Here is a 112,483-nt window from a genome sequence, read left to right on the forward strand (position 1 = left end):
GGTCAACCCCGGCCGCCCGATCCCGCCCGGATCGACCACCGTTCACGGCATCACCGATGCCATGGTGGCCGAGGCGCCGGGCATCGCCGAGGTCGGCCGCGCCTTCCATAAATTCGCCGAAGGGGCGGTGCTGATCGCCCATAACGCGCCCTTCGACATGGAATTCCTGCGCCGGCAAGAGGCGGCGATCGGTGCCCGTTTCGATCATCCGGTGCTGGATACCGTGCTGCTGTCGGCCGTGATCTATGGCCAGCATGAGGTGCACAGCCTCGATGCGCTGACCCACCGGCTTGGCATCACCATCCCCGAGGAGGCGCGCCATACCGCGCTGGGCGATACTGTCGCTACCGCCGATGCCTTCCTGAAGCTTTTGCCGATGCTGAAGGGCCGGGGGCTGGATACCTTCGGCGCCGTGGTGGCCGAGGTGCGTCGCCATGGCCGCCTGCTGAAGGATCTGAACTAGGGCTTAGGCCGCGAAAGGATCGTCGGGATAGCCCACGCCGGTCAGATACAGCCCCTGCGGCGGGCAGACCGGGCCGCAGGCGGCGCGGTCGCGGGCCTCCAGCGCCTGCTTGACGGCCTCGGGCGCCCAGGACCCGGCGCCCACACGCTCCAGCGTGCCGACGATGGAACGCACCTGATTGTGCAGGAAGCTGCGGGCGCGCAGGTGAAAGCGGATTTCCTGACCGCCGGGGTAGTCGCATTCTTCCAGCCTGATCTCGTCCAGCGTCTTGACGGGCGAGGCCGCCTGACACATCGACGACCGGAAGGTGGTGAAATCATGCAGGCCGGTCAGGAAGGTGGCCCCTTCGCGCATCGCATCGGCATCCAGCGGGTTCAGCACCTGCCAGACCCGGCCACGATCATGTGTCACCGGCGCGCGCCGCTGCACGAGCCGGAAGGTATAGCGCCGCTCCATCGCCGAAAACCGGGCATGAAAGTCATCGGCCACCCGCACCGCCCGCAGGATCGACACCGGCGCGGGCTTGAGGTGGAAATTCAGCGCCTCCGACAGGCGGAACGCATCCCAGTCGCGCGCCAGATCGCAGGTCGCCACCTGGCCCGTGGCATGGACGCCCGCATCGGTGCGCCCGGCGGCGGCGATGGTGTGCTGCCCCGGCTCCAGCTTTGCCAGCGCGGCCTCCACCGCACCCTGAACCGATGCCTGCCCCTGGGCCTGGCGTTGCCAGCCCGCGAAGGGCGTGCCGTCATATTCGATTTTCAGGGCATATCTGGGCATGTCGCCGGGTTAGCGCAGCGCCCCGCGGCTGTCCAGCCGGGCGCGGCGCGGCTGCAACAATCCGGCCCGAACGCGGGCGGACGGGCGGCTGATCACTCGCCCGTTTGCCGGGTATAGGTTACGCTTCCCGCAAAACGAGCAGAACACAATCACAGGTCAACGAGGCCCCCTTGGCTATTCCCGCCGCCATCTGGCAGGATCGCGCCCGCTTTGGGCGGATCTTCAAATGGCAATATCTGCTGACCCGCGAAGCTGACGCGGATCTGCCGATGGATTGTCAGCGCCTGGGTCGCTGGCAGTTGTTCCATGGCCCCGGCCTGCCGGTGGCACGGCTGACCGATGCGAAGGGACAGCTTGTCGGGCTGCTGGCCGGGATCGGGGTCGAACCCGACGGGCGGCTGGTCGAGGGGCGCCATGCCCTGGCAGCCCTGCGCACCGGGTTCTGGGATGGTATCGAAAGCTGGCTGGAAGACCTGACCGGGCGTTACATCGTTCTTCTGTCCGGTCCCGGCGGCATGCGGCTTTACACCGATCCGGTGGGTATGCTAGGCGCGGTGGTCGATCCGCATGCCGGGCGGGTGGGGGCTGGTCTGGGGCTGGTTTGCCATGACCGCGAGATCGTGCCGCATCCCGATTACGACCACGCGCTCTGCGAGACGGTCGACGGAAAATACTCGCTTCTCGACACCCGTGATGCGCATGTGCGGCGGATGAACCCGAATTGCTGGCTGTCGCTTGAGGATTTCAGCGAGACGCGGTTCTGGCCAAGGCCCGGTTCCATCGTGCTGCGGCAGGGCAGCCTTGTGCGCAGCTATGGTCTGATGGCGCATCGCACCCGGCTGGTGGTCGGCGCCCTCGCGCGGCACCGGCCAACTGCGCTGCCGCTCAGCGCCGGGATGGACAGCCGGTTGTTGCTGGGTATGGCGGGCACAGCGGCAAGCGATCTGTCGCTGGTCTACAGCCACGAATCCACCTATGCGAACCGCGTGGACAGCCACATTGCCGGACGCCTGGCAGAACGAGCGGGCCTTCGCCACACACGCCACCGCCCGGACGAGGTGACCGCAACAGCCGAAGATACGGCAGCCGACATTGCCGATTTTCATGTGGCAATGGGCTGGCCCGCGCCCCCGTCGGTCGAGATGGCAAACGGTGTTCTGCGACACCTGCCCGAAGACATGGTCGTTTTGCGCGGCCATCAGACCGATCTGTTACGCGCCGTGTTTTCGCACAAGGAAAAGGCGCAGGCCGATCTGCGCCGCCGCTGGTTGCTGAAGCGCCTGCTGCTTGTCCCGCATGACCGTTTCGGCCCCGAACTCTGCGCCGGGTTCGAGCCGCGTCTGGAGGCATGGTATCAGTCCCTGCCGCCAGAGGCGAAGGCCCGGCAGGTGGATTTCATGTTCCTTGAACTCTATTACACCTCGACCATCGCGGCGAGCTTTCCGGCCATCAGCCGCGTCTTCTATATGTCGCCCTTCAACGGGCGGCGACAGATCGGACATGCGCTGGCCATCGAAGAAAGCTATCGCCGTGCCGGTCTGGCGGTGCATGACCTGCTGCACCAGTGCCGCGCCGACCTGCTGGATGAACCTTTCGATGACGATGTGGCGGCGGCGGGTGGCTTGCAGGGTTATCGCAAGAACGATCACCTGAAGCTGTTGCTGCATGCGCGGCGCGCGGTGACGCGGGCCCGCCTGCGCAGCCTGTCCGGGGGCGGCCTGCCGCCCGATGCCGTGCAACTGGCCAAGGCTGCGATGCGCCCTTGAAACGCGCCTCTTCAACTGGCCCGATGCAGGACATATGTTCATCGGGTAGGCAAGGGGGCAGGTTTGGCAATCGGGGACATCGGCGATCTTGTGGCGCGCTCGGCGATCGAGCTGGCGGCGCTGCCCTTCACGCCCTTCGCGGACAGTGTCATCCGGTTGGGCGTCACCGGCCTGTCGCGGGCGGGCAAGACGGTGTTCATCACCGGGCTGGTGGCCAATCTGCTGGATCGCGGACGGATGCCGCAGCTTCGCGCCGCGGCCGAGGGCCGGATCGAGGCTGTATGGCTGCAACCCCAACCTGACGACACGATTCCACGCTTCGACATCGAGGGCCATCTGACGCAGATGACCGGAGATACCCCGGAATGGCCGGAAAGCACACGGGCTATTTCGGAACTGCGGCTGTCCTTCCGGGTGCGGCCGACCGGCCTGCTGTCCGGGATGCGCGGCACACAGAACGTGCATCTGGACATCGTGGATTATCCCGGCGAATGGCTGCTGGATCTGGGCCTGCTGGACAAGACCTATGCCCAATGGGCCGAGGATACGCTGTCGCGTATGGCGCGGCGGCCGCAGGGGGCAGAATTTCTGGCGACCGCGCGGGCCGAGGACGGGTCTTTGAAACATGATGAGGCGCGGGCACAGGCGCTTGCGGCCAAATTCACCGCCTATCTGCATGCGGCGCGCACGGCGGGCTGGTCGGATTGCACACCGGGGCGGTTCCTGCTGCCGGGCGAGCTTGCGGGCAGCCCCGTCCTGACCTTTGCGCCTCTGCCAGAACCCGCCAGCGCCGGGCGTGGTAGTCTGTGGCACGAAATGGCGCGGCGCTATGACGCCTATCGCGCCAAGGTGGTGAAGCCCTTCTTCCACGACCATTTCGCCCGGATCGACCGTCAGGTGGTGCTGGTGGATGTGCTGGGCGCGGTCCATACCGGGCCACAGGCGCTGGAGGATTTGCGCCGCACCATGGCCGACATCCTGACCGCCTTCCGTCCGGGACAGAACGGTCTTTTGTCGCGGCTGGTGCTGGGGCGGCGGGTCGAGAAGATCCTGTTCGCCGCGACCAAGGCCGATCACCTGCACCACAGTCAGCACCCGCAACTCACCGCCATCACCGAGGCGCTGGTGCGCGAGGCGCGTGACCGTGCGGCGTTTTCGGGGGCCGAGGTCAGCGCCATGTCGCTGGCAGGCTTTCGCGCCACGGTCGAGGATCGGCTGGAACGCGACGGGCAGATACTGGATGTGGTGCGTGGCAGGTTGATGGGATCGGGCAAGCAAGCCGCGATGTATCCGGGTGAATTGCCCACCGATCCCGCGCGCCTGCTGTCGCCCGCCCGGCAGGGGGCCGAACGCTGGCTGGACGCCGACTTCGCGCTGATGAGTTTCGCGCCCGCGCGCAGCAGTCTGAAACCCGGCGAGGGGCCGCCGCATATCCGGTTGGACCGCGCCGCCGAATTCCTGATCGGAGACCGGCTGTGAGTGATGACGTCCCCCCCCGCCGCCCGCTGCTGATCGAACTGGACGAAGCCGCGCCCGCCGATCCGGGCCTTGCCCCGCCGGTGCCCGAAGCCGGTATCGCCGCCGAACTGGCGCCTCTGCCAACCCGGCGGCAGAGCCTGACGCTGACCCGCGCGCTTATCTGGGCGCTGGGGGCGCTGTTCAGCTTTGCGCTTTCGGTTGCCACCTATGATTTCGTCGCCAGCCTTATGGCCAGCTCCCCCTGGCTGGGATGGGGCGCGCTTGTGCTGACGGGTGTTGCCACCGGGCTTGCGCTGATCTTCGCCGCGCGTGAATGGATTGCCTATCTGCGGCTCTCTCTTCTGGACAAGCTGCGCGGACGCGCGCTGGCGGCGCGCCAGAACGCCGACCTGCATGCCGCGCGCATCGCCTGTGCCGAGGTCGCCTCGCTGTATCGTCACCGCCCCGAGGCGGCGCCTGCGCTGCAACGGCTGCGTGACCGGCAGGGCGATGTGCTGGATGCCGATGCCCTGATCGACCTGACAGAACAGGAATTGCTTGCACCGCTGGACCTTGCCGCCCGGCGCGAGATCGAAGCGGCGGCGCGGCAGGTCGCCACCATCACCGCGCTGGTGCCGATGGCTCTGGCCGATGTGGCGACGGCGCTGTTTGCCAATCTGCGCATGATCCGCCGCATCGCGCAGCTTTACGGCGGGCGCTCGGGCGGATTCGCCAGTTTCGGCCTGTTGCGGCGGGTCTTCACCTATCTGGTGGCCACGGGCGCCGTGGCACTGACCGACGATCTGATCGGTTCGGTCGCGGGCGGTGGCGTGCTGTCCAAGATTTCGCGCCGCTTTGGCGAGGGGGTGGTGAACGGCGCGCTGACCGCGCGCATCGGTGTGGCGGCGATGGAGCTGTGCCGTCCCCTGCCGTTCCACGCGCTGCGCCGTCCGCAAGTGACCAATCTCATGGCGCGGGCGCTGGCCGGGGTGTTTGACCGCAGCCCAGTTGCGCAAGCCGCCGCCCGAAACATGGAATCCTGATTTCCGTTGCCGTCCTGCCGGGTTAAGCTGCGCCGAAGGATTTCAGGAGGTGCACCATGGACGCGATGATCGGCTTGATGGTCCTTGTGGCGCTTTCCCTGCCGGTCGGCGTGATCGTTCTTTTCATCCTGCAGGCGCGCTTGCGGCGCAGGCTGGCCAGCGCCGAGGCCCGGCTTGCCGCGCTGGAGGCTGCGGGTCTGGCATCGCCTGCAAGCATCGCAGCGGCGCTTGCGCAGGCAGAAGAGGTCACAGCCCCGGATTCGGAGCCGGATCTGCCGGAAGCCCCCTCCGCCGAAACCATCGCCGCCGTCTCGCCTTGGGAGCGGGCCATGGGCAGGGTTGCGGCAGAGCCGCTTCCGTCAGTTGAGGCGGCGCCGACTGCGGATGCCGGGCAGAACCGCCCGATCGTTCTGCGCGCCGACCGTTTCGCTGCCCTTGCGGGCTGGCTGCGTGAAAACTGGGTTTACGCCGTTTCCGCCCTGTCTCTGGCGCTGGCCGGGGTGTTTTTCGTGCAATACGGTGTGGAAAAGGGTCTTTTACCGCCTCCGGTGCGGGTGGCGCTGGCCGTGTTGTTCGGGGCCGCGCTGATCGGCGCGGGCGAATGGGTGCGCCGGCGCTGGGGGGATGATACCAGCGCGGCGACCGCTTATCTGCCCTCGGTCTTCAGCGGGGCGGGGATCGTGGCGATCTTTGCGGGCGTGACGGCGGGACGGCTGATGTATGGGCTCTACGGCCCCGGCCCGACCTTCGCGGGGCTGTTCGCCATTTCGGCGCTGGCGGTCTGGCTGGGTTGGCGCCATGGGCCATTCCTTGCCGCCATCGGGCTGGTCGGTGCTTCAGGAGCACCGTTTCTGGTAGAGGGCGGCAGCGCGCCGACAGCCCTTCTGTACGCGCATTACCTCTTGATTGCGGCGACGGGCCTTGCCATCGACGCATGGCGCCGCTGGGCATGGATTTCGGTTCTGGCGCTGGTGCTGGCACAGCTCGGTCTCTGGCTGATGGCCATGGGCGGGGCCGGTATGGCGGGTTGGGGCTGGAGCCTTGTGTCGCTGGTGGTGCTGAGCATCATCATCCCCGAACGCGCGCTGATCCCGAGGCATGAGGGCCCTTCGACCCTGCGCATTCTGGTGAAGCTGCTGAAGGTCTGGCCGACTTTCCCGGTCCGGCTGGCGCTGGGCAATCTGGTGGCCTCGACCCTGTTCCTCGTGCTTCTGGTCTCCGGCTGGGGGACAGAGGGCCTGCTGCCCTTCTTCCTGCTGGCGGGCCTCGCCGTGCTGCTGCTGATCTGGGCCGAGCGGGCGCCGGGGCTGGAGGATTTGCCGCTGCTGCCTGCTGCCGGATTTCTGGCGAAACTGGTGCTGGCGACGGGGCAGATCCATGCGTGGCAATCGCAGGCGATCGACCTGCGTGCGCCGGAAAGCCCCGCGCCCTGGACGGTCAGTCTGCTGGTTGTGGCGGCGGGGGCCATCACGCTGGCCGCAGCGCTGCGCAGCCTGCGTGGCGGCGGTCTGCTGCCTGCGCTGATTGCGACGCTGGCAGCCCCGGTCGCGGTTCTGCTGCTGGAGTTCTTCTGGGTGCCCTCTGTCGTGCTGGGGGCGGGTCTGTGGGCCGCACATGCCATGGCTTTGGCGGCGGGCATGACCCTGCTTGCGGCGGTGTTCGCGAAGGCTGACGGGCAGCCGGGGCGGCGCAGCGCCTGGGCCGTGCTGTCTGCGCTGTCGCTGATCGCACTGGCGCTGTTCCTCCTGACCACGGCTGCGGCGCTTACGCTGGCGCTGGCGGTGTTGCTGCTGGTGGCCGTGGCGCTGGATCGCCGGTTCACCCTGCCGGAAATGGGCTGGTTCGTGCAGGTCGGCGCCGCGGTTCTGTCATGGCGGCTGGTGGCGGACCCCGGTCTGGACTGGGGCATGCAGGCACCGCTGCCACAGGTGGCGCTGGCCTATCTGGGCGTTGCGGCAGCCTGCTTTGCCGGGCTGCGGTTGCTGCCTGCGGGGCGGGCCTTGCCCAAGGCAGTGCTGGAAAGCCTCGGGCTGGCGGCGCCGGTCCTGCTGGTCAATCTGGTGCTGACCCGCGCCATGATCCCGGATGACCCGAACACGGGCATCGACTGGACGATGAGCCATTGGGGTCTGATCCTGAACGCGACGCCCTGGGCGGTGCTGGCGGGGACGCAGCTTTGGCGGGCGGGCGCGTCAGCCGGGCTGACCCGCTGGTTGCGGCTGGGTCTGGCCAGCGTCGCGGCGCTGATCGCGCTGGGCGGTCTGGCGATGGCGCTGGGCCCCGCGAACCCGCTGTTTGCATGGTCGGAAGATCCGACCGGCCGCATTCTGGGCCTGCCGCTGTTGGACACGCTGGCGCTGGCCTATGGTCTGCCGGGGCTGGCACTGGTGTTTCTGGCGCCGCGCCTTGCGGCGCTGCCCGCGCGGGGGCGTCTGGTTCTGCGCGGCGCAGGGGTGGCGCTTTTGCTGATCTGGGCGGTGCTGGAGATCCGGCGGCTCTGGTGGGGCGACTGGATCGGCGCCCCCGATGTGATGCAGGGTGAGCTTTACAGCTATACGCTGGCCATGTTGGCGCTGGGCGCGGTGCTTTTGTGGCAGGCGTTGGCGCGGCGGTCGCTGCGCTTGCAGCGGCTGGCGATGGCAGTCATCGCGCTGACGGTGGCAAAGGTGTTCCTGTGGGATGCCTCGGGGCTTAGCGGGCTGACGCGGGTGCTCAGCTTCGCGGGGCTGGGGCTGTCGCTGGCGGGGCTGGCGTGGCTGAACCGATGGGCACGGGGCGCGATGGCGGAGGGGTCAGAACCGCGGGACTGAGCCTTCGGGCCGACGCGCCTCGACCACGCCCATCGACAGCGCGCGCCCGATGCGATGCGCCATGGCCGACCAGGCCGCAGCCGCCTCCGGGGGCAGGGTGCGGGCGAGCGTGGTGTCGAAGAGATCGAGCCAGACCGGGAAATGATCGGGCGTTACATCGCCCGCCTGTCGGTGGGCCAGCATGGGCGAGCCGTCATAGACCCCTTCGCGCAGGATGGCGTTGCGCCAGAACCGGCCGATCTTTTCCTCATGCGCGGGCCAGTCGGTGACGTGCCGCGCGAAGATCGGGCCAAGTTGCGGATGCCTGCGCACGGCGGCGTAGAAAGCCGCGACCTGCGCGTCGATCTGTTCGGGCGTGACGAAGAAGCGGGGTGGAAAGGCGGTCATGGCGGAACCTCGGAAACTTGTATCAGCGTTGCGGGTTTTGAGGGTGACGTGCAAGGCGGCGCTTTGCCACGGGGGGCCTTTCTCGGGGGCATCGAGCCCCCTCGAAAGGCATTGCCATGGCCTGCGGTGCCGGAGTGCGCTGATCTGGCCGGGAGAGGGCGGCGGGCGGGCAAGTGAGTATTTTTGCAAGAAGCAAAAGGCGAAGGGAATTCTTAACCTTTTCCGGCGCAGTCTGGGTTCGCGGAACAGGGAGGAGTCCCGATGGCCGTCAAGGAGCAAGGCCGCCCCGGCCCGGTGGATCCGGGTGCACGGACATCGCGCGTCCATCTGTGCCGGGGTGTGCCTTGGCCTTTGCTTCTTGTCCAAATACTCAGGCAACGGCAGGGCCGGTAATGTGGCCTGTTTCGCTGGACGCGCGCGCGGGGCTTGCGTATAAGGCCGACATGTTGACCCGATCCGTGCAGTTTGCACCTGTGCATCCGAGCGCCCGGCCCATGGCCTTGCCATGGAAGATGCCGCATCGAATTACTTGCCCGGCGCTCTGATCGAGCTGCCGGGTTATACCGCTTTCCCTTCGGCCCGCGCGCTGCGGGCTGCCCCCGATACCTGCCGTTCAAGGATCGTCCGCGATGTGCGCCGACACGCCTGATACTTCTGACCTGAAATATCCCGTTTTCCTGCCCGAAACCGATTTCCCGATGCGTGGCGGCCTGCCGCAGCGCGAGCCGGGTTGGCTGGCCCGCTGGGCCGAGATCGGCATCTATGATCGTCTGCGCGAAAAGACGGGCCGCACGCCCTTCACGCTGCATGATGGCCCGCCCTATGCCAACGGGCATCTGCACATCGGCCACGCGCTGAACAAGATCCTGAAGGACTTCATCGTGCGCAGCCAGCAGATGCTGGGCCATGACGCGCGCTATGTGCCGGGCTGGGATTGCCACGGTCTGCCGATCGAATGGAAGATCGAGGAGCAGTATCGCGCCAAGGGGCTGAACAAGGACGATGTGGACATCGTGGCCTTCCGGCAGGAGTGCCGGAAGTTCGCCGAGGGCTGGATCGACATCCAGCGCGAGGAGTTCAAGCGGCTGGGCATCACCGGCAACTGGGCCGATCCTTACCTCACGATGGATTTCCATGCCGAGGCGGTGATCGCCGAGGAGTTCATGAAATTCCTGATGAACGGGGCGCTGTATCAGGGCTCGAAACCCGTCATGTGGTCGCCGGTCGAAAAGACTGCGCTGGCCGAGGCGGAGGTGGAGTATCACGACCATACCTCGCATACGATCTGGGTGCGGTTTAAAGTGAGCAAGTGGGGCGCTCAGTTTACTCCAGTCAGTGATATTGCAATCGTAGACTTCGAACCCAACGCCCAAACGTTATTGGTCGAAGCTGAGAGAGCAAAGCTTGCTAACGCATCCGTCGTTATCTGGACGACGACACCGTGGACCATTCCTCAGAACCGTGCAGTGGCTTTTAATCCTTCGATCACTTACACAGCGGTGGAGGTCATAAAGGTCGCAGAAGGAAGCACTGCCAAGGTTGGTGAGGTGCTTGTGCTTGCGACTAACCTTATCCAAGCCGTAATGACCTCTGCCAAAGTTGATGAATGGCGAAAAGTTGCCAACCTTTACGATATGGATGGGACGCTTCTCGCCCACCCCTACCGTGGCCTCGCCGAAAACGGCGAATGGGACTACGACGTCCCCATGCTTCCCGGCGATCATGTCACCGATGACGCGGGCACGGGGTTTGTGCATACGGCGCCCTCGCACGGGGATGACGACTATCAGCTGGGGCTGAAGTTCGGTTTGCCGATGACCTATAACGTCGAGGCGGATGGCAGCTATCGCGCTGATCTGCCGCTGTTCGGCGGGCAGGCGATCATCAATGCCGATGGCAAGGAAGGTCCCGCCAATGTCAGCAATATCAAGGCGCTGCATGGCGCCGGGGCGTTGCTGGCCAAGGGCAAGCTGAAGCATAGCTACCCGCATTCGTGGCGGTCGAAGGCGCCGCTGATCTACCGCAACACGCCGCAATGGTTTGCTGCCATCGACCGCAAGCTGGACGACGGCATGTCCACCTATGGCGAGACGATCCGCGCCCGCGCGCTGCACTCGATCAACCAGCTTGTGCAGTTCACGCCAGTTTCGGGGCGCAACCGGCTGTATTCCATGATCGAGGCGCGGCCCGACTGGGTGCTGAGCCGCCAGCGCGCCTGGGGCGTGCCGCTGACCTGCTTTACCAAGGTGGGGGCGAAGCCGACGGATGCCGATTTCCTGCTGCGCGACCCGCAGGTGAATGCCCGCATCATCGCGGCGTTTGAAAAGGACGGCGCCGATGTCTGGTATCAGCCCGGCTTCAAGGAGCAGGTGCTGGACGGCATCGTGAACCCGGCGGACTACACGCAGGTGTTTGACGTGCTGGATGTGTGGTTCGACTCCGGCTCGACCCATGCTTTCGTGCTGCGCGACCGGCCGGATGGCACGGCGGACGGGCTGGCGGACCTGTATCTGGAAGGCACCGACCAGCATCGCGGCTGGTTCCATTCGTCGATGCTGCAAGCCTGCGGCACCAAGGGGCGGGCGCCCTATCGCGGTGTGCTGACCCATGGCTTCACGCTCGATGAAAAGGGCATGAAGATGTCCAAATCGCTGGGCAATACCGTGGCGCCGCAAGAGGTGATCGACCAGTATGGCGCCGATATCCTGCGGCTCTGGGTGGCGCTGAGCGATTACACCGTGGACCTGCGCATCGGGAAAGAGATCCTGAAAGGCGTGGCCGACAGCTATCGCCGGCTGCGCAATACCATGCGCTATATCCTTGGCAATCTCGACGGGTTCACCGAAGCCGAGCGTCTGGACCCCGCGCAGATGCCGGAACTGGAGCAATGGGTGCTGCACCGTCTGGCGGAACTGGATACCGAGGTGCGCAAGGGCTATGCCGCCTATGATTTCCAAGGTGTGTTCCAGAAGCTGTTCACCTTCTGTACGGTCGATCTGTCCTCGGTCTATTTCGACATCCGCAAGGATGTTCTTTATTGCGATGCGCCGGACAGCATCCGCCGCCGGGCCGCGCGCACGGTGCTGGACATCCTGTTCCACCGGCTGACCGCATGGCTGGCGCCGATCCTGGTGTTCACCATGGAGGAAGTCTGGCTCTGTCGCTTCCCCGAGGAAGGTTCGTCCATCCATCTGCAAGACATGCCCGAGACGCCGAAAGACTGGCTGAACGAGCCGCTGGCGGCTAAATGGGCGCAGGTCCGGCAGGTCCGGCGCGTGGTGACGGCGGCGCTGGAGGTGCAGCGCACCGCCAAGGTGATCGGTGCCTCGCTGGAAGCCGCGCCTGTGGTCCATGTGGAGGATGCCGGGGTTCTGGCCGCGCTGAAATCGGTGGATTTCGCGCAGGTCTGCATCACCTCGGCCATTCAGGTGACGGGCGATCCGGCGCCGGGCGAGGCGTTCCGCCTGCCAGAGGTGCCGGGTGTCGCGGTGGTGTTTGAAACGGCGGAGGGCGAGAAATGCGCCCGCTGCTGGCAGATCCTGCCGGATGTGGGCAGCCACAAACACCCGCAGACCTGTGCCCGCTGTGACGAGGCTTTGGGCTGACGATCCGCACCCCCGCCACCGTGCGGGGGTGTTTGCTTCCGGGGGGATGCGATGCTGAAGGTGGACCTCAATTCCGACATCGGTGAAGGTTTCGGCCCGTGGAAGATGGGTGACGATGCGGCGCTGATGGAGGTGATCAGTTCGGCCAATATCGCCTGTGGCTTCCACGCCGGCGACCCGGATGTGATGGCCGCGACCATGGCGCTGGCGCAGCGGCATGGCGTGGGGATCGGGGCGCATCCGGGCTTTGCCGATCTTCAGGGCTTCGGGCGGCGGCGGCTGGCGCTGTCGGCGGCCGAGGTCGCCAATCTGGTGACCTATCAACTGGGCGCCGCGCAGGCGCTGGCGCGGGCGGCGGGGGGGCGGGTGCGGCACCTCAAGCTGCATGGGGCGTTGTCCAACATGGCCTCGGAAGATGCCACTCTGGCGCGGGTCTGCTTTGAGGCGGCGCTGAAGGTGCAGCCCGATCTGGTGATCATGGTGCTGGCCGCCACGGCGATGGAACAGGCGGCGCGCGATCTGGGCTGTGCCTGGGCGGGCGAGATCTTTGCCGACCGGGCCTATGCCGATGACGCCACGCTGGTGGATCGCCGCGAACCCGGCGCGGTGCTGCATGATCCGGCGGTGATTTCCGGCCGTATCCTGACCATGCTGCGCGAGGGGGCGATCATCGCGGACTCGGGCAAGCGCATCCCCTGCCGGATCGACACGATCTGCCTGCATGGCGATACGGCGGGGGCCCTGTCCATCGCGCGCGGTCTGCGCCGCGATCTGGAGGCGGCGGGCGTGCAGATCGCGCGGCTTTGATCACGCGCTTTCCCGCCTGATGGCGGGCGCGCAACACCTGCAAGCGCCGCGTCGCCTGGGCCAGCCGGGCAGCGACGGCATATATCAGCGCCTGTCTGTTTACCACGCCCTCCCGAACGGGATGCCGTGCTGGCAGGCCCATGTGCCGTGGCCACGCTTTGCCCCCTGTTGGCGCTGGGGATCATCCCGTGCGAACAGGCGGAGCGCCCCGTCCCTGCGTGACTTCGCCGCTGTCAGTCCAGCGCGAAGACGACGTTGGTCTGCCCGGTGCCGGAAGAAGGGAAATATTCGGTGACGACCTCGCCGCGACCTGTGTATTTGTCCCAGCCAAGCGCGCCGAACAGCATGACGGTATCGTGCATGTCGCCCTCGCCGTCGCAATATCTTGCGTAATCCGGCAGCATTTGCAGAAACAGGTCGATCTCGCCCCCTTGCCACATTTCCAGCACGCGGCGGTCAACCACTTCGTTGAACTTGGACGAGATGGTGAAGGTGCCGTTGTTGGCGGCGTAGTCATCATTCGGCCAGATGTGGTGGCTGAGCGAGCCGGAGGCGATCAGTGCGACATTGCTGTCCGAGGCTTCGATGGCTTCACGGATCGACTGGCCCAGTCTGCGCGAGCTTTCAAAGCTGTGGACGGTGCACATGGCCGCGACCGACACCACCTTCAGGCCTGCATCGGCATTCATGTAGCGCATGGGCACCAGCGTGCCATATTCCAGATCGAGGCTGTCAACCTGATGGCTCAGCGTATAGACGCCGTTCGCCCGCGCGGTTTCGGCGATCAGATCGCCAAGCGCGGCATTGCCCTCGTATTCATAAGGCATGTCCTTGATGAACTGCGGGAATTCATGGCTGGTGAAGATGCCCTTGAAGCGGTGATTGGCATTGATGTGATAGGCGGCATTCACCAGCCAGTGCGTATCCAGCACCACGAAAGTATCCGCCCCGGCCGCGCGGGCACGGCGGCCGATCTCGCGGTGACCGTCGATGGCGGCCTGTCGGCATCCCTTCAGCGGCCCTTCCTGCTCTGACATCAGCATGGTTGGTACATGTGTGGCCTTGGCGGCCAGAACGAGTTTTCCCATCTGTTCCTCCGGGGAAGTTGCGCGTTTCCCGTAGTTCAGAACGCCTTGCGCAGCGCGGTGAGACCGGCGCGCAAGGTGCCGACATCCGATCCAACGGCGAGGAACTCGACCCCCATCGCAGCGTAAGACCGGGCCAGCGCCCCGTCGGAGGTCAGGATGCCCGCCGCCTTGCCCGCGACGCGGATACGGGTCAGCGCGTCGGTCACGGCGGCCTGCACCTCGGCCGCGCCGGGGTTGCCGCGATGGCCCATGTCGGCCGCCAGATCGGCCGGGCCAATGAACACGCCATCCACACCCTCAAGTGCGAGAATCCCGTCCAGTGCCGCCAATCCCGCTCGGCTTTCCACCTGCAACAGCAGGCAGACCTGTTCATTGGCGGTGGCGAGGTAATCGGAAATAGCGCCATAGCCTGAGGCGCGCGCCAGCGCGGCGCCCACGCCCCGGACGCCCTGTGGCGGATACAGCATGGACCGCACCGCCTCACGCGCCTGGGCGGTGCTTTCGATCATCGGCACAAGGATGGTCTGCGCCCCGATGTCCAGCATCTGCTTGATCTCGGCGCGGGTGTCATCGCGTACCCGCACGACAGGGTGGCTGCGATCCCCCACGGCGCGCAGTTGTGCGAGGATGTCGCGCAGCCCGTTTGGCCCGTGTTCGCCGTCGATCACCAGCCAGTCAAAGCCGCAATGTGCGGCCAGTTCGGCGACAGAGGCATCGCCCATGGAGACCCAGAGGCCGATCTGCGTTTCCCCGGATTTCAGCCGGGCTTTGAAGCGGTTGACGGGGGCGGGCATGGGGGCACCTCAGTTGAAGGATACAGAGACGGCGCCGAACGGGCCGTAATCGGCGAAGATGCGTGTGCCGGGTGGACATTCGACGGGGCCGATGAACGACCCCGCCAGCACCACCTGTCCGGCCTCGATGCGTTGGCCATACTGGCCCATGCGGCGGGCAAGCCAGACAATGCCCATGACCGGATCGTCCAGCACGGCGGCACCAAGGCCCGTGGCGATCACCGCGTCGTTCTTCTTGACGATGGCGCCGACCCAACGCAGGTCAAACGCCCCCGGCGCATGGCGCTGCGGGCCCAGCACGATCCCGCCATTGGCGGCATTGTCGGCCACGGTGTCGAAGATCCGGCGGCTCTGCCCGGTTTCCGGGTCTGCGCGCAGGATGCGGGTATCAAGGATCTCGATGGCGGGGGCGACATAGTCGGTCGCGGCCAGCACATCCTCGCGCGTCACATCGCCCTCCAGCGGCGCCTTCATCACGAAGGCGATCTCGGTCTCGATGCGTGGCTGGATGAAGCGGCCCGCAGGCACCGCAGCACCATCGGCAAAATCCATGTCGTCATAGATCACGCCGCTGTCGGGCGTGTCGATGCCAAGCGCCTCTTGCATCACCTTCGAGGTCAGCCCGATCTTCCAGCCGATGATGTGGCGGCCCTGCAAGAGCTTTTGCGCCATATGTGCCGACTGGATGGCATAGGCGTCATCCAGTGTGATGCCGGGATGGCGCAGGCTCAGCAGGCCGATCTGGCGGCGAAGACTTTCCGCCTCCACCAGATCGGTGGCGGCCTGTGCGATTTGATCGGCATTTAACATACCTCATCCTCCACGCCGTTGCGCAAGGTGCCGATGCCCTCGGCCTCGACCTCGATCACATCGCCGGGCTTCAGCCAGACCGGCGGATCGAACCGCGCACCGGCGCCTGTGGGGGTGCCGCAGACGATCATATCGCCCGGAACCAGCGTGCAGAAGGTCGAGACGTAGTTCACGATATAGCGGAAGTCATACATCATCCGGCTGGTGCGGTCCTGCTGGCGGACCTCGCCGTTGACGCGGGTGGTCAGTTCGATGTCATCCAGTTGATCGGCGGACCGGAACGGCACCAGCCACGGCCCGATGGACCCGGAACGGTCCCAGTTCTTGCCCTGCGTCACGTTGAACTTGGCATGGCGCACCCAGTCGCGGATGGTGCCTTCGTTGCACAGGGTCAGCGCGGCGATGTGGTCATAGGCATTCTCGCGCGCGATACGGCGGCCCGCCTTGCCGATGACGATCACCACTTCGCCCTCGTAATCCAGTTGGGGGCTTTCCGGCGGGCGGATCAGCGGCTGGCCATGGCCGGTGAAGCTGCGCGGAAAGCGGATGAACATCGACGGATAGGATTTCGCGTCGGTGGTGCCATCCTTGTATTCGGCGTTGCGGTCGGGGAAGTTCACTCCGATGCAGATCAGCTTTTCGGGATTGGCGAGCGGTATCAGGAAGTCCACCTCGTCCACGTTGAAGGTCGGTGCGCGGCCTTCTGCGGCGGCGATCACCTCTTCCAGCGCACCGGCCTCGATCACCTCTTTCAACCCTCGGAAGCGCGTGCCGTATTCGGGGGTCAGGTCAGCGATACCCTTGTCGGTGATGACGCCATAGCGGTCGGCGCCATGGGCGCGGAAGGCGGCAATACGGGCAGGGATGGGTGTCATGGGGCCTCCTTACGCGATGCCGCCGAAGCAGAGATACTTGATTTCGGTGAATTCCTCGATCCCGTAGCGCGAGCCTTCACGCCCCAGACCCGAGGATTTGATGCCGCCGAACGGTGCCTCGGCGGTCGAGATCAGCCCGGTATTGATGCCGACCATGCCATATTCAAGCTGCTCGCCCACTTTCCAAGCCCGCGCCAGATCGCGGGTGTAGAAGTAACTGGCCAGACCGAATTCGGTGTCGTTCGCCATCGCCACCACCCCGGCATCAGTGTCAAACCTGAACAGCGGCGCGACGGGGCCAAAGGTTTCCTCGCGCGCGATGGCCATATCCTGGGTAACGCCGGTCAGCACGGTCGGCTGAAAGAAGGTGCCGCCAAGCGCATGGCGCTTGCCGCCCATCGCCACTTGCGCACCTTTCGCGGTGGCATCCGCGATATGTTCCTCGACCTTGGCGACGGCATGGACGTCGATCAGCGGGCCGAAGACGGTGTCCTCGTCCAGCCCGTTGCCCACTTTCAGCGTGGCAAGCCGCGCCGCCAGCTTTGCGGCAAAGACATCATAAACCCCGGCCTGCACATAAATCCGGTTGGCGCAGACACAGGTTTGCCCGTTATTGCGGAATTTCGAGACGATGGCGCCTTCCACCGCTGCATCCAGATCGGCATCATCGAAAACGATAAAAGGCGCGTTGCCGCCCAGTTCCAGCGCCAGCTTCTTCACCGTCGGCGCCGACTGGCGCATCAGCTCGATCCCGACTTCGGTAGAGCCGGTGAAAGTCAGCTTGCGCACCTTGTCGCTGGCCGTCATTACGCCGCCAATGGCGCGGGCGGAGCCGGTGATGACCGAGAACAGCCCTGCGGGCAGCCCGGCGCGTTCGGCCAGAACCGCCAGCGCGATGGCCGAAAACGGCGTCTGCGAGGCGGGTTTCAGCACCATGGCGCAGCCGGCGGCCAGCGCCGGGCCAGCCTTGCGGGTGATCATCGCATTGGGAAAGTTCCACGGCGTGATCGCCGCCACCACGCCGATGGGCTGTTTGATGACGACGATGCGCTTGTCCGGCGCATGGCCGGGGATCACGTCCCCATAGATGCGGCGGGCTTCTTCCGCGAACCATTCGATGAAGGACGCGCCATACAGGATCTCGCCCTTCGCCTCGGCCAGCGGCTTGCCCTGTTCCATGGTCAGGATGCGGGCCACATCGTCGGCATTGGCGACGATAAGGTCATACCAGCGACGGAGGATCGCGCTGCGCTCTTTCGCGGTGCGCGCGGCCCAAACGCCCTGCGCCGCCTCGGCCGCCGCGATGGCGGCTTCGGTCTCTGTGGCGCCCAGGTCCGGCACATGGCCGATCAGGGCGCCGGTCGCCGGGTTGGTGACGGCGATGCCGGCTCCTGCGGCCTCGATCCACTCCGCGCCGATCAGCGCGGCCTGCCTGAGCAGCGTTGCGTCCTTCAGCATCCGGGCCTCACGGTGCGATGATGGGCGATGCGCCCAAGGTAGAGGCGACGGGTTCGAGGCCTTCGAACACCGAACCATGCTCAAACCACGACCGCGGCGCGGGGGCACCCCACAGCGTCTGGCGTTGCGGGTCTTTCAGATCCCATTTGATCGCCTCCAGATCCGGGTCAACCGTCTGGTAGTCGGAGCAATAAATCTCGATCCGGTGCCCGTCGGGGTCGAGGATATACAGGAAGAAGGCGTTGGAGATGCCGTGCCGCCCCGGACCGCGTTCAATATTGGCAACATAGCCCGTGGTCGCCATCAGGTCGCACAGGTCGATGATGTTCAGCGGCGTTGGCACCCAGAAGGCGGTATGGTGCAGGCGCGGGCCGGTGCCATTGGTAAAGGCGAGGTCATGCACGCCGCCCTTGCGATGCGTCCAGGCGGCCCAGAGGCGCTTGCTGTCCTCGTCTTCGGTATATTCCGTGACGCGGAAACCGATCTGGTTGTAGAAACCGACCGCCTTGTCCACATCGGGCGAGAAGCAGTTGAAATGGTCGATCCGCAGCGGCTTCACACCCTTGTAAAGCGCATACTTCTGATGGATCGGCTCCAGCCGCTTCATCTGGAAATAGAACTCGACCGGCATGCCGAAACAATCGGTCGTGGCCAGCGTGCGGCCCTGATAGGGGCGGGTGACCCAGGCGACGGCATGGCCCTGTGCCGCGAACCAGGCATGGGCCTTATCAAGCTCCGCCTCGTCATAGACCTTGAAGGACAGGGCCTTCACATGCGCCTCGGGCGATTTGTGCAGCACCATGCAGTGATGCCCGCGTTCCTCCATCGCGCGCAGGTAAACTGTGTTTGCATCCTCATCGGTAATCTGAAGGCCCAGCGTATCGACATAGAATGCCTTGCTGGCTGCCAGATCTGTCACGCCGAAATCGACATGGCTCAGGCGGATGATGTTGAAGGGCGGATAAAGGTTCGGGGCCGGAATGGGCATGTCTCTCTCCCTGAAATGGTAAGGGGCGTCAGCCGCCCAGCTTGGGGATCTTGTGCAAGGCGCGCGGGAACGAGACGTTCACCGTTTCCATGTAGAAATCGAACGACCAGTCACCGCCGTCACGCCCGATTCCGCTGGCCTTCACCCCACCGAACGGCGTGGGAAGGTGGCGGATGTTTTCCGAATTCACCCACATCATCCCGGCTTCGAGATTGTCAGTCATCCACATCGCGCGATTGAGGTCGTTGGTCCACAGATAGGCGGCGAGGCCATATTGCACGTCATTGGCAAGGCGCAGCGCGTCTTCATCGTCCCTGAACGGAATCGCGGTCAGGACAGGACCAAAGATTTCTTCCTGCGCCACGGCCATGTCATTGGTCGCCTTGGTGAACAGTGTCGGCGCCACATAGCAGCCCTTGTCGCCCACCTTGGTGCCGCCCGCCGCGATGGTCGCGCCCTCCTCGCGCGCCTTGTCGAAATAGGACAGCACCTTTGCCTCGTGCTCCGGGTGGATCAGCGGTCCGACCACGGTTTCGAGGTCAAGCGGATGGCCCACCTTGATGCGTTTTGCCACCTCGGCCACGCGGGCGGTGAAGCGGTCATAGATCGACTCCTGCACCAGCAGCCGCGAGGACGAGGTGCAGCGTTCGCCGTTCAGCGAATAGATCATGAAAGTCGCGGCATCGACGGCGCGATCCAGATCGGCATCCTCGAACACGATCACAGGGTTCTTGCCGCCGAGTTCGAAATGCACGCGCTTCAGCGTCTTTGCACCCTGCGCCATGATCAGGCTGCCGGTGCGGCTTTCGCCGACAAAGGCGATGGCCTTGATGTCGGGGTGCTCGGTCAGGCGGCGTCCTGCATCCTCGCCAAAGCCGTTGACCACGTTCAGAACGCCCTTCGGCAGACCCGCGCTTTCGGCGATTTCCACCAGAAGCTTGGCCGTCATCGGGCTGAACTCGGCCGGTTTGTGGACCACCGTGCAGCCCGAGGCCAGCGCGGGCGCGATCTTCCAGGTGGACAGCATGAAGGGCGTGTTCCACGGCGTGATCACCCCTACCGGGCCGATGGGGCGGCGCGAGGTCACGTTCATCTGGGTCGGCGTCCGCAGGCTCTGGCCGTCTTCAGCGCCCGGCGCCTGATCGGCGAAAAAGCGGAAGTTCGCGGCCCCCCGGATCGCGGCCTTGGACATGAAACGCAGCGCCTGGCCGGTATCCATACACTCGGTGAAGGCAATTTCCTCGGCCCGGGCCTCGATCGCCTCGGCCACCTTGATGAGGATCTTGCGCCGCTCGGCCCCCGGCATCTTGGACCAGACGGGGAAGGCGGCCTTCGCGGCGGCAACGGCCGCGTCGATATCCGCCTCGGCGCCTCTGGCGACCTGCGCCAGCACCGACAGATCGACCGGCGATATGCTTTCGAATGTCTGCCCCGAGAGCGCGGGCAGGGATTCGCCGTTGATGTGGTTCATCACACCCCGCTGACGGAACTTCGCCATGTAATCCGTGGCGCGGGCGATATTGGTTTCAAGAACGCTCATCTGCGGCCCTCATTGCTTGCCCGAGAGGCGGGCGTGGATCGGCGTGTCCTTCCAGCTCAGCTCCGGGTCGGCGACGCGGATTTCCAGCGAAAGGGCGAAATGCGGTGTGGAAAGCGGGCCAGCCAATGCGGCCTGCGCCGCCCTGAAGATGCCGTCACCGGCCGCCTTCAGATCTGCGGTTGCCCGCCCGGCCCCGACGCTGAGCGTCATGGCAAGAAAGTCGTTCTGGGGCAGGCCATCGGCCACGATGCAGTGATCGGCCCGATGCGCGCGGATGCGGATCCCGGCCAGCGGAAAGATGCCGGTCGCCACCATCGCGCCATGCAGCGCGCGGCACAGGTCCGGCATGTCGGCCCGCGCCTCCAGCCCCGGCGAATATTCGATGCTCAGATGTGGCAAGATTCGTCCTCCATTAAATTAACATGTTAATCAAATGATCGCTTGTCAATGCTTAACATGCGAAGCATCTTGGCAATGTTTCACAGGATCCTGACCGGCATGTCGCATTCCAACGAAAAGGACGGGTTCGAACTGTCGAAAACCCGCCGCACCCTGCCCATGGCGCTGTTGCGCGCCCGCGAGGCGGTGATGGAACGCTTTCGCCCGTTGTTGCAGGCGCATGGGGTGACCGAACAGCAATGGCGCGTGTTGCGTGTGCTGAAAGAGGCCGAAGAGACCGATGCCTCTGATCTTGCCGAGGCCGCCAGCATCCTCGCGCCCTCGCTGTCGCGCATCTTGAAGACGCTGGAGGCACGCGCCTTCATCGAAGCACGGAAAGACCCGACCGACGGCCGCCGCGCCCTGATCCGCCTGACGCCGGAAGGTCATGCCTTCATCCGGCAGATCGCGCCGGAAAGCGCCGCCATCTATGCCGAACTTGAAGCCCGCGTCGGTCGTGTGCGGATAGACTCGCTGCTTGATGATCTGGAAGCCCTGATGACCGCGCTGGAACAGATATGAATGCGCAACAGGGCCGCGCCGGTTGGCGTGGCCCTGTTGCAGCCGGTATGTCTGCCCGAGAGTATTTGGGCCAGTGGCCTAGTTGGGCAGCGCTCCGCAAAATCCGCCCGCTGATGCCTGACCGGAACCAAAGGCAACAGCCGCAGGCGCCTTGTAGGGGTTGGGCGGTGTGGTCGTCAGGTCGAAAGCCAGCAGCGCGGCAAGACCCAGACCCATAAGTGTCGCGGTGAAACGGCGGGTCATGTGCGTGCCTCCAGCCCCACCAGCGGGCGAATGCGGATGCCGACAAAGGCGCCGGCAAAGGCTGCCGCGAACCAGACCCAACCGTGCAGGCTGCCGGTCGAGATGCCGGAGAAGAAGGCTCCGACATTGCAGCCGAAAGCCAGCCGCGAGGAATAGCCAAGCAGCAGCCCCGCAATGATTGTGGCGATCCAGGCGCGGGCGGGATAACGCGGCAAGGGTTGTGACAGGCCGCCCTTGCGCCATGCTGCGACACCGAAGGCCCCCGCGATCAGGCCGAGATCGGTCAGTGAGGTATAGTCTGTCAGCAGCGAGCTTTGCAGCCGCTCGACCGAGCCAGGCGCGCTCCAGAAGGCCGAACCGGACAGATCTGCGCCCATCGCCGTGGCACCTTTGGCAGCCCAGAGGCCAAGGCCATAGACCACACCCCAGGGTTGGCCCGCGACCAGCAGGTTGCCGATGCCGAGGGCCGCCAGCAGCAGCGCCGCGACGACATAGCGGGTCTGCAGGCGGCGCGTGCCGGGTTTGCCAAGCGCCCAGAACAGTCCGGCGACCAGTGCCAGTGCCGCCAGTGTCACGCCAAGCCCGAAGCTGCCGCGGAGCGTCAGCACCGGCAGCGCACCAAGGCTGGTCCACCAGACCAGACCATAGGCCCCGGCAAAGCTGCCGATGGCAAAGAAGGGCAGGGCCAGCAGGCCGACCGGATTACCGGATCCGGCATTGACCAGCGTGCCCGAGCCGCAGCCCAGCACCACCTGCATCGCCGCGCCGAAGACGAAAGCGCCGCCGATCATGGCCCAGCCGATAGGCGCCTGTGCGCCCGACAGCTCACCCGGATGGGTGCCCAGCAACGGGATGGCGACGACAGAGACCAGTGCGATGGCCAGAAGCTGTGCCAGCACCCCCGCCGGTTCACGCCGCAGGATCATCGCTCGCCACGGGCCGGCAAAGCCGAAGCGCAGACCTTCCAGCGTGATGCCGAAGCCGAGGCCGATGGCCAGCATCAGGCCATAGCGTGCGCCCACGAACAGGGCGACCAGCGCCACTGCCGCCAGCGCCCCGGCCACCAGACCGGCGCGCCGCAGGCCCTGACTGGATGGCCGTGCCGAAACAACCCCTGCTGAGGACATCAGTTGCCGCCCGTCAACTGGTTCAGCAGATTGGTGAACAGCCCCGGCTGGTTCGCCATCTCGCCGTCGGTATGCGAATATTCGACCATCGACGCGGGATAGAGCCGCACATTCTCGATCCCCGCCAGTTCGGACAGCGCGAACCAGTCGGTCGCGGCCCAATGGCCGGTGTTGCAGAATGAAACCACCTCGTCATTCGCGCCGATGCCCAGCCGCGCTTTCAGCGCCGCGACATCGCCGGTCGGGTTGATCGCCGTGGCGCCTGCGCGGAAGAATTCGGTGTAAGGCAGGTTCTGCGCGCCGGGCAGCGTGCCCGGACGTGCGGCAGCGGGCGCGGCCTTCTTGCCTTCAAAGAAGGCGGGCGGGCGCGCATCGACAAGGATCGCCTTGCTTTTGCCTGCCACAACATCGCTGACAGCGGCGGTATCGGCCGTCCAGGCATCGTTCCAAGTGATCGTCAGATCGGTCGGCACCGGGGTCACAGCGGCGGTCGAGATCGGCAGCCCGGCATTGGCCCATGCGGTCGCGCCGCCATTCAGCACCGAAAGCTCGGTGAAGCCCGAGCTTTTCAGTGTCCAGTAGACCCGAGCGGCGGCGCCGAAATCGGTGTCGGTATCGCCCTGCGACACGATCACAACGGGACGCGCGGGATCGAGGCCCAGCGATTCATAGGTCGCCTCAAGCTTTTCAACGGGCGGAACCGCGCCGGGGTTGTTCTCCGGGCCACGGAACAGGCCGTAGGGCGCGGAAACCGCCCCCTCGATATGGCCCTCGGCGTAGCCTTTGGGGCGGATGTCGAGGATGACCGGCGCCTCATCGACGGCGGCAGCGAGGTCGGCGGGGGTGACGAGCGGGCCAAGCTCCGCCGCGAAAGCGGTGCTTGCAATCAGCGCGGCGAGGCCGGAAAGCGGAAACAGGGCAAGGCGTGTCATCGGAGGTCTCTTGTTGAATGAGGCGTTTGTTCTCATTTCAGCAGTCTGGCGGGATGATCAAGGAACGCAGGCCGTATCTTTCCCTGCATATCCGGGAGAATGTCTTGATCTTCACGGGACGGCGCATGCCGTTTCACCGCTTCGGGGGCACGGCGTGAAATTCCATATCGGTCACGGGGCCAGAGCGGGAACAGGTTCCTTTTTTGACAGGGAGCGTCCTCGTGGGCCGGGGCCGCTTGCCCGTGTCCGTCCGCCGGGTGATCAGGTCGCCCGGTCACGCCTGAATGCCGCGGCGCGGCCGCATCGGGCCGCGCCGGGATCGTGGGTCAGGCGGCGGCCTGCGCTCCGGCCAGCGCGGTGGCCATGGCCCGCAGGATGACCCAGGTGGAGGCCGCGCCGGGGTCGATATGACCCTTCGACCGCGCGCCCAATTTGGCGGAACGGCCACGCCGCGCTTCCAGATCGGCGGTGGCCTTCATGCCTGCCTCGGCGCCGTCGCGGGCGGCCTCGATCACTGCAAGTTCGGCGCCCGTGGCCACGGCCTCCTGCGCGCGGGCCACGGCGGGCACCCACGCGTCGATCATGGTCTTGTCGCCCGGTTCGGCCCGGCCCCGGTCACGCACGCCTTGCAGCGCCGCCGCCAGCCAAGCTGCCAGCGCGCCCGCGTCAAGGTTCAGCCGGTCGCTGACCGCCGCCCCCGCCCGCAGGAAGGCGGTGGCGTAGAGCGGGCCGGAGGAGGCGCCGACCGCATCCAGAAACGCTTTGGCCATCCGTTTGCAACAACCTTCGATGGTTTCATCGCCGGGGGCGTTTTCCAGTGCGCCCTGCACGGCCTTCCAGCCGATTTCCATGGTAATGCCATGGTCACCGTCGCCGATCACCCCGTCCAGCTCCGACAGCCAGTCGCGGGCGGCGATGATCTCGTCCCCCGCGCGCTGCATCATCGCGCGGAACAGGGCGGGGGTGATGGCGCCCTCGCGGATCAGCGCCACGGCGGGGGTGGCGCGGGCCGGGCCTTCGGCGCTGCCCGCAGCCTTGCGGGCCGAACGGGCGCTGCCTGCCGCCGCCCCCTCGACGGTGCCGACCGTCAGTGCCGGGGTGCGGCAGGGGTGGTCAAGCAGTGCCGCAAGCTCGTCATCCAGCCGCATCAAGGTAATCGAGGCCCCTGCCATTTCCAGCGAGGTCGCATATTCCCCGACCCAGGAGCGGTGGATCGCGATGCCACGCGCATCCAGCACCTGCTTGAGCCGGGCGAAGAGGATGTAAAGTTCAACCAGCGAGGTTGAGCCCAGCCCGTTCACCAGCACCGCCACCCGGTCGCCCTGCGCCGGCGCCATTTCGGACAGGATCGCCTCCATCAGCGTATCGGTGACCTGATCGGCCGGGGCCAGCTTGTCGCGGCGGATGCCCGGCTCGCCATGCAGGCCCATGCCGATTTCCATTTCGTCATCGCCGATTTCGAAATTCGGCTTGCCGGTCTGCGGCAGCGAACAGGCCCCCAACGCCACGCCCATCGACAGGGTGGCGTCATTGGCCTTGCGCGCCAGTGCCTCGACCCGCGCCAGCGGCTCGCCCAGATCGGCGGCAGCCCCGGCGACCTTGAAGACAAAGAAGTCGCCCGCGATGCCGCGCCGTTCCCCGCGCCGTTCAACCGGGGCTGAAGCCACGTCATCGGCCACCTGCACCTGCCTGACCGGGGTGCCTGCGGCGGCAAGTTCTTCCGCCGCCATGGTGAAGTTCATCACATCGCCGGTGTAATTGCCGTAAAGCAGCAGCACACCCGCCCCGCCATCGGCGGCACGCGCTGCATCGAGGATCTGCTCGGGCGAGGGCGAGGCAAAGATATTGCCCACCGCCGCCGCATCGGCGAGGCCGCGCCCGACATAGCCCGCGAAGGCCGGCTCATGCCCCGAGCCGCCGCCGACCACTACGCCGACCTTGCCGTCGCGCGGTCCGTCCACCGCGACCACGGCGCGGCCGGTGGGGCCTTCGACCGTCAGCATGTCGGGATGGGCGGCGACCATGCCCGCGATCAGCTGGGGGATGATGTCTTCCGGCGCGTTGATGAGTTTCTTGGTCTTTGTCATGGGAATATCCACTTCGTCAGGTCAGGCGCCGTCGCGGCGAAGATAGCGGCGCGACAGGGCGTCGAACGAGATCGCCAGAACCACGATCACGCCAGATACCACGCCCTGCCAATAGGGCGACACGCCAAAAAGCACGATGATGTTTTCGATGATGGCGATGATCCCCGCACCGAAGATCGCCCCCAGCGGCGAGCCTACCCCGCCGGTGGTGGCAACCCCGCCGATCACGGCAGCGGCGATGGGGGCCAGAACCCAGGTCTGCCCGATGGAGGGCTGCGCCGTGCCCAGCCGCGCCACCATCAGAAGCCCGGCCAGTGCCGACAGCATCCCCGCCAGCGTGAAGACCAGCAGGCGGATACGGTCCACCCGGATGCCCAGCATGCGGGCGGCGGCGGGGTTGTTGCCGATGGCATACATATACCGGCCCATCGGCGTCTTCAGCGACAGGAACAGCGCGATGGCCAGCACCGCCAGCATGATCAGGAAGGGCACGGGCACGCCCAGAACATCGCCACGGCCAAGGAACTGGATCCCTGCCGGAATGCCGGTGATCGCGACGCCCTTGGTAAGGACGAGGATGGCGCCGCCATAGATGCCCGCCGTGCCAATGGTCAGCACCAGCGAATGCAGCCCCAGCACGGTGACCAGCAGGCCGTTCAGGAAACCCAGCGCAAGGCCAAGGCACAGGGCGAGGATCAGCGCCATGGGCGCGGGCAATCCCGCCTGCACCATCAGCATGCCGGAGACCACGCCACACAGGCCGCCAATGGTGCCCAGCGACAGGTCAAGCTCGCCCAGGATCATCAGCGAAGATTGCGCAATGGTTACCAGCCCCACGAAGGCAAGGCCCCGCGCGATGACCGACATGTTGTAACCGGACAGGAAATACGGGGAAATCACCGCCGATATGGCGAAGATCGCCACAAGCGCCACGAAAACCCCGGCCAGCGGGTTGCGCATCAGGAGTGTCAGCGCCGGGGGGCGGCGCGTCTGTGCGGAGTGTTCAGTTGACATGAGAAGCCTCTGCGTCTTCGGGGGTGGATCCGCCAGCCCCTGTGCCGGTGGCGAAGATCGCCCCGACGAGTGTTTCGGTCTCGGTGCTGGCGGCGTCGAAGCTGCCGGTCAGGCGGCCGCCATGCATGGTGATGATGCGGCTGGCACAGCGGCGCAGCTCGGTCATTTCCGAGGAGATGAGGATGATCCCCACGCCCTCCTCGGCCAGCCGCTTCATGATGCGGTAGATTTCCGCCTTGGTGCGGATGTCGATGCCCTTGGTCGGTTCATCGAAGATCAGGATGCGCGGCGTCGTGGCCATGGCGCGGCCGATGATGGCCTTCTGCTGGTTGCCGCCCGACAGGGTGGCGATGCGCTGTCCGGGGCCGGAGGCGCGGATGCCGTAATCACCGATCACGCGGGCGACGATACCGCGTTCCTTGCGGCTGTCGATGCCGGTGGCGCCGGTGGTCAGCGACAGGACCGAAAGGCCGATGTTCTCGCGCAGCGACAGCAGCGGGAAGATGCCATGCGCCTTGCGCTCTTCCGACAGATACAGCATCCCGCCCGCGACCGAGGCGGCGGTGTCGTTCAGCCGCCAGTCACGGCCGTCCACCCGGACATGGCCGCCGCTGGCCTTGCGATAGCCGAAGATCGTCTGCATCAGTTCGGATCTTCCGGCGCCGACAAGGCCCGCGAAACCCAGTATCTCGCCCCGTTTCAGCGTGAAGCTGACATCGCGGAACAGTGGGCCGGACAGGTTATCGACCTGCATGACAGTGTCGGTGACAGGGCAATCGGGGCGGAAATGTTCGTCGATCGCCACCTCGCGGCCCGACATGGCGCGGATCAGCGCCGCTTCGTCAATTTCGGCCACCCGGCCTGCATCGACCTTCCGGCCATTGCGCAGCACCGTATAATCCTGCCCGATTTCGAACACTTCCTCCATCTTGTGCGAGATGAAGATGATCGCATGATCGCGGTCCAGAAAGCTGCGGATCACCCTGAACACCCGCTCCACCTCGCGCGCGGTCAGGGCCGAGGTCGGCTCGTCGAGGATCAGCACCTTCATGTCACGGTTGGTCGAGGCGCGGGCGATCTGCAACAATTGCTGATCGGGGACCGAGATATGGCGCACCATATCGGATGGCTTCGCCTCGATCCCGAACCGATCCAGATACTCCTGCGCTTCCGCCTCCATCCGGCGGCGGTTCACCAGCCCGCCATGGCCGGTGCGGTCAAACGGCATGAACAGGTTTTCTGCCACGCTGACATCGGGGAACAGCGACAGTTCCTGCGGCACATAGGCGATCTTGCGGAACAGGTCGGGGTGATCCAGCGGGTTCTGCCCGTCGATGGCGATGCTGCCGCGTGTGGCGCGATCCGCCCCGGTCAGGATCTTCACAAGCGTTGATTTTCCGGCGCCATTCTCGCCCGCAAGGATATGCGTGCGGCCCAGTTCAACTGACAGGTCGACACCGTCAAGCGCGGTCACGCCCGGAAAGTCCCGGCCGAGGCCGCGTGCTTCGAGATAGGCCATGTCTCCTCCCACGGCTGGTGTGCGGCCGGCGGGGTGCCGGCCGCGCGGTGCTCAGTTGCCCAGGTTGTCCTTGGTGAGGAAGGCGTTCCCGGTATCCAGATAGCCCGGAACCGGCGCGCCGGTCGCCTGTGCCCAAAGCAGCATGACCGACCAGTAGCCTTGCAGTTCCGGCTGCGATGCCGAGGAGCTGTCGGCGACGCCCGAACGGATCATGTCCAGCATTTCCGGCAGGTTATCCAGACCGACCAGCGTGACCTGACCCTGCTTGCCCGCCTCGACGATGGCCTGACCGATGCCGATGGGACCGGCGGCATCCGAGGCGACCCAGCCCTTGAGCCCGGGATTGGCCTGCATGATGGCGGCGGCCTGCTGTTGCGCGGTCTCGATGCTGTCATTGTCGATGCCTTCGGCCACGACCTTGATGCCCGGATGTTCGGCAAAGACCTCGCGGTGGCATTCGGCACGGATCGAGTGGTTCGGCGCGGTCGGCACGCCCATCATGATGGCGACCTCGCCCTCACCGCCCAGCACCTCGACCAGACGGCGCGCGGCGATCTTTGCCTGTTCGCAGAAATCCGAGCCGATATAGGGGATCTGCATGCCTTCTGGCGGCACCGAGTCGAAGATCACCAGCGGGATGTCCTGGCTTTGTGCCGCCTCCAGCGAGCCGCGGTTGCCAGACGGGTCCAGCAGGTCGATGGCGATGCCGTCGGGACGGGTGGAGATGGCGCTTTCCACGATCTGCACCTGCTGCACCACATCGGCAGTCTGCGGCGCGGAATAGACGATCTCGATCTCGGCGCCGGTCTGCGCCTTCAGGGCAGCGGCGGCCATCTGCGCGCCGTCATTCACCTTGTCAAACCATGGATGCACGACTTTCGGCACGATCAGGAAGCGATAGCTGTCCTTCTTTGTGGTGCCCGCAGCATCCTGCGCGGCGGCGGCGATCGGCATGGCAAGGGCCACACCGGCCAGCATGGCGGCCAGTTTCTTCATGATATTCCTCCCAGATTTTCGGCCCGGCGACGGGCCCCTCCTCCTGTCGGCGGGCAGTATCCTCCCTGCCGCCTCAAGACTCAATACATCTGTAAATTTCAAAATACAAGTATATTTGGCGTGGTGCGCCGAAGCCATGTCAGGGCCTTGCCATCAGCGGGTTGGGGATATTCGCTCGACGGATAGTGGTCTGGCGCGGGTCGGGTTCTGTGCTGCCTGTTGAATGCCTCGCGCCGGGGTGACGCGCGTTCAGCCGCGATTGCCGTCATCCCAACGCGATGTGCTTACCTTCCCAAGCCCGAAGAAAGGGCGTGCCTGCGCGGTCGGCCCTTGAAACAGGATGTCCTGTCCGGTGCCTTCGTCACGGCCGGGGCACTACAGAGCCGCCAGAGCCTTTGCGTGCTGTTATGATGCACTTGGCACGCAGGCGCGGGAAAGCGCCTTGCGGCTGTGACTTTCGGCAAGAAGGTCAGGCGGTCGGCAAAAGGGCGGCGGTGGCCTTCATGAGGAACACAGCGTCGTCGCAGCAGGAGGGCAGGGGTATTGTGACCGGAAGATCCGGGTCAGTGCAGCGCCCTCGGGCACGAATATCTGGAAGACCTGAAGACCTGACAGCGCGCGACCCGAGGCCGGGGGCTTTGTGCAATACGGTCAGTCTGACCCAAAGTCGCGCGGCTTCGCCGTGATTTCGGTGTAACCCCGTTTCCGCTTGACCTGCAAAAGCCGCAAAAGCTCGTGCTCTGCCGAGGTCATCGACGGATAGGACAGCATGAGCCGCTGACCGCGGCTACCGATCCGCCCCCAGGACCGTTCCAGCGTCACCATGCCGAAAAGATCTTGCAGAACCTCGATACGGTAGAACCGCGCCATGTTCTGTTGACGGTTGATGTGATGCAGCAATGCGATGGCCATGCCTGCCCCTCTCGGCCCCCAGCATGATCTGTTGTCCGGTTGCTGTCCAGGGGCAGGGATGCGGGATGCGGGCAGACGGGGTTCGCGCGCCTGCTGCGGCATTCTGTCACCCGTCGCAAACCTGATTGCAAAACCATGACCCATCCCGGACAATATCACTGTTGCTGTTTTTGCGGACATATCTTGCGATTTTCGGCTGTCATCCGGCGCATCAGTCTTGCGCTTGTGCTTTTGGCACTGTTCCTCGGGGCGACTGTTCCGAAGGGCATGATGCAGGTTGCCGATGCAGGTGGCATGCGTCTGGTGCTGTGCACCACCGATGGCCCGCGCGAGATGGTGCTGGCCGAGGATGGCACGATCCACGAAATCCCGGTTGGCAATCACGACGGCAGCGGCGATTCACCCTGTCTTGCCGTAAGCCTGTCCTTTGCCGGTCTTCAGGTTGCGGGCGTTCCCGCACTGATGCAGACGGCGGCAACCGCGCTGTCCCCGGCGTTGCTGGCCGATGTGGCGCCGCGCCGCGTGCCCCTTCGGGCCTTTGCGTCTCGGGCGCCTCCTGCTCTGATCTGACCTCCCGCGCTGGCTGCGTGATGAAGGGCAGTTCCGGCCCGGTCTGACTGGTCGCAGACCCCGGTTTCTTTTTCCCTGCCCTGACTGATCGTTGCCCGCCTGCGGGTCATGGTGTCCTGCGCCCGGTTCTGCCTGCTGCCTGCGCTGCCTTCGGCCCCGTGTCCCGGCCAAGGCAACGCGGCACGGGCAAGGCCGGTGCGCAGGGCGCTGCCCGGCCCGCACCTTCCCCTGTCAAGAATTCCAAGGGTTCCCATGGATACGATCTCCTTTTCGCCGCTCGCGCTCTTTCTGGGCGCGGGGCCGGTGGTCAAGCTTGTGATGACGCTGCTGGTTCTGGCCTCGGTCTGGGGCTGGTATCTGATTGCTGCCGCGTTCATGCTGTTGCGCCGGATGCGGTCGCAGTTGCTGCAACCCGGTCTGGACGCGGCAAGCTTCGCCGCACGGCTGGTGGAAGTGCCGCACTCCCGGCCCGCGAGCCGGGCCGAATTGCGTCGCGCTGGCAACCGCATCCTGCGCGCCGCGCAAGGCGGGTTGACCGATCTTGCCGTCATTGCCTCTATCGCGCCATTCATCGGGCTGTTCGGGACGGTCTGGGGCATCATGACCGCCTTCACCGGCATTGCCGAGGCACAGGATGTCGGGCTGGCCGCCGTGGCGCCGGGTATTGCCGAGGCACTTGCCGCCACGGCCTATGGTCTGGCGGCCGCCATTCCCGCCTCGATCGGATATTCGCGCCTTGGCGCAGCCTTCGCAGCCTTCGGCGCCGATCTGGCTGACCGGATCGACAGCCATTCCAGCCCGGCGGAGGGCTGAGGGGTGATCCGGCTTCCCGACGACAGCGAAGGGCAAGAGGGCTTTGTCCCGCTGGCCGAAATCAACGTGACCCCGATGGTGGATGTGATGCTGGTGCTGCTGATCATCTTCATGGTCGCCACGCCGCTGATGGTGGCGGGTGTGCGGGTCGATCTGCCAAAATCGGCCTCTGCCGCGCCGCTGGACCGCGACAAGCCTGTGGTGGTGAATGTGCTGCCCGATGGCGGGCTGCTGCTGGACAGCCAGCAGGTGCCGCCCGGCGGGCTGATTGCGGCCGTGACGGCAGCGCTGGCCGGGGTGCCCGGTCGGCCGGTCTATGTGGCGGGCGACAAGGGTGCCGCCTACGGCCGGGTGATCGAGGTGATCGACAGTTTGGCGCAGGGTGGCATCGCACGGGTGGTGCTGGTGGCCGACCGTGATGCCGCTGCCTGGGCGGATCAGACAGCCCACGATCACGCGGGGCACGATTGACCATGACCGCGCGGCCGACCCTTGCCCTGCCTCTTGGCCTGCGTAGCGTGCTGTTGCTGGCGGTCGCCGCGCTGCATGGTGTTGCCTTTGTCGCGGGTTGGCCCGTGGCCGAACAGCCGCCGGCGCCGGGATTGCGCGAAGTCGAGATTCTGTCGCTGGCCGCTGCCGGGCTTGAACCCGATCCGGCGCCACCGCAGGCGGTTCCGGCCTCGCTGCCTGCCCCGTTGGCTTCTCCGGCGGCGCCGGTCGTGCCGCCGGAGCCGCCTGCTCGGGATCTGCCGCCGGAAGCCGCCGATCTGGCCCAGCCGCGCCTTGCCCCGCTGCCGGGCAGTGACATGCCGCTGACGCAAAGCCCCGAGGCTCCGCCCGCGCCTGCCCCCGCCGATGCTGCCCCTTCGGTGCCGGAACCGGCAGCGGCGCCTGCCGAACCCGCCGCCCCGTCGCGCGAGGTGCTTGTGCAATATGGCACGCTGGTCGCGCAGGCGATCAACCGCCTGAAATACTATCCCGCTGCCGCGCGCAGCGAGGGCAACAGCGGTGTGGTGGAGGTGACGTTTCAGCTTGATCCTGCGGGCCGGGTGATCCGCTCTGGCATCGCCCGCAGTTCGGGCAGCGCGGCGCTGGATGCGGCCGCCTTGCAGATGGTTGCCTCGGCCGATCTGCCGCCCCCGCCGAATGGCCCGTTCAACGGCCGCATCGCCATCGACTTCAGGATACGGAAATGACCATGCCCCGACATCCCGCCCGCAGGGACGGCGTTCTGACCCTTGCGCTGGCCATGCTTCTTGCCGGGCCGCAGGTTGCTGCTGCGCAGGAGGCGGAGCCAGAGATCATTCTGCTGCCCACGATCACGGTAGAGACTGATCTCGATACCCCGCCTCCGGTTCCGGTGCCTTTGGCCGCACCGCTGCCGGAAACCGTGGCGGTCGCGCCACCGCCCCGGCCGAAGGCTCCACCGCGCAAGGCGGTGAAGCGGCGCAGGACGACGCCTGCGGCTGACCCGGTGGCCCCGCCGGTTTCGGTGCCCGCCCGCCCCGAGCCGGTGCCAGCAGGTGTGACAGGTGCGGCGGCGATGCCCGGCGGCACAAGGCTATCAGGTGCTGCGCTGCAAGGCGGCAGCCTTGCCAGCAATGACACTGCCAGCCTGATGCAGCGCGTGACCGGCGCCGCGGTCTGGGGCGCGGGGGGTGTTTCCGGTCTGCCTGCGATCAATGGCATGGGGGCGGATCGGGTGCAGGTTGCCGTTGGCGGGATGCTGACCGGGCCAGCCTGTCCGAACCAGATGAACCCGACGCTTTCCTATATCGCCCCCGAGATGGTCGGCAGCCTGCATGCCCATTCGGCCGCGGCGCCTGTCAGTGCGGGCGGCGATTTCAGCGGCGGGCGCATCAGTGTCGAACCCGCCCTGCCCGCATTCGCCGCACCGGGCCAGACCGGGCCACAGATTTCGGGCACGCTGTCCACGTTTCTGCGCAGCAACCCCGGCAGCACGGGGCTTGATGCCAGCCTCAGCGTGGCGGGCACTGATCGGGCGCTGAGCTATCGCGGGTCTTTCGTGCGCGCCGGAAATTACCGCGCCGGGGATGGCACCGAAATCCTGTCGAGCGAATTTGAAAGCCTGAACCACGCGCTCGATTATGTGCGCCGCGATGGCAATGCCGTGCTGCGCCTGTCCGGGGGCCTGCAGAACATGCCCTATCAGGGCTTTCCCACGCAGCCGATGGATATGACGAAGAACCGCAGCGCCCATCTGACCGGGCGCTACGATGTGACGGCGGATTGGGGCAGGCTGGAAATTGGCGGATTTGTCCACCATCTCCGCCACGGGATGAACCTGCTGGATGACAAGCTGAACTGGCCCAGCTTCGATGGGTCGCAGGCGATCATGCCGATGGATACGCGGGCGACCGACATGGGCGCTACGCTGAAACTTGATCTGGCGCGGGGCAAGGATGATACCCTGCGGCTGGGGGCCGAAGCCTATCGCACCCGTCTGGATGACTGGTGGAACCCGGTTGATCCCGACCCTGGTGCGATGATGAGCCCCGAAGCCTTCATCATGCTCAACGATGCGCGGCGCGACCGGATCGGCGCCTTTGCCGAATGGGAACGCCGCTGGCGGCCGGGGCTGACCTCGATACTGGGCCTGCGCTACGATCATGTCCGCATGAATACAGGGCCGGTGCATGGCTATGGCGCCACCGACCCCGCGCAGGATCCGCAATATGGTGGCGATGCGCTGGTGTTCAACGCGATGGAGCGCGGGCGCAGCGATACGGCGCTGGACGGATCGGCCGCGCTGCGATGGGAGCCTGCGCCGGGCCAGAGCCATGAACTTGCCTTTGCCCGCAAGACCCGAGCGCCCAATCTTTACGAACGCTATGCCTGGTCCACCAATATCATGGCCATGCAGATGACCGGCTGGTTCGGCGATGGCAACGGCTATGTCGGTGATCCGGACCTGCGCCCCGAGGTCAACCATTCCGTCGATCTGACGCTGCGCTGGCGCGATGCGGAGCGCGACCGCTGGGAGTTCACGCTGAACCCCACCTACTCTTTCGTGCGCGACTATATCGACGCCGACCGCTGCACGGGATCAGCTATTCCGGCAGTCTATACCCGTTGCGGCCATCCCGACAATGCGACGGGGACGCGGGATTTCGTCTTTCTACGCTTTGCCAACCACGATGCGCATATTGCCGGGCTGAACATGTCGGGCCGTCTGCGGCTGGCCGAGACTGCCCGGTTCGGCCGTTTCGACCTGCGCATGCAGGCGGCGGCGCTGCGCGGCTGGCGTGGCGACGGGGTCGATCTCTACAACATCATGCCGCCCAATGCGAAACTGACGCTGGAACATCGGCTGGGCGGCTGGAACAGCGCGCTGGAATTGCAACTGGTGTCGGGCAAGCATCTGACCAGCGATGTGCGCAACGAGGTTGCGACGCCCGGCTATGGTCTTGTGAACCTGCGCAGCAGTTACGAACGCGGCGGGCTGCGGCTTGATCTGGGCATCGAGAACCTGCTGAACCGGCGCTACGCGCTGCCGCTGGGCGGGGCGAATCTGACCAATGATGCGGTGGTGGTGGGGCAGATGGTCTCACCCGTGCACGGCCAGCCGATCCTGGGCGCCGGCCGGTCGGTCAACCTGCGTCTCACACTGAAATTCTGAAAGGGGAACCATGGCCAGCTTCACCGCCACCGCCGGGATCGACCGCCACCGCTTTGCCGGTAAGGCCGATGACGTGCTGTATTTCCAGTTCGACGCCTATGCCAATGCCGGTGACGATTTCACAGGCGGGCGTGGCACAGACACGATCCAGATCCGCAGTTCGATGGTGGCACCCGCGCCAGGCGGCGGCGGTTTCGTTGCCACCGATGAGGTCTATGATTTCACGGGCATCACCTTTCGCAGTTTCGAACGGCTGAGCTTCTATCCCATGGCACGGATGGATATGCCGGGAGGGGTGACGCTGACCTCTGACCAGTTCGGCAAGGGGCTGATCTCCGACCGGATGGAGCTGGTCGGCTCGGATTTCAGCTCGACCGATGTGCAGGCGGTGACGGTAAACCTTGCTGCGGGTAACTCGGGCTTCAGCGCGGCGGGCTGGCGTTTTGCCACCTATGCGATCGGCACGTTGCCGGTGCGCTGGACCAGCGGGCAGGACGAGATCCGCCTGATCGGCTCGGCCGGGAACAACAGGATCACCGGCAGTTCGCAATCCGATCTGATCGACGGTGGCGCAGGGGTCGATACGGCACATTATGCTGGTGAAACCGCCCATATTACGGTGCGGCTGGCCGGGACGCAGCCTTCGCTGCTGAAGATCGCGGGCGGGAATGCCGATACGCTGGTCAGTATCGAGAATGTCACGGCAGGGGCGGGCGACGACCGGCTGACCGGCGATACGCGGTCCAACCGGCTGAGCGGCGGCGCGGGCGACGATACACTCTCCGGTCGGGGGGCGCGCGATGTGCTGGCCGGCGGGGACGGCGATGACCGTCTGACCGGCGGGGCGGGGGCCGATGCCTTCGTCTTTTCGGCCGGGCATGGCCGCGACACGATCACCGATTTCAACGCGACCGGCCCGCGTCACGATGTGCTGCGCCTTGACGACAGCCTGTTCACCACCCGCGCCGAGGCGCTGGCCGCAGCCACACAGCAAGGCGCTGATGTGGTGATCCGCACCAGCGTGGCGGGGGATCTGGTGATCCTGAGCAACACCGACCTGCACGACCTTTCGCTGGCCGATTTTCTGATCGTCTAGCCCAAGCCGAACCCGTCGCGCGGGATTGGCCCGCCGCGACATCAAGGAGGAAGACATGGCAACCCTGACCGCATTCATTCCAGACGATGTGGCCTTCAACCTGACGGCCCGAGACAGCGTGGTGTTTTCGGCCGCGACCGGCAACCCGGTCACCGTCGCCTCGGACAGCAGCGCCGAATTCTATGCCGCCGTCTGGGTGGTGAACGGCAGCCTGACTTTGGGTAGCGCCGGGGGCGTCGAACTGGTGAAAACCTATGACGACGCCACGACCAATTTCTATGGCCTGCTGGTGAAAGGCACTGCGGAGGCGATCAACGCCGCCTTAGACGGGCTGGCCTATACGACTTTCAGCACCGATACCGTGCAGGGTAATATTGGCTATCCCGCGCCCTGGACGCCGACCGGCCATGACGACATGCTGATGGTCTATGTCTCGGACACCGAACCGGCGGACGAGGATGTGGTGATGAACATGGATTACATGCTCAATATCGACATTCTGGCCGACGACGATACTACCGGCCCTGTCGTTGCCCTGACCGGCGCAGACGAGAATGCCACGCAAACCACCGAAACCAGCGCCACCTTCGCCTGGGAAGGGCAGGATGACACAGCCATCGCCCGCTATGAATATTCGCTGGACGGCGGTGCAAGCTGGATGGCCACGGCCGCAACCTCGGTTACGCTGACCGATCTGGCGGCGGGTCCGCAGAGCTTCATGCTGCGCGCGGTCGATACGCTGGGCAATACCGGCGCGGCCGTCACCGATAGCTGGATGGTGGTGCAGGCGACCAACATGATGAAGGCCACCGCAGAGATCGACGTTCTGGTCGGCGGAGCGGGCGACGACATTCTTGTGCCGCAACATGCCGCCGACATTCCGGGCGATACCTACGACGGCGGCGCAGGCTATGACATCCTCAAGATCACCACGTCGATGATGATGATCGACCTGCCGGCCAACGGGTTCGATTTTACCGGGGCGACCGTGCTGGGGATCGAGGAACTGAGCTTCAACTACATGCCGATGCCGATGCCGGGGCAGGTGATCTTTTCCTCTGACCAGTTCGGTGCGGGTCTGATTTCGAATGATCTGGTTGTGCGTGGCACCTGGGGCAGCAATGACATCGTGGTGAACCTTGTCGATGGCGATTCCCGTTTCGATGCCTCGGGATGGAGCTTCCCGGTTGCCTATATGGGTCTTTCCGCTGGCGAAACAGCGATGACCGAAATCGTGGACGGTGTGCCGACGGGCAATGCCTCGTCCATGTGGGGGCATTATATCTACACCGGCTCGCGTTCGGCCTATGTGGGCCATGATGTCGGCGCGGGCAGCGAACCGGTTCTGGGCGGCTGGGATCATGGCGTGGTCTATGCCAATGGCATGGCGGGCGATACGATCCGGCTGTTCGGTTCGGAAGGGGCGAACCGGATCAGCGGCACGGTGGTAGAGGATCATATCTATGGTGCGGCCGGGGCCGATACCCTGTCCGGCTATCGCGGCGATGACCGGATCTGGGGTGGCGGTAAGGCCGACAGGCTGCTTGGCGGTGCGGGGGACGACACGCTTTCGGGTGGCACGGGTGGCGATACGCTGCGTGGTCAGTCCGGGGATGACCGCTTGAACGGCGGCAAGGGGGGCGATCATCTGGATGGCGGTGCCGGGGCCGATACACTGGTGGGCGGTGATGGCCGCGACATGCTGACGGGCGGCGCCGGGGGTGATCTGTTCGTCTTTTCGTCAGCCGGGCACAGCGCCCCTGACGGCGCGAGCCGTGATCTGGTTACCGATTTCACGCAGGGCGAGGATCTGATCGACCTTGCCGGTCTGGGCCGCCTGCATTGGCAGGGCGATGTGGCCTTCGACGGTGCCGCAGGCGCGTTGCGCGCCTCTGTTACAGGCGACACGACCCTGATCGAGGCTGATCTGGACGGAGACGGCAGGGCCGATTTCAGTCTGGAGCTGACCGGGCAGCATCAGCTTCTGGCCAGTGATTTCCTGTTGTAACAAGTTCTGCGGGGGCGGGTTTCCCGCCCCCTTTTTCGCGTGCCATGTCATGGCTGTGCAGACTTGCCCGCGCGATTGCGCCGGGCTGCCGTTGCAAAAGGGGGCGTCCCTCGTGTGGCCGGTCGCTTCAGGCGGCTTCGTCCATATGGCAAAGCTCGATCTGGACCACATCGCAGCGCCCGGTATCGAAGGCGGCGGCGCAGCCGTCGAGATAGAACTGCCAACTGCGCAGAAACCGTTCATCATAGCCAAGCCGCCGTATGCGGGCTTGTTCTGCCATCATCCGTTCTGACCAAAGCCGGCAGGTGCGGGCATAATCCGGCCCGAAGGCAAAGCTGTTGCGTATGGCAAGCCCGGCTTGCCCCGCGCTTGAGCCGAGGATCGCATCGCAGGGCAGCATACCGCCGGGAAAGACATGCTGGCGGATGAAATCCGAACGGTTGCGGTAAATCGAAAATTCGGCATCCGGCACGGTAATGGCCTGCACCATTGCCCGGCCTCCGGGCGCGAGCCGTGCCTTCAGCGTTGCGAAATAGGCGGGCCAATAGCGTTCGCCCACGGCCTCGATCATCTCGATCGACACGATATTGTCGAAGCGCCCGGTCACCGCGCGGTAATCCTGAAGCCGCACTTCGGCACGCCCGTCCAGACGGGCATCGGCATATCCTTTTTGCGACGGTGACAGCGTGATGCCGGTGACACGATGGCCACGTTCGGCGGCGGCTTCTGCGAAACCGCCCCAGCCGCAGCCGATTTCCAGCAGGCTTTCACCCTGCGACAGCCGCGATAAAATCCGCGCGTTCTTGCGCGCCTGCGCCTGTTCCAGATCGTCGCCGGGGGCAAACAGGGCTGATGAATAGGTCATGCCGGGATCGAGCCAAAGCTGGTAGAACTCGTTTCCGACATCGTAATGCGCGCGGATGTTGCGCGCCGCGCCGCGCCGGCTGTTGAGCCGCACCACACGGTCCACCAGTCGCATGCCCATGGCTTGCAGCTTTCCCGGCTCGCCCCAGCCTGACAGGTTGCCAAGGTTCCGCAATGCCAGTTTCAGCACATCTTCCAGCCGCGAGCTTTGCCATTCCTGCGCGATCCAGCCTTCGCCCAGCCCCACATCCCCGCGCAGGGCCAGACGCGGCAACAGGCGCCAGTCGCGGATATGCAGATCCGCTTCCGGGCCTGAACTGCCAAAGCGGTGGCGTGTGCCCTCGGGCGTGATCAGCGTCAGGCGGCCGTGATCAATGCCTTCCAGCGCCGCAAGGAAACGGGTTTTCAGCGAACGGGGGGCGAGGGGCATCAGGAAATCTCCACATCGGGCGGGGCGGGGCATTTGCGATAAGTGGCGCCCTTCAGCTTCAGCCGCAGGGCATGCCAGTAGATCTGGATAATCACAGCCAGCGCACCGCCGGGACGGCGCAGCGCGTTGCGCAGGATCGTGCGATTGGTCAAGGGGGCCAGCGGCCCGGCCATCGCGGTGTCGATCCCGCCATCGCCGTCGATCTGGCTGATACGAATGGCGATCCGGTCGGGCAGGACCGACAGGCTGAACCGATAGTCGCCCGCGATGTCCTGAAACGGGGACACATGGAACACCTTCCGGGCCTGAAGCGGGGTTTCGGCCGTGATCGGGGTCTGGTCTGGTGGGATCAGCAGATAGCTGTGGCGCTGTCCGAACGTGTTATTGACCTCGGCAATGACGGCGATCAGGTCGTCGTCCCTCAGCGCCAGCCAGAAACTGACCGGGTTGAACCAGTAGCCCAGGAACCGGGGCTGTGTCAGCAGTGCCAGAACCATTCCATCGCCCGGCCTGACCCCGACTGCTGCCAGATGCCGCCATGCCCAGTCGCTGCCAGCGCCCTTGCCGCGTGGCCCGCCGTGATCCGCGTCCCGAAAGGCGATCAGGCCGAAGCCGTTGCGCGCCATCAGGCGCGGCATCCGGCACCATTCCGGCGCCAGCAGCACGAAATCCGCCTTTGACCGGAACGAATGCCGCAAAGCCCCGCGCCGGGCATGGATGAGGGCGGCGGGCATGGCCAGCACCTCGCCCGTGCGCAACCGTGCGGCAAGGGTCATGGCGTGACCTGCGCGGGCAAAAGGCGGCGTGCGATGCGCATGGCCGAGGCGAAGCCGTCCTCGTGAAACCCGTTGCGCAGCCAGGCACCTGCAAACCATGTGTTGCGATTGCCCTGCCGTGCGGCGATGCGATCCTGTGCCTTGATCGCGGCATGATCGAACAGCGGATGATGGAAGGTATTTTCGTCATAGATCAGACGGGGGTCAATCTCTTGTGCCGGGTTCAGCGACACGAAAAGCGGGCAGTTGTCTGGGATGTTCTGAAGGCGGTTCATCCAGTAGCTGACGCCGACGCCGCCTTGCGGCTGGCTGTGACTGACCCACGAACTCCAGCAGCGCCGCCGTTTCGGCATCACGCGCGTATCGCCATGCAGCACGCCCCGGTTCGGCTGGAACCGGATGGCAGAAAGGTCGGACCGTTCGTCGGGGTCTGCGTCGCTCAGCAGTGCCAGCGCCTGATCGGAATGGGTGGCGAGGATGACATGATCGAAGCTTTCATCCAGCCCGCCATGGGCGCGCAGCCGCACGCCGCCCTCGTGGCGCGAGATTGCCCTCACCGCCGCCCCGGATCGCAGATCGACGTTCAATTGCATGAGCGCCGCCGTCAGCCGCGAGACATAGCTGATCGAACCGCCCTCGACCGTCCACCATTGATGGTGGCCCTTGTGCGAAGTCAGCCCGTGATTCTGCATGAAACGCAGCAGCGCACGGGCGGGGAAAGTGCCAATATCTGTTTCCGGGGTTGACCAGATCGCGGCACAGAACGGGAAAAGGTAGTGGTCACGGAAGCGCGCGCCCAGCCCCATTTGCGCGACCAGTTCGGCGATGCTGGCCTCGGGGGTCTTTTGCAGCACGTCTTGTGCATTCGCGTTGAAGCGCAGGATGTCGCGGATCATCCCGTAGAACCCCGGATCGGCCAGATTGCGGCGCTGCCCGAACAGCGCATTGGCCGAACGCAGGGCATATTCCACCCGGCCATTTTCCAGCGAGAGGCCGAAGCTCATGTCGCTTTTGATGACTGGCACATCAAGGTCGCGGAACAGGCCGGTCAGATGCGGATAGTTGACGTGATTGAAAACGATGAATCCCGTATCGACCGGCTGGTCGCGGTTTTGCCCTGCCGTAACGGTGCGGGCATGGCCACCCAGCCGGGGCTCTGCCTCGAACAGCGTGACCTGATGGTGTCGGGCCAGCAGCCAGGCCGAGGCAAGGCCGGAAATCCCTCCGCCGACGATGGCAATGCGCCGGGGCGCCCCTCTGGAAACATCAAACGGCATGGCGTTCCTTTTTGCTTTGGGAGGGCTACGAAGCGGGTGAGCCTTCGGATCATTCAGGCAAAATTATTTGCCGAATGATCCACCTGTGTCTGGCGTGCGTAAGCTCGACATGGAAACTCTGGACACACAGTCTGGTCAGGCCGATGGTCCTGCACTTTTGAGGCCGCCTCCGGCGGCACCGGATTGCTGTGCGAAAGAGCAGAAGGTTGGCCCTGTGACAAAGCCGAAGGACGATCTGTCCGATCTGACACGCGATCTGATCGCCGTTCGGGACCGCCGCGACCGCGCGGCGTTCGGTCGGTTGTTCGACTATTTCGCGCCCCGGCTGAAAGGCATGATGCTGCGGTCCGGTCTGCGCGACGGCCAGGCCGAGGATGTGGTTCAGGATGTGATGCTGGCGGTCTGGCAGAAGGCGGCGCAATTCGACCCGCACCGGGCCGAAGCGGCAGGCTGGATCTATGGCATTGCCCGCAACCGACGCATTGATCTGGCGCGCCGCCGCCCGATCACCTTGCCCGAGGAGATGCCGGAGCCGGAAAGCCTTGAACCCGATCCGGCGCACATCCTTGCCCTGCAACAAGAGGCACGCCACCTTGCCGAGGCGCTGGACCGCCTTGCCCCTGAACAGGCCGAAGCCCTGCGCGCGGCCTATTTCGATGACATTTCCCATCGCCGGATCAGCGAGGTGCAGGGTCTGCCGCTTGGCACGATCAAGTCGCGCATCCGGCTGGGGCTGGAACGCCTCAGACACGAACTGAGGAATATTGCACCATGACCGAGATCAGACACCATATCCCCGATACCGTCCTTGATGCCTATTCCGCTGGCACGCTTCCCCATGCCTTTGGCGTGGTGGTGGCTGCGCATCTGTCGATTTGCGATGGCTGCCGGGCCCGGCTGGCCGCGGATGACATGCTGGGCGGGGCAATGTTGACCGGCCTCGCGCCTGCCGCGATGCAGTCCGGCGCCCGTGACCGTGCGCTGAGCCAGCTTGATGCGCCGTCGCCGCCCGTGCCGCGCGGCTCGGGCGTTTTTCCGGCTCCGGTGATGGCGGAATTGCGCGGGCAACCTCCGCGATGGCGCATGCTGGGCGGTGGCATCCGGCAGCAGATCCTGTTCGCCGATCAGGAAGGATCGCTGCGCCTGCTTTACATTCCGCCCGGCAAGGCGGTGCCGGAACACGGGCATCGCGGGTTGGAACTGACACTGGTGTTGCAGGGCAGTTTCTCTGACAGCGAGGGTGCGTTCCGACGCGGCGATGTTGAAGCGGCGCATGATGACATTGATCACCAGCCGGTTGCAGGGGCAGGGGAGCCGTGCATCTGTCTGGCGGCGACGGATGCGCCCTTGCGGTTCCGCGCGGCCGTGCCGCGCCTGCTGCAACCGTTGTTCCGGATCTGAGGCATGTCTTTCGCGGGGCAGCGCATCTGGATCATCGGTGCCAGCGCCGGGATTGGCGCTGCGCTGGCAAGATCCATGGCCAAGGCAGGGGCAGAACTCGTCCTGTCTGCCCGCGACCCCGAGGCGCTTGCGGCCCTCGCGGCGGACTGCAATGGCGCGCAGGTCATGCCGCTTGATCTGGGCAGACGCGAGACCTTGGCGGCTGCCGTTCAGCATTGCGCGCAGATGGCCCCCTTCGATGCCGTGATCTGCACCGCCGCGCTTTACGATCCGGCCCGTATTGCCGATCTGGACCCGGCACGGGCCGAGGCGATGGTTCGGGTCAACCTGCTGGGCACGCTGTATGTCGCGCAGCTTTGCCCGCCGCTGATCCGTGACGGTGGTCAACTGGTGCTGTTCGGCTCGGTCGCGGGCTATTTCGGGCTTCCGGGTGGCCAGCCCTACTCCGCGACCAAGGCCGCGATCAACAATCTTGCGGAAAGCCTTGTCGTGGAACTGGCGCCGCGCGTCCGGGTGCGGCTTGTCTGTCCGGGTTTCGTGCGCACCCGGCTGACGGCCAAGAATAAGTTCAACATGCCCGCCGCGATCACACCCGAGGCGGCAGCGGCAGCGATTATGCAAGGGATGACGCGACGGGGTTTCGAAATCCACTTTCCGCGCCGCTTTACCCTGATGATCAAGCTGTTGCGCGCCTTGCCCTATGTGCTGTCACTGCGGCTGACCGGGCGGCTGGGCTAAGTCGCCCCGCCCGGAAAAAGCTCATGTCAATCGGCCACCCAGCGCGGCCACCCCGGCCCAGGCGGCGAATCCGGTCAGTGCCGTGCCCCAAAGGCCGTCGATCACGACCTGCCGCCAAGACCAGTCGGCCAGTGTCGCGTAATTGGTCATCTCGTAAGTACCATAGCACATCAGACCGAGGATCATGCCGCCCAGAAGCGCCTGCATCGGCGCGCCCGTCTTCAGTGCCGGAATGGACACGAACCATAAAATCCCTGCCACATAAGCCAGATAGAACAGCGCCGCAGGACCAAGCCGCAGCGGATCGGCCAGAAGGTGTCCGACATGGCGTTCGAAAACCGGGCGGATCAGATAGCGGATGCCGATGGTATCAACGCCCAGAAAAACCACGGCGGTCACGACATACAGCAGGGCTGTTTGCATCATCGGTTCTTGCTCCCCCCGCGGCACGGGATCTGGCGCGGCCTGACGAAACTTCGGCGCGCGGTCTTGAGTGTCTGAGGAAATTACGAAACCGCCGCCGTGGCGGATCACTTTCGCACCCGGAAGGACTACTGAAGACCAAAAGAAGGACTACTGAAGACCAAAAGGGAGGGGTGAGAGGCTGGACAACGACCCAAGCGGGGCTCGTTACGGCTGCTTCCTTCCGGACCTGACCGGGTTGGCGAGGCGCTCGCCCGCGCCAACCTCTCAAGGCACCACATAGGCAAGGCGGGAGGATTCTGCAAGCCCCCCGCGCTCAGCGCGGCAGGGCGGTGATCAGATCGGTCAATGCGGCGGTGAAACGCTCGGGCGCAGTATCGCGGCTTTGCAGGTGGTCGCCGGGGGTCAGCACCAGAACCGTGTTGCCGCCGCGCGCGGCGAGCAGCGCCTTGCTGGTTTCGGGCGGCACAATCCGGTCGGCCTCGCCGTGAAAGATCAGCAGCGGGCCCTTGAAATGGATGAAGGCATTCGTTGCTTTTGCCAGTGACAGATCAAGCCCGTGGCTGAAGCCGAAGGCGGGCAGGGCCAGAGCGGTGCCGATGCCGCCCAGCGGCAGCCCCATGCGGCGGGTGATGTGGCGCAGCGTGGCAGGAAAATCCAGTGCCGGGGCATCCAGCACCACACCGGCTGTCATCCCGGCAAGGTCTGACCGCGCCAGAAATTGCCCGGCGATGCCGCCGCCCATGGAAGCTGCGACCAGCAGAACCGAGTCATACCCGTGGTTTTCTGCCCAATCATAGGCAGCCTCCAGATCGCGCCATTCGGTCAGGCCGAAAGCATGCAGACCGTCGGGGGCGGGCGGGGCGCCCGCGTCGTTGCGATAGGTGATCAGCAGAACGGGCAGGCCCGCATCGTGAAGTTCTGGCAGGAAGGGATAGCCGTCTTCGCGCGCCCCGCCGATGCCGTGGACGAAGATCGCCAGCCGCTTTCCACCCATATCGGGGGCGGGGATGAACCAGGCGGGGGCTGGCCCCAGCGGCGTTTCCAGCACGACCTCCTGCCAGGGCAGGCCGAAAGCGCGTCCCGGATCGCCGCGATAGCCGATCTTCAGAGGGTCGTCGATTTCCGGTTGTGCAAGGTTTGCGAAGGCGCGGCCGGTCAGCACCTCGACCATCAGCCGATGGGTAAACCATGCAGAGCCGAGCACCGCGAGCAGCGCCAGCGAGGCCGCTATGGTCAGAAGGCGCCTGATCCAGCGATTTGACACCTCAGATCACCCCGGCAAGGCGGGCGCCTTCCAGCAGGCTGCCGGCCACATGATCAGCGTGCAGCCCCGCGGTCGGCAGGATGTCGGGCACCTGCACCACCACGCAGCCGGCCATCCGGGCCGATTGTGCGCCGGTCTCGCTGTCCTCGAACACCAGACAGCGGGCTGGCGTCACGCCCAGCCGTTCGGCGGTCAGCAGATAGGGTTCGGGGTGAGGTTTCGGCGCCGTCACGTCGTCGCGGGTGATGACATGGACGAAGTGCTGTGACAGGCCCGCCATCTCCAGCTTGCGCAGCCCGCTTTCGCGCGCCGAGGAGGTGCAAAGTGCCATCGGCAGGTCGATACGTTCCAGCAGTTCCTTCGCGCCGGGCTTCAGCGGCACATCTCCGTCCAGCGCTGCATGAAATGCCGCATCCCAGCGCTGCACGAGGGCCGCCACATCCGCCTGCGGAAAGCGCGCACGCAGCAGAAGCTGACCGCTTGGGCCATCCTTGCCGATGAGGGCGTGGAACAGGTCGTCCCCGGCCTCCAGCTCCATTTCCGCAAGAATGCCACGCCCCGTGCGCATGGCCACCGACTCTGTGTCGATCAAGGTGCCGTCCAGATCGAAGATCACCGCATCGAACATCGTCTTTTCCTCGCTTCCGGCCTGTTTCGCGGTCGAGACTTAGCCGATCAGAGGTGCAGACGGAAGCGGGCGAAGCCTTCGGGCGTCAGGCCAAGCGCTTCGGGTCGCAGATGGGCGAGTTCGGCGAGATATGCGGTGGCTGAGGGGGCGGTGTCGTAGGTGACGCTGGTGTCGGGCATGGGGAGGAAGCTGAACGCTGGCAGCGAGGCCGGAACGCGGGGGTTGTCCGCAAGATGGCGCAGCACGATGTCACGAAGCGCGGCATGTCCGACATCGACCATCCGTTCGGGGCGCGCGCAGGTGTAGCCGCCACAGCCTGCCGCACGGTAATTGTTGGTGGCAAGGATGAATGCCTGATCGGGGTGGAGCGGCCGGCCATGGTGGCAAAGGTCGCGGATGCGCCGTGCGCCGGGATTGACCACGGTGCCGTCGCGGTCATGGCGCGCGGGCTGGCTCAGGTCGATGCGATAGCTGAGACCGGGGATCTGATCATGGTTGTAGCTGGGAAAATCGGCGTCGATCAGCGGGGTGTCACGGTCGCCCGGCGTGATCTGCCGATAGATCCCGACGGAATTTTCCAGCCAGTCGGCAAGCTCTGCCCCCGTCAGGCGCAGGGCGGCGATGGTGTTGGGAAAGACATAAAGATCGGCGATGTTGCGCAACAGAAGCGGTCCTGCCGGAATGTCGGTGTAATGGCCGGGGCCGCCGCGCCCGCCTGCCTTGAAGGGCGAAACGGCGGCAAGGACCGGCAGATCGGCCTCCGGTCGGCCGCGCAACTGCTGGCGCACATGATCGGCCTGCGCCTCTGCCACCACGGCGAGCGCGGCGCTTGGCAGGATCGTGGCGAAATAGCTGTGCAACGGTGTCCGGGTCTGTCCGGCGGGGCGACGGATCTGTGCCAGCGTTGCCGCGTGATCCTGCGCAATCGCCGTAGCAATGGCGGGATCGGGCGCTACCCCGACCGTATGGCGCAAACGGGCATGGCCGGTAACGACATGCCAGCGCTGCCGGGCATCCTGCGCAAGGTCAAGGTCGATCAGCCCCAGATGTGAGCCGTTGAAGCCGGGCAACACGACCGGCGTGCCAAACACCTGCCCGCGGTCAAGGTCCACCTCGGGGCGCCCGGCATAGCCCGGTCCGGGGAAGGGCAGGTGGCTGTGACCGGCCACGATGGCATCTATCCCCGGAATGCGGGCGAGGGCGGTTGTCGCATGTTCGGCATTTGCTCCGGCCTCGGCAGGCCCAAGCCCGGAATGCGACAGGGCCACGATGATTTCTGCCCCTGCGCTGCGCAGGACCGGCACCGCCACGGCGGCGCATTCCAGAATATCCTGCGCCGTGACGACGCCTTCCAGAAAGCCCCGGTCCCATTGCACGATCTGCGGCGGGACAAAGCCGATGACACCGATTCGCACGGGATGGCGGCGACCGTCCGATCCGGTCAGCGCGCGCTCCAGCAGGCAGAAGGGCGGCAGCAGGCGCGCACCGGATGTTCGGGTCACATTCGCCGTGACAACCGGAAACCGGGCGGCCTCGATCACGCTTTCCAGCCGGTCGAGCCCGAAGTTGAATTCGTGATTGCCCAGCGTCGCCGCGTCATAGCCAAGGCAGTTCATCGCGGTGATGGCGGGATGCGGGCGGGTGGTGTCCTTCATGGCGAAATCGCCCAGCGGATTGCCCTGAAGGAAATCCCCGTTGTCGAACAAGAGGGCCTCCGGCACTTCGGCGCGGGCTTCGGCGATCAGGGCAGCAACATGATCCAGCCCCGCGCCGGGGGCGGCGCGATCCGTATGGTAGTCATACCCAGAAGGTGCGAATGCACATCGGTCGTGGCCAGAATGCGCAGGCGGGCGGTAACAGGGGCGGAAGGGGAGGTGCTTGCAGGCGCCGGGCGGGGTGCGGGCATGTTTCTCCTGTCTTCTCCGCACGATAGATGCGCGGGGGATATGTTCTTCGCTCGGGCGCCATGGCATCTAATCGGCCGGGCTTCGGCTGTGTCAATGATCTGTCCCCAAAATTTCCACTCTGGGTTGCGATTGCGGCACGGGGGCGATGCGGGTTTGCGTCGCGGTCCGGGCCGTGCCACAACGCCGGGGGCAGCGCGCGGGAGGATCGGATGCGCCATTCGGAAAGCGTGACCTTCGGCGGCTCGGGTCTGGACCGCGCGGCGCATCTGCGCGGCGATTCCGAGGCGGTGGCCCGGCTGCGCGCGGGCGGTGGACAGGTGCTGGTGCTGTGGCGCGGCCGCATTCCGGTGGCGGATGCGGGCGGGCTGGTCTGGCTGGATGCCGATCATCCCTTGGTCGCGGATCTGCCGGCGCCGGTGTTTCTGGGGCTGGATGATGGGGTTACGCGCTTTGCCGTCGATCTTCCGGGCTGGGTGCCGGCCGAGGGCGCCCCAACCCCGGCTTTTCTGGACCAGAGCCGCATCCGGCATCCCCGGCTTGCCACCGATCAGGGATTCGCCGAACTGCGGGCCGAAATGACGCGGCTGACCGCGCGCGAGGCGGAACTGGCCGCAACGGCGCGGGCGATCATCGGCTGGCACGGATCGCACGGCTTTTGCGCGGCCTGCGGTGCGGCGACGGAAATGGTGAATGCGGGCTGGCAGCGTGCCTGCGGGCAATGCGGCGCGCAGCATTTTCCGCGCACCGATCCGGTGGTCATCATGCTGGTCACGCGCGGCAATCGCGCGCTGCTGGGCCGGTCGCCCGGCTGGCCCGAGGGGATGTATTCCTGTCTTGCGGGCTTCATGGAGCCGGGTGAGACGGTCGAAGCGGCGGTGCGCCGCGAGGTGGCCGAGGAAACCGGCATCCGAACCGGCGCCGTGCGCTATCTGGCCAGCCAGCCCTGGCCGTTTCCCGCCTCGCTGATGATCGGTTGCGCGGCCGAGGCGCTGAGCGATACCATCACGCTGGACCCTGCCGAACTGGAAGACGCGCTGTGGATCGGACGCGAGGAGTTGCTGGAGGCGATGGCGGGTCAACATCCGGTGGTGCGCCCGGCCCGCGAGGGCTCGATTGCGCATTTTCTGCTGTCAAACTGGCTTGCGGACAGGCTGCTTTAATCGGAAACTTACCAGCAACGGGGACAAGGGGACAAGCGGAAGCCCCGGAGAGGCAGGATCGCATGAAGCTGACGACACGCGAGGACATCGAGGCGCCGCTGGATTTTGTCTATGGCGCCTTTGCCGATACGGGGCATTGGGAACGGTCCGCCATGCGCCGGGGCGCGGATGTCGTGCGATCAGACCGGATTCAGGGCTTTGCACCCGGCATGGTGTGGAATGTCAGCTTCGTCTACCGCAGCCGCCCGCGCCGTGCGGCTGTGAAGCTGGTTTCGGTGGACGAACCGAACAATCTGGGCTTCCAGATCATCGCATCAAGCTTTGACGCCCATGTCACACTGGACTTCGTGGAACTGTCGTCGCGCCGGACCCGAGTCACGATCACATCCGAGGTGAAACCCCGCACGCTTGCCGCGCGGGTTTTCGTGCAGTCGATGAAACTTGCGCGCAACAAGGTCGAGCGCAAGTATGAGGCGCGGATCGGCCTGATCTGCAACGACATCGAAGAACGCTACCGCACCCGCCGCTGAGGCGCGGGCCGCGCGCTGCGACCCGGACCCGCCAGTCAGTCGCGGCTTCTGTCCGCCGGGTAGACGCCCAGAATATTCATGTGCGACGTGAAATAGCGCAGTTCGTCCAGCGCGCGGGCGACATGGGCGTCTTCAGGATGCCCTTCGATGTCGGCATAGAATTCCGTCGCGGTGAAGCTGCCGCCAACCATATAGCTTTCCAGCTTGGTCATGTTGACGCCGTTGGTGGCAAAGCCGCCCATCGCCTTGTAAAGCGCGGCGGGAATGTTGCGGACGCGGAAGGTGAAGGTGGTGATCATCCGCGCGGCGCGGCGGCTGTGATCGGGGGTGCGGCTCATCACGAGGAAACGGGTGGTGTTGTTGGCCTGATCCTCGATATGGCGGGCCAGCACGTCCAGCCCGTAGATCTCGGCAGCCAGCTCGCTGGCCAGCGCGGCACGGGCGGGGTTGCCTGCCTCGGCCACCTCGCGGGCGGCGCGGGCATTGTCGCTGCTGACGACGCCCCGGATCCCGTGTTCGCGCAGGAACAGCGCGCATTGCGGCAGGATCACCACATGGCCATGCGCCTCGCGCACATCCCCCAGCTTCGCACCCTTCACGCCCAGAAGGTTGACATGCACGCGCACGAAGGCCTCGTCCACGATGTGCAGCCCGGCCTTGGGCAACAGACTATGCACATCGGCGACGCGGCCATAGGTGGAGTTTTCCACCGCCAGCATCCCCAGATCCACCTCGCCCGAGCGCGTCATCTCCACCACATCCTCGAAAGTGGTGCAGGGGACAGGGGTGAATCCGGGTCGTGCCTGTGCGCAGGCCTGATGCGAATAGGCGCCCAGTTCGCCCTGAAAAGCGATACGTCCGGTCATGTCTGCTTTCCTTCCTGCCCCTTGCGTGGTCAAATCGCCGCATTTGCGGGGCCGGAGGTGCTACTACACCTTGAAACCTCTGCGGGGAAGCGGATAGAAGCCCCCTCAGCTTCATGCCAAAACGGGACGCGACATGTTCGACACGATGACTTTCACGAAGGTGCTGGGTGCGGTCTGCGGGTCGCTTCTCGTGTTCCTTCTGGGCAACTGGGCTGCCACGGCGCTGTATTCGATGGAAGGCGGTCATGGCGAAGGCGAAGAATCGCAAAGCTATGTGATCGAGGTTGCCGATGCCGGCGGCGCGGGTGACGCAGGCGCCGAGGCTGGTCCCTCGTGGGAAGAAGTCTATGCCGCCGCCGATCCGGCCAAGGGCGAGAAGGTTTTTGCCAAGTGCAAGGCCTGCCACAAGGTCGATGGCACCAACAGCACCGGCCCGCATCTGGATGGTGTCGTGAACCGTGCGAAAGCCTCGGTCGATGGCTTCGGTTACTCGGACGCGCTGAAGGCCATGGCGAGCGACAGCTGGACCCCCGAAAATCTGGAAAAGTTCCTGACCAACCCGAAAGGCTATGCACCGGGCACCAAGATGTCCTTCGCCGGTCTGCCGAAGATCGACGACCGCGCGAACCTGATCGCATGGCTGGCGACTGCGCATCCGTGATCCTGCGCTTCTTGCGCAATGCTCGGGCCACCCCTCGCGGGTGGCCTTTTCGTTTGCGGCATTCACGATGGATAACGCAAACGCGCCCCGGATAACGTAAACGCGCCTTGAGGGCAGGGGAATTTCCGCTACTCTCGACCCAAACGCACGCCAAGAAGGCCGCAGGAGAGTTTCATGCCGCACCGCACCGCCCGCACGACCCGCCGCAAGTTTCACCCGATGCGGGTGATCGGGCCGGGGTTGCTGGTGGCTGTCACGGTGGCACCCGCACTGGCCGAGGAAAAGGTGATCCGGGCGCATGGCATCTCGACCTTCGGGGATCTGAAATACCCGGCCGATTTCGCGCATTTCGACTATGTGAACCCCGACGCGCCCAAGGGCGGCACCATGAGCTTTCGCGGCACCGGCGCCAGTTCGACCTTCAACAGCCTGAACCCCTTCATTCTGAAGGGAGAGCCGGCGCAGGGGCTGGGGCTGCTGTATGACAGCCTGATGAGCGGCTCGCCCGATGAACCGGACGCCTCTTACGGGTTGGTGGCCTCCAGCATCGAATACCCCGAGGATCGGTCGTGGGTCATTTTCAACATGCGGCCCGAGGCGACGTTCTCGGATGGGGAGCCAGTCACGGCGGCGGATGTCGTGTTCAGCTACGAGGTGCTTTTGGACAAGGGCGCGCCCAGCTACAAGGTTGCCCTGAAGGACATCGAAAAGGTCGAGGCGCTGGACCCGCATCGCGTGAAGTTCACCTTCCGGCCCGGCGTCTCTACCCGTGATCTGCCTGCGCTGGCGGGCGGTCTGTCGATCCTGCCGAAGCATTACTACGACAAGGTTGATTTTACGGAATCGACACTGGTGCCGCCGGTCGGATCGGGACAGTTCGTGGTGAAGGATGTAAAGCCCGGCCGGTCGATCACCTATTGCCGCAACCCTGATTACTGGGGGGCCGATCTGCCGGTGAACATCGGCGGCGCGAATTTCGACTGTTATACCTATGAGTATTACGCCGATACCACGGCGGCCTTCGAGGCGTTCAAATCCGGTGGCTATCTGTTGCAGCAAGAGTTTTCCTCGCTGATCTGGGCCACGGCCTATGATTTTCCGGCGCTGAAGAAGGGCTGGGTGAAGCGCGAGGAACTGGCCGACAACAACCCTTCGGGCACGCAGGGGTTCTGGTTCAACCTGCGGCGCGAGAAATTCGCCGATCCGCGGGTGCGGCAGGCGCTGGGCATGATGTTCAACTTCGAATGGTCGAACCAGACGCTGTTCTTCGATCTTTACAAACGCACCGACAGCTTCTTTGAAAACTCGCCGCTGCAAGCCGAGGGCCTGCCAGAGGGCGAGGAGCTTGCGGTGCTGGAACAGTTCCGCGACCGGCTGCCGCCTGAAATCTTTACCGAACCGGCCTATGAACCCCCGGTTTACGAGGCGACAGACCCCGCGACCGGAAAGCTGCGCCAGCTCGATCGCAAGATCCTGCGTCAGGCCTCGGCGCTGATGGACGAAGCGGGCTGGAAAGTGGGTGAGGGTGGCTTGCGCCGCAATGACAAGGGGCAGGTGTTCACGCTGGAGTTCATCGAGGACCAGCCCTCGTTCGACCGCGTGCTGAATCCCTATATCGCCAACCTCAAGGCGCTGGGCATCGACGCGCGGCTGACCCATATCGACGCAGCCCAGATGCAGCAGCGGCAAGAGGATTTCGAATACGACCTGATCAGCGGCCGTTTCGTGATGTCGCAAACCCCGTCGGTCGAATTGCGGCAGTTCTTCACCACTGAATCCGCCGATGCCAAGGGCTCGGCCAATCTCAGCGGGGTTGCCGATCCGGTGCTGGATGAACTGGTCGAACTGGTCATCGCCTCCAAAACGCGCGAGGAGCTGACAGTGCGCGCCAAGGCGCTGGACCGGGTGCTGCGGTTCAAGCAGATCTGGGTGCCGAACTGGTATAGCGGCAAGTATCTGGTCGCTTATTGGGATGTCTTCGGCCGCCCGCCGGAACAGCCGCCCTATTCGCGCGGCGACGGGTTGTGGTGGATGGACGAAGCGAAGCTGGGCGTGATGAAGGCTCAGGGGGCGCTGCGCTGACATGGGCGCCTATCTGCTGCGCAGGCTTCTGCTGATCATTCCGACATTGCTCGGGATCATGGTCATCAATTTCGTGTTGACTCAATTCGTGCCTGGCGGGCCTGTGGAACAGGTTCTGGCCCGGCTGGATGGCGCGGGCGATGCGTTCCAGTCGATTTCCGGCGGGGGCGGCGATGCCGGGTCGGGCGGGGCACCCGCGACGGGCGCGGGCAACGATTCCGGCTATATCGGCGCGCGCGGTCTGCCCGCCGATTTCATCGACGATCTGGAGGCGCAATTCGGCTTTGCCCGTATCATCTGCGCCGAGGGTTATACCGGCCCGGTCAGCACCCGCGCGCCGGAATGCCACAAGGAGCCTATCCCTCTGCTGGAACGCTTTGGAATCATGATGGGCAATTACCTGCGCTTCGATTTCGGCGAAAGCTACTTCCGGTCGATCAGCGTCACCGATCTGGTGCTGGAAAAGATGCCGGTCTCGATCACGCTGGGCCTGTGGTCCACGCTGATTGCCTATGTGATTTCCATTCCGCTGGGAATCCGCAAGGCGGTGCGCGACGGGTCTGCTTTCGACACCTGGACCTCGGCCATGATCATCGTGGGCTATGCGATTCCGGGCTTCCTTTTCGCTATCCTGCTGCTGGTGCTGTTCGCGGGCGGCTCTTACTGGCAGTGGTTTCCGCTCAGGGGCCTCACCTCGGACGGCTGGAGCCAGATGAGCCTCTGGGGCAAGATCACGGATTACCTGTGGCATATCGTGCTGCCCGTCACCGCCTCTACCATCTCCAGCTTCGCCACGCTGACGCTGCTGACGAAGAACAGCTTTCTGGATGAAATCCGCAAGCAATATGTGATGACGGCGCGGGCCAAGGGGCTGACCGAAAGCCGGGTGCTGTATGGCCATGTGTTCCGCAATGCCATGCTGATCGTCATTGCGGGTTTTCCGGCGGTGTTCATCAGCGTGTTCTTCGGCGGGTCCATCATCATCGAGACGATCTTCTCGCTGGATGGTCTGGGCCGACTGGGGTTCGAGGCGGCGGTGAACCGCGACTACCCGGTGCTGTTCGGGACGCTGTTCATCTTCGGGCTGATGGGGTTGGTCGTCGGGATCATTTCCGACATGACCTATGTGCTGGTCGATCCGCGCATTGATTTCGAGCGGAGGGGCTGACCATGGCGCTTTCGCCGCTGAACCAGCGCCGCTGGCGCAATTTCAAGGCCAATCGCCGGGCCTTCTGGTCGCTGTGGATCTTTGCCGTGCTGTTCGGCCTGTCGCTTGGGGCCGAGCTGATCGCCAATGACAAGCCGCTGCTGGTCAGCTTCAAGGGGGAATATTACACGCCCTTCCTGCAGTTCTATCCCGAAACAGCCTTTGGCGGCGACTTTCAGACCGAGGCAGCTTACCGCGACCCCGAGGTGCAATGCCTGATCGTCGCGCAGGGGGCGGAGGCCTGCTGGGACGATCCGCAAGGGGTGATCGCACAGGCCAAGACGGGTGCGGTCGATGGCCAGCCGGTGGTGCCCGGCTGGATCCTCTGGGCGCCGATTCCCTACAGCTACAACACGATCAACGATCTGGGCGGCGCTGCGCCCTCGGCCCCGGATGCGCAGCACTGGCTGGGCACCGACGATACCGCGCGCGATGTGCTGGCGCGGGTGATCTACGGCTTCCGCCTGTCGATCAGCTTTGCGCTGATCGTGACTGCGCTGACCAGTATCATCGGCATCGCGGCGGGCGCGGTGCAGGGCTATTTTGGTGGCTGGGTTGATCTGACCTTCCAGCGCGTGATTGAAATCTGGGGCGCCACGCCCTCGCTTTACATCATCATCATTGTCGGCGCGATCTGGCAGATGAGCTTCTGGCTGCTGATCGGGCTGATGGTGCTGTTCGGCTGGACCTCGCTGATCGGCGTGGTGCGGGCTGAATTCCTGCGGGCGCGCAACTTCGAATATGTCCGCGCCGCGCGGGCGCTGGGCGTGCCAGACCGGGTGATCATGGTGCGCCATGTGCTGCCCAATGCCATGGTGGCCACGCTGACTATGCTTCCCTTCCTTGTCACCGGCACCATCGGCACGCTGGCGGCGCTGGATTTCCTCGGCTTTGGCCTGCCTGCCTCGGCGCCCTCGCTGGGCGAGTTGACGCAACAGGCCAAGGACAATCTGCAAGCACCTTGGCTTGCCTTTACCGCCTTCACCACCTTCGCGCTGATGCTGTCGCTGCTGGTTTTCATCTTTGAAGGCGTGCGCGATGCTTTCGACCCCAGAAAGACCTTCCGATGAGCGTTCTGTCCGTTGAAAAGCTGAACGTGCGCTTTCGGCAGGATGGCCGCATCGTCCATGCCGTGCGGGACGTGAGTTTTGCTGTGGGCCGGGGCGAGACGGTCGCGCTGGTGGGGGAAAGCGGATCTGGCAAATCGGTGACGGCGCTGTCCACCGTGGGGCTTTTGCCCGACAGCGCGATGGTCGATGGCTCGATCACCTATCAGGACACGCAGATGGTGGGCGCGCCCGAGGCCGATCTGCGCCGCGTCCGGGGCAATGACATCAGCTTCATCTTTCAGGAGCCGATGACCAGCCTGAACCCGCTGCACACGATCGAAAAGCAGTTGACCGAAAGCCTTGCGCTGCATCAGGGGCTGCGGGGACAGGCGGCGCGGGCGCGGGTTGTCGATCTGTTGAACAAGGTCGGCATCCGCGATGCCGAAAGCCGGTTGGGATCTTATCCGCATCAGCTTTCTGGTGGGCAGCGGCAGCGCGTGATGATCGCCATGGCACTGGCCAACGGGCCGGAACTGCTGATTGCCGATGAACCGACCACCGCGCTGGATGTGACGATTCAGGCGCAGATCCTTGACCTGCTGGCCGATCTGAAACGCAGCGAAGGGTTGTCGATGCTGTTCATCACGCATGATCTGGGGATCGTGCGGCGCATCGCCGACCGTGTCTGCGTGATGAAGGATGGCGAGGTGGTCGAACAGGGACCGGCCGCCGAAATCTTCGCCAATCCGCAGCATCCCTATACGCGGAAATTGCTGGCGGCAGAACCGCAGGGCCGCCCCGATCCGGTGCCCGAAGTAGCGCCCGAACTGGTGCGCACCGAAAACCTGCGTGTCTGGTTCCCGATCCACACCGGCCTTATGCGCAAGGTCACCGGCCATGTGAAGGCGGTGAACGACGCCAGCCTCTCTGTCCGCGCGGGCGAGACGCTGGGCATCGTTGGCGAAAGCGGATCGGGCAAGACGACGCTGGCGCTGGCCATCATGCGGCTGATCGGTTCGGAAGGGCGGATCGTGTTCATGGGGCAGGAAATTTCGGGCTGGCACAGCCGCCAGCTGCGCCCCTTGCGCCGCGACATGCAGATCGTGTTTCAGGACCCGTTCGGATCGCTCAGCCCCCGGATGACGGTGGAGGAGATCATCGCCGAAGGGCTCGGTGTTCACGGCCTCGAACCCGGCCGCAACCGGCGCGAGATGGTCAGCGACATCATGGTCGAAGTCGGGTTGGACCCGGCCGCGATGGGGCGTTACCCGCACGAATTTTCCGGCGGGCAGCGGCAGCGCATCGCAGTGGCGCGCGCCATGATCCTGCGGCCGAAACTGGTGGTGCTGGATGAACCGACCTCGGCGCTGGACATGACGGTTCAGGTGCAGATCGTCGATCTTCTGCGCGACCTGCAACGCAAATACGGTCTGGCCTATCTGTTCATCAGCCATGACCTGCGGGTGGTGCGGGCGCTGTCGCACAAGGTGCTGGTGATGCGGAATGGCGACGTTGTGGAGGCGGGTGAGGGGCAGGCGGTGTTCGAGGCACCGCAAACCGATTATACCCGTGCCCTGATGGCCGCCGCTTTTGGCGCGTGACGAGGCATTGCATGAAGATCCTGTTTGTTCACCAGAATTTCCCCGGCCAGTTCCTGCATCTGGCGCCGGAAATGCAACGGCGCGGCCATGACTGCCTTGCATTGACCGATGCGGTCAACAATCGCTCCTCGGATATTCCGGTGGTGAAGTATCGCCACAGCGCCTCTCCGTCCGATCCGCAGGCTTGCCGTCTGGGGCGCAACTATACGCAGATGAGCGACCGGGGCGTCACCGTAGCCCGCGCCGCCATGCAGTTGCGCGAAAAAGGCTATATCCCCGATGTGATCTTCGGTCATTCCGGCTGGGGCGAGACGCTGTTCCTGAAGGAAGTCTGGCCCGAGGCAAAGCTGCTGGTCTATGCCGAGTTCTATTACAAGGGACGTGGCGCCGATGTTGGCTTCGACCCGGAATTCGACCGGCCGAATTTCGATCAGGTGATGATCGCGCAGGGCCGCACCGCGCATCTGGGGCAGGCGCTGCTGCATGCCGATGCCGGGCTGTCACCGACGCGCTGGCAGGCCAGCACCTACCCGCCGATCCTGCGCGAGCGGATCAAGGTGATCTTCGACGGTGTGGATACCGAGGTGATGCAACCCGATCCGGCGGCCACGCTGACGCTGCCCAATGGCCGGGTGGTGAAGGCTGGGGACGAGGTGCTGACCTTCGTGAACCGCAATCTGGAACCCTATCGCGGCTATCACACCTTCATGCGCGCGCTGCCCGCCATCATGGCTGAACGGCCCGAGGCGCAGGTTGTCATCGTTGGTGGCGACGAGGTGAGTTATGGCCGCCCTGCGCCCGAGGGGCAAAGCTGGAAGAACATCTATCTGGATCAGGTGAAAGACCGGCTGGACATGTCGCGGGTGCACTTCATGGGCAAGGTGCCTTATCCCACCTTCGTCAGCATGATGCAGGTCAGCCGCGTGCATGCCTACCTGACCTATCCGTTCGTCCTCAGCTGGTCGCTGCTGGAAGCGATGAGCGCGGGCTGCATGATCGTCGGTTCCCGCACCGCGCCGGTGGCCGAACTGATCGACGATGGCGTGAATGGCCGTCTGGTCGATTTCTTCGATGTCGAGGGCTGGTCAAAGATGGTCACGCGGGCGCTGGCGCGGCCCGAACGCTTTATGGACCTGCGACGCGCCGCGCGCGAAACCATTGTCAAAGGCTATGACCTGCGCACGGTCTGTCTGCCGCAGATGGTGGATTGGGTCGAAAGCTTCGCGCCGGGCCGGACAGTCGGGGCCTGAAAGGGATAGCGGAAACGGCGGCCTCAGATGGCCGCCGAATGCTGGGCTTTGCTGTGGTCGTAGGCGTCGAAGGTGCGGGCGATCATCCGGGTCAGCGGGTGGGCGGGCGCCGGGATGGCCATGCCCGCGGCATCGACGCGGACCATGTCGCCAAACTGGGCTTTTGTCTTGGCAAACATCACGGACAGCGCGGCGTCGTCCACCCCGAAATCGCGGATCAACTCGGTCCGCGAGACGCGGAAGTCGCACATCAGCGCCTCGATGATACGGCCGCGCAACTTGTCCTCGCCGCTGAATACATGACCGCGATGCGTGGTGAACTGTCCGGCGCGCACCGATCTGGTATAATCCGAGGTGCCTGAGGCATTCTGCGCATAGCCCTGCGGAAAGCGCGAGATGCTGGAGGCACCAAGCCCCACGAGCACATCGGCGCGGTCATCGGTGTAGCCCTGGAAATTCCGCCGCAGCCCGCCGGACTGTGCCGCTACCGCCAGCCCGTCCTCGGGGCGGGCGAAGTGGTCGATGCCGATGGATTCGTATCCATCCCAATCGAACAGTTGCGCCGCCGTTTCGAACAGTTTCAGCCGTTCTTGCGGAGTTGGGATGGCATCCGAGGGGATCATCTGCTGCCGTCGGCTCATCCACGGAACATGGGCATATCCGTAAAGCGCCACCCGGTCGGGGGAAAGTGTCAGCAGCTTCTGGACGCTGTCGGAAATGCGGGCCTGCGTCTGATGCGGCAGGCCGTAAAGGATGTCGGCATTCAGGCTGCGCACGCCACGGTCGCGGATCATGTCGGCGACACGCTTGGTCAGGTCATAGGGCTGGATGCGGCCGATGGTGGCCTGAATTTCGGGGTCGAAATCCTGCACGCCGATCGAGGCGCGGTTCATCCCCGCCGCCGCCAGCGCATCAAGCCGTGCGGCATCTACCTCGTCAGGATCAATCTCGACCGAGAACTCGGCGTCTTCCCCCATCGGCACGGCGTCAAACACCGTTGCGGCCAGATCGCGGATCATGTCGGGCTTCAGCAGGGTCGGCGTGCCACCGCCCCAGTGCAGGCGGCTCAGATGCACGCCCTTGGGCAGATGCGCCTTCAAGAGCGCGATTTCCGCCTTCAGGGTCTGCACATAGGCCAGAACCGGCTCGTCGCTGGAGGTGCCCTGCGTGCGGCAGGCGCAGAACCAGCAGAGGCGCCGGCAGAACGGCACATGCAGATAAAGCGAAATTGCAGAACCCGCGGGAATCGATTCGATCCAGCGGGTGAACAGCGCGGGGCTGACGTCGTTTCCAAAATGCGGGGCCGTGGGATAACTGGTATACCGGGGCACGCGCGCGTCGAAAAGTCCGAGCCGGGTGAGTTGCGATTCCTTGTCCATGCAACTAGATTAGGCAGGGTAAAGCGCAACAGCCTTGACCCAGATCAATACTAGGAAACCGCGATGCCGATGCAGGATATGCACCTAGTGCATCACGAGTGCGGGGATTGCCCCATCAGACACCGCGCCGTCTGCGCCCGCTGCGAGGCAGACGAACTGTCGCGGTTGGAGCAGATCAAGTATTACCGCTCCTATCAGGCTGGTCAGACGGTGGTCTGGTCGGGTGACCGGATGGATTTCGTGGCGTCCGTCGTCAGTGGCATCGCCACGCTGACGCAGACCATGGAGGATGGGCGCCGCCAGATGGTCGGGCTGTTGCTGCCTTCGGATTTCGTCGGGCGGCCGGGGCGGTCCACGGCGGCCTATGACGTGACTGCGACCACCGATCTGGTGATGTGCTGCTTCCGCAAGAAGCCGTTCGAGGACATGATGCTGTCCACACCGCATATCGGCCAGCGCCTGCTGGAAATGACGCTGGACGAACTGGATGCTGCCCGGGAATGGATGCTGCTTCTGGGCCGCAAGACGGCGCGGGAAAAGATAGCCTCGCTTCTGGCGATCATCGCCCGGCGCGACGCGACGCTGAAACTGAAGACGGCGAAAGGGCCGCTGGTGTTTGACCTGCCGCTGACGCGCGAGGAAATGGCCGATTATCTGGGCCTGACCCTTGAAACCGTCAGCCGCCAGATCTCGGCCCTGCGGCGCGAGGGGATCATCCTGCTGGACGGCAAGCGCCACGTCACCATCCCCGATTTCGACCTTCTGCTGGAAGAGGCAGGCGACGACAGCGACGGCGGTGTGCTGGGCTGAGTGGCGAGCGCTCTGACCCAAGACAGGGTCAGGGGGTTGATAAACCTCTCCCTTCTGCTTTTTCATATTGCCGGTATCTGATTGGCGCTTCGGATATAGTGGGTCATGCCAGCGCCAAGACAGTTGTCTCTGATCGGTTGTCAGCCCGGAATGCTCAAGTGGCTACAATGCCGTAGCGACTGAGAATTGCTTTACCACCTATGGAGTTGACGCCGAGGCTTGCGCTTCTAGCGTGTGTTGTGGGATATTTGATGATGTGTGTGGCATCCGGCAAGCGCCAGTCCGGCACGCTGCGGGTAACGATAACCGTTCGACTTGGGTCAACATTCGCGACAAAACGCCGGGCAGCATCGGCGGATGCTGTTTCCTTGAAGCCACTGAACTTGAAGGAATGATATGGCACAAGTTCAATAGCGGCAATGCGTCGCGAAAGATCCGCCAAAGCACGGCCGTAATGCCCGTCAAAGCGTTCGGTCGCGATGAGCCGTGCCACGTCACGCAACTTGCTTTCCCACCAGACAAAGCCGCTTGTCCAGGCCCATTTGGGATTGAGAAACAGATGATCCCGCCGCTCTTGGCGGATTGTCGCAATCAGGTCTTCACGGAAGTCTGGGTAATTGTCTTCCGTGTGATAGTCACAGGCGGACAGGCCCGGATTGGTGAACAGTAACAGGATCTCCGCATTGTCCAGATCGCCTTGATATGGCTGCGGCAGAAGATTCAGGTGAAAGGCCGTAGGTGAAAGCTGGTCGTTTTCGAATGCTGCCAGGAAATCTGGATATGATGATATGCCGGGCTGGATCAGCTTGGCGGGAATGTCGTCGCGGGGGTGTATGAAGGCTGGGTGTTCCAGTGGGGCATCATTCCAGAAACGCAGAAGATCGCTTGTCATGTTATTCCTGATTGCCTGCAAATATCTGAAATCATGTCATTGTATGACGGTAAAGAAAACATGGCGTCAACACATGTCCTGAGGGGGCGGCCACCCTTGCTGGTCCCCAACGGCGAAGCGCCCGCCAAAGCGGGCGCGGCAGGGATCAGTGGGCCATCAGCACCGGCACTTCGGCGTGTTCCAGCATATTGCGGGTGGCGCCGCCCAGAATGGCTTCGCGGAAGCGCGAATGGCCGTAGGCGCCCATGACCAGCATGTCGGCGTCAATGTCGCGGACATGGCGGTTCAGCACGTCCGAGATGCGCGGCATGGTCCGGGCCAGCACCGAAACCTCGGCCTTCACGCCATGGCGCACCAGCATCTGACAGAGCGCGCCACCGGGGTCGGACCGTTCGGGGCCGTGCTGCGGCGGGTCGATGATGGCGATGTTGACCAGTTGCGCGCCTTTCAGGAAGGGCAGGGCGCGGCGCACGGCCACCATGGCCTCGCGGCTCTGGTTCCAGCCGATCACCACGCGCTGCGGCATGGCGACCTCGCGGGTGGTTTCGGGCAGCACCAGCACAGGCGCCTGACTTTCGAACAGGGCGGCTTCCACCACCGCCTCCGCCTCGGCGGATTTGCCTTTGCCATAGGGCGGGGGCAGCACGACCAGATCGGCGAAACGGGCCTTCAACGACACCAGATCTGACAGCGCGCCAAGCTGCGCCACGGCGCTTTCCACGCTCCAGCGCTGATCCGAGGAATATTCCTCAAGTGCGGCACGGGCGGCGGATTCGGCGGCGCGCGCCTCGGCCTCGGCCTGATCGAGCGCGGCCTGAAGGATCACGCTGCCGCCGCCGATATAGGCATAACCGACCTGCGTGCGGTCCACCCCCAGCGCCAGCACATCAAGATGCGCATCCAGCGCATCCGCCAGCCGCACAACGGGGGCAATGGTGGCCTGCGCCTCGTCGGCCGAAGTCACTACGGTTGTGAGGGACTTGTAGCTCATTTTCTCAATCTCCTCGCGCGTTTGGATCATGGCAGGATAATGTGGTGCGCAGGATGCCGCATTGACTTCGATCAACCTGCGGGGTCCCTTGGGTTGATATGGATCAATGCCACCTGTCGCCGCATCTGCGAAAGCGGGACAGTCGAAAAGCGCCCGGACGACTCGCGGACCAGCGGGGGTGGACCGGGCCAAGACGAAGGGACGCAAAATGTGGGATTACGTTAAACTGGTCGTGCTTGGCGTGATCGCGGTCTTTGCCGCGATTGCCGCCAATTACGCGCATGACCTGCCTTATCAGGTTAACGCGATCGTCGTCATGCTTGCGGCCGCCATTACCTTCATCTGGGTGGCGCGTCGTATGGGTGAGCCGGTCGCGGTAGCCGCGAAGAACGAATACAACGACGGTGTGGTGCGCGCCGGCGTGATCGCGACGGCCTTCTGGGGCGTCGTGGGCTTTCTGGTCGGTGTGGTCATCGCCTTCCAGCTGGCTTTCCCCGCACTGAATATTCCCGGCGTCGAGGGGATTCTGAACTTCGGACGCCTGCGTCCGCTTCACACCTCGGCCGTGATCTTCGCCTTCGGGGGCAACGCGCTGATCTGCACCGCCTTCTACGTCGTGCAGCGCACCAGCGCCGCGCGTCTGTGGGGCGGCAATCTGGCGTGGTTCGTGTTCTGGGGCTGGCAGCTGATGATCGTGCTGGCGGCGACCTCTTATGTGCTGGGCGGCTCGCAGGGCCGTGAATATGCCGAAACCGTCTGGTATATCGACTGGTGGATCGTGGTCGTCTGGGTCTCGTTCCTGCTGGTGTTCCTCGGCACCGTCATCATGCGCAAAGAACCGCATATCTATGTGGCGAACTGGTTCTACCTGTCGTTCATCGTCACCGTGGCGATGCTGCATGTGGTGAACAACCTTGCCATCCCGGTCAGCTTCCTGTCGTCGAAATCCGTCTCGCTGTTCTCGGGCGTGCAGGATGCGATGACGCAATGGTGGTATGGCCACAATGCCGTGGGCTTCTTCCTGACCGCTGGCTTCCTGGGGATGATGTATTACTTCGTGCCGAAGCAGGCCGAACGTCCGGTCTTCAGCTACAAGCTGTCGATCATCCACTTCTGGGCGCTGATCTTCCTGTATATCTGGGCCGGTCCGCACCACCTGCACTATACCGCGCTGCCTGACTGGGCCTCGACGCTGGGCATGGTGTTCTCGATCATGCTGTGGATGCCGTCGTGGGGTGGCATGATCAACGGCCTGATGACGCTCTCGGGCGCCTGGGACAAGCTGCGCACCGATCCGATCATCCGCATGATGGTGGTGTCGGTCGGCTTCTACGGCATGTCGACCTTCGAAGGCCCGATGATGTCGATCAAGGCGGTGAACTCGCTGTCGCACTACACTGACTGGACCATCGGTCACGTCCACTCCGGCGCGCTTGGCTGGAACGGCATGATCACCTTCGGCGCGCTTTACTTCCTCGTGCCGCGTCTGTGGAACCGCGAACGGCTGTATAGCCTGAGCCTCGTGTCCTGGCACTTCTGGCTGGCGACCATCGGCATCGTGCTTTACGCCTCGTCGATGTGGGTGACCGGCATCATGGAGGGCCTGATGTGGCGCGAAGTGGATGCCAATGGCTTCCTCGTTAACGCCTTCGCCGATACCGTGGCCGCGAAGTTCCCGATGTATGTGGTGCGCGCGCTGGGTGGGGTCATGTTCCTCACCGGGGCGATCATCATGTGCTACAACCTGTGGATGACTGTTCGTGCCCAGCCCGCCAAGGCGGCTGTCAACGCGAACAACTTCGTCCCGGCAGAATGAGGAGCGACTGCAATGGCTTTTCTTGACAAACACAAGGCCATCGAGACGCATGCGACGCTGCTGCTCGTGCTGTCCTTCCTCGTGGTGACGATTGGCGGTCTGGTGCAGATCGTGCCGCTGTTCTACCTCGAAAACACCATCGAGAAGGTGGAGGGGATGCGCCCCTACAGCCCGCTGGAGCTTGCGGGGCGTGAAATCTACATCCGTGAAGGCTGCTATGTCTGCCATAGCCAGATGATCCGTCCGATGCGCGACGAGGTCGAACGCTATGGCCATTACTCGCTGGCGGCGGAATCGATGTATGACCATCCGTTCCAGTGGGGGTCCAAACGCACCGGGCCGGATCTGGCCCGCGTGGGTGGCCGCTATTCCGACGAATGGCATGTGGACCACCTGAAGAACCCGCAATCGGTGGTGCCGGAATCGGTGATGCCGAAGTATGAGTTCCTGATGGGCAACGTCATCGACGCCCGCTACATCAAGGACTCGATGTCGGCGAACCGTCTGGTCGGTGTGCCCTATACCGACGAGATGATGGAGAATGCCGAGGCGGACTTCGCGGCACAGGCTTCGCCCGATGCCGATACCGAGGGCTTGCTGGCACGCTATCCCAAGGCACAGACCCGCAACTTCGACGGCCAGGCAGATCTGACCGAGATGGATGCGCTGATCGCCTATCTGCAAATGCTTGGCACGCTGGTCGATTTTTCGACCTTCCAGCCGGATCCGGCGCGGTAAGGAGGGGGATATGGATCTTTACACCGTTCTCCGCCACTTCGCCGACAGTTGGATGCTTCTGTTTATGACGCTTGTGTTTGTGGGCGTGGTTTTCTACGCCTTCCGGCCCGGCAGCCGCAAGGCACAGGAAGAAGCCGCCACGTCGATCTTCCGCAACGAGACGCGGCCCGCCGCGTCCGCTGCGGAGCCGGCCGCCAGCAAACTGAAGGAGGCGTAAGACATGTGCGCCAAGCAAGTGAAGAAACCGGGCGAGGTTCCGACCACCGGGCATGAATGGGATGGCATCCGGGAATATGACAACCCGATGCCTCGCTGGTGGCTCTGGACCTTCTATCTCTGCATCATCTGGGCCTTCGGCTATTCGATCGCCTATCCGGCCTGGCCGCTGATCAGCAGCGCCACGCAGGGGATGCTGGGGGAAACGGCGGCGGGCGATACCCGTCTGGCCGTCGCGGAAGAAATCAAGCGGTTCGACGATGCCAATGCGCCGATCAAGGCGAAACTGGTGGCGGCCGATCTGAACGCGATCTCGACCGACCCCGAGCTGGACGGCTATGCCAAGGCTGCGGGTTCCGCCGTGTTCAAGACCTGGTGTGCCCAGTGCCACGGGGCAGGCGCGGCCGGCAACAAGGGTTACCCCAACCTGCTGGACGACGACTGGCTGTGGGGCGGCACCATGGAGGACATCCACGCGACGGTCACCCATGGTATCCGCAATACCACCGATGCCGATGCGCGTTATTCGGAAATGCCGAAATTCGGTGCCGATGGCCTGCTGGAAAAGCCGCAGATTGAAGAGGTCGTGGAATACGTCCTCCAGATCTCGGGGCAAGAGCATGATGCCGCCAAGGCAACCGCCGGCGCTGTGGTCTTTACCGACAACTGCGCGGCCTGCCATGCGGAAGACGGCACAGGCGACCGTGCGCAGGGGGCACCGAACCTGACGGACGCCGTCTGGCTTTATGGTGGCGACCGGGCAACCGTCACCGAAACGGTGACCAATGCGCGGTTTGGCGTGATGCCGAACTGGAACGCCCGCCTGACGGAAGACCAGATCCGCGCGGTTTCGGTCTACGTTCATAGCCTCGGCGGCGGCGAATAACCGCATCCCTAGCGAAGCTGCAAAACCCCCGCCAACGGCGGGGGTTTTCATTTCCGGCCTCCGGATTCGGTGTCGGGGCAGAACCGTGCTATGCTCCCGCTCCGGGGAAACCCGGCATTTCAAGAAATTGGTTGGAGGACGCAATGGCAATTCGCAGGGGCAACGGTGGTGACAATCTGGTCAAGGGCACGCCCAAGGCCGACAGCCTGTTTGGCGGCGCGGGGGATGACACGCTGAAGGGCTATAACGGCAATGATACACTGTCCGGCGGGGCGGATGTGGACGAGCTTTATGGCGGCAAGGGCCGCGACCTGTTCATCGCAAGCGAAGGGCGCGAGTTCCATGACGGTGGCGCGGGCTACGATACCGTGCGTTATGACGGCAGCATCGGCATTATCCTGCAACTGAACCTGAGCGGAGGCTACAGCTATGGCTGGGCCGCGTCGCATACCTTTGCCGGGATCGAGCGGATCGTCGCAACCCGGACGGATGACCAGATCACCGCGGGCAGCAGTTCGATCCTGCTGGACGGTCGGGGCGGACATGACCGGCTGTCGGGCTGGTCGGGCAATGACAAGGTCTTCGGGCGCACGGGCAATGATACGCTGGGGGGCGGCGCGGGCAACGATACGCTGAACGGCGGGTCCGGTGACGACAATCTGGATGGCGGTGATGGCAATGACCGGCTGTTCGGCGGCGCGGGCGATGACATGATCTTCGTTCGGGGTGGTGATGATTTCGTCAATGCGGGGAAGGGTAACGACACGATCTACGGCGGCACGGGCGACGACACGATGATCGGCGGTGCGGGCTTCGATTCGTTCATCTTCTCGGACGAGGCGGGCCGCAAGGTGGTGAAGGATTTCAACCCAGACCAGAACGACTACCTGAATTTTTATGACATTGCCCGCTTCGGCGATAACGATATGCAAAAGCTGCTGGCCAATACGAAGACGGTGGACGGGGATGCCGTGATCCGCATTGGCCGTGATGGGTTTGTTGTTGTGGAAGGGATGACAAAGGCCGATCTTGTGGCCGCGCAGGATCACATCCTGCTTTATGGCTGATCTGGCACAGGCAAAGGCCCCCGGCAGCGCGGGGGCCTGCATCATTCGTGGTGCCGGTCCTGCGGGAGGCTGCGCCGCCCCTGCCAGAACCATTCGTCTTGCAGCCTGCGCTGCTCGGCCAGTTTTTCACGCCCATTGTGGCGATCCATCCGGGTGGCGATCAACAGGCTTTCGGCAATCAGGTTAAGCATTTCTTTGACCTCTGCTATCGGTTCATGCTCTGAATATGCCTGAAATCAGTGGTTACAGCGAGGCAGCGATTCTTTTTCAATGAAAGTTGGACTTACATGATTGACTGGCGCCACCTGCCGCCGCTTTCCGCACTGCGTGCGTTTTCCGCCTTTTCCTCTGCCTCGGGGCTGGAGGAAGCGGGGGCGCGGATCGGGGTGACACATGCCGCGATCAGCCAGCAAATCCGCGGGCTTGAGGCGCATTTGGGGATTACGCTGGTGGACCGGGGCGGGCGGCGGCTGGTACTGACGGCGGAAGGGCGGCGGCTGGCCGATGCGCTGGAGGCAGGGTTCGCTCAGATTGCGGCCGTCATTGCCGAACTGACAGGGGCAGATGCGGCACAGCCCTTGCGGGTGACGGCCACGCCGACCTTCGCGGGCGGATGGTTGCTGCCGCGCCTGCCCGATTTTCGCGCGCGTCATCCCGGCATCGACCTGATGATTGACCCGGCGGCCGAACTGCGAGAGTTGGGGCGCGAGGCGGATGTGGCGCTGCGCTATGGGAACGGCAACTGGCCGGGGCTTGATTCACGGCTGTTGCTGCGCTCGTCGGTCGTGGTGGTCGCGGCGCCCGCACTTGTTCCGGGTGATGACGTGCCGGATCTGGCACATCTGGCCGAACTGCCGTGGTTGCAGGAACTGGGCACGACCGAGGCCACGGCCTTTCTGGAAAAGCACGGGCTAACGCGGCGGACAGGCATGGTCTCGCTGCCGGGCAACCTGATGCTGGATGCGGCCCGCGACGGGCAGGGGGTTACGGTGGTGGCCCGTGCCTTTGTCGCGCGCGACATCGCGGCCGGCCGGTTGCGGCAGTTGCACGAGGATTCGGAACGCGAAGGGTATTTCCTTGTCCGTCGTCCGGGCGAGATGCGCCCACCGCTGGCGGCCTTCGTGCGCTGGCTGCTGCGACAGTCGGACGCAGGCGCCGATGGCGCCATTTGATGCAGGTCAAGGTGCGCGGGCCGATTTCGCGGGAAAGTAAATCGTCCGGGTCCAAAGCTGGACAATGGCACCGCCGCCCCATCCTGTTCGCGCGTTTCCTGGGGGTAGCGGTGCCTTCCCATTCTCAGGCCAATCTCAGCTCAGCACCACAATTCCCGCGTGCTTCTGCTTGTGTTCGGGTTCGACGTGGATGGTGATCCGCGCGCCCGGCACCGCGGTTTTCAGGGCTTCTTCCACCTGATCGCAAATCTCATGCGCGTCAAAAACGCTCATCTCACCGGGCACGACAAGGTGAAATTCGATGAAGGTCGCCTTGCCCGCGTGGCGGGTGCGCAGGTCATGCGCCTCGACCGCGCCGCCTGCTTCGGTGGAAATGATGCTGCGCACGCGGTCCAGAACATCCTGCGGCACCGCCTCGTCCATCAGCCCGCTAAGCGATTCTCGCACCACCTTGGCGCCGGACCACAGGATGTTGACGGCAACCAGCGCCGCCATCACAGGATCAAGCACCCACCAGCCGGTGACCACTGCCAGCAGAACGCCCAAGGCGACGCCGGCCGAGGTGATCACATCGGTGAACAGATGTCTGCCATCCGCCACAAGCGCCGGCGATTTGCTGCTGCGTCCGCGTGTGACCAACAGCCATGCCCAGACGGCGTTGATGACGGTGGCTGCACCGTTGATCAGAAGCCCCTCGATCGGCAGATCCAGCGCAACGGGGTTCAGAAAGCCGTCGAAGGCTTCACGCAGGATCAGCAGGGCGGCGATGATGATCATCACCCCTTCCAGCACCGCACTGAAGAATTCGGCCTTGTGATGGCCGTAGGGGTGCGAGGCATCGGCGGGGCGCGAGGCCACCTGAATGGCGATCAGCGCCGCAATCGCGGTGGCGACGTTTACCGTGCTTTCCAGTGCATCCGAATACAGGGCGACCGAACCCGTGATCCACCACGCCAGCCCCTTGATGCCCAGAACGATCAAGCCGATCAGAACGCTGCCAATGGCAAGCCGGAGGGTCGAGGACATGGCAGGCTCCTGACAAGGGTCTTTTCGGGGTATCAGAGGCGGTGCCGTTCCGCGAGTGATACCGCGCCAGCGCATCTTGCGGTGACGGGTTGGGGCCGGGTTTTGCCCGGCGGGATGTGTCGAATGCGCGCCCGGATAGAAAACTGTTCCCGTTGGGCGGGATGTCAGGGCGGTTGCGCTATCGGCGCCGCTTTAACGGGATTCGATGCGTGGCCGCAACCGCCTGTGTGCGAAGCTTGCGTGTTTGTGTCCTGCCGACCCCGAAGCGATGCCAGCGCGCCGCGCAGATCAACTGTCGGCCAGCACCGATTGCGGCAGCACCCATGGCCCGGTTCTGGGCGGGGTATTGGCGCGGATGGCGCAGCCGAAGGCGGCTTGCAGCACGGTGTCGGCCAACACCTCGGCCGGGGTGCCCCTTGCGGCCAGCCGCCCGCCTGCCATCAGCAGCACCCGGTCGGCCACCATGGCGGTCAGGTTCAGGTCATGCAGCACCATGATCACCCCTCCACCTGCGCGGGCAAACCGCTGCGCCAGCCGCATCACCAGCAGTTGATGCGCGATGTCGAGGCTGGCGACGGGTTCATCCAGCATCAGCCAGCCCGGTCCTTGCGGGGTGACAGGCTGTCGCGCCTGCGCCAGAACACGCGCCAGTTGCACCCGTGCCTGCTCGCCCCCTGACAGGTCGTGATAGGGGCGGGGGCCATAACCGGGCAGGTCCACCTCGGCCAGCAGACGCTCGGGCAGGGTCGGGTCATGCGCGCCGATCCCGGCCTCCAACCCCAGTCGCACGATTTCGGCAGCGGTGAAGGGAAAGGCGACATGGGTTTCCTGCGCCAGAACCGCGCGGAAAGCGGCAAGCCTTGGCCCCGGTGTGCGGGCGATGTCATGCCCGTTCAGGCTTATGCGCCCGCGATAGGGCACCTCGCCGGTCAGGGCGCGCAGAAGCGTGGTCTTGCCCGATCCGTTTGGCCCGATGATGGCGGTAACGGTGCCGGGGCTGGCGGTGAAGCCAAGACCGCGCAGGATCTCGCGCCGTCCCAGCGTGACATGAAGGTCTCGGGTTTCCAGCATCCTACAACCCCATCCCGCCCTTGCGGCGCAGCAAAATCCACAGGAAGACCGGCGCGCCAAGACAGGCCGTTACGATGCCGATGGGCAATTCGGCCGGGGCCACGAGGCTGCGTGCGATCATGTCGGCGCCGACCAGCAGCCCGCCACCCAGCAGTGCGGCCTGTGGCAGAATATGGCGGTGATCCGGCCCACCCAGCAGGCGCAGCAGATGCGGCACCACGATGCCGACAAAACCGATGCCACCCGCCACCGCCACCGCCGCGCCCGCGGCTGCGGCGACGCCAAGGATAGCGAAACGCTTCACCCGCTCGACCGCGATGCCCAAATGGGCGGCCTGCGCCTCGCCCAGTGCCAGCGCATTCAGCCCGCGTGCGAGCAGTGGCGAGAGAACAAGAACCGGCAGGATCAACGGCAGGCTGGCGCCGATCCGGGGCCAGCTTGCCCCGGCGAGCGAACCCATGCCCCAGAAGGTCAGGTCGCGCAATTGCCGGTCATCGGCGAGGTAGACAAGGATGCCGGTCAGCGCGCCCGCCAACGCTCCCAGCGCGATCCCGGCCAGCAGCATGGTGGCAACCGAAGTGCGCCCGCCGCGCGTGGCGACGCGGTAAAGCAGCAGCGTGGCGACCCAGCCGCCCAGAAAGGCCGCCAGCGGCACCAGATGCGCACCGACAAAGGCGGCGACCCCGGCAGGCAACAGCCCGCCCAGCACGATGGCCAGCACCGCCCCCAATCCCGCGCCCGCGCCGACGCCGACGATACCCGGATCGGCCAGCGGATTGCGGAACAGCCCCTGCATCAGCGCGCCTGACACCGCCAGCGCGGCGCCAACCATCAATCCCAGCGCCAGACGCGGCAGCCGGATGTCCCACAGGATCACCTGCGCGCGCCGGTCCAGCCCCTCGTCGGCCCATGCCGACAGCAGTTCGGCCGGGCCAAGCCCCGCCGCGCCAGTGCCCAGCGACAGGAGCGCCAGCAACAGCGTTGCGAGGGCCAGCAACAGGGTCACGCGGCGTGGATCAGGGCGGGCGAGGCCGGGGGAGGGCGGGGCAAGCGCAACCATGGCTCAGCCCCCTGCCTGGCCGTAAAGCGCGTCATACAGCGCGCGGGCTGCCTCGGGCGTGCGGGGACCGAAGCCCAGAAGCAGCATCCCGTCCATCCGCACCAGCGCCCCATTGCGCGCGGCCGGGGTTTCGGCCAGCGCGGGATGCGACAGGATATCGGCATCCGCAATGGCCAGATCGCCCTCGCGCGCCATCATGAGGATCAGATCGGGCGCAGCGGTCAGGACAGCCTCGTCCGCGATCTGCTTGTAGCCCTGAAATCCGGTCGCGGCATTTTCACCACCCGCAAGGCGGATGATGCCCTCGGCCTCGGTGCCTTCGCCACCCGCCATGATCCGCCCGCCTTGCAGCGACAGGATGAACAACACGCGCTTGCGGTCGGTCACGGCGGCGGCGCGGGCTTCGGCGGTGGCCAGACCGTCCTGCACCTCCGCAGCCAGCGTGGCACCGGCCTCGGGCATGTCCAGCGCGGCGGCGACAGCGGTGATCTTGTCGGCAATGCCCTGCGGCGTGGGGTCTTCAGGCACCAGCACGAAAGGCACACCCGCCGCCTTCAGCACATCCACCGCCTGCTGCGGCCCGGCATCACCTTCGGCCACGATCAGATCGGGGTCGAGCGACAGCACCCCTTCGGCTGACAGCGCGCGGATATAGCCGACATCGGGCAAAGCCTCGATCTCGGGCGGGAAGTTCGAGGTGGTGTCGCGCGCCACCAGCCGATCCTCGGCGCCAAGCGCCACGGCGATTTCCGTGACCGAGCCGCCCAGCGTGATGACACGCTCGCCCCCGGCCAGCGCGGGGCTGGCCAGCAGCAGTGCAGTCAGCGTCAGGGCCCTCATGCCGGCACCGCTTCCAGACGCGGCAGCGAATGGGCCAGAGCGTTCCAGGCATCTGCCGGGGTATCCTTGCGATAGCCGAAGATTTGCAGGATCAGCCCGCCCTCCGCATCGAAAGCCTCGACGCTGATTGCGGCGCCGGTGCGGGTGGGTTTGTTCACGCACCAGACCTCGGCGATATGGTCGGTGCGCAGATGCAGGTTGAAGCGCGGGTCCATGACGTTGATCCACGGCCCCATCGGCACCACCCGGTCAATCGGGCCACCGTGGATCTGGATGCAGCCCATATTGCCCACGAAGATCATCACCGGCACACGTTCCTCTGCGACGCGGGTCAGGGTTTCCGTCACTGCACGCGGCTCCAGCGCCACGGCATAAGGTGCGCCGGCCACGCGATAGGCGCCCAGGCGGTTCATCTTCTGTGTCTTCACCAGCTTCAGAAACTGGTGGGTGTCAGTCATCCGGTCCCAGTCGGCGCGCAGGGCTGCGGCACGGTCGGGGGCGGCTTTTGCCGGTTCCACCGGCTTGCGGGCCTCATAGCTCCGCTCGGCCTGCTGTTCGGGCAGGCGCAGCGCATCGACCAGACGGGCAAAGGCCGCCGCATCCGATTCGGGCTTCAGATGCACCTTGTGCACCGCATCGCCCGCCGCATCGAAAACCTGAAGGCTGCGCTTGACCGTGCCGTCCCCGGCGGTTTCCTCGACCGCGAAACCATGCACCCAATGCGACGGGAAGATCCGCATGTCGATTTCCGGGTCCAGCACCATGGCGGCATGCGGGCCGCTGCGATAGTCGCTGTAGGTGCCGCGCCGTTCATGCACGCAGCTTTCGTTCCGCGTCAGCGCCAGCACATCGCCCAGATCGCGGATCAGCGGGAACAGACGGTCGGGCGTCGCATCAATGGCGACGGTGCCATGCCCGATATGGGCGGCGACCAGCGCCGCTTCGGTCAGGCCATGCGCCGCCGCGAAATCACGGGCGCGGGTCTTGGGAAATTCCGCGCGCAGCGCACGGATTGCGGGGGCATCAAGGGTCAGAGTCTGGCCGTCGGCCATGGCGGCATCCTTTCGTCATGCGAATCTGGGCAGGGCGCATGTCTGGCGGAGGCCGGGTGAAACCCAAGGGCCGGGCTGGGGCGCGATTTGGTGTCAGGCAGCCGGAAGTGCATACTTGACAATTACACTCGGCATTTCTAGAAGCCAAAAACTGACAGATCAAGTCGGATTTTTTTCGACCCTGCCCGCCAGCAGTGGCAATGCCCACGGCCAGCCCTTCCAGAACAAGAATGTCACCGAAGGGACAGCCATGCCTATTCACGCCCGTGCAAGACGCACACTTCTGCTGACCGCCGCCACCGCCATGGCGCTGACCGCCCAACCCGCCGCCGCACAGGACACCACCGAGGCGGGCGGCTTCTTCCAGATGCTTGGCCGCATCATCCTTGGCACCGGCACTGCCAAAGTGGCCATCGACACCCCACAGGCGGTCAGCGTGGTCGAACAGGAAGACATCGACCGCGCGCAACCGCTGAGCGTGGGGGACCTGTTCAAGGGGGTGCCCGGCGTTCAGGCGGCCGGGGCCTCGGCGCGGATGCTGGGGCAGGCGTTCAACATCCGTGGCATCGGCAATACCGAACAGGCGGCTTCGGAAGAGCGGATCAAGGTCGTGGTCGATGGCGCGCCGAAGTTCTTTGAACAATACCGCATGGGGTCTTTTTTCGGCGACCCGGAACTGTTCAAGCGGGTCGAGGTGCTGCGCGGCCCGGCCTCGTCAACGCTTTATGGCTCGGGGACCATCGGCGGGGTGGTTTCCTTCACCACCAAGGATGCGTCAGATTTCCTGACGGCAGACGAAAACAACGCAGTGCGGCTGAAAGCTGGCTATGGCTCGAATGGCGACAGCAGCCGGTTGGGGCTGATCTGGGCTGCCCGGCGCGGTAATGCGGAATTCCTGACCGCGCTGAACAGTTCGCGCGGCGGGCAGATGAAGGACGGCGCCGGCAATGCCCTGCAAGGCACCGAACACGAGGCGATGTCGGGCCTTGTGAAAGGCAAGTTCAACTTCGGCGATGACGGTGATCAAAGTGTCACCCTGTCCTTCTCGCGCACGGACAGCGATCTGGACGATACGGCGGTGGCGCAGACCGGCGGCGCGGCCATGGCAGGCTTCGGCACCGCCGATGTGCATACGATCGACGATACCGCGACACTGACCTGGCACCACGGCTTTGCCGACAACCCGCTGCTCGATCTGACGGTGCAGTTGTCCTATACCGATACCTCGGTCGAGAAGCGCAACTTCTCGTTCGGGTTCATGTGTGGTCCCGGCACGCTGCAAGTGCTGTGTGACAGCGATTTCGCCTATGAGACCACCACCCTGAAGGTGGAAAACACGGCTGAACTGTCGGCGGGCAACTGGGACAACTTCGTTACTTTCGGCGTCCAGATGTCGGAACAGAAGCGCGTCGCCACCTCGTCGCTGGGTGCGCTGGGCTTTCACCCCGAAGGCACCGACCGCAAGACCGGCGTCTATGTGCAGGGCGAATTCACCTGGAACGACCGCCTGACAATCATGCCGGGCCTGCGTGCCGATTTCGGCCAGAGCACACCTTCGGCCGCCTCGGTCGCGGCAGGGGCCAGTGCCGAAGACGATACCGCCGTCTCGCCCAAGCTTTCGGTTCTGTATGAGATCAACGACCAATGGGGCGTTTTCGGCACCTGGGCGCGGACGGAGCGGATGCCGACGCTGGACGAGCTTTACAGCTATGATGCCGACGAAACGCCAAGCCTGAACCTGAACAAGGAAGAGGCTGAAACGGTGGAACTCGGCTTCACCTTCAAGCGGGAAAACCTGCTGTCGGATGGTGACAGCCTGCAACTGAAGGCCACCGCTTTCCATAACGACCTGACCAATCTGATCGCGCGCGATTCCACAGCAGGCACGCCCTATTATCGCAACGTCGCGGCGGCAAAGATCTGGGGGGCGGAACTGGAAGCCGCCTATGATGCGGAACGCTGGTTCGGCAGCCTTGCATGGAGCCATGTGAAATCGAAAGACACATCGACCGGCCTGACGCTGGCCGATACCCCGGCCGAAAATGTGGCGCTGACGCTGGGTGCCAAGCTGCCCGAGCACAATCTGGTGCTGGGCTGGCGCGGCTATTACTTCGACGGGATTACCACATCCTCGGCCACTACTTCGGCGGGCGCTTACGACACGCATGACATCTTCGTCACCTGGACGCCGGATAGCGGTGTGCTTGCCGGGATGGATGTGAACTTCGCGGTCGAGAACGTGTTCGACCAAAGCTATCGCAACAACCTGTCGCTGGATGCGGCGCCGGGGCGGAATGCGAAGCTGTCGATCAGCAAGGCGTTCACATGGTAAAAGCTCGGGTTCTGCTGGTTCTGGCGCTTTTGGCGGGCCCTGCTTTCGGGCAGACGCCTCCCCTTGGCATGGGCTTGGCAGAGCCTCCGGCGCAGCTCGCGGCACCCTTGTCCGATCCTTTGGATCGGGCAGGGTTGCCGCAAGCCGAGGCTGGGGTCGGGGCTGCGGCCGCCCCGGCCCCGGTACCTGCCGTTACCGCCCCGCAGGGCGGGCACGGCGATCTGGTAACCATCGTGCGGCAGGCGCATTGGCTGGTTCAGGCGGTCATGGCGGTGCTGGCGCTGGCGGCGCTGACGGCCCTGACGGTCTGGCTGCACAAGAGTGTGGAATTCGCGCTGGCCCGTCGCCGTCTGGCGCGGGCGCTGCACATGGTGGCCGGGGCCGCCACGCTGGAGGAGGCCGCGCAGGGTATGGCCGCCGCCCGCGGCCCCGGTGCCGAGATGGCCCGCGCCGCCGCCTCCGAACTTGGCCTTGCTCTGGAAGACCCGGCACTGCTGCCCGGCACCCGTGACCGCACCCGGCTGCTGTTGGAGCGGATCGAGGCAGGTGCCGCGCTGCACCTGCGCGCGGGCACCGGCATTCTGGGTTCCATCGCCGCAACCGCGCCATTCATCGGGCTGTTTGGCACTGTATTCGGCATCATGAATTCCTTCATCGCCATTGCAGACAGCGGCACCACCAGCCTTGCCGTCGTCGCGCCGGGCATTGCCGAGGCTTTGCTTGCCACAGCCATCGGGCTGGCGGCGGCGATTCCGGCGGTGTTGATCCACAACCTGCTGTCGCGGCGGCTGGCGGGCTACCGCCACAGGATGACCGACCTTGCAGCGGCGCTTGAGGCGCTGCAAAGCCGCGCGCTGGACCGGGCGGCGGCGCAGGGCAAGGGGGCCTGAGCCATGGCGTTTTCCAGCGGCAGCCATGACGAGGACGAAATCGCCGACATCAACGTGACGCCCTTCATCGACGTCATGCTGGTGCTGCTGATCGTCTTCATGGTTGCGGCGCCGCTGTCTACCGTGGATGTGCCGGTGAACCTGCCTGCCAGCAGCGCCCCCCCGCGCGAGCGCGAGGAGGAGCCGCTGTGGCTGACCCTGACGCGCGAGGGCGATCTGCGGCTGGGCGAGGCTATCGTATCGGCGGCGGGTCTTGGCCCCGCGCTGGATCGGGCCAGCAATGGCAACCGTGCCGTGCCGGTCTTGCTGCGCGCCGACAGCCGCATTCCCTATGGCGACCTGATGCAATTGCTCGATGCCTTGCGGGTGGCGGGCTATCTGAAGGTCGCGCTGGTCGGTCTGGAAGGAGGCCCCCGCCCATGATGCCAGTTGCCCCGCAGCCGCGCTGTCCCGTTCTGCATTTTGCAAGTCAGCCGCCGCGTCGCACGGCGGCTTTGGGCTGGATGGCCTCTGCCTCGGTTGTCGCGCTGATGGTTTCGGCGCTGGCCGCGCTGGCCATGGCGGCGCAGCCTGCGGGCGAGGCCTTGGGCGAGCAGCAGGATGCCATTGCCCTGATCATGGCGCCCCCGGCGATGGAGCTTGGCGCCTATAGCGAACCTGCGCCAGAGGTGCCGGTGGATGGCCCCGACATGGCAGAACCAGCCCCGCCGGATGAGGCGCTGCCCGATTTGCCAATGATCGAGGATACGCCGCCCGATACGCCGGATCGGGCCGCAGTGCCGGACGCGCCGGAGGCCGATACACCGCCCGCACAGATGCAGCCACCGCCCCCGCCTGAGGCTGTTGCAGAAGTCGCACCGCCGCCAAAGCCGGAACAGCCCAAGAAAAAACCTGTCGAGCAGGAAAAGGCCCAGAAGAAAGCCAAGAAGAAAAGCGCACAGCCCAAGAAAACCGTGCAGGCTGCATCGGCGGCGGCCCCTTCCGCTGCCCCGGCGAAAGCCGCTGTCGCATCTGCCGGATCGGGCAAGCGGGCGGCTGCGGATTATGCCGGCAAGGTGATGAAGAAAGTGCGCAAGACCCGCAAGGTGAAGGTGCGGGACCGGGGCGTGGCCTTGGTGAGCTTTTCAATCTCGGGCAGCGGCGGACTGGCAGGTGTGAAAGTGGTGCGCAGTTCGGGCTCTGCCGCACTGGACCGGACCGCACTGGACCATATCCGCCGCGCCGCACCCTTTCCGCCCCCTCCACCCGGCGCACCGACCAGCTTTGCTTTCGAATTCTCGGACCGCTGACCCCGTCTGACCTGAATCAATGACCCGATAAACGCCCGTGTGACATTCTTCCGTAAAGGAGAATCGCGCATGGATATTGTCTGGCTGCTCGACATTTTCGAAGAGTCGCATCTTGCGCTGCTGTTCGGCCTGCTGACCGGCGTGGTTTTCGGTGTGGCGGCGCAGCGGTCCTCTTTCTGCCTGCGTGCGGCTACGGTGGAATTCGCGCGCGGGCGGCTGGGGCCGCGCATGGCGGTCTGGCTGCTGACTTTCTCGACCGCGGTGATCTGGGTGCAGGGCGCGAGGATGCTGGGCCTGTTCCGGCCCGAGGATGCGCGGATGATGGCGGTCACCGGCTCATGGTCTGGCGCGGTGATCGGCGGGCTGATGTTCGGCGCGGGCATGGTGCTGGCGCGCGGCTGTTCCGGGCGGCTTCTGGTGCTGGCGGCGACGGGGAACCTGCGGTCGGTGGTGTCGGGCCTGATCTTTGCCGTCGTGGCGCAGATGGCGCTGCATGGGTGGCTGGCGCCGCTGCGGCAATGGCTGGCGGGGCTGTGGATTACGCCGGGCGGGCGGAATGTCGATCTGATCGCCGCGCTGTCGCTGCCCGAGGGCACCGGGCTGGTGCTTGGTCTGGCCATCGCGGCGCTGGCGCTGTGGCTGGCGGCGCGAAATGCGCTGGGCTGGTCCCGGCTGGTCTTTGCCTCGGGCGTGGGCTTTGCTGTGGCGCTGGGCTGGGTGCTGACCTTCAGCCTGTCACAGGCGGCATTCGAACCCGTCAGCGTGACCTCGGCCACCTTTTCCGGTCCCTCGGCCAATATGCTGATGTTCTTTCTGACGGAAAACCCGGCGCTGGATTTCGACATCGGGCTGATACCGGGGGTGTTTCTGGGGGCCCTGCTGTCCGCCGCGCTGAAGGGCGAGCTGCATTTTCAGGGTTTCGACGGCGAAAGCCAGATGCGGCGGTCGATGTTCGGCGCGGTGCTGATGGGCTTTGGCGCCATGCTGGCGGGCGGCTGCGCCATCGGCGCGGGTGTCACCGGCGGGTCGATCTTTGCCGCAACCGCCTGGCTGGCCCTTCTGTGCATGTGGATCGGTGCGGCGATCACCGATGTCGTGGTCGATCAGCAGGGCCGCAGCGTGGCGGCCTGAGACTATTCGAACTCCATCTCGGCAAAGACCACGCCGGCGTTCTTGGTCGCCAGCTCCTCGAACGTATCCAGATGCGCCCAACGCGACTGGTCGACGTAATAGGCACCGGCCAGATCGCCGCCTTCTTCAAGATGCGCGGCGATTTTCGCCCGCAGGTCCAGCAGATAATCGCGGGTGTAGCGCCGCACCTGCGCCAGATTGGTCGGGTGGCCGTGACCGGGGATCAGATAGGTGGGGGCGAGCGGTTCCAGCTTCGTTTCCCATGTCTCGATCCAGCAGGAGGTGCAGGTGCCTTCAAAGATCGGCGGCATGCGTTCGTGAAAGGCGATGTCGCCCGCGATCATCATGCCCCATTGCGGCAGCCAGACCTGGGTGTCGCCGGGGCTGTGCGCCGGGCCGAGGTGCAGCACCTCGACCGTGACACCACCCATCTCGATCACCTTGCGGTCGGTGAAGGTTTGGGTCGGGGCGGCGATCACCGTGCCCTCGGCATTCTCGCGGGCATAGCGTTGCAGCGCCGCCAGATCCTGCGCCGCACCATCGGCAAATTCAGCCGCCGCTTCCTCATGTGCGAGGATCGGCACGCCCTGCGCCGCCCAATAGCCATTGCCCAGCATCGCATGGCCCTGACCGTTTTCGACGATGACCAGCTTCACCGGCTGGTCGGTCACTGCACGGATTTCAGCATGCAGCGCCTGGGCCAGTTTCCAGGATGCGCCAGAGTTCACTACGATCACCCCGTCGCCCGTGACGATGAAGCTCAGGTTGTTGTTATGGCCTGCGTTTTCGTAGGTCGGCGGGGCGGTGGCGCCGGTGGCGGTGAAGACATGCGGGATTACCTCGACCGGCTTCGCATAAAGCACCGATTGCGGGTATTGATCCGGGATGTCCTCGGACGCGAAGGCGGGGCTGGCGATCAGCAGCAGGGCAAGTGCGCGCATGGCTCAGCTTTCGACAAAGCGATAGGTGCCATCCGCACGTTCCGCCCGGCCGATACCGCCGCCCGGCAGGTGAAAGCCGATCAGCGCCATCTGTTCGGAAGCGAGGCGATCCAGCAGCCGCAGCCGGGTTGCGGCGGCGGTTTCGGCATCCTGATCCGAGCCGGAATGCCAGTCGGGGCGTTCAAAGGCGATATGGTGGTTGCCGATGGCATCGCCCGCGATCAGCACCCCCTCGCTGCCGGAACGCAGTTCATAGGCAATATGGCCGGGGGTATGGCCCGGCGTCAGATGGGCGGCAATGCCGGGCAGCACCTCGTCGCCGTCGGCGATGAGGCGGATCTGATCGGCGATCACCTCCAGCCGCCTTGCGGCGCCCACGGCAAAGGTGGTGCGGGCGGCGCCGATGGTGTTCACCGTCTCGGGATTGGTCCAGTAATCGAATTCGGCCTGCCCCATGACAAATTCCGCATTGGGGAAGATCGGGTCGTCGAATTCATCCAGCAGGCCCCAGAGGTGGTCGGGGTGGCCATGGGTGAACAGGACATGGGTGATGTCCTCGGGCATGACGCCCAGCGTGTCAAAGGCCTCGGCCAGCTTGCCGGCGGAGGGCATGAAATCATGACCCGCGCCCACATCGAACAGCACCATCCGGTCGCCGTCACGCAGCAGCGTGACATTGCAGGGCGGCGTCAACTGGTCGGTGCCCAGCCCGTAACGCGCCAGAATATCGGCGGCCTCGGGCGGGGCGCCGTCGAGGATGAAGCCGCCGGGCAGGGTCAGGAATCCGTCGGACAGCGTGTCGATCTGCATCGCGCCCAAGGTCAGCGTGTTGCCCGCCCAAAGGCGACGCGGCGCCAGTGGCGCGGTCACGGCGGCGGCGGCGAGAGTCATCAGGGATCGACGGCTGATCATGGCACGCTCCGTTGTGCGAGAAAGCCGCAGCAGGGTCAGGCCCGCTGCGGCAGGGATGGCGCGGGGAGAGGCCGCGCCACAGGGAGGTTACTGTGCGAAGGTGGACAGGTAGGCGATGACCGCCGCCCGATCCTCTTCCTTCTTCAGCCCCGCGAAGGACATCTTGGTGCCCTTGATGAAGGCTTTCGGGTTCTCCAGCAGGTGATGGAGAGCGGCTTCATCCCAGACCAGCCCTTCTTCCGCCATGGCAAGCAGGGGTTTGGAGTATTTGAAGCCCTCCACCTTGCCCGCCGGATGGCCGACCACATTGTTCAGCATGGGGCCGGTGCCATTCTTGGCGCTTTCGCCGACCTTGTGGCAGGCGGCGCATTTCTTGAACACCTTTTCGCCTGCGGCAACCAGTTCCTGGTCGGGACCGGCGGTCGGTGCGGCAGCCTGATCGGCGGGTGCCGCACCGGCCGCCGGTTCTGGTTCCGCCTCGGGCGTGGCTTCTGCCGGGGTTTCGGTCGCGGCGGCTTCGGCGCTGGCCGCGGCGGCTTCGGCCACGATATCCGGCAGGGTGCCCGCCGGTTTGCCATCGGGGTCGGTCGGCGTCACGTTCAGCTCCACCGCGCGCTTGGTGACCTTGGGCGCCCCTTCGGCGCAATTGGCCATGCAGGCTTCGGCGCGGAACTGGGGATATTCACTTTCCGGCCGGTCGTCGGGATAGAAGCCATCGGCATTCGGCAGCACGACTTCGGTGAAATTCTCGTTCGACAGGGTGAAATCATCTTCCACCAAGCCGTTGGAATACAGCAGGAAAGCGACGATGGCATAGGTTTCGTCCACGCTGACCGTCTGCGCCGCGCCGAAGGGCATGGAGCGGTGGATGTAGTCGTAGACGGTAGACAGATGCGGCCAGTAGCTGCCAATGGTCTTGACCGGGCGGCGGTCGGTCAGGCTGCCCTCGCCGCCTGCCAGAACCGGCCAGCTGTCCAGACCTTCGGCAAATTCGCCGTGGCAGGCGGCGCATTTCTCGGCAAAGACCTCCTCGCCTGTTTCCACATTGCCCGAACCGGGGCGCAGGCCGGTGCCATCGGGCAGCACTGCGACGTCCCATGCGGAAATCTCTTCGGGCAGGGCAGGGCGGCCAAGGCCCAGCTTGTCAGCCATCGCCGGACCGGCCAGCGTCGAAAGCGCAAGCGCCGAGCCGATCAGCAGGTTACGCGATTTCGACATTCTCGACCTCCCCGTCGGCCTTGACCCACCAAGTCTGGATACCGTTGTTATGATAGACATTGTTCAGCCCGCGGATGTCGCGCAGCGCGTTCTTGGTGGGCTGGACATAGCCGGTCTCGTCGGTGGCGCGGGATTGCAGGAACAGTTCGGACCCGTCCCAGTCGATGTCCAGATGGAAGCGGGTCAGCGCCTTGCTGCGGGCCTCACCGGTGATGCGGGCCTCCTGCCAGTTGCGCCCGCCGTCCAGCGAAACGTCAACCTTCGTGACCTTGCCATTGCCCGACCAGGCCAGACCGGAAATCACCAGCGGCCCCTTGCCATGGCGGATCGGAGCCTGCGGCGAGGGCGTGGTGATGACGGATTTTGCGTCCATCACCCATGTCCATTTGCGCGCGCGGCCATCGGGCATCAGATCGGTGTATTTAGAGGTTTCCTCGCGGCTTTCCACGGCGGCGTCATAGACCCCGATGCGGCGCAGCCATTTCACCCACATGTTGCCTTCCCAGCCCGGCACGACCAGACGCACGGGATAGCCATGTTCCTTGCGCAGCGCCTCGCCATTGGCGAAGAAGGCGACCATGACGTCATCCATCGCCTTTTCCATCGGGATGGAGCGACCGTTGGACGAGGCATCGGCGCCCTCGGCATAGATCCACTTGCCTTCGGGCTTCACACCCGCCTCGGCCAGCAGCACCTTCAGCGGCACGCCGATATATTCCATGTTGTGAATCATGCCCTGGGTGAACTGGCAGCCCTCAAGCTGCGCGCCGCCCCATTCCATGCCGCCATTCGCCGCGCATTCGAGGAAGGCGGTGGTGGTGGCGCGCGGGAAACGCAGCAGATCTTCGAAGGTGAAGACCAGCGGCTGATCGACAAGGCCGTTGATCATCAGCCGGTAATCGGCTTTCGACAGCTCGATAGCGCCGGAGTGGTGGCGTTCAAACGCGCAGCCCTGCGGGGTGATCGTGCCTTCCAGCGCGTGAATCGGCGTGAAGTTGATGGAGGAGACCGGGCTTTCGGTCAACCATTCGACATTGCGCCGCACGACATGGCTTTCGAACCGGATGGGCGTGCCATAGGGCGCGGCATCCACCGGGTCGCCGAAGGCGCTGGCCCAGTCTTGAACTTCGGTGATCAGCGGGTCGGGCGTGGCGGCGCGGGCGGCGGTGCCACCAGCCACCAGACCGGCGCCAGCCAGCGCGCCATTGCGCAGGAAGGCGCGGCGCGAGGGGCCTTTGGTGGTGGCCGGTTCGTCGGACATCTGTTCGTCAGACATGGTGCGAACTCTCCTTGGATTCTTCAGATGCCGGTCACGGTGACCGAGGTGTTGGGTTCCAGCCGGACGGTGCCGATCTTGCGGATATGGCTTTCGATCACATCCCAGATCTGCGGACCTTCGGTGTCCTGATTGACCGAGGCCCAGCCTGCGACCGTGTAGGATTTCGCGGCGTCGATGGCCTCGCCGGTATCGGTCAGCGCGAGGTTGGAAATGCGGCTGCCGATCGGTTTGGACACGTCGATCGTGTAGGCAAGCCCGCCGACGCGCACCATGTCACCGCCCTGTTGATAGTAGGGGTCGGTGTTGAACAGGTTGTCGGCCACATCCTCCATCACCGTTTTCAGCGTCTCGCCGGTCATTTCGGTGCGGTAGCACTGGCCATAGGTCATCGAGGTGACGTTGTGGATGTCCTCGCGGGTGATGGCGTCGCCGGGCAGCAGGGTGGTGCCCCAGCGGACGCCGGGGCTGAGCGCGATCTGCGCGTCCCGCTCTGACCGCACGGCGTCGCAGATCAGGTCATCCCACGAGCCGTTGAAATTGCCGCGCCGATACAGCAGGCTTTCGGTGGTGCCGATCTTTTCTTCCAGCTGAGCCTTGAAGGGCGCGCGTTCGGCGTCGATCAGCGCGGCCATGTCGGCGTCGGGCGTGATGACATCCGAGAAAATCGGGATCAGCTTGTGGCGGAAGCCCATCATCCGGCCATCGCGCACATCCAGATCGATGCGGCTGACGAACTTGCCGTTGGAGCCGGAGGCGATGAGGATGGTGTCGCCCACGATCACCGGCTCGGGCACGGCGTCATGGGTGTGGCCGGTCAGGATCACGTCGATGCCCTTGACGCGGGAAATCATCTTGCGATCCACGTCAAAGCCGTTGTGCGACAGGCAGACCACCAGATCCACGCCCTCGGCGCGGACCTCATCCACCACCTCCTGCATGCGTTCCTCGCGGATGCCGAAGCTGTATTCGGGGAACATCCAGCCGGGGTTGGCGATAGGCATGTAAGGGAAGGCCTGACCGATGACCGCGATGCGCAGGCCACCCTTTTCAAAGATCTTGTAGGGCTCGAAAGCCGGTTCGTCCCATTCCTGATCAAAGATATTGGCGCCGAGGAAGGGGAATTTGAGCTGGCTTTCCACGATCTCTTTCACGCGGTCGGTGCCATAGGTCCATTCCCAGTGGCTCGTCATCGCATCGACGCCCAGCGCGTTCATCACGTTCACCATGTCCTGACCCTTGGTCATGAACGAGGTCATGGAGCCGTGCCATGTATCGCCGCCATCCAGCAGGATCGAATCGGGTCGCGCGGCACGGATCGCCTTCACCACGGTCGCCACGCGATCCATGCCGCCCATGCGGCCGTAACCCTTGGCCAGAGCGGTGAAATCCTCGTAGGTCAGGGCATAGGCCTCGGGCGCGCCGGGCTGGATGTTGAACATCTTCAGGAAATCGGTGCCGGTGACATGTGGCACTTGCCCGCGCGCATCGCCGACGCCCAGATTGATCTCGGGTTCGCGGAAGAAGATCGGCTTCAGTTGCGCGTGGATGTCGGTCACATGGATCAGCGTCACATTGCCGAAATCGTCGAACTGCAAAAGCTGATCCTGGGTCAGCGCCTGTTGCGCCGCCAGTTTCGACCAGTTGCCGAAACCCGACAAACCATAGATCGCCGAGGCCGCCACTGACGCCTGAAGGAATTCCCTGCGGGTGATCATCCGCCACTCTCCTGCTTTCGGACAAAACGAAACCGCCGCGCGGAAAGCGCGTCAGGCCGGTTGCCCTGTCGGTAAATTGCCAAACGAATGCCCGCGCCCGGCAAGGGGCGCGGGAAAGCGGTCAGTGACGGACGGAAACGCCCTCGACCGAAAGCCCGTTGCCGCGCGAGGCGACGTAAAGCTCCAGCGCCTTGAACTCGTCCGAACCGGCCTTGAAAGTTTCGGCGCGGGTGTCGCGGACGCAGCCCACAAACCGCTGCTGGGCGGAGACCATGCCCGCATCCTTCAGGCGGTAGGTCGGGAAGCCGTTGATCTGCCCCTGACTCAGGTGGTCGGCGCGGATCATCTGGCCGTAGTGGTCTTCGTGGCAATTGGCGCAGGACATCTCAAGCTGCCCGTAACGGGTGTAGTAGATTTCCTTGCCCTTTTCCCAGAAGGGAGCGGCAGCGCCGTCGATCTTGACGTTGACGATCTGGCCGCGCGACTGCATCGAGATGACCGACAGCATATCTTTCATCTCGTTCGAGGTGGTGCCCCATTTCTCAAGGCCCATACGCTCGGTCACGCAGTTGTTGATGTAATCTTCCATGATCATCAACTTGCCCGACTTTTCGTCCACGCGCGGCATGACGGCCCGCAAGCCGGCCATGCTTTCCGGCCCCTGATGGCAGCCCGCACAGGATTCGCCGTTCTTGCCGATGGTGGCGTTCCAGCGGTCCACGCCGCGATCGTAGAAGACCATTGCGGGGTTGTCGAAGTCGTCCTTCTGAAGCGCCCGCGTCTCGTCCTCGCGGAACAGCCAGCCGGAATAGATCGTGTCCAGATGGCCCTTCAGGAATTCCGGTGCCGCGGTCTGGGTCACGAAGTCGATGGTGCCGTCATCGGTTTCCACCGACAGCGTGTCTTCCGCCGGATCGGCCATCGCCATGCCCGTGAGGGCAAGGCCGAGGGCCGTGGCGGCCAGCCAGGTCGCTTTGCGCTGCTGCATGATCTCTCCTCCCCGAAATCTCTGTGGCTGCGCGATCAGGCGACTTCGATGGGCTTCACGTCCTCGTAGACGGAGCCATCGTCGTCATACCAGGTGAACTTGAACTCGCCTGCCGCATCGACCTTTGCGTCGAATTCGAAATAGGGGTTCGTCGAAACGGCCGGGTCGATGGCCACGTCGATCACGTTCACGCCGTTCAGATCGCAGGTGAAGCGATTGATGATCGAACGCGGGATCAGCTTGCCGTCGGCATCCTTGCGCTGCCCCGATTCCATCTTGTGCGAGATCAGCGCCTTGATGGTGACCACATCGCCCGCCTTGGCCGATTTGGGAACCTTCACGCGCGGTTTTGCATCATTTGCCATTGTCGTGTTCCTCCTGTTCCCTGCCTCAGCCGCCGCAGCCGCCGATGGTGACCTTCACGGTCGCCTGCGCCTGCTTGATCGAGCCGTCAGCCATTTTCGCCAGCGCCACCACATCCTGCGTTTTCGCAAGGCGGATGCGGGTCGCTGCCATCTGGCTGCCCGCCGCCGGGCCGAAGGTGAAGGTGGCTACGGCCGGTTCCGGGTTGCCGGTGGCCAGCAGCATGATCGCCACCGCGCCGGGGGCGCTGACGGAAACCGGAACGGTATTGCCGTTCTCGGCGATTTCCGGGGCGGTCAGGGTGATGCCGTCGGTGCCGGGGGCCGCGCCGCCGGTGAAGGCATTGGTCAGCTCTTCCGTGGTGGCGGCAAGTGCCGCGCCGGGCATCGCCACGGCCGCAAGCCCGCCGAGACCGACCCACAGGGCTTCGCGTCTGGAAAGGTTCATCATGATCTCCTCAAACTTCTCGGGGCCGGTCCGTTCACTCTTTCAGAGTGACGAGATAGGCCACCACATCCTCGATCTGTGCGGCATTCAGGATCGGCGGCAACTCGCCCTCGGCGGCCTTGCCGGTGTAGCCGTTGCCGGGCCGGATGAAGCCGTCGGTCTTGTAGAAAGCGGGCATGAACGAACCGTCGAAGGTCATCTTCGCATTGGCGACGATGCCGCGCAGCTGTGCCTCGCTGTAGCGGTCGGCCACGCCATCCAGCGGCGGCGCGATATTGCCGGGGAACTGCACATCCGGCAGGGCGCCAACGACGTGGCAGGCCACGCAATTGCCCAGCGCGTTGGTCGTCATCACCTTCACCCCCTCTTCGGGGTTGCCCGGATTGCCGGTCAGCGATTGTGCGACGGCTCCCTCTTCAAAAACCACGTCCTTCGGCGCGGTATCGCTGAAGGCGGGCGTCGCGGCGGCCAGTGCCAGCAGCGTCGCCTGCACGAGGTGGCGTGTCATTGCGATCCTCCCTGATCTCTCCCTGACTCGGACGATAGCGCCGGTATGCGCGAGGATGCAATAGATTTATATGTATTCTTGAATATTCATATCTTTCTGCATTGCAGAAGCCGCGCCGCAGCGCGCGTCAGTTGGCCGGAGCCATGCGGCTGGCCAGATATTTCTGAAAATGTTCTCCATTTTCATAGCCATGGTCACGCACCCAGGTCAGCAGGGCCTCGGTGGTGCCCTTGCCGAAGGCGCCGGGCATCAGCGCGACAGAGGCTTCAGCCGCCTTCTGGCCCTCGGGCACCTGTTCGGGAAGGAAGATCATCGTGGGTGTGAACATCACCCCCCAGCGCACCGCCATGTCCTTTTCCGGCAGCACGGTGCCATCGAAATCCGTCACCTCGACATCGCCGAACAGGTTCATCTGGACGACAAAATACGATTCGCGGATCAGCGCGTCGATGGCGGGATCGGGGAAGACTTCCTCGTGCATCTTGGTGCAATAGATGCAGCCGCGTTGTTCCACGATGACCAGCAGGCGCTTGCCCTCGGTGTTGGCCTCCGACAGATCCTCGCGCAGATCCTTGAAAGTCTCGCGCAGCCAGTCAGGCTTGTGCAGCCCGTCGTCGCCGATCTCGACCGCAAGGGCAGGGGCGGCAAGCGGCAGCAGGGCAAGGGCGACAGTGGCAAGCATACGGCGCATGGAGTGCTCCTTCATTTCAATGTCGCGGACCAGTCGAAGTTGCGGATCAGCCAGTCCGACAGGAATGTCACGGAATTGGTGGCAATCAGGATGGCAAACACCAACAACATCACTCCCATCACCTTTTCGACATAGCCCATAAGGTTGCGGTTGCGGGCAACCCAGCGCAGGAAGGGCTGCGCGAAGGCGGCGGCGATCACGAAGGGTGAGGTCATCGCCAGCCCGAAGGTCAGCACCAGCGCGGTGCCCTGCCACAGCGTGTCCTTGGTCGAGGCAATCAGCAGGATCGAGGCCAGCACCGGCCCGACACAGGCTGTCCAGCCAAAGCCGAAGGCAAGGCCCATCACATAGGCGCCGACCACGGTTTTCGGGTCGCCCTTGCTTTCCATCCGCGCCTCGCGCAGCAGGAAGGGGATGCGCAGCACGCCCAGAAAATGCAGGCCAAAGACGAAGATCACCGCCGCCGCCGCATAGGTCAGCCATTCCTTCCACATGCGGAAGGCCTGCCCCGCCGCCGTGGCGCCAAGCCCCATCAGCCCGAAAATCGTGGTCACACCCAGCGCGAAAAACAGCGCCGAGATGAACAGTCGCCGTTGCGCGCCGGGCGCAATCTGGCCCTGTCCACGCAGTTCGGCCACTGACATGCCGCCCATGTAGCTGAAGTAGAAAGGCACCATGGGCAGGATGCAGGGCGAGAAAAACGCCAGCAACCCGGCCAGTGCGGCCCCGCCGAAACTCACATCCGTCAGCATCCGCCTCCTCCCCGAAGCGCCGCTTGCCCAGAAGGGCATTTTCAGATTAGGATATTTCTATGCAACTATAGGGTTGTCAACATGACTCGTTCGGGCTTCTTGGCCGCGTTTGTGCTGTTCTGCGGCTGGGGCTCTGCCGCAGTGGCCGGGTTGAGCCTGCTGATGTTCGAACAGCCGGGCTGCATCTATTGTGCGCGCTGGACCGAGGATGTCGGCCCCGAATACCCGCTGACCGAAGAGGGGCGCGCGGCCCCGCTGACACGGATCGACCTTCATGCGGCGCTGCCGGAGGGTGTGCGGATCAACAGCGCCCCGATTTTCACCCCCACCTTCGTCCTTCTGTCCGATGGGGTGGAGGTCGGCCGGATCGAGGGTTATCCGGGCGAGGATTTCTTCTGGCCTCTGCTGGGTCAGCTTATCCGTGACGCGGAGCCGTCCGGGGGCTGAGGCTGCGCCGCGTCGATTCGCGCCTAAAGTGCCGTTTCCTTCGGGATTCGGTTGCGGTAGCTGCCCGCTGGCGGCATTAAGGGCGGCAAGCGGATCTGGATGTCGAAGTTGCGCGATGGCGAACAACAGGACCACGGCCTATCCCCCCTCCCCCCGTTGGAGGGGCTGGTCGTGCAGGCCGGTGAGGCGGCCAATTTTCTGAAGGCGCTGGGGCATGACGGGCGGCTGACCATCCTGTGTCATCTGGTGTCGGGTCCGAAAAGCGTGACCGAGCTTGAAAACCTGTTGTCCTCGCGGCAGGCTGTGGTCAGTCAGCAACTGGCGCGGCTGCGGCTGGAGGGGCTGGTCAGCGCGCGGCGGGACGGGCAGGCGATCTATTATTCGATCCTCGATCCGCGGGTTGAAAGGATGCTCGGCCTGCTGGGGAGCATGTTCTGCAAGCCGGAGTGACGCGGCAAGCCGCTGGCGCCCGCGCCGGGGCCGCAGCCAAGGGAGGAACCGGGAATGGATGATCTGCCCTATGGGCTGCTTGCCGCGCTTGTGGGTCTGGCGGGCGGTGTCGTGCTGGGCCTTGCGGCCCGGCTGGGGGATTTCTGCACACTGGGGGCATTGGAAAGCGCGGCTTACGGCAAGGATGCCCGCCGCCTGCGGCTTTGGGGCATCGTTCTGGGCGTGGCGATCCTTGGCACGCAGTTCGGCGCGCTGGCCGGGCTGATCGACCTTTCCGCCACCTACTACCACAGCCTTGCCTGGAACCCGCTGGCCTCGGTCATAGGCGGGCTGGTGTTCGGCTACGGCATGGCGATGGCGGGCAATTGCGGCTTCGGTGCACTGGTGCGTTTTGGCGGCGGTGATCTGCGGTCGCTGGTCGTCGTGGTCGTCATGGGTATCTTCGGGTTCGTCGCGCTGTCGGGGCCGCTGGCCCCGCTGCGTGTCGCCCTGTTTCCGCAGCCCGATGCTGCCGGGCCGCAGGGGATTGCCAATGACCTGCAAGGCTGGACCGGCCTGCCCGTCGCGGCAACGGCGGCGGTGCTGGGGCTGGCCTGTATCGGTTGGGCGCTGGCCCATCGCCCGCTGCGCGAACGCCCCGGCATGATTGCCTGGGGTGTGGCGGCCGGGCTGGCGGTGGTCTGGTGCTTTGCGGGCACGAGTTGGCTTTACGAGGCGAGCCTTGGGGCGGTGCAGGTGGAAAGCGCCTCTTTCACCGCGCCGGTGGGGCGCACGCTGATCTTCCTGATGACCTCGACCGCCGGGGGTATCACGTTCTCGGTTGGCTCGGTGCTTGGGGTGATGCTGGGGGCGCTGATCGGCTCGACCATCCGGGGCCTGTTCAAATGGGAAGCCTGCGAAGACCCGCGCGAGTTGGGCCGTCAGGTCGGCGGCGCGGTGCTGATGGGGATCGGCGGCGTGATCGCGCTGGGCTGTTCGGTCGGGCAGGGCGTCAGCGCCTTCGCCACGCTGGCATGGTCCGGCCCGGTGACGCTGGCCGCCATCGCCGCCGGGGCACTGCTGGGCCTGCGCCATCTGATCGCCGGTTACGAACCGGAGTGATCGCCCGAAACCATCGTTGACAATCGCGTGACCGGCCCGCCCGATCACCGCAAGGTTATCGCGTCGTCGCAAGTCGTGTTTATAGTGGGGGCATTCCAGCTAGGAGAGCCAGACAATGAAATTGACCACGCGCATTCTGACCCTTGGCCTGATCGTGGCCGGCGGCATGGCCTTCGCCGAGGGCGAGGCGACCGACCCCACGGTGAAAGCCCGGCAGGAGCTGATGAAAACCATCGGCGGCAATACAAAAGCCCTCGGCGATATGGCGGGCGGCAAGGCCGATTTCGATGCCGCCAAGGCCGAAGCTGCAAAGGCGGCGATTCTGGCCGCTTCGGCCGAGATCGCGGCGAAGTTTGAAACCAACGCAACCGACCCGGAAACCGAGGCGAAGCCGGAAATCTGGTCCAACTGGGATGATTTCGTCAGCAAGGCCGACGCGCTGAAAACCGCAGCCGGGGCGCTGGATGCGACCTCGCTGGACGGGGTGAAGGCTGGAATGGCTGGTGTCGGCGGTGCCTGCAAGGCCTGCCATACCGCCTATCGGATGTAACTTGCGGATCGCCCGGCGCTTTTGGGCCGGGCGCTTCTCTGCTCTGGTCAGCCGCAGGTGATGGCCTCGATGCGGCCCTCTTCCGTCAGCGTGACATTCATCCGACCCGAAGCGTAGTCCATCGTGACGGCCATGCCCGGCTCGATAACCCGCATCGGACCGCTGTGCGCGATCTGGCCTATGGCTTCGCGCGGCTGGCCGACAAGATGCTGCCACTTGGCCGCGCCACAGGTGCCGCCAAGGGCTGCGGGCGGCGGTTCCTCAGGAACGCACCCGGAAAGCGTAATCACCAGCGCCCCGGACAGAGCCATGAAACCAAGGGTCTTGCGCATTTCATCTCCTCCTCAGATCACCCGCAACGGAAGCCTGCGATGCGGTCCTGCCTGTCCAGCAGGACATTGAGCCGGTTGGGGCGATAGTCTTCCGTAATGGCCAGATCCGGCGGGACCAGACGATGTTCCTCTGGCATATACTGTTCGTCCAGTGCATCGGCCGGCTGTCCGATCCAGCCAGCCAACCGATTGGCACCGCAGGCGCCTCCCTGATAGTCCGGCGCCTGCACGCAACCGGCAAACACCAGCAGGCAACCCGAAAACCACTTCCTCATCCGTCACCGATCCTGAAGCATTGGCCCTGCAACAGCCATTGGCCACAAGGCTGATGGGCCTGAACCTTTGGCCCAAGCTCAGCCACAGGTGATGCGAACGACCGTGCCTGCCGGATCGAGGTGAAAGTTGATGCGGAAGGAATCGTATTCTTCCTGACTGACAATGCCGCCGGGTGTCACGAAACGTGTGGGCCGGGTGATGCCCGCGGCTGTCACCGAAGACTGGTTCTGCCCCTTCAGATACTGGTAGTCCGCCGCGTGGCAGGTATCCGGCTCGCGGTCGTTCAGACCCGGCGTCAGGTCGATCGGCTGCCCGGTCACCGGGTCGATGCCCGGCGTTACCACCAGAGGCGGCGGCTGATACGGCTCGGGCGCGGGGGCGCAAGCCGCAGTCGCAAGGGCCAGAAGCAGGCCGAGGGTGGTCGTAACTCGTGTCATCAGTGCCGTTTCCCGCGTTGCAATTCTTCCGTGTTTCGCACAGCTTGGGCCAAATTGACAGAGGGAGGAGCCTATGCGCACCCGTGCCGCGGTGGCCGTTGCCGCCGGAAAACCGCTTGAGATCATGGAAGTGAACCTCGAAGGGCCGAAATTCGGCGAGGTTCTTGTGGAAATCAAGGCCACCGGCATTTGCCACACCGACGAATTCACCCTGTCGGGCGCCGACCCGGAAGGGCTGTTCCCGGCGATTCTCGGCCATGAGGGCGCGGGCGTCGTGGTCGAATGCGGTCCCGGCGTGACCACGCTGAAACCCGGCGATCACGTTATCCCGCTTTACACTCCGGAATGCCGGGAATGCCCGAGCTGCCTGAGCCAGAAGACCAACCTCTGCACCTCGATCCGCGCGACGCAAGGCCAGGGCATGATGCCCGACGGCACCTCGCGGTTTTCCATGCTGGATGGCACACCGATCCATCACTACATGGGCTGTTCGACCTTCGCACAGCATACCGTGGTGCCGGAAATCGCCCTTGCCAAGATCCGCGACGATGCGCCCTTCGACAAGGTCTGTTACATCGGCTGCGGCGTTACCACCGGCATCGGCGCGGTGATCAACACTGCGAAGGTGGAGATCGGCGCCAAGGCGGTGGTCTTCGGTCTGGGCGGCATCGGGCTGAACGTGATCCAGGGCCTGAAACTTGCTGGTGCCGACATGATCATCGGGGTCGATCTGAACAACGACAAGAAGGAATGGGGCGAACGCTTCGGCATGACCCATTTCGTCAACCCGAAAGAGATTGAAGGCTCGGTCGTCCAGCATATCGTCAACATGACGAAAACCCCGGCCGATCAGATCGGCGGCGCCGATTACAGCTTCGATTGCACCGGCAACGTCAAGGTGATGCGTGACGCGCTGGAATGCACCCATCGCGGCTGGGGCGTCTCGGTGGTGATCGGCGTGGCGCCGGCAGGGGCCGAGATCAGCACGCGGCCCTTCCAGCTGGTGACCGGGCGGCAGTGGAAAGGTACCGCCTTCGGCGGCGCGCGCGGTCGCACCGATGTGCCGAAAATCGTTGACTGGTATATGGACGGCAAGATCCAGATCGATCCGATGATCACCCACACGCTGAGCCTTGAGGACATCAACAAGGGCTTCGATCTGATGCACGAAGGCAAGTCGATCCGCGCCGTGGTCGTCTACTGATCTGTCGGACCGGGGGCGCTTCGCCCCCCCGGACCCCCCGAGGATATTTTCAGACAGAAAATGAGGGCGCCGCATATAGTGGATTTTCTGTCCATAAGTATCCCACGGGGGTCCGGGGGTGTGAAACCCCCGGTCCGCAACCAGCCAGAGGCGCCCGGCCGGATTATCGAAATTCCTCATAATCTTTTCCAGAAATGTGAATTTGAATCCTGCGGGCAATCTGCCTAGGGTCCCGGCTTCCTGAAGAAGCCCATGATCCGATGCAGATTTTCCAGATTCCAGACAGCCCGAACACCGACCTTCTGAACCGTCTTGCGCGCGAGCGTATCCTGATCCTCGACGGGGCGATGGGCACGCAGATCCAGGCCCTGGGTCTGGGGGAGGAGGATTTTCACGGTTGTGCCTGCCGCCATCATTCGGACCATCCGCAGAAGGGCAACAACGATCTTCTGAGCCTGACGCAGCCTGCGGCGGTGGAGGAGATCCATTTCCGCTATGCCATGGCGGGGGCGGATATTGTCGAGACCAATACTTTTTCCGCCACCACCATCGCGCAGGCGGATTACGGTATGGAAGCGGCGGTGCATGACCTGAATGTTGCAGGCGCGCGGCTGGCGCGGGCGGCGCTGGACCGGGCGACGGCAATCGACGGCAGGCCGCGTTTCGTGGCCGGGGCGGTGGGGCCGACCAACCGCACGGCGAGCCTCAGCCCCGATGTCAACGACCCCGGTTATCGTGCTGTCACCTTCGATGATCTGCGCCGCGCCTATGGCGCGCAGGTGCGTGGCCTGATGGAGGGCGGCGCCGATCTGATCCTGATCGAGACCATCTTCGACACGCTGAACGCCAAGGCGGCGATCTTTGCCTGCATGGAGGTTTTTGCCGAAGCCGGGCGCCGCCTGCCGCTGATGATTTCCGGCACGATCACCGATGCCTCGGGGCGCACATTATCTGGGCAGACGCCGACCGCTTTCTGGCATTCGGTGGCTCATGCCCGGCCTTTCACCGTGGGGCTGAACTGTGCGCTGGGGGCCAGCGCCATGCGGCCGCATCTGGCCGAACTCGCGCAGGCGGCGGATGTGGCGGTCTGCGCCTATCCCAATGCCGGGCTGCCCAATGCCTTTGGCCAATATGACGAAGGCCCCGAGGAAACCGCCCGCCAAGTGGCTGATTTCGCGCGCGAAGGGCTGGTGAATGTGGTCGGCGGCTGCTGCGGCACCACGCCGGATCATATTCGCGCCATTGCCGAAGCCGTGGCGGACCTGTGCCCGAGGAGTGTGAAATGACCCGGCTTCTGCGCCTCTCCGGCCTCGAACCCTTCACCCTGACGCCCGACATTCCCTTCGTGAATGTGGGGGAGCGCACGAATGTCACCGGCTCGGCGCGCTTCCGCAAGCTGATCGTCAACCGCGACTATGCCGCTGCGCTGGAGGTGGCGCGCGATCAGGTGGAAAACGGCGCGCAGATCATCGACATCAACATGGATGAGGGGCTGATCGATTCAAAAGCCGCCATGGTCGAGTTTCTGAACCTGCTGGCAGCCGAGCCGGATATCGCCCGTGTGCCGGTGATGATCGACAGTTCCAGATGGGAGGTGATCGAGGCGGGCCTGCAGTGCGTGCAGGGTAAGCCCGTCGTCAATTCCATCAGCATGAAGGAGGGGGAGGCCGCGTTCCGGCATCAGGCGGGGCTCTGCCTGGCCTATGGCGCGGCCGTGGTCGTCATGGCCTTTGATGAAACGGGGCAGGCTGATACCTTCGCGCGCAAGACTGAAATCTGTGCCCGCGCCTATCGCATTCTGGTGGATGAAGTCGGCTTCCCGCCCGAGGACATCATCTTTGACCCCAATATCTTCGCCGTGGCGACCGGGATCGAGGAACACAACAATTACGGTGTCGATTTCATCGAGGCGACGCGGTGGATTCGTGCGAACCTGCCGCATGCGCATGTGTCGGGGGGTGTCTCCAACCTTTCGTTCAGCTTTCGCGGCAATGATGCGGTGCGCGAGGCGATGCATGCCGTCTTTCTGTATCATGCCATCGCGGCGGGGATGGACATGGGTATCGTCAATGCCGGGCAGCTTGTGGTCTATGACCAGATCGAGCCTGAGTTGCGAACGCGCTGCGAGGATGTCGTGCTCAACCGCCGTCCGGATGCGACCGACCGGCTGCTGGAGATCGCGGATCGCTTCCGGGGTGGCGCAAAGGAAGAAAAGGGCCGCGATCTGGCATGGCGCGACTGGCCGGTGGAAAAGCGGCTGGAACATGCGCTGGTGAACGGGATCACCGAATTCATCGAAGCCGATACCGAGGCTGCGCGCCTTAACGCCGCGCGCCCGCTGGATGTGATCGAAGGCCCGTTGATGGCGGGGATGAATGTGGTGGGCGACCTGTTCGGCGCGGGCAAGATGTTCCTGCCGCAAGTTGTGAAATCGGCCCGCGTGATGAAACAGGCCGTCGCGGTTCTGTTGCCGTTCATGGAAGAAGAGAAGCGGCTGAACGGCGGATCGGGGCGTGAAAGCGCGGGCAAGATCCTGATGGCCACGGTGAAGGGCGATGTGCATGACATTGGCAAGAACATCGTCGGCGTGGTTCTGGCCTGCAACAATTACGACATCATCGACCTTGGTGTGATGGTGCCGCCGCAGAAGATCCTTGAGGTCGCAAAGGCCGAGAAGGTGGATGCCATCGGTCTTTCCGGCCTGATCACCCCCTCGCTGGACGAGATGGTCCATATGGCGTCCGAGATGGAACGCGAAGGGCTGTCGATTCCCTTGCTGATCGGCGGGGCCACGACCTCGAAGGTGCATACGGCGGTGAAGATCGTGCCGCGCTATTCCGGCCCGGCGGTCTATGTGCTGGATGCCAGTCGCGCGGTGGGGGTGGTGAGCAACCTGCTCAGCCCCACGCAGAAGGTGCCCTATATCGCGCAGATCCGGGCAGAATATGCCGAGGTTTCGGACCGTCACGAAAGGGCGGAGCGTGCAAAGTTGCGGCTGCCGCTGGCGCAGGCGCGCGCGAATGCGCTGAAACTCGACTGGTCGGGCTATCAGGTGCCGGTGCCGCAATTCCTTGGCGCGCGGGCGGTTGATGACTGGGATCTGGCCGAGATTGCGCGTTACATCGACTGGACCCCGTTTTTCCAGACATGGGAGATGCGTGGCGTCTATCCCCGTATTCTGGAGGATGAGGCGCAGGGCGCGGCAGCGCGGGCCCTGTTTGCCGATGCGCAGGACATGCTGGCGCGGATCATCGCGGAACGCTGGTTCCGGCCGCGTGCCGTGGTGGGCTTCTGGCCTGCCCAGACTTCGGGCGATGACATCCGGCTTTATTGCGGCGAGGACAGGCAACTGCCGCTGGCCACCCTGCACAGCCTGCGCCAGCAACATGCCAAGCGGGCAGGGCGGCCCAATCTCGCATTGGCCGACTTTGTCGCGCCCGAGGGCGGGCCGCGCGATTATGTTGGCGGGTTCGTCGTGACGGCGGGACCGGAGGAAGCGGCGATTGCCGATGCCTTCGACCGCGCGAATGACAATTATTCGGCCATCATGGTCAAGGCGCTGGCCGACCGTTATGCCGAGGCAATGGCCGAGATGCTGCATCAGCGCGTGCGGCGCGAGCTTTGGGGCTATGCGCCGGACGAGGCCTTTGATCCGCAGGAGCTGATCGGTGAACCCTATCGCGGCATCCGTCCTGCCCCCGGCTATCCGGCCCAGCCCGATCACACCGAAAAGCGCACGCTGTTCCGTCTGCTGGAGGCCGAGGCCCATACCGGCGTGCACCTGACGGAAAGCATGGCGATGTGGCCGGGGTCTTCGGTGTCAGGGCTCTATCTCGCGCATCCCGAAAGCCATTATTTCGGCGTGGCGAAGGTGGAACGCGATCAGGTGCAGGATTACGCCGCCCGCAAGGGCATGTCGCAGGACGAGGCGGAACGCTGGCTGGCGCCGGTGCTGAACTATGATCCTGCCGCAAAGGCAGTGGCCTGAGGCGTGCTCTGGCCCCGGCCTCGTCATATCTGCGCCTGAATTCGCGGCGAGTCTGCCCGCGTGTTGTTTGCCGGATACCCGATGATGCGTGACCTGATGACCGATCCTGCCCGCCTTGACCCGATCGAAACCGCCTCGCGCGATGAAATCGCGGCGCTGCAACTGGCGCGGCTGAAATGGTCACTGACCCATGCGTGGGAGAATATCCCGGCGATGCGCGCGAAGTTTGAGGCGCATGGGGTGCATCCGTCTGACCTGCGGCGGCTGGAGGACATCCGGCTGTTTCCCTTCACCGTGAAGGATGACCTGCGCGCGACCTATCCTTTCGGGATGTTTGCCGTGCCGCGCGAACAGGTGATCCGGCTGCACGCCTCGTCGGGGACCACCGGCAAGCCTACGGTGGTGGGCTACACCCGCAATGATCTGGACACATGGTCGGGGCTGATGGCGCGCTCGCTCCGGGCGGCGGGGGCGCGGCCGGGGGATGTGGTGCATGTGGCCTATGGCTATGGCCTGTTCACCGGCGGTTTCGGCGCGCATTACGGCGCGGAACGGCTGGGCTGCACGGTCGTGCCGGTCTCGGGCGGGATGACGCCCCGGCAGGTGACCCTGATCGAGGATTTCGGCGCGACGGTGATCTGCGCGACGCCCTCTTATATGCTATCGATCCTCGATGAATACCGGGCGCGCGGTCTTGACCCCGCGCGCAGCCCCCTGCGAACCTCGATGTTCGGCGGCGAGCCGTGGAGCAACGCCATGCGCACCGAGATCGAGACCGCCTTCGACATGCATGCCATTGATTGCTATGGCTTGTCCGAAGTGATGGGGCCGGGCGTCGCCATGGAATGCGTGGAAACCAAGGATGGCCCGCATCTTTGGGAAGATCACTTCTACCCCGAGATCATCGACCCCGACACGGGCGCGGTGCTGCCCGATGGCGCGGTGGGCGAGCTGGTGCTGACCTCGCTGACCAAAGAGGCGCTGCCGATCATCCGCTACCGCACCCGCGATCTGACGCGGCTGTTGCCCGGCACGGCCCGTTCGATGCGGCGGATCGAGAAGATCGCCGCGCGCAGCGATGACATGATCATCCTGCGCGGGGTGAACCTGTTCCCCTCGCAGATCGAGGAGCAGATCCTCGCTCTGCCGGGCCTCGCGCCGCATTGGCAGATCGAACTGGCGCGCAAGGGCCGGATGGATACGCTGACCGTAGTCGCCGAAACCGTGGCGGGCATGGATGAGGCTGCCCGCGCGGATCTGGCATCCCGGCTGCAAAAGCGGGTGAAGCAGGGTATGGGTATCAGCATCACGGCGCGCCTTGGCCCACCCGGCAGCGCCCCGCGCAGTGAGGGCAAGGCGAAACGTGTGCTGGACCTGCGGCCGCGCGGCTGACCCGCCTGCTCGTCACGCAATCTTTATGCGTCTTTACGATGCTGCCCGCTGGCCCGTCGGCCTGAGGACGGCTAAGCTGCGCCGGATGACGGAGACAGGCCCATGACCGAGGACAGCCGCGGCGACACGCCCCGCCCCGACCGCACGCAGCGGCAGGGTCGGCGCATGCGCGGGTTCGAGCCGGCCTCGGGTTTGCTGAAGGATCGTATCCGCAGCGCCGGGGAAAGCCGGGGTTTTGCGGTGACGCGGCTTCTGACCCACTGGCCTGATGTGGTGGGCGCCGATCTGGCACGGATCACCCGACCGGTGAAGGTGGGCTTTGCGCGCGGGGCCTTCGGGGCGACGCTGACGCTGCTGGTCAAACCTACCGATGCGCCCATGGTGCAGATGCAGCTGCCGCGCATCAAGGAACGGGTAAACGCCTGCTACGGCTATGCCGCGATCGGCCGCATCACCCTGACCCAGACTGCGCCCTCGGGTTTCGCCGAGGGGCAGGCGCAGTTCACCCCGGCCCCCCCTGCGGCGCCGAAACCTGTCGCCCCCGAAATCGCCCGCGAGGCGCGCGCCACAGCCGAGGGCGTGCAGGACGAGGGGCTGAGAAGCGCCCTTGAAACGCTGGCGCAGAATATCTTAACTCGCCGGAAAAGCTGAAAGGCATTGCCATGAACCTTCTGACCCGCCGCGGCCTGCTTGGCCTTGCCTTGTCCACCACGGCCATCGGCCTTTTCGGTGGCCTGCTGGGCGGCACCGCCGTCTTTGCGCAAACCGATGCAGCCACCGCCTCGGCGGAAGGGACGGCCCCGCCAGAGGTGGTGGAACTCGTGCTGGGTAACCCTGACGCGAAGGTCACGCTGACCGAATACGCCTCTTACACCTGCCCGCATTGCGCGAACTTCCACAGCGATGTGTTCAAGCCGCTGAAGGCCGATTACATCGACACCGGCAAGGTGAAGTTCGTCTACCGCGAGGTCTATTTCGACCGCTACGGGCTGTGGGCCGCGATGATGGCGCGCTGCGGCGGCGAGATGCGCTACTTCGGCATCAACGGCCTGCTGTTCGAAAAACAGAGGGAATGGGCCGCTTCGGACGATCCGAATGTGGTGATCAACAATCTCAAGACCATTGGCCGCAGCGCCGGAATGACTGACGACCAGCTTGACGCCTGCTTCAAGGATCAGGCCATGGCCGAGGCCATGGTCACGAAATTCCAGGAAAACATGGAGGCCGACGGGGTGGAAGGCACGCCGACCCTGTTCATCAACGGCACCAAACATTCGAACATGAGCTATGCCGACCTGAAGGCACTGCTGGATGCGGAGCTTGCCAAGTAAGATGCCCGCACCGCTGGAAGGTATTCGTGTGATCGAACTGGCCCGGATTCTTGCCGGGCCATGGGCCGGGCAGACGCTGGCCGATCTGGGCGCCGAGGTCATCAAGGTCGAGGCGCCGGAAGGCGATGATACCCGCCGCTGGGGTCCCCCTTTCATCGAGCGCGAGGGCGACCGCAGCGCCGCGTATTTCCATTGCTGCAATCGCGGCAAACGCTCGGTCACCTGCGATTTCCGCACCCCGGAAGGGCAAGAGGTCGTGCGCCGTCTGGTGGCCGATGCCGATGTGGTGATCGAGAATTTCAAGCTCGGCGGGCTGAAGAAATACGGGCTGGATTACGAAAGCCTGCGCGCGGTGAACCCGCGACTGATCTATTGCTCCATCACCGGCTTCGGCCAGACCGGGCCGTATGCCGCCCGTGCGGGATATGACTTCATCATTCAAGGCATGACCGGGTTGATGAGCGTGACCGGCGAACCCGAGGGGCAGCCGCAGAAGGTGGGCGTGGCGGTGACCGATGTCTTTACCGGCATCTATTCCGCCACCGCGATCCTTGCCGCGATCGTGCAACGCGGCCGCACCGGCGAGGGGCAGCACATCGACATGGCGCTGATGGATGTGGCGACCTCGATCATGGCCAACCAAGCGATGAACTACCTCGCCACCGGCACGCCGCCGCGCAAGATGGGCAATGCGCACCCGAACCTTGCCCCCTATGCGGTGTTCGATTGCGCCGATGGATGGATCATCCTCGCCACCGGAAACGACAGCCAGTATCGCAAGCTTTGCGGCCTTCTGGGCCTGCCGGAAATGGCCGATGATCCGCGCTTCCTGACCAACGCCGACCGCGTCGCCCACCGCGAGGTGATGACCGAGGCGCTCAGCGCGGCGACGCGGGCCATGACCAAGGCCGATCTGCTGGCCGCCTGTGAGGCGCAGGGCGTGCCTGCCGGGCCGATCAACGACATGGCCGAGGTCTTTGCCGATCCGCAGATCGTGGCGCGCGGCATGCAGATCGCGCCAGACGGTGTGCCGGGCGTGCGCTCGCCCTTCACCTTCTCGGGGGCCGAACTGTCGCTGGACCGTCCGTCGCCGAAACTGGGCGAACATCAGGCGGAAATTCTGGGGAAGTGAAATTTCGGGCAAGTCCCGAATTTTCCCTGCGAAAGCGGGTCCATGACGGGGCGGCGGCTTTAACTCCGCCGCCGCTTCCGCTAGCGTGGCGACATATCCTAAAGCGGAGCTTTATCATGGCGCAACGTCTGCATCTCGTCTTTGGCGGCGAGTTGGTCAGCCCGACGAAGAACGTCTTCAAGGACGTGTCGAAAATCCATGTCGTCGGCATGTTCCCGGACTACCAGACCGCCTACGGCGCTTGGAAGGCCGAGGCGCAGCGCACTGTGGATGACGCCCACATGCGCTATTTCATCGCCCATATCCACCGTCTGCGGGATGAGGCCGAACCCGGCTCGCCGACCGAGGAGCTGGGGGCCTGATCGCCCCCCGGCGCATGAATGCCCTCCATCGGCCTGACGCTATACCAGATCGCGGCCCGGAAAGAGCCGCTGATCCGGCCTGATTGGCCAGACCGGCCAGCGGGTCGGCTGGTCTGGCTGCATGCGCCGACGGCCGATCTTGCACCGCAGATGGCCGAACTGGCCCGCCATATCCGCGAGGAGGACGGGCATCCTGTGTTGCTGACCGCGCCAGATCGCCCCGTCGCCTTGCCGGAAAGGGTGATCTGGCTGCCGCCGCCGGGGGAAAGCGCTGCGGGCGCGCGGCAGTTTCTGGATCATTGGCGCCCGGATGTCGTGCTGTTCTCGGGCGGCGAGTTGCGGCCTTCGATGTTGAACGAGGCAGCGCAGCGTCGCATTCCCATGGCAATGCTGGCTGCGCGCGCGCCCTATCTGCCCCCCGGCCGTGAAGGCTGGTATCCGGGGCTGATCAAATCGGCGCTGGCCGATCTGACGCAGATCTGCGCGGTTGACGAGACGGCGGCGCGCAGCCTGCGCCGGTCAGTCGCCGCCAATCGCATCAGCGTTTCGGGTCGTCTGGAAGAGCCCAGCCACGTTCTGTCGGGCAATGAGGCAGAGCGCGAGGAGCTGGCGCATCTGTTCGCGGCGCGTCCGGTCTGGCTGGTCGCCTGTCTGCCGGAGGCCGAGGAAACCGCAGTGATCGAGGCGCATCGCGCAGCGTTGCGGCAGGCGCATCGGCTGCTGCTGATCCTTGTGCCCGAGGATGCGGCCCGCGCGCCGGTCCTCGCGCAGCGGATGGAGGCGGAGGAAGGCTGGCAGGTCGCGCAGCGCAGCGCGGATGAGGAGCCGGAGCCGGAAACCGAAGTGTTCATTACCGATGCCACGGAAATGGGGCTGTGGTATCGGCTGGCGCCGATCTGCTTTCTGGGCGGATCGCTGGCCGGAACGGGCTGCATTCGCAATCCGATGGAGGCGGCGGCACTGGGCGCCTCGCTGATCCACGGGCCGCGCCCCGGCGCATGGGGCGCGGCGCTGGGCCGTCTGGGGGCCGCGCGCGGCGCGCGGTCGGTTGCCTCGGTCCCCGATCTGGCCGAGGCGGTGGCCGAGCTGTTGGCGCCCGACCGGGCGGCGCAACTGGCCCGCGCGGCATGGATCGTTTCTTCGGAAGGCTCTGAGGCGACAGCGCAGGCAATGGTGCTGATGCGGCAATTGCTGGGGGAGGGCTGAGCCATGCGCGCGCCGGATTTCTGGTTTCAACCGAAGCCGACGCTGACGGCACGGCTGCTCGGCCCGCTGGGTGCGCTTTATGCCGCAGTCACCGCGCGCCGGGTGGCGCAGGCCGGGTATCGCGCCTCGGTTCCGGTCATCTGTATCGGCAACCTGAACGCGGGTGGCACCGGAAAGACGCCAACCGCGCTCGCGCTGCTGGAGCGGCTGCCCGAAGGCGTTCATGTTGTGACGCGCGGACATGGCGGACGCTTGGCCGGGCCGGTGCAGGTGCAGCCCCGGCATCTGGCCTCCGAGGTGGGGGACGAACCGCTGCTGATCGCCCCTTTCGCGCCGGTCTGGGTGGCGAAGGACCGTGCCGCCGGTGTGAAGGCTGCCGAGGCAGCAGGCGCGCGCGTCATCCTGCTGGATGACGGGTTTCAGAACCCTTCGGTGCAGAAAGATCTGTCCATCGTGGTCGTCGATGCGGCGCAGGGCTTTGGCAACGGGTTGTGTCTGCCCGCCGGTCCGCTGCGTGAGCCCGTGGCGGCGGGGCTGGCGCGGGCGGATTTTCTGCTGTCCATCGGGGATGCATCGGCGCAGGCGCGGTTCGTGGCGGATTTCCAAGCGCCCGTGCCGCATCTGCGCGGGCGGCTGGAAGTTCTGCCCACCGGCATGGGCTGGCAGGGGGAGCGGGTGCTGGCATTCGCGGGCATCGGCCAGCCAGCGAAGTTCTTCGCCTCGCTGCGCGCCGAAGGCGCGATCATCGCCCGCGAAGTGCCGCTGGATGATCACCAGCCGCTGTCGCCCGCGCTGCTGGCGCGGCTGGAACGTGACGCGGCGATGCTGGGCGCCCAGATGGTGACGACCGAAAAGGATGCCGTGCGCCTGCCCGCCGCCTTCCGCCCCAAGGTGCTGACCCTGCCGGTGCGGCTGCGGCTGGATGACTGGCTGCCACTTGAGGCGGCGCTGGTCAGGATCGGCGCGCTTGCCCGGCCCGGCGATCCGGCGTAGCTGTGGGCGCGGAACGGCAAGGCGCGGAGGGCGGCATGGCAAACGATGACGGCAAGGTGAAGCGACCGCAGCAGGTTTATACGCTGGTGGTCGAGGTCGGCCGCAAATCGGGGGACGGCCTGCCCGACAAGGCAACCGGCGCTGCGCTGATGATCTATGCCAGCGGCGTGGACGAGGCCGAGGCGGTGCGCGAAACCGTTGCCATTCTCAAGCAAGCCGATCTGGCGCCGCTGGACGTGTCGGGCTATGGCACGCTGGACGAACGGATAGAGGCGGGGGACGAGATCCCGGACGAAGAACGCGCGCTGATGCAGCGCGCGCTTGAGGAAAATTCGGTTGTGGTGGCGCAGATGACGCCGTTCTTCGACTGACCGGAAAAGGCTCAGCCCGCGGGAAAGCTGTCTTTCATCGACGGGCGGGCGCTGATCGTGGCAAACCATTCGGCCAGACGCGGGCGGGTGCTGCGCCAGTCCTTGCTGGCAAAGCGGAAATCCAGATACCCCAACGCGCAAGCGGCGGCGATGGAAGCGGCATTGAACCCGTCGGTGATCGTGGCGAACCAGCGGCCTTCCAGATCGTCCAGACCCGAATCGATCTTGTCCATCTGGCCGCGCGACCAGTCCTCCCAACGCTTTTCCTCGGGGCGCAGCGCGTTTTCATAGCGATGCAGCAGGGCGGCATCCAGGATGGATTCGGCCAGAGCCTCGGCGGTCAGCACAGCAAAGCGGCGGGCGTCCTGCGGGTAAAGCGGATCGCCTGCAACACCAAGACTATCGACGTATTGCGTGATGACGCGGCTGTCGAACAGCGGTGTGTCATCGGCCAGTAGCGCACAGGGCACCTTGCCCGAGGAATTGTGCTGCACGATTCCCGGATCACGTTTCACCGGCCCGGCGGCTGATGGCAGCTTTTTGATCTGGTCCGCAAGCCCGCGTTCGGCGGCGGCCACCATCACCTTGCGCACATAGGGCGAGGCGGGGGAATGGAACACACGGATGGTCATTCTGAACTCCTTTTGCTGCGGCTGGCCTTGCGGCCCTTCGCGGGTTTGTCAGGGCTGGGCATGCGAAGGAAATCCTGCGGATAAAGCTTCAGTTGCAGGTCCAGATGCTCCAGCGCGAAGGTGATATGTTCGCGCATGATGGCAGCCGCGCGCTCACCCTGGCCCTTGGCCAGCGCGCGGGCAATGCGGTGGTGATCGTCGTGCGACCGTTCGATGACGCGGAAATCCCGCCACATGATCACACGGTCTGATGCGGCGGGCACATTGTGCAGGCTTTGCACGAAGGTCCGTATCCATGGATTGCCAGCAAGATCCATCACGGCGGTATGGAAGTTGACGTTCATCCGACGATAGGCGCCAAGATTTTCCGGCAGCAGGGCGCCGGGTTCCAGCAGCCGGTCGCCTTCTGCCACCAGATCGTTCAGCAGCTTGCGCGCAGTGTCCGTCATGTTTGCGGCGGCCAGACGGCAGGCCATCGCCTCCAGCTCGGCCCGCACCTGAAAGGCACCCGAGACATCGGCGATCGAAAATTCGCGCACATAAAAGCCACGATTGCTTTCGTAGGACACCAGCCCTGTCTGGGCCAGCGTCGTCAAGGCGGCGCGCAAGGGGGTGCGCGAGATGCCCAGCATCTCGGCCAGACGATCCTGATGCAGCCGGTCCCCCGGCAGAAGCTCGCCGCTGAGGATGGCCTCGCGCAGCTTTTCCGTGGCGAGTTCGGTGCTGGTATGTGGTTCTGACAAACGACCCCTCCCTTGGGTGTTTTGCCTAATGTATCCAAAAAATCAGTTTTGCGAAGATTCATTTTGCATTAATCGGATAAATGTGTTCATTTCTTTTGCAACGAAGGGGAGGGTCTTCGGGAATGTCGAGAATCGTTCTGGTCACCGGCGCCGCTGGTGGCATCGGGGAAAGCGTGTGCCGCAGGCTGGCTGCCGACGGGTTCGGGGTTTTGGCCGCCGATCTGTCGCAAGAGGCGGCAGTGCGGGTCGTGACCAGTCTGCCGGGGCAGGGGCATCGCGCCATTGCGCTGGATGTGTCGGACGAGACGGCGGTGGCCGATGCTTTCGCTGCGGCCGAGGCGGCAGGTGCGCCGGTCGATCATGTGGTGGCGGCGGCGGGAATCCTGCTGTTCGCGGCCAATGGTGACCGTCCGCCGATCACGGATATTTCGCTGAAGGAATGGGAGTTGACGCAGCGCGTCAATTCCACCGGCACCTTCCTGCTGCTGCGGGAATATCTGCGCGGGGCAACGCGGCGCGGCGCCACTGCCGGGCGGTTCATCGGTTTCGCCTCGGTCGCGGCGCAGCTGGGCGGTTACCGTTCCAGCGCGGCTTATATCGCGTCGAAAGGCGCGGTGATGGCGCTGGTCAAGGCGGGCGCGCGCGAGGCGGCGCCGCTGGGGATAACTGTCAATGCGGTGGCGCCGGGTCTGATCGACGCGCCGATGCTGCGCCAGTCGCTGCCGCCGGAAAAGGACAGCACAATTGCCGCGAATATCCCGCTGAACCGGATCGGCGCGCCAGCCGATGTGGCGGGCGCGGTGTCGTTCCTGATGGGGGCGGATGCCGGCTACATCACCGGCGCGGTGATCGACGTGAATGGTGGCTACCGGATGCAGTGACGCATCCGGCAGGGGAGGGGACGATGGTTAAGATTGCCGAAAGGCTGACGCATCTTCTGGGCTGGGCCGCCGGGGCGACCGTGGTGCTGATGATGCTGCATGTGATGATCGACGTGATCGGCAAATATGCCTTCAACGCCCCGCTGCCCGGCACCGCCGAGGTGGTGGCGGCTTACTACATGATTGGCTGCGTCTTCCTGCCCCTGGCCTGGGTCGAGGCATCGGGCGGCTCGATCGTGGTCGAAGTGATCTATGACAAGGTGCCTGTTCGGGTGCAGGGCGCAATGCGCTGGGTCGCCGATCTGGTTTCGGCGGTCTATTACAGCATCCTTGCATGGTTTTCCTGGGGTGTCGCCACCCATGCCTGGCGCATCGGGGAAACCGTGGACGGCATCTGGCGCATCACGACATGGCCCGCGAAATTCCTGCTGCCCTTCGGCTTTGTGCTGGCGGTGGTGGTCATCCTGCTGCGGCTGATCCTTGGTCCGCGCGGCCAGATCCGCACCACCGGCACGCCTGCCGTCCAAGATCTCTGAGGAAAGCCAATGGAACGTCTTGAAATCGGTTTTGCCGGGATCGCCGCCATCATGCTGCTGATCGGCATTCGCGTGCCCATCGGCGTCGCCATGGGTTCGACCGCCTTCTTCGGCATCTGGGCGATGATGGGCTTCAAGCCTGCGGTGGGCATTACCAAAGCCATCCCTTTCAACCTGATTGGCGACTGGAACCTGTCGGCCATCCCGATGTTCCTGTTCATGGGCTTCGTCGCGGTCGAGGCGGGGCTGACGCGCGGGCTGTTCGGGGCGGCGCGCATCTTCCTTGCGCGCATTCCGGGCGGGCTTGCCTCGTCCACCGTTTTCGCCTCGGCGCTCTTCGGCGCGGCAAGCGGGTCCAGCGTGGCGACCTCGGCGGCCTTCTCGCGCATCGCGGTCCCCGAGATGCTGCACAGCAAATACGATCCCGGCCTTGCCACGGGTTCGGTTGCCGCATCGGGCACGCTGGCGGCGCTGATCCCGCCTTCCGTGTTGATGATCGTCTATTGCCTGCTGGTCGATAGCTCGATCAACACCCTGTTCATGGCAGGCGTGGTGCCGGGTATCCTGACGGCATTCGCCTTCATCACCATGATCACGCTGCGCTGCACGCTGAAGCCAAGCCTTGCGCCGCGCTATGTGGATCAAAGCACACGGGCCGAGAAATGGGCTCTGCTGCGCGATGCCTGGCCCTTGCCGGCGGTGACGGCCATCGTGATGGGCGGCATCTTCACCGGCGCCTTCACCGCCACAGAATCCGGTGCCGTGGGGGCTTTCCTCGCCTGTGTCATCGCCGCACTGCGTGGCCGGCTGAACCGCCCGATGCTGGTGCGCTCGGTCATCGACACGGCGGCGGGCACTTCGGCCATCTTCATGATCGTGCTGGGTGCCGCATTGTTCGCGCGGTTCGTGGCGCTGGCCACTATCCCGAACTGGGTGATGGGGTTCTTCGAAGGCTATGACACGCTGACGATCATCCTGCTGATCTGTGTCCTGCTGGTGCTGATGGGCACCTTCATGGAGGAAATCTCGATCATGCTGCTGACCATGCCGGTTCTGGTGCCGCTGCTGCACCAGCACGGGGTGGACCTGACGTGGTTCGGCATTCTGGTCATCAAGCTGATGACCATCGGCCTGATCAGCCCGCCGGTTGGCATGAATGTCTTCGTCATCAAGACATCGCTGGGGGATCGGGTGTCGCTGAACCAGATTTTCGGCGGCGTGAGCTGGTTCATTGCGGTGGATCTGCTGGTGCTGGCGGTGCTGATCGGCTTTCCGCAGATCGCGCTCTGGCTGCCGGGGATGATGAAGTGACGGGCGCCCGAGCGGCGCAAAACATGGGGTCCCTGTTCCGCAGGAGGGCGGACAGGGCCAGCAAGGGAGGAAGACCGATGAAACGACTGCTGCTTGGTGCAACGCTGCTGCCGCTTCTGGCCGGGGTGGCAAGTGCCGAAACCTATCAGGCGACCAACTGGATGGCGCCTGCCCATATCCTGAACGAATTCCCCTATCAGGAGTTTGCCAGGGATGTCGCCGCCGCCTCGGGGGGCGCGATGGAAATCGAGGTCTATTCCTCGGGCGCGCTGGTGCCCGCGCCGACCACGATGCAGGGCCTTGCCGATGGCGTGGCGCAGATCGGGATCGTCTATCCGGGCTATACGCCCTCGGAGCTGCCGTTGAACAACACGATCAACGACATGGGCTTCGTCGCCAAGGACGACCTTGCCGCCGCCTTCGCCTGGACCGAGTTGGGCTTGACGAACAAGAAGGTGCAGGCCGAATGGTCGAAGAACGGCGGCATTTTCGCCGGCGGCTATTCGACGCCTTTCTACAATTTCATCTGCATGACCGAGATCGTCACCCCCGCCGACGTATCGGGCAAGAAAGTGCGCGTGGCGGGTACGGCGCAGACGGAATGGATACAATCTCTGGGCGGCGTGCCTGTCTCGGTGCCGATCGGTGACGTCTATTCGGGGCTGGAGCGCGGCTCTATCGACTGCACCATGTCGGACCCGACCAACCTCGACAAGGGCAACAAGTTCTGGGAGGTCGCCAAGACCGTGAACACCCTGCCGATGGGCGTGGTGGTTGGCGCGACCTATGTGATGAACAAGGATTTCTGGGCGGGGTTGTCGCCGGACCACCGCCGCATCATTCTTGACGCCATGGCCACCGGGCTGGCGCGGTCACAGGTGGCCTACCACGTTGGCGTGCAGGCGGCGCTGGAAGGTTCGAAGGAACGCGGACTGAAGGTGACCGAACCGACGCAGGAAATGCGCGACACCCTTACCGCCTTTCAGGCGCAGGTGGCAAGCAAGCTGCCCGCCAAGGCCGTGGCCGAGCGGGGTATCGAGGACCCGACTGACGTCCTGAACGACTATACCGCGCTGGAAGCGAAATGGACCGGCCTTCTTGCCGATGTGGACCGCACGGATGCCGATGCGGTGGCTGCGATCCTGAAAGCCAATCTCTACGACAAGATCGACGAGAATACTTTCGGTCTTGAATGACACCTGACTGAACCGCCCCGGCCCCGATCACGGGCCGGGCATAAACCGACAGGAAACCCCAAGATGAAATCGACGCTTCTTGCGGCAGCGGCGCTGCCCTTTCTTGTGCTGCCCGCCTCTGCCGACATGTATCAGGCGACCAACTGGATGGCGCCCTCGCATATCCTGAATGGCGTCGCCTATGGCCCCTTCGTTCAGGAAATCGCCAAGGCCACCAGTGACCGGGTGAATTTCGAGGTCTATTCCTCGGGTTCGCTGGTTCCGGCGCCGACCACGCTTCAGGCTATCGGCGATGGCGTGGCGCAGCTTGGTATCGTTGCCGCCTCTTACACGCCGTCGGAACTGCCGCTGTCGGGCGTGATCAATGACCTCGCCTTTCTTGCGAAAGACGATTACGCGGCGGCCTTCGCGCTGACTGAAATCGGTGTGCTGAACCCGCAGATGGTGGCGGAATACGGCAAGCATAATGCGGTGTTTCTGGGCGGTTATTCGACACCGATCTACAATTTCTTCTGCATGAAGCCGATCAGCGATCCGGCGTCGGTTCAGGGGCTGAAGATCCGCACCGCGGGCACGGCGCAGAATGAATGGATCGCCTTCCTTGGCGCCACCCCGGTCGCCGTGCCGATGACCGATGTCTATACCGGGCTGGAACGCGGCTCGCTGGACTGCACGCTGTCGGATCCGACGAACCTCGAATTCGGATACAAGTTCTGGGAGATCGTCAAATATGTGAACCGGCTGCCGCAGGGATCGTCGCTGGGCGCGACCTATGTGATGAACAAGGAGTTCTGGGCGGGGCTGTCGCCGGAAGACCGTCGCGCCATCCTTGATCTGACCGGCATGGCGCTGGCCCGCGCGCAGGTCGCCTATCATCAGGGCGTCGATTCCGCTCTGAAAGGCTCGGCCGAACGCGGCATCGTGATCGAGGATGCCAATCCCGACATGGCCGCCAAGCTGAAGGAATTCCAGGACGGAATGCTGGCCGGTCTTGCCAAACGCACGATGGAGGCGCGCGGCATCGCCGACCCGACCCCGATCATCGACGAATATCTGGCGCTGGTGACGAAATGGTCCGGCCTGCTGGAAGGTGTGGACCGCAACGATACGGATGCACTCGCCAAGCTGGTGAACGAACAGATCTATTCGAAGCTCGACGCGAACAGCTTCGGCCTGAACTGACACGACGACCACCCCGCGCGGGGTCTGCGCGGGGTCATTCTCCGGGCCGCAATGGCCGATCCGAACCCACTGGTGACTTCCATGACTTCAGAACCGCTTTCGACCGCAATCGTCACCGGCGCAGGCTCCGGCATTGGCCGGGCCATCGCGCATCGTCTGGCCGAGGACGGCTATGCCGTCATCGTGGCCGACCGGGCCGCCGAAGGTGCGCAGGAAACGGTGCGCCAGTTACAGGCGCTGGGCCATACCGCGCGGGCCGAGGTGCTGGATATCACCGATCCGGCCGCCACACAGGCGCTGATCGACGGTGCGGCCAACCTGAGGGTGCTGGTGAACAACGCGGGCATCTTCAACACCCGCGATTTCGACAAGCTGACAGCCGATGACTTCCGCCGGATGTATGAGGTCAATCTGGTCGCCATGTTCACGCTCTGCCAGCAGGCGGCGCGCGTGTTGCCCGAAGGCGGGCGGATCATCAACCTCGCCTCGCGCGCGGCCTTCGGGGCGCGGCACTATGCGCATTATGTGGCCTCCAAGGCGGGGGTGGCGGGATTCACCAAGGCACTGGCGCTGGAACTGGCGGAAAAGCAGATCACGGTGAACGCGGTCGCCCCCGGTGTCATCGTGACCGACATGCTGCTGGAACGCGCCGAGGGGTTGGAGGGGCTGCGCGTGCAGCAACCCTCGGGGCGGCTTGGACAGCCAGAACATATCGCCCATGCGGTCGCCTTCTTCGCCGATCCGCGCGCCGAATATGTGACGGGGCAGGTGCTGATCGTCGATGGCGGCCGGTCCGTCGGCGGCACGGCGGCATTCTGAGGAGGGGTTTGAGATGACCATGGAACCAAGCACCCTGAACGGCCGCACCGCCATTGTGACAGGCGCAGGGCAGGGCATCGGCCTTGCGATTGCCGAGGCGCTTCTGGCCGCAGGCGCGCATGTCGTGGCGGTGGACCGCGAACCCGACGGGATTACGGCGCTCGCCACCCTGTCCGGCGTGACCGCCGTGCAGGGGGATGTGACCGACGCGGGCCTGCCCGAACAGCTTGATGCCGCGCTGGCGGCAGAGGGGCGACAGCCTGACATCCTGATCAATAATGCGGGCGTTGCACGCGGCGCACATGCGCTGGAAACCAGCGATGCGGATTTCACCCGGTATTTCGATATCAACGTGCTGGGCCTGTTCCGCCTGTCGCGCTGGGCCGTGGGTCGGATGATGCGCAACGGCGGTGGCGCCATCGTCAACACCGCCTCG

111 protein-coding genes and 1 other RNA gene (2 of these 112 only partly in view) are annotated in these 112,483 nt (G+C 64.7%); 60 read left to right on the top strand and 52 right to left on the bottom strand.

Features of this window, described 5'->3' with window-relative positions:
• Positions 1–463, top strand: the 3' portion of a protein-coding gene (locus D2N39_RS03710; protein ID WP_119133451.1) for a 3'-5' exonuclease. 1,607 nt of this gene lie to the left of the window's left edge; 463 of the gene's 2,070 nt are visible here — the last part of the coding sequence; its start codon lies off the left edge, out of view; its stop codon occupies positions 461–463.
• A 3-nt stretch (positions 464–466) separates the two neighbouring features.
• On the opposite strand, the gene truA is transcribed toward D2N39_RS03710, so the two are convergent.
• Complete coding sequence (truA, locus tag D2N39_RS03715; protein WP_119133452.1) at positions 467–1,240, bottom strand: tRNA pseudouridine(38-40) synthase TruA; 774 nt, start codon at positions 1,238–1,240, stop codon at positions 467–469.
• Positions 1,241–1,410: 170 nt separating this feature from the next.
• On the opposite strand from truA, the gene D2N39_RS03720 reads away from it, so the two are divergent.
• From D2N39_RS03720 to D2N39_RS03735, 4 genes are all read left to right on the top strand, one after another.
• Positions 1,411–3,006, top strand: a complete 1,596-nt coding sequence (locus tag D2N39_RS03720) for a hypothetical protein (protein WP_119133453.1) — start codon at positions 1,411–1,413, stop codon at positions 3,004–3,006.
• Between the two features lie 63 nt (positions 3,007–3,069).
• A complete protein-coding gene (locus D2N39_RS03725) occupies positions 3,070–4,485 on the top strand; it encodes a YcjX family GTP-binding protein (RefSeq protein ID WP_119133454.1) in 1,416 nt (471 codons plus the stop codon).
• The gene (locus D2N39_RS03730; protein WP_119133455.1) at positions 4,482–5,507 is read left to right on the top strand and encodes a YcjF family protein; all 1,026 of its coding nucleotides are present in this window, start codon (positions 4,482–4,484) and stop codon (positions 5,505–5,507) included. Before D2N39_RS03725 ends, D2N39_RS03730 begins: the two co-directional genes overlap by 4 nt.
• Positions 5,508–5,563: 56 nt before the next feature.
• Complete coding sequence (locus tag D2N39_RS03735) at positions 5,564–8,317, top strand: DUF2339 domain-containing protein (RefSeq protein WP_119133456.1); 2,754 nt, start codon at positions 5,564–5,566, stop codon at positions 8,315–8,317.
• On the opposite strand, the gene D2N39_RS03740 is transcribed toward D2N39_RS03735, so the two are convergent.
• Positions 8,300–8,704: a group III truncated hemoglobin gene (locus tag D2N39_RS03740; RefSeq protein WP_119133457.1), complete on the bottom strand. Its 405-nt coding sequence runs from the start codon at positions 8,702–8,704 to the stop codon at positions 8,300–8,302. The genes D2N39_RS03735 and D2N39_RS03740 overlap by 18 nt on opposite strands.
• A gap of 629 nt (positions 8,705–9,333) precedes the next feature.
• Between D2N39_RS03740 and ileS the strand changes: the two genes are divergently transcribed.
• Positions 9,334–12,309, top strand: a complete 2,976-nt coding sequence (gene ileS, locus D2N39_RS03745; protein ID WP_119133458.1) for an isoleucine--tRNA ligase — start codon at positions 9,334–9,336, stop codon at positions 12,307–12,309.
• Between the two features lie 51 nt (positions 12,310–12,360).
• Positions 12,361–13,116, top strand: a complete 756-nt coding sequence (locus D2N39_RS03750; RefSeq protein WP_119133459.1) for a LamB/YcsF family protein — start codon at positions 12,361–12,363, stop codon at positions 13,114–13,116.
• A gap of 233 nt (positions 13,117–13,349) precedes the next feature.
• Here D2N39_RS03750 and hpaD (D2N39_RS03755) read toward each other — a convergent pair whose 3' ends face one another.
• From hpaD (D2N39_RS03755) to D2N39_RS03790, 8 genes are read right to left on the bottom strand one after another with little or no spacing between them, the layout of a single operon-like run.
• Entirely contained in the window at positions 13,350–14,204 is an 855-nt protein-coding gene (gene hpaD / locus D2N39_RS03755; RefSeq protein ID WP_119133460.1) for a 3,4-dihydroxyphenylacetate 2,3-dioxygenase, read from the bottom strand.
• A 35-nt stretch (positions 14,205–14,239) separates the two neighbouring features.
• On the bottom strand, positions 14,240–14,998 hold the full coding sequence (locus tag D2N39_RS03760; RefSeq protein WP_119133461.1) for an aldolase/citrate lyase family protein: 759 nt from the start codon (positions 14,996–14,998) through the stop codon (positions 14,240–14,242).
• A 9-nt stretch (positions 14,999–15,007) separates the two neighbouring features.
• Complete coding sequence (hpaH, locus tag D2N39_RS03765; protein WP_119133462.1) at positions 15,008–15,808, bottom strand: 2-oxo-hept-4-ene-1,7-dioate hydratase; 801 nt, start codon at positions 15,806–15,808, stop codon at positions 15,008–15,010.
• Positions 15,802–16,683: a fumarylacetoacetate hydrolase family protein gene (locus tag D2N39_RS03770; protein ID WP_119133463.1), complete on the bottom strand. Its 882-nt coding sequence runs from the start codon at positions 16,681–16,683 to the stop codon at positions 15,802–15,804. Before D2N39_RS03770 ends, hpaH begins: the two co-directional genes overlap by 7 nt.
• 9 nt (positions 16,684–16,692) lie before the next feature.
• Complete coding sequence (locus D2N39_RS03775; protein WP_119133464.1) at positions 16,693–18,141, bottom strand: NAD-dependent succinate-semialdehyde dehydrogenase; 1,449 nt, start codon at positions 18,139–18,141, stop codon at positions 16,693–16,695.
• Positions 18,142–18,148: 7 nt separating this feature from the next.
• Positions 18,149–19,129: a 3,4-dihydroxyphenylacetate 2,3-dioxygenase gene (hpaD, locus tag D2N39_RS03780; RefSeq protein WP_119133465.1), complete on the bottom strand. Its 981-nt coding sequence runs from the start codon at positions 19,127–19,129 to the stop codon at positions 18,149–18,151.
• 28 nt (positions 19,130–19,157) lie between these two features.
• Complete coding sequence (hpaE, locus tag D2N39_RS03785; RefSeq protein ID WP_119133466.1) at positions 19,158–20,669, bottom strand: 5-carboxymethyl-2-hydroxymuconate semialdehyde dehydrogenase; 1,512 nt, start codon at positions 20,667–20,669, stop codon at positions 19,158–19,160.
• Positions 20,670–20,678: 9 nt separating this feature from the next.
• Positions 20,679–21,068, bottom strand: coding sequence for a 5-carboxymethyl-2-hydroxymuconate Delta-isomerase (locus D2N39_RS03790; protein ID WP_119133467.1), 390 nt, complete (start codon positions 21,066–21,068; stop codon positions 20,679–20,681).
• A 75-nt stretch (positions 21,069–21,143) separates the two neighbouring features.
• Between D2N39_RS03790 and hpaR the strand changes: the two genes are divergently transcribed.
• Positions 21,144–21,629 carry a homoprotocatechuate degradation operon regulator HpaR gene (hpaR, locus tag D2N39_RS03795; protein WP_233557047.1) on the top strand — a complete coding sequence of 162 codons (486 nt, stop codon included), beginning with the start codon at positions 21,144–21,146 and terminating at the stop codon, positions 21,627–21,629.
• 78 nt (positions 21,630–21,707) lie between these two features.
• Here the strand turns inward: hpaR and D2N39_RS23090 are convergent, their stop codons facing one another.
• The 8 genes from D2N39_RS23090 to D2N39_RS03830 form a co-directional block, all read right to left on the bottom strand.
• Positions 21,708–21,872 (bottom strand): hypothetical protein, encoded by a 165-nt coding sequence (locus D2N39_RS23090; RefSeq protein ID WP_199725195.1) that lies wholly within the window; start codon positions 21,870–21,872, stop codon positions 21,708–21,710.
• Complete coding sequence (locus D2N39_RS03800) at positions 21,869–22,999, bottom strand: YeeE/YedE thiosulfate transporter family protein (protein WP_119133468.1); 1,131 nt, start codon at positions 22,997–22,999, stop codon at positions 21,869–21,871. The genes D2N39_RS23090 and D2N39_RS03800 overlap by 4 nt, the downstream gene beginning before the upstream one ends.
• Entirely contained in the window at positions 22,999–23,931 is a 933-nt protein-coding gene (locus D2N39_RS03805) for a sulfurtransferase (protein WP_119133469.1), read from the bottom strand. Before D2N39_RS03805 ends, D2N39_RS03800 begins: the two co-directional genes overlap by 1 nt.
• 326 nt (positions 23,932–24,257) lie before the next feature.
• Entirely contained in the window at positions 24,258–26,018 is a 1,761-nt protein-coding gene (dhaL, locus tag D2N39_RS03810) for a dihydroxyacetone kinase subunit DhaL (RefSeq protein ID WP_119133470.1), read from the bottom strand.
• 21 nt (positions 26,019–26,039) lie between these two features.
• The gene (locus D2N39_RS03815; RefSeq protein ID WP_119133471.1) at positions 26,040–27,032 is read right to left on the bottom strand and encodes an ABC transporter permease; all 993 of its coding nucleotides are present in this window, start codon (positions 27,030–27,032) and stop codon (positions 26,040–26,042) included.
• Positions 27,022–28,551 carry a sugar ABC transporter ATP-binding protein gene (locus D2N39_RS03820; RefSeq protein ID WP_119133472.1) on the bottom strand — a complete coding sequence of 510 codons (1,530 nt, stop codon included), beginning with the start codon at positions 28,549–28,551 and terminating at the stop codon, positions 27,022–27,024. Before D2N39_RS03820 ends, D2N39_RS03815 begins: the two co-directional genes overlap by 11 nt.
• A 51-nt stretch (positions 28,552–28,602) precedes the next feature.
• On the bottom strand, positions 28,603–29,547 hold the full coding sequence (locus D2N39_RS03825; RefSeq protein WP_119133473.1) for a substrate-binding domain-containing protein: 945 nt from the start codon (positions 29,545–29,547) through the stop codon (positions 28,603–28,605).
• A gap of 651 nt (positions 29,548–30,198) precedes the next feature.
• Positions 30,199–30,459, bottom strand: a complete 261-nt coding sequence (locus tag D2N39_RS03830) for a WGR domain-containing protein (RefSeq protein ID WP_119133474.1) — start codon at positions 30,457–30,459, stop codon at positions 30,199–30,201.
• 183 nt (positions 30,460–30,642) lie between these two features.
• Between D2N39_RS03830 and D2N39_RS03835 the strand changes: the two genes are divergently transcribed.
• The 7 genes from D2N39_RS03835 (at position 30,643) to D2N39_RS03865 (ending at position 38,586) form a co-directional block, all read left to right on the top strand.
• A complete protein-coding gene (locus D2N39_RS03835) occupies positions 30,643–31,029 on the top strand; it encodes a DUF2946 family protein (RefSeq protein ID WP_119133475.1) in 387 nt (128 codons plus the stop codon).
• Between the two features lie 252 nt (positions 31,030–31,281).
• Positions 31,282–31,842 carry a MotA/TolQ/ExbB proton channel family protein gene (locus D2N39_RS03840; RefSeq protein ID WP_119133476.1) on the top strand — a complete coding sequence of 187 codons (561 nt, stop codon included), beginning with the start codon at positions 31,282–31,284 and terminating at the stop codon, positions 31,840–31,842.
• A 3-nt stretch (positions 31,843–31,845) separates the two neighbouring features.
• Positions 31,846–32,313: an ExbD/TolR family protein gene (locus D2N39_RS03845; protein WP_199725196.1), complete on the top strand. Its 468-nt coding sequence runs from the start codon at positions 31,846–31,848 to the stop codon at positions 32,311–32,313.
• Between the two features lie 2 nt (positions 32,314–32,315).
• Entirely contained in the window at positions 32,316–33,038 is a 723-nt protein-coding gene (locus D2N39_RS03850) for an energy transducer TonB (RefSeq protein WP_119133477.1), read from the top strand.
• Positions 33,035–35,482 (top strand): TonB-dependent receptor, encoded by a 2,448-nt coding sequence (locus D2N39_RS03855; protein WP_199725197.1) that lies wholly within the window; start codon positions 33,035–33,037, stop codon positions 35,480–35,482. The genes D2N39_RS03850 and D2N39_RS03855 overlap by 4 nt, the downstream gene beginning before the upstream one ends.
• Before the next feature lie 10 nt (positions 35,483–35,492).
• A complete protein-coding gene (locus D2N39_RS03860) occupies positions 35,493–36,578 on the top strand; it encodes a calcium-binding protein (RefSeq protein ID WP_119133478.1) in 1,086 nt (361 codons plus the stop codon).
• Between the two features lie 55 nt (positions 36,579–36,633).
• The gene (locus D2N39_RS03865; RefSeq protein ID WP_147373449.1) at positions 36,634–38,586 is read left to right on the top strand and encodes a M10 family metallopeptidase C-terminal domain-containing protein; all 1,953 of its coding nucleotides are present in this window, start codon (positions 36,634–36,636) and stop codon (positions 38,584–38,586) included.
• A gap of 127 nt (positions 38,587–38,713) precedes the next feature.
• On the opposite strand, the gene D2N39_RS03870 is transcribed toward D2N39_RS03865, so the two are convergent.
• From D2N39_RS03870 to D2N39_RS03880, 3 genes are read right to left on the bottom strand one after another with little or no spacing between them, the layout of a single operon-like run.
• Positions 38,714–39,880: an SAM-dependent methyltransferase gene (locus D2N39_RS03870; RefSeq protein ID WP_119133480.1), complete on the bottom strand. Its 1,167-nt coding sequence runs from the start codon at positions 39,878–39,880 to the stop codon at positions 38,714–38,716.
• Complete coding sequence (locus tag D2N39_RS03875; RefSeq protein WP_199725198.1) at positions 39,880–40,656, bottom strand: DUF1365 domain-containing protein; 777 nt, start codon at positions 40,654–40,656, stop codon at positions 39,880–39,882. The genes D2N39_RS03870 and D2N39_RS03875 overlap by 1 nt, the downstream gene beginning before the upstream one ends.
• Entirely contained in the window at positions 40,653–41,933 is a 1,281-nt protein-coding gene (locus tag D2N39_RS03880) for an NAD(P)/FAD-dependent oxidoreductase (protein ID WP_119133481.1), read from the bottom strand. Before D2N39_RS03880 ends, D2N39_RS03875 begins: the two co-directional genes overlap by 4 nt.
• A 214-nt stretch (positions 41,934–42,147) precedes the next feature.
• Between D2N39_RS03880 and D2N39_RS03885 the strand changes: the two genes are divergently transcribed.
• From D2N39_RS03885 to D2N39_RS03895, 3 genes are read left to right on the top strand one after another with little or no spacing between them, the layout of a single operon-like run.
• Positions 42,148–42,708, top strand: coding sequence for a sigma-70 family RNA polymerase sigma factor (locus tag D2N39_RS03885; RefSeq protein ID WP_233557048.1), 561 nt, complete (start codon positions 42,148–42,150; stop codon positions 42,706–42,708).
• A complete protein-coding gene (locus tag D2N39_RS03890) occupies positions 42,705–43,334 on the top strand; it encodes a ChrR family anti-sigma-E factor (RefSeq protein WP_119133483.1) in 630 nt (209 codons plus the stop codon). Before D2N39_RS03885 ends, D2N39_RS03890 begins: the two co-directional genes overlap by 4 nt.
• A gap of 3 nt (positions 43,335–43,337) precedes the next feature.
• Positions 43,338–44,072, top strand: a complete 735-nt coding sequence (locus D2N39_RS03895) for an SDR family NAD(P)-dependent oxidoreductase (protein WP_119133484.1) — start codon at positions 43,338–43,340, stop codon at positions 44,070–44,072.
• A gap of 21 nt (positions 44,073–44,093) precedes the next feature.
• On the opposite strand, the gene D2N39_RS03900 is transcribed toward D2N39_RS03895, so the two are convergent.
• From D2N39_RS03900 to D2N39_RS03920, 5 genes are all read right to left on the bottom strand, one after another.
• Entirely contained in the window at positions 44,094–44,495 is a 402-nt protein-coding gene (locus D2N39_RS03900; RefSeq protein ID WP_119133931.1) for a DUF2177 family protein, read from the bottom strand.
• Between the two features lie 172 nt (positions 44,496–44,667).
• An RNA gene (gene ffs / locus D2N39_RS03905) (signal recognition particle sRNA small type) lies at positions 44,668–44,764 on the bottom strand.
• 47 nt (positions 44,765–44,811) lie between these two features.
• Positions 44,812–45,762 (bottom strand): alpha/beta hydrolase family protein, encoded by a 951-nt coding sequence (locus D2N39_RS03910; RefSeq protein WP_119133485.1) that lies wholly within the window; start codon positions 45,760–45,762, stop codon positions 44,812–44,814.
• 1 nt (position 45,763) lies between these two features.
• Positions 45,764–46,390, bottom strand: coding sequence for an HAD family hydrolase (locus D2N39_RS03915; RefSeq protein WP_119133486.1), 627 nt, complete (start codon positions 46,388–46,390; stop codon positions 45,764–45,766).
• Positions 46,391–46,437: 47 nt separating this feature from the next.
• On the bottom strand, positions 46,438–48,363 hold the full coding sequence (locus D2N39_RS03920; RefSeq protein ID WP_119133487.1) for a bifunctional 2',3'-cyclic-nucleotide 2'-phosphodiesterase/3'-nucleotidase: 1,926 nt from the start codon (positions 48,361–48,363) through the stop codon (positions 46,438–46,440).
• A gap of 143 nt (positions 48,364–48,506) precedes the next feature.
• Between D2N39_RS03920 and nudC the strand changes: the two genes are divergently transcribed.
• A complete protein-coding gene (nudC, locus tag D2N39_RS03925; RefSeq protein WP_119133488.1) occupies positions 48,507–49,457 on the top strand; it encodes an NAD(+) diphosphatase in 951 nt (316 codons plus the stop codon).
• Between the two features lie 62 nt (positions 49,458–49,519).
• The gene (locus tag D2N39_RS03930) at positions 49,520–49,987 is read left to right on the top strand and encodes an SRPBCC family protein (RefSeq protein WP_119133489.1); all 468 of its coding nucleotides are present in this window, start codon (positions 49,520–49,522) and stop codon (positions 49,985–49,987) included.
• Positions 49,988–50,022: 35 nt separating this feature from the next.
• On the opposite strand, the gene D2N39_RS03935 is transcribed toward D2N39_RS03930, so the two are convergent.
• Entirely contained in the window at positions 50,023–50,853 is an 831-nt protein-coding gene (locus tag D2N39_RS03935; protein ID WP_119133490.1) for a prephenate dehydratase, read from the bottom strand.
• 133 nt (positions 50,854–50,986) lie between these two features.
• Between D2N39_RS03935 and D2N39_RS03940 the strand changes: the two genes are divergently transcribed.
• From D2N39_RS03940 to D2N39_RS03965, 6 genes are all read left to right on the top strand, one after another.
• The gene (locus tag D2N39_RS03940; protein WP_119133491.1) at positions 50,987–51,514 is read left to right on the top strand and encodes a c-type cytochrome; all 528 of its coding nucleotides are present in this window, start codon (positions 50,987–50,989) and stop codon (positions 51,512–51,514) included.
• A 174-nt stretch (positions 51,515–51,688) separates the two neighbouring features.
• On the top strand, positions 51,689–53,596 hold the full coding sequence (locus tag D2N39_RS03945) for an extracellular solute-binding protein (protein WP_119133492.1): 1,908 nt from the start codon (positions 51,689–51,691) through the stop codon (positions 53,594–53,596).
• A 1-nt stretch (position 53,597) separates the two neighbouring features.
• Positions 53,598–54,764: a microcin C ABC transporter permease YejB gene (locus tag D2N39_RS03950; protein ID WP_119133493.1), complete on the top strand. Its 1,167-nt coding sequence runs from the start codon at positions 53,598–53,600 to the stop codon at positions 54,762–54,764.
• 2 nt (positions 54,765–54,766) lie between these two features.
• Positions 54,767–55,873, top strand: a complete 1,107-nt coding sequence (locus D2N39_RS03955) for an ABC transporter permease (RefSeq protein WP_119133494.1) — start codon at positions 54,767–54,769, stop codon at positions 55,871–55,873.
• On the top strand, positions 55,870–57,453 hold the full coding sequence (locus tag D2N39_RS03960) for an ABC transporter ATP-binding protein (RefSeq protein ID WP_119133495.1): 1,584 nt from the start codon (positions 55,870–55,872) through the stop codon (positions 57,451–57,453). Before D2N39_RS03955 ends, D2N39_RS03960 begins: the two co-directional genes overlap by 4 nt.
• Positions 57,454–57,464: 11 nt before the next feature.
• Positions 57,465–58,703, top strand: coding sequence for a glycosyltransferase family 4 protein (locus D2N39_RS03965; protein WP_119133496.1), 1,239 nt, complete (start codon positions 57,465–57,467; stop codon positions 58,701–58,703).
• A gap of 23 nt (positions 58,704–58,726) precedes the next feature.
• On the opposite strand, the gene hemN is transcribed toward D2N39_RS03965, so the two are convergent.
• Positions 58,727–60,082: an oxygen-independent coproporphyrinogen III oxidase gene (hemN, locus tag D2N39_RS03970; protein WP_119133497.1), complete on the bottom strand. Its 1,356-nt coding sequence runs from the start codon at positions 60,080–60,082 to the stop codon at positions 58,727–58,729.
• 63 nt (positions 60,083–60,145) lie between these two features.
• Here hemN and fnrL point away from each other — a divergent pair, with 63 nt between their 5' ends.
• A complete protein-coding gene (gene fnrL / locus D2N39_RS03975; RefSeq protein ID WP_119133498.1) occupies positions 60,146–60,892 on the top strand; it encodes a transcriptional regulator FnrL in 747 nt (248 codons plus the stop codon).
• 154 nt (positions 60,893–61,046) lie between these two features.
• Here fnrL and D2N39_RS03980 read toward each other — a convergent pair whose 3' ends face one another.
• Together D2N39_RS03980 and D2N39_RS03985 are read right to left on the bottom strand one after the other, a co-directional pair.
• Entirely contained in the window at positions 61,047–61,784 is a 738-nt protein-coding gene (locus D2N39_RS03980; RefSeq protein WP_119133499.1) for a hypothetical protein, read from the bottom strand.
• Between the two features lie 145 nt (positions 61,785–61,929).
• Entirely contained in the window at positions 61,930–62,775 is an 846-nt protein-coding gene (locus D2N39_RS03985; protein ID WP_119133932.1) for a universal stress protein, read from the bottom strand.
• A gap of 208 nt (positions 62,776–62,983) precedes the next feature.
• Here D2N39_RS03985 and ccoN point away from each other — a divergent pair, with 208 nt between their 5' ends.
• From ccoN to D2N39_RS04010, 5 genes are all read left to right on the top strand, one after another.
• Positions 62,984–64,591, top strand: coding sequence for a cytochrome-c oxidase, cbb3-type subunit I (ccoN, locus tag D2N39_RS03990; protein WP_119133500.1), 1,608 nt, complete (start codon positions 62,984–62,986; stop codon positions 64,589–64,591).
• A 12-nt stretch (positions 64,592–64,603) separates the two neighbouring features.
• The gene (ccoO, locus tag D2N39_RS03995; RefSeq protein ID WP_119133501.1) at positions 64,604–65,329 is read left to right on the top strand and encodes a cytochrome-c oxidase, cbb3-type subunit II; all 726 of its coding nucleotides are present in this window, start codon (positions 64,604–64,606) and stop codon (positions 65,327–65,329) included.
• Between the two features lie 10 nt (positions 65,330–65,339).
• Positions 65,340–65,546: a cbb3-type cytochrome c oxidase subunit 3 gene (locus D2N39_RS04000; protein WP_119133502.1), complete on the top strand. Its 207-nt coding sequence runs from the start codon at positions 65,340–65,342 to the stop codon at positions 65,544–65,546.
• 3 nt (positions 65,547–65,549) lie between these two features.
• The gene (gene ccoP / locus D2N39_RS04005) at positions 65,550–66,431 is read left to right on the top strand and encodes a cytochrome-c oxidase, cbb3-type subunit III (protein WP_119133503.1); all 882 of its coding nucleotides are present in this window, start codon (positions 65,550–65,552) and stop codon (positions 66,429–66,431) included.
• Between the two features lie 143 nt (positions 66,432–66,574).
• Positions 66,575–67,498: a calcium-binding protein gene (locus tag D2N39_RS04010; RefSeq protein WP_119133504.1), complete on the top strand. Its 924-nt coding sequence runs from the start codon at positions 66,575–66,577 to the stop codon at positions 67,496–67,498.
• Between the two features lie 41 nt (positions 67,499–67,539).
• On the opposite strand, the gene D2N39_RS22790 is transcribed toward D2N39_RS04010, so the two are convergent.
• Positions 67,540–67,689, bottom strand: a complete 150-nt coding sequence (locus D2N39_RS22790) for a hypothetical protein (RefSeq protein ID WP_158589771.1) — start codon at positions 67,687–67,689, stop codon at positions 67,540–67,542.
• Between the two features lie 96 nt (positions 67,690–67,785).
• On the opposite strand from D2N39_RS22790, the gene D2N39_RS04015 reads away from it, so the two are divergent.
• Positions 67,786–68,670, top strand: a complete 885-nt coding sequence (locus D2N39_RS04015) for a LysR family transcriptional regulator (RefSeq protein WP_199725199.1) — start codon at positions 67,786–67,788, stop codon at positions 68,668–68,670.
• Positions 68,671–68,805: 135 nt separating this feature from the next.
• Here the strand turns inward: D2N39_RS04015 and D2N39_RS04020 are convergent, their stop codons facing one another.
• From D2N39_RS04020 to D2N39_RS04040, 5 genes are all read right to left on the bottom strand, one after another.
• The gene (locus D2N39_RS04020; protein WP_119133505.1) at positions 68,806–69,696 is read right to left on the bottom strand and encodes a cation diffusion facilitator family transporter; all 891 of its coding nucleotides are present in this window, start codon (positions 69,694–69,696) and stop codon (positions 68,806–68,808) included.
• Between the two features lie 288 nt (positions 69,697–69,984).
• A complete protein-coding gene (locus D2N39_RS04025) occupies positions 69,985–70,767 on the bottom strand; it encodes a heme ABC transporter ATP-binding protein (RefSeq protein WP_119133506.1) in 783 nt (260 codons plus the stop codon).
• 1 nt (position 70,768) lies between these two features.
• A complete protein-coding gene (locus D2N39_RS04030; protein ID WP_119133507.1) occupies positions 70,769–71,827 on the bottom strand; it encodes a FecCD family ABC transporter permease in 1,059 nt (352 codons plus the stop codon).
• A 3-nt stretch (positions 71,828–71,830) separates the two neighbouring features.
• Positions 71,831–72,667 carry a heme/hemin ABC transporter substrate-binding protein gene (locus D2N39_RS04035; protein ID WP_119133508.1) on the bottom strand — a complete coding sequence of 279 codons (837 nt, stop codon included), beginning with the start codon at positions 72,665–72,667 and terminating at the stop codon, positions 71,831–71,833.
• On the bottom strand, positions 72,664–73,719 hold the full coding sequence (locus D2N39_RS04040) for a hemin-degrading factor (RefSeq protein WP_119133509.1): 1,056 nt from the start codon (positions 73,717–73,719) through the stop codon (positions 72,664–72,666). The genes D2N39_RS04035 and D2N39_RS04040 overlap by 4 nt, the downstream gene beginning before the upstream one ends.
• A 250-nt stretch (positions 73,720–73,969) precedes the next feature.
• Between D2N39_RS04040 and D2N39_RS04045 the strand changes: the two genes are divergently transcribed.
• From D2N39_RS04045 to D2N39_RS04065, 5 genes are all read left to right on the top strand, one after another.
• Entirely contained in the window at positions 73,970–76,051 is a 2,082-nt protein-coding gene (locus D2N39_RS04045) for a TonB-dependent receptor domain-containing protein (protein ID WP_119133510.1), read from the top strand.
• On the top strand, positions 76,045–76,941 hold the full coding sequence (gene exbB, locus D2N39_RS04050) for a tonB-system energizer ExbB (RefSeq protein ID WP_119133511.1): 897 nt from the start codon (positions 76,045–76,047) through the stop codon (positions 76,939–76,941). Before D2N39_RS04045 ends, exbB begins: the two co-directional genes overlap by 7 nt.
• Positions 76,942–76,944: 3 nt before the next feature.
• The gene (locus tag D2N39_RS04055) at positions 76,945–77,364 is read left to right on the top strand and encodes a biopolymer transporter ExbD (RefSeq protein WP_119133512.1); all 420 of its coding nucleotides are present in this window, start codon (positions 76,945–76,947) and stop codon (positions 77,362–77,364) included.
• Positions 77,361–78,230, top strand: coding sequence for an energy transducer TonB family protein (locus D2N39_RS04060; RefSeq protein WP_119133513.1), 870 nt, complete (start codon positions 77,361–77,363; stop codon positions 78,228–78,230). Before D2N39_RS04055 ends, D2N39_RS04060 begins: the two co-directional genes overlap by 4 nt.
• Before the next feature lie 69 nt (positions 78,231–78,299).
• Positions 78,300–79,361 (top strand): YeeE/YedE family protein, encoded by a 1,062-nt coding sequence (locus D2N39_RS04065; RefSeq protein ID WP_119133514.1) that lies wholly within the window; start codon positions 78,300–78,302, stop codon positions 79,359–79,361.
• A 2-nt stretch (positions 79,362–79,363) separates the two neighbouring features.
• Here the strand turns inward: D2N39_RS04065 and D2N39_RS04070 are convergent, their stop codons facing one another.
• The 11 genes from D2N39_RS04070 to D2N39_RS04120 form a co-directional block, all read right to left on the bottom strand.
• Positions 79,364–80,302: an MBL fold metallo-hydrolase gene (locus D2N39_RS04070; protein ID WP_119133515.1), complete on the bottom strand. Its 939-nt coding sequence runs from the start codon at positions 80,300–80,302 to the stop codon at positions 79,364–79,366.
• A 3-nt stretch (positions 80,303–80,305) separates the two neighbouring features.
• Complete coding sequence (locus D2N39_RS04075) at positions 80,306–81,214, bottom strand: MBL fold metallo-hydrolase (protein WP_233557049.1); 909 nt, start codon at positions 81,212–81,214, stop codon at positions 80,306–80,308.
• An 87-nt stretch (positions 81,215–81,301) separates the two neighbouring features.
• Positions 81,302–82,432, bottom strand: a complete 1,131-nt coding sequence (locus tag D2N39_RS04080) for a c-type cytochrome (protein WP_119133516.1) — start codon at positions 82,430–82,432, stop codon at positions 81,302–81,304.
• Complete coding sequence (gene soxC, locus D2N39_RS04085) at positions 82,416–83,693, bottom strand: sulfite dehydrogenase (protein ID WP_054301270.1); 1,278 nt, start codon at positions 83,691–83,693, stop codon at positions 82,416–82,418. The genes D2N39_RS04080 and soxC overlap by 17 nt, the downstream gene beginning before the upstream one ends.
• Before the next feature lie 38 nt (positions 83,694–83,731).
• Positions 83,732–85,426 carry a thiosulfohydrolase SoxB gene (soxB, locus tag D2N39_RS04090; protein ID WP_119133517.1) on the bottom strand — a complete coding sequence of 565 codons (1,695 nt, stop codon included), beginning with the start codon at positions 85,424–85,426 and terminating at the stop codon, positions 83,732–83,734.
• A gap of 121 nt (positions 85,427–85,547) precedes the next feature.
• Positions 85,548–86,414: a sulfur oxidation c-type cytochrome SoxA gene (gene soxA / locus D2N39_RS04095; RefSeq protein ID WP_119133518.1), complete on the bottom strand. Its 867-nt coding sequence runs from the start codon at positions 86,412–86,414 to the stop codon at positions 85,548–85,550.
• A gap of 35 nt (positions 86,415–86,449) precedes the next feature.
• Positions 86,450–86,779 carry a thiosulfate oxidation carrier complex protein SoxZ gene (gene soxZ / locus D2N39_RS04100; RefSeq protein ID WP_119133519.1) on the bottom strand — a complete coding sequence of 110 codons (330 nt, stop codon included), beginning with the start codon at positions 86,777–86,779 and terminating at the stop codon, positions 86,450–86,452.
• Positions 86,780–86,804: 25 nt separating this feature from the next.
• A complete protein-coding gene (soxY, locus tag D2N39_RS04105; RefSeq protein WP_119133935.1) occupies positions 86,805–87,224 on the bottom strand; it encodes a thiosulfate oxidation carrier protein SoxY in 420 nt (139 codons plus the stop codon).
• 34 nt (positions 87,225–87,258) lie between these two features.
• Positions 87,259–87,732: a sulfur oxidation c-type cytochrome SoxX gene (soxX, locus tag D2N39_RS04110; RefSeq protein ID WP_119133520.1), complete on the bottom strand. Its 474-nt coding sequence runs from the start codon at positions 87,730–87,732 to the stop codon at positions 87,259–87,261.
• Positions 87,733–87,859: 127 nt separating this feature from the next.
• A complete protein-coding gene (locus D2N39_RS04115) occupies positions 87,860–88,423 on the bottom strand; it encodes a SoxW family protein (RefSeq protein WP_119133521.1) in 564 nt (187 codons plus the stop codon).
• Between the two features lie 11 nt (positions 88,424–88,434).
• Complete coding sequence (locus D2N39_RS04120; RefSeq protein ID WP_119133936.1) at positions 88,435–89,172, bottom strand: cytochrome c biogenesis CcdA family protein; 738 nt, start codon at positions 89,170–89,172, stop codon at positions 88,435–88,437.
• An 84-nt stretch (positions 89,173–89,256) separates the two neighbouring features.
• On the opposite strand from D2N39_RS04120, the gene D2N39_RS04125 reads away from it, so the two are divergent.
• From D2N39_RS04125 to D2N39_RS04140, 4 genes are all read left to right on the top strand, one after another.
• Entirely contained in the window at positions 89,257–89,622 is a 366-nt protein-coding gene (locus D2N39_RS04125) for a thioredoxin domain-containing protein (protein WP_119133522.1), read from the top strand.
• Between the two features lie 99 nt (positions 89,623–89,721).
• Positions 89,722–90,072, top strand: coding sequence for an ArsR/SmtB family transcription factor (locus D2N39_RS04130; RefSeq protein ID WP_119133523.1), 351 nt, complete (start codon positions 89,722–89,724; stop codon positions 90,070–90,072).
• A gap of 54 nt (positions 90,073–90,126) precedes the next feature.
• Complete coding sequence (locus D2N39_RS04135; RefSeq protein ID WP_119133524.1) at positions 90,127–91,173, top strand: YeeE/YedE family protein; 1,047 nt, start codon at positions 90,127–90,129, stop codon at positions 91,171–91,173.
• Positions 91,174–91,288: 115 nt separating this feature from the next.
• Positions 91,289–91,723, top strand: coding sequence for a c-type cytochrome (locus D2N39_RS04140; protein WP_119133525.1), 435 nt, complete (start codon positions 91,289–91,291; stop codon positions 91,721–91,723).
• Between the two features lie 47 nt (positions 91,724–91,770).
• On the opposite strand, the gene D2N39_RS04145 is transcribed toward D2N39_RS04140, so the two are convergent.
• From D2N39_RS04145 to D2N39_RS04155, 3 genes are all read right to left on the bottom strand, one after another.
• On the bottom strand, positions 91,771–92,055 hold the full coding sequence (locus tag D2N39_RS04145; protein ID WP_119133526.1) for an I78 family peptidase inhibitor: 285 nt from the start codon (positions 92,053–92,055) through the stop codon (positions 91,771–91,773).
• A gap of 17 nt (positions 92,056–92,072) precedes the next feature.
• A complete protein-coding gene (locus D2N39_RS04150) occupies positions 92,073–92,330 on the bottom strand; it encodes an I78 family peptidase inhibitor (protein ID WP_119133527.1) in 258 nt (85 codons plus the stop codon).
• Positions 92,331–92,408: 78 nt separating this feature from the next.
• Positions 92,409–92,768: an I78 family peptidase inhibitor gene (locus D2N39_RS04155; RefSeq protein WP_158589772.1), complete on the bottom strand. Its 360-nt coding sequence runs from the start codon at positions 92,766–92,768 to the stop codon at positions 92,409–92,411.
• A gap of 73 nt (positions 92,769–92,841) precedes the next feature.
• On the opposite strand from D2N39_RS04155, the gene D2N39_RS04160 reads away from it, so the two are divergent.
• The 11 genes from D2N39_RS04160 (at position 92,842) to D2N39_RS04210 (ending at position 104,747) form a co-directional block, all read left to right on the top strand.
• Positions 92,842–93,972 (top strand): S-(hydroxymethyl)glutathione dehydrogenase/class III alcohol dehydrogenase, encoded by a 1,131-nt coding sequence (locus D2N39_RS04160; RefSeq protein WP_119133528.1) that lies wholly within the window; start codon positions 92,842–92,844, stop codon positions 93,970–93,972.
• Positions 93,973–94,232: 260 nt separating this feature from the next.
• A complete protein-coding gene (locus D2N39_RS04165; RefSeq protein ID WP_119133529.1) occupies positions 94,233–95,258 on the top strand; it encodes a homocysteine S-methyltransferase family protein in 1,026 nt (341 codons plus the stop codon).
• The gene (metH, locus tag D2N39_RS04170; RefSeq protein WP_119133530.1) at positions 95,255–97,960 is read left to right on the top strand and encodes a methionine synthase; all 2,706 of its coding nucleotides are present in this window, start codon (positions 95,255–95,257) and stop codon (positions 97,958–97,960) included. The genes D2N39_RS04165 and metH overlap by 4 nt, the downstream gene beginning before the upstream one ends.
• Before the next feature lie 84 nt (positions 97,961–98,044).
• Positions 98,045–99,352 (top strand): phenylacetate--CoA ligase PaaK, encoded by a 1,308-nt coding sequence (gene paaK / locus D2N39_RS04175; protein ID WP_119133938.1) that lies wholly within the window; start codon positions 98,045–98,047, stop codon positions 99,350–99,352.
• Between the two features lie 165 nt (positions 99,353–99,517).
• Complete coding sequence (locus D2N39_RS04180; RefSeq protein WP_119133939.1) at positions 99,518–100,003, top strand: DUF721 domain-containing protein; 486 nt, start codon at positions 99,518–99,520, stop codon at positions 100,001–100,003.
• A gap of 11 nt (positions 100,004–100,014) precedes the next feature.
• On the top strand, positions 100,015–100,683 hold the full coding sequence (locus D2N39_RS04185; protein WP_119133531.1) for a DsbA family protein: 669 nt from the start codon (positions 100,015–100,017) through the stop codon (positions 100,681–100,683).
• A 1-nt stretch (position 100,684) separates the two neighbouring features.
• Positions 100,685–101,815, top strand: a complete 1,131-nt coding sequence (locus tag D2N39_RS04190) for a CaiB/BaiF CoA transferase family protein (protein WP_119133532.1) — start codon at positions 100,685–100,687, stop codon at positions 101,813–101,815.
• Between the two features lie 116 nt (positions 101,816–101,931).
• Positions 101,932–102,177 carry a DUF4170 domain-containing protein gene (locus D2N39_RS04195; RefSeq protein ID WP_119133533.1) on the top strand — a complete coding sequence of 82 codons (246 nt, stop codon included), beginning with the start codon at positions 101,932–101,934 and terminating at the stop codon, positions 102,175–102,177.
• An 18-nt stretch (positions 102,178–102,195) separates the two neighbouring features.
• Positions 102,196–103,383 carry a 3-deoxy-D-manno-octulosonic acid transferase gene (locus tag D2N39_RS04200; RefSeq protein WP_119133534.1) on the top strand — a complete coding sequence of 396 codons (1,188 nt, stop codon included), beginning with the start codon at positions 102,196–102,198 and terminating at the stop codon, positions 103,381–103,383.
• Between the two features lie 3 nt (positions 103,384–103,386).
• Complete coding sequence (lpxK, locus tag D2N39_RS04205; protein WP_119133535.1) at positions 103,387–104,376, top strand: tetraacyldisaccharide 4'-kinase; 990 nt, start codon at positions 103,387–103,389, stop codon at positions 104,374–104,376.
• Positions 104,377–104,411: 35 nt separating this feature from the next.
• Positions 104,412–104,747, top strand: coding sequence for a hypothetical protein (locus D2N39_RS04210; RefSeq protein ID WP_119133940.1), 336 nt, complete (start codon positions 104,412–104,414; stop codon positions 104,745–104,747).
• An 11-nt stretch (positions 104,748–104,758) separates the two neighbouring features.
• Here the strand turns inward: D2N39_RS04210 and D2N39_RS04215 are convergent, their stop codons facing one another.
• Complete coding sequence (locus D2N39_RS04215; protein ID WP_119133536.1) at positions 104,759–105,379, bottom strand: glutathione S-transferase family protein; 621 nt, start codon at positions 105,377–105,379, stop codon at positions 104,759–104,761.
• On the bottom strand, positions 105,376–106,122 hold the full coding sequence (locus tag D2N39_RS04220; RefSeq protein ID WP_119133537.1) for a GntR family transcriptional regulator: 747 nt from the start codon (positions 106,120–106,122) through the stop codon (positions 105,376–105,378). The genes D2N39_RS04215 and D2N39_RS04220 overlap by 4 nt, the downstream gene beginning before the upstream one ends.
• Before the next feature lie 122 nt (positions 106,123–106,244).
• On the opposite strand from D2N39_RS04220, the gene D2N39_RS04225 reads away from it, so the two are divergent.
• The 7 genes from D2N39_RS04225 to D2N39_RS04255 form a co-directional block, all read left to right on the top strand.
• On the top strand, positions 106,245–107,003 hold the full coding sequence (locus D2N39_RS04225) for an SDR family oxidoreductase (RefSeq protein ID WP_119133538.1): 759 nt from the start codon (positions 106,245–106,247) through the stop codon (positions 107,001–107,003).
• 23 nt (positions 107,004–107,026) lie between these two features.
• Positions 107,027–107,539, top strand: coding sequence for a TRAP transporter small permease subunit (locus tag D2N39_RS04230; RefSeq protein WP_119133539.1), 513 nt, complete (start codon positions 107,027–107,029; stop codon positions 107,537–107,539).
• A gap of 9 nt (positions 107,540–107,548) precedes the next feature.
• Positions 107,549–108,850 carry a TRAP transporter large permease gene (locus D2N39_RS04235; RefSeq protein ID WP_119133540.1) on the top strand — a complete coding sequence of 434 codons (1,302 nt, stop codon included), beginning with the start codon at positions 107,549–107,551 and terminating at the stop codon, positions 108,848–108,850.
• 77 nt (positions 108,851–108,927) lie between these two features.
• Entirely contained in the window at positions 108,928–110,046 is a 1,119-nt protein-coding gene (locus D2N39_RS04240; protein ID WP_119133541.1) for a C4-dicarboxylate TRAP transporter substrate-binding protein, read from the top strand.
• A 63-nt stretch (positions 110,047–110,109) separates the two neighbouring features.
• Positions 110,110–111,228, top strand: coding sequence for a C4-dicarboxylate TRAP transporter substrate-binding protein (locus D2N39_RS04245; protein WP_119133542.1), 1,119 nt, complete (start codon positions 110,110–110,112; stop codon positions 111,226–111,228).
• Positions 111,229–111,309: 81 nt separating this feature from the next.
• A complete protein-coding gene (locus tag D2N39_RS04250) occupies positions 111,310–112,047 on the top strand; it encodes an SDR family NAD(P)-dependent oxidoreductase (RefSeq protein WP_119133941.1) in 738 nt (245 codons plus the stop codon).
• Between the two features lie 13 nt (positions 112,048–112,060).
• Positions 112,061–112,483, top strand: the 5' portion of a protein-coding gene (locus tag D2N39_RS04255; RefSeq protein WP_119133942.1) for an SDR family NAD(P)-dependent oxidoreductase. The gene runs 360 nt beyond the window's last position; only the first 423 of its 783 coding nucleotides appear in the window; its start codon is at positions 112,061–112,063; its stop codon lies off the right edge, out of view.

It is taken from the genome of Gemmobacter lutimaris, from assembly GCF_003570715.1.
In the GTDB taxonomy this organism is placed as follows: domain Bacteria; phylum Pseudomonadota; class Alphaproteobacteria; order Rhodobacterales; family Rhodobacteraceae; genus Gemmobacter; species Gemmobacter lutimaris.

Bases quoted from the DNA above. Each gene is read 5' to 3' on its own strand.
- D2N39_RS22790 (WP_158589771.1), bottom strand. From the start codon at position 67,689: ATGCTTAACCTGATTGCCGAAAGCCTGTTGATCGCCACCCGGATGGAT.
- D2N39_RS03955 (WP_119133494.1), top strand. From the start codon at position 54,767: ATGGCGCTTTCGCCGCTGAACCAGCGCCGCTGGCGCAATTTCAAGGCC.
- D2N39_RS04135 (WP_119133524.1), top strand. From the start codon at position 90,127: ATGGATGATCTGCCCTATGGGCTGCTTGCCGCGCTTGTGGGTCTGGCG.
- soxC (WP_054301270.1), bottom strand. From the start codon at position 83,693: ATGTCCGACGAACCGGCCACCACCAAAGGCCCCTCGCGCCGCGCCTTC.
- D2N39_RS04020 (WP_119133505.1), bottom strand. From the start codon at position 69,696: ATGTCCTCGACCCTCCGGCTTGCCATTGGCAGCGTTCTGATCGGCTTG.
- D2N39_RS03820 (WP_119133472.1), bottom strand. From the start codon at position 28,551: ATGGCCTATCTCGAAGCACGCGGCCTCGGCCGGGACTTTCCGGGCGTG.
- D2N39_RS04190 (WP_119133532.1), top strand. From the start codon at position 100,685: ATGCCCGCACCGCTGGAAGGTATTCGTGTGATCGAACTGGCCCGGATT.
- D2N39_RS03890 (WP_119133483.1), top strand. From the start codon at position 42,705: ATGACCGAGATCAGACACCATATCCCCGATACCGTCCTTGATGCCTAT.
- D2N39_RS03800 (WP_119133468.1), bottom strand. From the start codon at position 22,999: ATGTCCTCAGCAGGGGTTGTTTCGGCACGGCCATCCAGTCAGGGCCTG.
- D2N39_RS04145 (WP_119133526.1), bottom strand. From the start codon at position 92,055: ATGCGCAAGACCCTTGGTTTCATGGCTCTGTCCGGGGCGCTGGTGATT.
- D2N39_RS04130 (WP_119133523.1), top strand. From the start codon at position 89,722: ATGTCGAAGTTGCGCGATGGCGAACAACAGGACCACGGCCTATCCCCC.
- D2N39_RS03895 (WP_119133484.1), top strand. From the start codon at position 43,338: ATGTCTTTCGCGGGGCAGCGCATCTGGATCATCGGTGCCAGCGCCGGG.
- ccoO (WP_119133501.1), top strand. From the start codon at position 64,604: ATGGCTTTTCTTGACAAACACAAGGCCATCGAGACGCATGCGACGCTG.
- D2N39_RS04160 (WP_119133528.1), top strand. From the start codon at position 92,842: ATGCGCACCCGTGCCGCGGTGGCCGTTGCCGCCGGAAAACCGCTTGAG.
- D2N39_RS04025 (WP_119133506.1), bottom strand. From the start codon at position 70,767: ATGCTGGAAACCCGAGACCTTCATGTCACGCTGGGACGGCGCGAGATC.
- D2N39_RS04210 (WP_119133940.1), top strand. From the start codon at position 104,412: ATGGCAAACGATGACGGCAAGGTGAAGCGACCGCAGCAGGTTTATACG.
- D2N39_RS03850 (WP_119133477.1), top strand. From the start codon at position 32,316: ATGACCGCGCGGCCGACCCTTGCCCTGCCTCTTGGCCTGCGTAGCGTG.
- D2N39_RS03855 (WP_199725197.1), top strand. From the start codon at position 33,035: ATGACCATGCCCCGACATCCCGCCCGCAGGGACGGCGTTCTGACCCTT.
- D2N39_RS03980 (WP_119133499.1), bottom strand. From the start codon at position 61,784: ATGACAAGCGATCTTCTGCGTTTCTGGAATGATGCCCCACTGGAACAC.
- soxA (WP_119133518.1), bottom strand. From the start codon at position 86,414: ATGCAGCAGCGCAAAGCGACCTGGCTGGCCGCCACGGCCCTCGGCCTT.
- D2N39_RS04140 (WP_119133525.1), top strand. From the start codon at position 91,289: ATGAAATTGACCACGCGCATTCTGACCCTTGGCCTGATCGTGGCCGGC.
- D2N39_RS03900 (WP_119133931.1), bottom strand. From the start codon at position 44,495: ATGCAAACAGCCCTGCTGTATGTCGTGACCGCCGTGGTTTTTCTGGGC.
- D2N39_RS03965 (WP_119133496.1), top strand. From the start codon at position 57,465: ATGAAGATCCTGTTTGTTCACCAGAATTTCCCCGGCCAGTTCCTGCAT.
- D2N39_RS03945 (WP_119133492.1), top strand. From the start codon at position 51,689: ATGCCGCACCGCACCGCCCGCACGACCCGCCGCAAGTTTCACCCGATG.
- D2N39_RS03880 (WP_119133481.1), bottom strand. From the start codon at position 41,933: ATGCCGTTTGATGTTTCCAGAGGGGCGCCCCGGCGCATTGCCATCGTC.
- D2N39_RS03740 (WP_119133457.1), bottom strand. From the start codon at position 8,704: ATGACCGCCTTTCCACCCCGCTTCTTCGTCACGCCCGAACAGATCGAC.
- paaK (WP_119133938.1), top strand. From the start codon at position 98,045: ATGCGTGACCTGATGACCGATCCTGCCCGCCTTGACCCGATCGAAACC.
- D2N39_RS04245 (WP_119133542.1), top strand. From the start codon at position 110,110: ATGAAATCGACGCTTCTTGCGGCAGCGGCGCTGCCCTTTCTTGTGCTG.
- D2N39_RS04045 (WP_119133510.1), top strand. From the start codon at position 73,970: ATGCCTATTCACGCCCGTGCAAGACGCACACTTCTGCTGACCGCCGCC.
- D2N39_RS04000 (WP_119133502.1), top strand. From the start codon at position 65,340: ATGGATCTTTACACCGTTCTCCGCCACTTCGCCGACAGTTGGATGCTT.
- D2N39_RS23090 (WP_199725195.1), bottom strand. From the start codon at position 21,872: ATGACCCGCCGTTTCACCGCGACACTTATGGGTCTGGGTCTTGCCGCG.
- D2N39_RS04180 (WP_119133939.1), top strand. From the start codon at position 99,518: ATGCGCGGGTTCGAGCCGGCCTCGGGTTTGCTGAAGGATCGTATCCGC.
- D2N39_RS04080 (WP_119133516.1), bottom strand. From the start codon at position 82,432: ATGTCGAAATCGCGTAACCTGCTGATCGGCTCGGCGCTTGCGCTTTCG.
- D2N39_RS03915 (WP_119133486.1), bottom strand. From the start codon at position 46,390: ATGTTCGATGCGGTGATCTTCGATCTGGACGGCACCTTGATCGACACA.
- D2N39_RS03935 (WP_119133490.1), bottom strand. From the start codon at position 50,853: ATGACCGGACGTATCGCTTTTCAGGGCGAACTGGGCGCCTATTCGCAT.
- dhaL (WP_119133470.1), bottom strand. From the start codon at position 26,018: ATGACAAAGACCAAGAAACTCATCAACGCGCCGGAAGACATCATCCCC.
- D2N39_RS03750 (WP_119133459.1), top strand. From the start codon at position 12,361: ATGCTGAAGGTGGACCTCAATTCCGACATCGGTGAAGGTTTCGGCCCG.
- ileS (WP_119133458.1), top strand. From the start codon at position 9,334: ATGTGCGCCGACACGCCTGATACTTCTGACCTGAAATATCCCGTTTTC.
- ccoN (WP_119133500.1), top strand. From the start codon at position 62,984: ATGTGGGATTACGTTAAACTGGTCGTGCTTGGCGTGATCGCGGTCTTT.
- D2N39_RS03775 (WP_119133464.1), bottom strand. From the start codon at position 18,141: ATGCTGAAGGACGCAACGCTGCTCAGGCAGGCCGCGCTGATCGGCGCG.
- soxZ (WP_119133519.1), bottom strand. From the start codon at position 86,779: ATGGCAAATGATGCAAAACCGCGCGTGAAGGTTCCCAAATCGGCCAAG.
- D2N39_RS04165 (WP_119133529.1), top strand. From the start codon at position 94,233: ATGCAGATTTTCCAGATTCCAGACAGCCCGAACACCGACCTTCTGAAC.
- D2N39_RS04195 (WP_119133533.1), top strand. From the start codon at position 101,932: ATGGCGCAACGTCTGCATCTCGTCTTTGGCGGCGAGTTGGTCAGCCCG.
- D2N39_RS04185 (WP_119133531.1), top strand. From the start codon at position 100,015: ATGAACCTTCTGACCCGCCGCGGCCTGCTTGGCCTTGCCTTGTCCACC.
- D2N39_RS04055 (WP_119133512.1), top strand. From the start codon at position 76,945: ATGGCGTTTTCCAGCGGCAGCCATGACGAGGACGAAATCGCCGACATC.
- D2N39_RS04075 (WP_233557049.1), bottom strand. From the start codon at position 81,214: ATGATCAGCCGTCGATCCCTGATGACTCTCGCCGCCGCCGCCGTGACC.
- D2N39_RS04015 (WP_199725199.1), top strand. From the start codon at position 67,786: ATGATTGACTGGCGCCACCTGCCGCCGCTTTCCGCACTGCGTGCGTTT.
- hemN (WP_119133497.1), bottom strand. From the start codon at position 60,082: ATGGACAAGGAATCGCAACTCACCCGGCTCGGACTTTTCGACGCGCGC.
- hpaR (WP_233557047.1), top strand. From the start codon at position 21,144: ATGTTTCACAGGATCCTGACCGGCATGTCGCATTCCAACGAAAAGGAC.
- soxX (WP_119133520.1), bottom strand. From the start codon at position 87,732: ATGACACGCCACCTCGTGCAGGCGACGCTGCTGGCACTGGCCGCCGCG.
- D2N39_RS04200 (WP_119133534.1), top strand. From the start codon at position 102,196: ATGCCCTCCATCGGCCTGACGCTATACCAGATCGCGGCCCGGAAAGAG.
- hpaH (WP_119133462.1), bottom strand. From the start codon at position 15,808: ATGTTAAATGCCGATCAAATCGCACAGGCCGCCACCGATCTGGTGGAG.
- soxY (WP_119133935.1), bottom strand. From the start codon at position 87,224: ATGAACCTTTCCAGACGCGAAGCCCTGTGGGTCGGTCTCGGCGGGCTT.
- nudC (WP_119133488.1), top strand. From the start codon at position 48,507: ATGCGCCATTCGGAAAGCGTGACCTTCGGCGGCTCGGGTCTGGACCGC.
- D2N39_RS03735 (WP_119133456.1), top strand. From the start codon at position 5,564: ATGGACGCGATGATCGGCTTGATGGTCCTTGTGGCGCTTTCCCTGCCG.
- D2N39_RS04250 (WP_119133941.1), top strand. From the start codon at position 111,310: ATGACTTCAGAACCGCTTTCGACCGCAATCGTCACCGGCGCAGGCTCC.
- D2N39_RS03805 (WP_119133469.1), bottom strand. From the start codon at position 23,931: ATGACACGCCTTGCCCTGTTTCCGCTTTCCGGCCTCGCCGCGCTGATT.
- D2N39_RS04230 (WP_119133539.1), top strand. From the start codon at position 107,027: ATGGTTAAGATTGCCGAAAGGCTGACGCATCTTCTGGGCTGGGCCGCC.
- soxB (WP_119133517.1), bottom strand. From the start codon at position 85,426: ATGATCACCCGCAGGGAATTCCTTCAGGCGTCAGTGGCGGCCTCGGCG.
- D2N39_RS03760 (WP_119133461.1), bottom strand. From the start codon at position 14,998: ATGCCCGCCCCCGTCAACCGCTTCAAAGCCCGGCTGAAATCCGGGGAA.
- D2N39_RS03840 (WP_119133476.1), top strand. From the start codon at position 31,282: ATGGATACGATCTCCTTTTCGCCGCTCGCGCTCTTTCTGGGCGCGGGG.
- D2N39_RS03860 (WP_119133478.1), top strand. From the start codon at position 35,493: ATGGCCAGCTTCACCGCCACCGCCGGGATCGACCGCCACCGCTTTGCC.
- hpaD (WP_119133460.1), bottom strand. From the start codon at position 14,204: ATGGGAAAACTCGTTCTGGCCGCCAAGGCCACACATGTACCAACCATG.
- hpaD (WP_119133465.1), bottom strand. From the start codon at position 19,129: ATGCCCATTCCGGCCCCGAACCTTTATCCGCCCTTCAACATCATCCGC.
- D2N39_RS04235 (WP_119133540.1), top strand. From the start codon at position 107,549: ATGGAACGTCTTGAAATCGGTTTTGCCGGGATCGCCGCCATCATGCTG.
- D2N39_RS04040 (WP_119133509.1), bottom strand. From the start codon at position 73,719: ATGGCCGACGGCCAGACTCTGACCCTTGATGCCCCCGCAATCCGTGCG.
- exbB (WP_119133511.1), top strand. From the start codon at position 76,045: ATGGTAAAAGCTCGGGTTCTGCTGGTTCTGGCGCTTTTGGCGGGCCCT.
- truA (WP_119133452.1), bottom strand. From the start codon at position 1,240: ATGCCCAGATATGCCCTGAAAATCGAATATGACGGCACGCCCTTCGCG.
- D2N39_RS03770 (WP_119133463.1), bottom strand. From the start codon at position 16,683: ATGACACCCATCCCTGCCCGTATTGCCGCCTTCCGCGCCCATGGCGCC.
- D2N39_RS04060 (WP_119133513.1), top strand. From the start codon at position 77,361: ATGATGCCAGTTGCCCCGCAGCCGCGCTGTCCCGTTCTGCATTTTGCA.
- D2N39_RS03830 (WP_119133474.1), bottom strand. From the start codon at position 30,459: ATGGCCATCGCATTGCTGCATCACATCAACCGTCAACAGAACATGGCG.
- D2N39_RS03950 (WP_119133493.1), top strand. From the start codon at position 53,598: ATGGGCGCCTATCTGCTGCGCAGGCTTCTGCTGATCATTCCGACATTG.
- D2N39_RS03985 (WP_119133932.1), bottom strand. From the start codon at position 62,775: ATGAGCTACAAGTCCCTCACAACCGTAGTGACTTCGGCCGACGAGGCG.
- metH (WP_119133530.1), top strand. From the start codon at position 95,255: ATGACCCGGCTTCTGCGCCTCTCCGGCCTCGAACCCTTCACCCTGACG.
- D2N39_RS03920 (WP_119133487.1), bottom strand. From the start codon at position 48,363: ATGCCATGGCGCCCGAGCGAAGAACATATCCCCCGCGCATCTATCGTG.
- lpxK (WP_119133535.1), top strand. From the start codon at position 103,387: ATGCGCGCGCCGGATTTCTGGTTTCAACCGAAGCCGACGCTGACGGCA.
- D2N39_RS03865 (WP_147373449.1), top strand. From the start codon at position 36,634: ATGGCAACCCTGACCGCATTCATTCCAGACGATGTGGCCTTCAACCTG.
- fnrL (WP_119133498.1), top strand. From the start codon at position 60,146: ATGCCGATGCAGGATATGCACCTAGTGCATCACGAGTGCGGGGATTGC.
- D2N39_RS03875 (WP_199725198.1), bottom strand. From the start codon at position 40,656: ATGACCCTTGCCGCACGGTTGCGCACGGGCGAGGTGCTGGCCATGCCC.
- D2N39_RS04035 (WP_119133508.1), bottom strand. From the start codon at position 72,667: ATGAGGGCCCTGACGCTGACTGCACTGCTGCTGGCCAGCCCCGCGCTG.
- D2N39_RS04115 (WP_119133521.1), bottom strand. From the start codon at position 88,423: ATGCGCCGTATGCTTGCCACTGTCGCCCTTGCCCTGCTGCCGCTTGCC.
- hpaE (WP_119133466.1), bottom strand. From the start codon at position 20,669: ATGAGCGTTCTTGAAACCAATATCGCCCGCGCCACGGATTACATGGCG.
- D2N39_RS04155 (WP_158589772.1), bottom strand. From the start codon at position 92,768: ATGACACGAGTTACGACCACCCTCGGCCTGCTTCTGGCCCTTGCGACT.
- D2N39_RS04150 (WP_119133527.1), bottom strand. From the start codon at position 92,330: ATGAGGAAGTGGTTTTCGGGTTGCCTGCTGGTGTTTGCCGGTTGCGTG.
- D2N39_RS04125 (WP_119133522.1), top strand. From the start codon at position 89,257: ATGACTCGTTCGGGCTTCTTGGCCGCGTTTGTGCTGTTCTGCGGCTGG.
- D2N39_RS03825 (WP_119133473.1), bottom strand. From the start codon at position 29,547: ATGAAGAAACTGGCCGCCATGCTGGCCGGTGTGGCCCTTGCCATGCCG.
- D2N39_RS04070 (WP_119133515.1), bottom strand. From the start codon at position 80,302: ATGCGCGCACTTGCCCTGCTGCTGATCGCCAGCCCCGCCTTCGCGTCC.
- D2N39_RS03815 (WP_119133471.1), bottom strand. From the start codon at position 27,032: ATGTCAACTGAACACTCCGCACAGACGCGCCGCCCCCCGGCGCTGACA.
- D2N39_RS03940 (WP_119133491.1), top strand. From the start codon at position 50,987: ATGTTCGACACGATGACTTTCACGAAGGTGCTGGGTGCGGTCTGCGGG.
- D2N39_RS04030 (WP_119133507.1), bottom strand. From the start codon at position 71,827: ATGGTTGCGCTTGCCCCGCCCTCCCCCGGCCTCGCCCGCCCTGATCCA.
- D2N39_RS04215 (WP_119133536.1), bottom strand. From the start codon at position 105,379: ATGACCATCCGTGTGTTCCATTCCCCCGCCTCGCCCTATGTGCGCAAG.
- D2N39_RS04065 (WP_119133514.1), top strand. From the start codon at position 78,300: ATGGATATTGTCTGGCTGCTCGACATTTTCGAAGAGTCGCATCTTGCG.
- D2N39_RS03870 (WP_119133480.1), bottom strand. From the start codon at position 39,880: ATGCCCCTCGCCCCCCGTTCGCTGAAAACCCGTTTCCTTGCGGCGCTG.
- D2N39_RS04010 (WP_119133504.1), top strand. From the start codon at position 66,575: ATGGCAATTCGCAGGGGCAACGGTGGTGACAATCTGGTCAAGGGCACG.
- D2N39_RS03960 (WP_119133495.1), top strand. From the start codon at position 55,870: ATGAGCGTTCTGTCCGTTGAAAAGCTGAACGTGCGCTTTCGGCAGGAT.
- D2N39_RS04240 (WP_119133541.1), top strand. From the start codon at position 108,928: ATGAAACGACTGCTGCTTGGTGCAACGCTGCTGCCGCTTCTGGCCGGG.
- D2N39_RS03930 (WP_119133489.1), top strand. From the start codon at position 49,520: ATGAAGCTGACGACACGCGAGGACATCGAGGCGCCGCTGGATTTTGTC.
- ccoP (WP_119133503.1), top strand. From the start codon at position 65,550: ATGTGCGCCAAGCAAGTGAAGAAACCGGGCGAGGTTCCGACCACCGGG.
- D2N39_RS04225 (WP_119133538.1), top strand. From the start codon at position 106,245: ATGTCGAGAATCGTTCTGGTCACCGGCGCCGCTGGTGGCATCGGGGAA.